This is a genomic window from Streptosporangium sp. NPDC051022, from assembly GCF_040683035.1.
Lineage (GTDB): Bacteria > Actinomycetota > Actinomycetes > Streptosporangiales > Streptosporangiaceae > Streptosporangium.
Genome location: NZ_JBFBCF010000002.1, coordinates 1 through 115,343 on the forward strand (window position 1 = coordinate 1; position 115,343 = coordinate 115,343).

General features: G+C 71.2%; 93 protein-coding genes, 1 other RNA gene and 1 pseudogene (1 of these 95 running past the window's edge). 56 read left to right on the forward strand and 39 right to left on the reverse strand.

What is annotated here, in order from left to right; translation table 11 throughout:
* Nucleotides 1–115: 115 nt before the first annotated feature.
* The gene (locus AB0N02_RS04205) at nt 116–955 is read right to left on the reverse strand and encodes an alpha/beta hydrolase (RefSeq protein WP_363942540.1); all 840 of its coding nucleotides are present in this window, start codon (nt 953–955) and stop codon (nt 116–118) included.
* 127 nt (nt 956–1,082) lie between these two features.
* On the opposite strand from AB0N02_RS04205, the gene AB0N02_RS04210 reads away from it, so the two are divergent.
* Entirely contained in the window at nt 1,083–2,138 is a 1,056-nt protein-coding gene (locus AB0N02_RS04210; protein ID WP_363942542.1) for a sigma-70 family RNA polymerase sigma factor, read from the forward strand.
* A 111-nt stretch (nt 2,139–2,249) separates the two neighbouring features.
* Here the strand turns inward: AB0N02_RS04210 and AB0N02_RS04215 are convergent, their stop codons facing one another.
* Both AB0N02_RS04215 and cofD read right to left on the reverse strand, forming a co-directional pair.
* Nucleotides 2,250–3,569: a coenzyme F420-0:L-glutamate ligase gene (locus AB0N02_RS04215; RefSeq protein ID WP_363942545.1), complete on the reverse strand. Its 1,320-nt coding sequence runs from the start codon at nt 3,567–3,569 to the stop codon at nt 2,250–2,252.
* Nucleotides 3,570–3,748: 179 nt separating this feature from the next.
* A pseudogene (cofD, locus tag AB0N02_RS04220) lies at nt 3,749–4,678 on the reverse strand (2-phospho-L-lactate transferase); the annotation flags it as partial.
* A gap of 252 nt (nt 4,679–4,930) precedes the next feature.
* Between cofD and AB0N02_RS04225 the strand changes: the two are divergent.
* From AB0N02_RS04225 to AB0N02_RS04240, 4 genes are all read left to right on the forward strand, one after another.
* Nucleotides 4,931–7,198 (forward strand): hypothetical protein, encoded by a 2,268-nt coding sequence (locus tag AB0N02_RS04225; RefSeq protein ID WP_363942548.1) that lies wholly within the window; start codon nt 4,931–4,933, stop codon nt 7,196–7,198.
* A gap of 227 nt (nt 7,199–7,425) precedes the next feature.
* Nucleotides 7,426–7,689 carry a WhiB family transcriptional regulator gene (locus AB0N02_RS04230; protein WP_184712987.1) on the forward strand — a complete coding sequence of 88 codons (264 nt, stop codon included), beginning with the start codon at nt 7,426–7,428 and terminating at the stop codon, nt 7,687–7,689.
* A 162-nt stretch (nt 7,690–7,851) separates the two neighbouring features.
* A complete protein-coding gene (locus AB0N02_RS04235; protein WP_363942549.1) occupies nt 7,852–10,722 on the forward strand; it encodes a glycosyltransferase family 2 protein in 2,871 nt (956 codons plus the stop codon).
* Nucleotides 10,719–12,134 (forward strand): DUF5719 family protein, encoded by a 1,416-nt coding sequence (locus AB0N02_RS04240; RefSeq protein ID WP_363942551.1) that lies wholly within the window; start codon nt 10,719–10,721, stop codon nt 12,132–12,134. Before AB0N02_RS04235 ends, AB0N02_RS04240 begins: the two co-directional genes overlap by 4 nt.
* Before the next feature lie 116 nt (nt 12,135–12,250).
* Here AB0N02_RS04240 and AB0N02_RS04245 read toward each other — a convergent pair whose 3' ends face one another.
* Nucleotides 12,251–12,643, reverse strand: a complete 393-nt coding sequence (locus AB0N02_RS04245; protein WP_363942553.1) for a metallopeptidase family protein — start codon at nt 12,641–12,643, stop codon at nt 12,251–12,253.
* 231 nt (nt 12,644–12,874) lie between these two features.
* Here AB0N02_RS04245 and AB0N02_RS04250 point away from each other — a divergent pair, with 231 nt between their 5' ends.
* From AB0N02_RS04250 to AB0N02_RS04270, 5 genes are read left to right on the forward strand one after another with little or no spacing between them, the layout of a single operon-like run.
* Nucleotides 12,875–13,243 (forward strand): DUF3499 domain-containing protein, encoded by a 369-nt coding sequence (locus AB0N02_RS04250; RefSeq protein ID WP_363942554.1) that lies wholly within the window; start codon nt 12,875–12,877, stop codon nt 13,241–13,243.
* Between the two features lie 49 nt (nt 13,244–13,292).
* Nucleotides 13,293–14,645 (forward strand): phosphomannomutase/phosphoglucomutase, encoded by a 1,353-nt coding sequence (locus tag AB0N02_RS04255; RefSeq protein ID WP_363942556.1) that lies wholly within the window; start codon nt 13,293–13,295, stop codon nt 14,643–14,645.
* 4 nt (nt 14,646–14,649) lie between these two features.
* Nucleotides 14,650–14,823, forward strand: coding sequence for a Trm112 family protein (locus tag AB0N02_RS04260; RefSeq protein ID WP_363942558.1), 174 nt, complete (start codon nt 14,650–14,652; stop codon nt 14,821–14,823).
* Nucleotides 14,820–15,926, forward strand: a complete 1,107-nt coding sequence (locus AB0N02_RS04265; protein ID WP_363942561.1) for a bifunctional phosphoglucose/phosphomannose isomerase — start codon at nt 14,820–14,822, stop codon at nt 15,924–15,926. Before AB0N02_RS04260 ends, AB0N02_RS04265 begins: the two co-directional genes overlap by 4 nt.
* A 41-nt stretch (nt 15,927–15,967) precedes the next feature.
* Nucleotides 15,968–16,927 carry a cation diffusion facilitator family transporter gene (locus AB0N02_RS04270; RefSeq protein ID WP_363942563.1) on the forward strand — a complete coding sequence of 320 codons (960 nt, stop codon included), beginning with the start codon at nt 15,968–15,970 and terminating at the stop codon, nt 16,925–16,927.
* 169 nt (nt 16,928–17,096) lie between these two features.
* On the opposite strand, the gene AB0N02_RS04275 is transcribed toward AB0N02_RS04270, so the two are convergent.
* The 3 genes from AB0N02_RS04275 to AB0N02_RS04285 all read right to left on the reverse strand — a co-directional run bounded on the left by AB0N02_RS04275 (nt 17,097) and on the right by AB0N02_RS04285 (nt 19,488).
* Nucleotides 17,097–17,783 (reverse strand): response regulator transcription factor, encoded by a 687-nt coding sequence (locus AB0N02_RS04275; RefSeq protein ID WP_363942566.1) that lies wholly within the window; start codon nt 17,781–17,783, stop codon nt 17,097–17,099.
* 113 nt (nt 17,784–17,896) lie between these two features.
* Complete coding sequence (locus AB0N02_RS04280) at nt 17,897–19,078, reverse strand: sensor histidine kinase (RefSeq protein WP_363942568.1); 1,182 nt, start codon at nt 19,076–19,078, stop codon at nt 17,897–17,899.
* Between the two features lie 74 nt (nt 19,079–19,152).
* Nucleotides 19,153–19,488 (reverse strand): MerR family DNA-binding transcriptional regulator, encoded by a 336-nt coding sequence (locus AB0N02_RS04285; RefSeq protein WP_363942570.1) that lies wholly within the window; start codon nt 19,486–19,488, stop codon nt 19,153–19,155.
* 242 nt (nt 19,489–19,730) lie between these two features.
* Here AB0N02_RS04285 and ahcY point away from each other — a divergent pair, with 242 nt between their 5' ends.
* Together ahcY and AB0N02_RS04295 are read left to right on the forward strand one after the other, a co-directional pair.
* Nucleotides 19,731–21,158 (forward strand): adenosylhomocysteinase, encoded by a 1,428-nt coding sequence (gene ahcY / locus AB0N02_RS04290; protein ID WP_363942572.1) that lies wholly within the window; start codon nt 19,731–19,733, stop codon nt 21,156–21,158.
* 114 nt (nt 21,159–21,272) lie between these two features.
* Nucleotides 21,273–22,514 (forward strand): adenosylhomocysteinase, encoded by a 1,242-nt coding sequence (locus tag AB0N02_RS04295; RefSeq protein ID WP_363942574.1) that lies wholly within the window; start codon nt 21,273–21,275, stop codon nt 22,512–22,514.
* Between the two features lie 8 nt (nt 22,515–22,522).
* Here the strand turns inward: AB0N02_RS04295 and AB0N02_RS04300 are convergent, their stop codons facing one another.
* A complete protein-coding gene (locus AB0N02_RS04300) occupies nt 22,523–23,152 on the reverse strand; it encodes a DUF305 domain-containing protein (protein WP_363942577.1) in 630 nt (209 codons plus the stop codon).
* A 178-nt stretch (nt 23,153–23,330) separates the two neighbouring features.
* On the opposite strand from AB0N02_RS04300, the gene AB0N02_RS04305 reads away from it, so the two are divergent.
* Entirely contained in the window at nt 23,331–24,764 is a 1,434-nt protein-coding gene (locus tag AB0N02_RS04305) for a hypothetical protein (protein WP_363942578.1), read from the forward strand.
* 209 nt (nt 24,765–24,973) lie between these two features.
* On the opposite strand, the gene AB0N02_RS04310 is transcribed toward AB0N02_RS04305, so the two are convergent.
* The 3 genes from AB0N02_RS04310 to AB0N02_RS04320 all read right to left on the reverse strand — a co-directional run bounded on the left by AB0N02_RS04310 (nt 24,974) and on the right by AB0N02_RS04320 (nt 27,190).
* On the reverse strand, nt 24,974–25,960 hold the full coding sequence (locus AB0N02_RS04310) for an RDD family protein (RefSeq protein ID WP_363942581.1): 987 nt from the start codon (nt 25,958–25,960) through the stop codon (nt 24,974–24,976).
* Between the two features lie 631 nt (nt 25,961–26,591).
* On the reverse strand, nt 26,592–26,918 hold the full coding sequence (locus tag AB0N02_RS04315; protein ID WP_363942583.1) for a hypothetical protein: 327 nt from the start codon (nt 26,916–26,918) through the stop codon (nt 26,592–26,594).
* Entirely contained in the window at nt 26,915–27,190 is a 276-nt protein-coding gene (locus AB0N02_RS04320) for a hypothetical protein (protein WP_363942586.1), read from the reverse strand. The genes AB0N02_RS04315 and AB0N02_RS04320 overlap by 4 nt, the downstream gene beginning before the upstream one ends.
* Nucleotides 27,191–27,365: 175 nt before the next feature.
* Between AB0N02_RS04320 and AB0N02_RS04325 the strand changes: the two genes are divergently transcribed.
* The gene (locus AB0N02_RS04325; RefSeq protein ID WP_363942588.1) at nt 27,366–28,616 is read left to right on the forward strand and encodes a hypothetical protein; all 1,251 of its coding nucleotides are present in this window, start codon (nt 27,366–27,368) and stop codon (nt 28,614–28,616) included.
* Nucleotides 28,617–28,834: 218 nt separating this feature from the next.
* Here the strand turns inward: AB0N02_RS04325 and AB0N02_RS04330 are convergent, their stop codons facing one another.
* Together AB0N02_RS04330 and AB0N02_RS04335 are read right to left on the reverse strand one after the other, a co-directional pair.
* Entirely contained in the window at nt 28,835–29,707 is an 873-nt protein-coding gene (locus tag AB0N02_RS04330) for an arylamine N-acetyltransferase (RefSeq protein WP_363942590.1), read from the reverse strand.
* 262 nt (nt 29,708–29,969) lie between these two features.
* Nucleotides 29,970–30,512 carry an MOSC domain-containing protein gene (locus tag AB0N02_RS04335; protein WP_363942593.1) on the reverse strand — a complete coding sequence of 181 codons (543 nt, stop codon included), beginning with the start codon at nt 30,510–30,512 and terminating at the stop codon, nt 29,970–29,972.
* 397 nt (nt 30,513–30,909) lie between these two features.
* On the opposite strand from AB0N02_RS04335, the gene AB0N02_RS04340 reads away from it, so the two are divergent.
* Nucleotides 30,910–31,905, forward strand: a complete 996-nt coding sequence (locus tag AB0N02_RS04340) for a stage II sporulation protein M (protein WP_363942596.1) — start codon at nt 30,910–30,912, stop codon at nt 31,903–31,905.
* 72 nt (nt 31,906–31,977) lie between these two features.
* Here the strand turns inward: AB0N02_RS04340 and AB0N02_RS04345 are convergent, their stop codons facing one another.
* The 5 genes from AB0N02_RS04345 to AB0N02_RS04365 all read right to left on the reverse strand — a co-directional run bounded on the left by AB0N02_RS04345 (nt 31,978) and on the right by AB0N02_RS04365 (nt 37,950).
* Nucleotides 31,978–33,345 (reverse strand): DUF58 domain-containing protein, encoded by a 1,368-nt coding sequence (locus AB0N02_RS04345; RefSeq protein WP_363942598.1) that lies wholly within the window; start codon nt 33,343–33,345, stop codon nt 31,978–31,980.
* Between the two features lie 54 nt (nt 33,346–33,399).
* A complete protein-coding gene (locus AB0N02_RS04350) occupies nt 33,400–34,476 on the reverse strand; it encodes a MoxR family ATPase (RefSeq protein WP_363943417.1) in 1,077 nt (358 codons plus the stop codon).
* A gap of 263 nt (nt 34,477–34,739) precedes the next feature.
* Nucleotides 34,740–35,945 carry a DUF4350 domain-containing protein gene (locus AB0N02_RS04355; protein ID WP_363942601.1) on the reverse strand — a complete coding sequence of 402 codons (1,206 nt, stop codon included), beginning with the start codon at nt 35,943–35,945 and terminating at the stop codon, nt 34,740–34,742.
* Nucleotides 35,942–36,607, reverse strand: coding sequence for a DUF4129 domain-containing protein (locus tag AB0N02_RS04360; RefSeq protein WP_363942604.1), 666 nt, complete (start codon nt 36,605–36,607; stop codon nt 35,942–35,944). The genes AB0N02_RS04355 and AB0N02_RS04360 overlap by 4 nt, the downstream gene beginning before the upstream one ends.
* The gene (locus AB0N02_RS04365) at nt 36,592–37,950 is read right to left on the reverse strand and encodes a glycerophosphoryl diester phosphodiesterase membrane domain-containing protein (RefSeq protein ID WP_363942607.1); all 1,359 of its coding nucleotides are present in this window, start codon (nt 37,948–37,950) and stop codon (nt 36,592–36,594) included. Before AB0N02_RS04365 ends, AB0N02_RS04360 begins: the two co-directional genes overlap by 16 nt.
* Before the next feature lie 340 nt (nt 37,951–38,290).
* Here AB0N02_RS04365 and mtrA point away from each other — a divergent pair, with 340 nt between their 5' ends.
* The 6 genes from mtrA to AB0N02_RS04395 all read left to right on the forward strand — a co-directional run bounded on the left by mtrA (nt 38,291) and on the right by AB0N02_RS04395 (nt 45,350).
* On the forward strand, nt 38,291–38,968 hold the full coding sequence (mtrA, locus tag AB0N02_RS04370; protein ID WP_012888151.1) for an MtrAB system response regulator MtrA: 678 nt from the start codon (nt 38,291–38,293) through the stop codon (nt 38,966–38,968).
* 28 nt (nt 38,969–38,996) lie between these two features.
* Nucleotides 38,997–40,733: an MtrAB system histidine kinase MtrB gene (gene mtrB, locus AB0N02_RS04375; protein ID WP_363942610.1), complete on the forward strand. Its 1,737-nt coding sequence runs from the start codon at nt 38,997–38,999 to the stop codon at nt 40,731–40,733.
* Between the two features lie 28 nt (nt 40,734–40,761).
* A complete protein-coding gene (locus AB0N02_RS04380) occupies nt 40,762–42,474 on the forward strand; it encodes an LpqB family beta-propeller domain-containing protein (protein WP_363943419.1) in 1,713 nt (570 codons plus the stop codon).
* Nucleotides 42,475–42,657: 183 nt separating this feature from the next.
* Nucleotides 42,658–43,362, forward strand: coding sequence for a phosphoribosyltransferase family protein (locus AB0N02_RS04385; protein WP_363942612.1), 705 nt, complete (start codon nt 42,658–42,660; stop codon nt 43,360–43,362).
* Nucleotides 43,363–43,882: 520 nt separating this feature from the next.
* Complete coding sequence (gene raiA, locus AB0N02_RS04390; RefSeq protein ID WP_363942614.1) at nt 43,883–44,551, forward strand: ribosome-associated translation inhibitor RaiA; 669 nt, start codon at nt 43,883–43,885, stop codon at nt 44,549–44,551.
* A 94-nt stretch (nt 44,552–44,645) separates the two neighbouring features.
* A complete protein-coding gene (locus tag AB0N02_RS04395) occupies nt 44,646–45,350 on the forward strand; it encodes a response regulator transcription factor (RefSeq protein WP_363942616.1) in 705 nt (234 codons plus the stop codon).
* Nucleotides 45,351–45,559: 209 nt separating this feature from the next.
* Here AB0N02_RS04395 and AB0N02_RS04400 read toward each other — a convergent pair whose 3' ends face one another.
* Both AB0N02_RS04400 and AB0N02_RS04405 read right to left on the reverse strand, forming a co-directional pair.
* Complete coding sequence (locus AB0N02_RS04400) at nt 45,560–46,762, reverse strand: crosslink repair DNA glycosylase YcaQ family protein (protein WP_363942618.1); 1,203 nt, start codon at nt 46,760–46,762, stop codon at nt 45,560–45,562.
* Between the two features lie 114 nt (nt 46,763–46,876).
* Nucleotides 46,877–47,257, reverse strand: coding sequence for an HGxxPAAW family protein (locus AB0N02_RS04405; protein ID WP_363942621.1), 381 nt, complete (start codon nt 47,255–47,257; stop codon nt 46,877–46,879).
* 257 nt (nt 47,258–47,514) lie between these two features.
* On the opposite strand from AB0N02_RS04405, the gene secA reads away from it, so the two are divergent.
* Nucleotides 47,515–50,328 (forward strand): preprotein translocase subunit SecA, encoded by a 2,814-nt coding sequence (gene secA, locus AB0N02_RS04410; protein ID WP_363942623.1) that lies wholly within the window; start codon nt 47,515–47,517, stop codon nt 50,326–50,328.
* 88 nt (nt 50,329–50,416) lie between these two features.
* Here secA and AB0N02_RS04415 read toward each other — a convergent pair whose 3' ends face one another.
* The 4 genes from AB0N02_RS04415 to AB0N02_RS04430 all read right to left on the reverse strand — a co-directional run bounded on the left by AB0N02_RS04415 (nt 50,417) and on the right by AB0N02_RS04430 (nt 54,947).
* Nucleotides 50,417–50,926: an Rv3235 family protein gene (locus tag AB0N02_RS04415; RefSeq protein ID WP_363942626.1), complete on the reverse strand. Its 510-nt coding sequence runs from the start codon at nt 50,924–50,926 to the stop codon at nt 50,417–50,419.
* Between the two features lie 217 nt (nt 50,927–51,143).
* A complete protein-coding gene (locus AB0N02_RS04420) occupies nt 51,144–52,475 on the reverse strand; it encodes a PTS transporter subunit EIIC (RefSeq protein WP_363942628.1) in 1,332 nt (443 codons plus the stop codon).
* A 152-nt stretch (nt 52,476–52,627) separates the two neighbouring features.
* Entirely contained in the window at nt 52,628–54,169 is a 1,542-nt protein-coding gene (locus tag AB0N02_RS04425; protein ID WP_363942630.1) for a PTS transporter subunit EIIC, read from the reverse strand.
* Nucleotides 54,170–54,206: 37 nt separating this feature from the next.
* The gene (locus AB0N02_RS04430) at nt 54,207–54,947 is read right to left on the reverse strand and encodes a GntR family transcriptional regulator (protein ID WP_363942633.1); all 741 of its coding nucleotides are present in this window, start codon (nt 54,945–54,947) and stop codon (nt 54,207–54,209) included.
* Between the two features lie 159 nt (nt 54,948–55,106).
* On the opposite strand from AB0N02_RS04430, the gene AB0N02_RS04435 reads away from it, so the two are divergent.
* The 7 genes from AB0N02_RS04435 to nagZ all read left to right on the forward strand — a co-directional run bounded on the left by AB0N02_RS04435 (nt 55,107) and on the right by nagZ (nt 61,247).
* Nucleotides 55,107–56,141, forward strand: coding sequence for an SIS domain-containing protein (locus AB0N02_RS04435; protein ID WP_363942635.1), 1,035 nt, complete (start codon nt 55,107–55,109; stop codon nt 56,139–56,141).
* 51 nt (nt 56,142–56,192) lie between these two features.
* Nucleotides 56,193–56,429: a glucose PTS transporter subunit EIIB gene (locus AB0N02_RS04440; RefSeq protein WP_363942637.1), complete on the forward strand. Its 237-nt coding sequence runs from the start codon at nt 56,193–56,195 to the stop codon at nt 56,427–56,429.
* 51 nt (nt 56,430–56,480) lie between these two features.
* Nucleotides 56,481–56,927, forward strand: coding sequence for a PTS glucose transporter subunit IIA (locus AB0N02_RS04445; protein ID WP_363942640.1), 447 nt, complete (start codon nt 56,481–56,483; stop codon nt 56,925–56,927).
* Between the two features lie 160 nt (nt 56,928–57,087).
* Complete coding sequence (locus AB0N02_RS04450; RefSeq protein ID WP_363942643.1) at nt 57,088–57,726, forward strand: HAD family phosphatase; 639 nt, start codon at nt 57,088–57,090, stop codon at nt 57,724–57,726.
* A 46-nt stretch (nt 57,727–57,772) separates the two neighbouring features.
* The gene (locus tag AB0N02_RS04455) at nt 57,773–58,030 is read left to right on the forward strand and encodes an HPr family phosphocarrier protein (protein WP_363942646.1); all 258 of its coding nucleotides are present in this window, start codon (nt 57,773–57,775) and stop codon (nt 58,028–58,030) included.
* A complete protein-coding gene (ptsP, locus tag AB0N02_RS04460; RefSeq protein WP_363942647.1) occupies nt 58,027–59,709 on the forward strand; it encodes a phosphoenolpyruvate--protein phosphotransferase in 1,683 nt (560 codons plus the stop codon). Before AB0N02_RS04455 ends, ptsP begins: the two co-directional genes overlap by 4 nt.
* A 167-nt stretch (nt 59,710–59,876) precedes the next feature.
* Complete coding sequence (gene nagZ, locus AB0N02_RS04465; RefSeq protein WP_363942650.1) at nt 59,877–61,247, forward strand: beta-N-acetylhexosaminidase; 1,371 nt, start codon at nt 59,877–59,879, stop codon at nt 61,245–61,247.
* A gap of 114 nt (nt 61,248–61,361) precedes the next feature.
* Here nagZ and AB0N02_RS04470 read toward each other — a convergent pair whose 3' ends face one another.
* The 3 genes from AB0N02_RS04470 to AB0N02_RS04480 all read right to left on the reverse strand — a co-directional run bounded on the left by AB0N02_RS04470 (nt 61,362) and on the right by AB0N02_RS04480 (nt 66,556).
* Complete coding sequence (locus AB0N02_RS04470; protein ID WP_363942653.1) at nt 61,362–61,487, reverse strand: hypothetical protein; 126 nt, start codon at nt 61,485–61,487, stop codon at nt 61,362–61,364.
* A gap of 80 nt (nt 61,488–61,567) precedes the next feature.
* Nucleotides 61,568–66,118: an HAD-IC family P-type ATPase gene (locus tag AB0N02_RS04475; protein WP_363942655.1), complete on the reverse strand. Its 4,551-nt coding sequence runs from the start codon at nt 66,116–66,118 to the stop codon at nt 61,568–61,570.
* Nucleotides 66,119–66,259: 141 nt separating this feature from the next.
* Nucleotides 66,260–66,556, reverse strand: coding sequence for a hypothetical protein (locus AB0N02_RS04480; protein WP_363942658.1), 297 nt, complete (start codon nt 66,554–66,556; stop codon nt 66,260–66,262).
* Nucleotides 66,557–66,617: 61 nt separating this feature from the next.
* Between AB0N02_RS04480 and AB0N02_RS04485 the strand changes: the two genes are divergently transcribed.
* The gene (locus AB0N02_RS04485; protein WP_363942661.1) at nt 66,618–67,097 is read left to right on the forward strand and encodes a hypothetical protein; all 480 of its coding nucleotides are present in this window, start codon (nt 66,618–66,620) and stop codon (nt 67,095–67,097) included.
* Between the two features lie 258 nt (nt 67,098–67,355).
* On the opposite strand, the gene AB0N02_RS04490 is transcribed toward AB0N02_RS04485, so the two are convergent.
* On the reverse strand, nt 67,356–68,558 hold the full coding sequence (locus AB0N02_RS04490; protein WP_363943421.1) for an acyl-CoA dehydrogenase family protein: 1,203 nt from the start codon (nt 68,556–68,558) through the stop codon (nt 67,356–67,358).
* An 81-nt stretch (nt 68,559–68,639) separates the two neighbouring features.
* Here AB0N02_RS04490 and AB0N02_RS04495 point away from each other — a divergent pair, with 81 nt between their 5' ends.
* From AB0N02_RS04495 to AB0N02_RS04520, 6 genes are all read left to right on the forward strand, one after another.
* Nucleotides 68,640–69,284: an HAD family phosphatase gene (locus AB0N02_RS04495; RefSeq protein ID WP_363942663.1), complete on the forward strand. Its 645-nt coding sequence runs from the start codon at nt 68,640–68,642 to the stop codon at nt 69,282–69,284.
* Nucleotides 69,285–69,386: 102 nt separating this feature from the next.
* Nucleotides 69,387–69,893, forward strand: a complete 507-nt coding sequence (locus tag AB0N02_RS04500; protein WP_363942665.1) for a hypothetical protein — start codon at nt 69,387–69,389, stop codon at nt 69,891–69,893.
* A gap of 453 nt (nt 69,894–70,346) precedes the next feature.
* A complete protein-coding gene (locus tag AB0N02_RS04505) occupies nt 70,347–70,979 on the forward strand; it encodes an HAD hydrolase-like protein (protein ID WP_363942668.1) in 633 nt (210 codons plus the stop codon).
* A 230-nt stretch (nt 70,980–71,209) separates the two neighbouring features.
* Entirely contained in the window at nt 71,210–72,001 is a 792-nt protein-coding gene (locus AB0N02_RS04510; protein WP_363943423.1) for a haloacid dehalogenase-like hydrolase, read from the forward strand.
* A 317-nt stretch (nt 72,002–72,318) separates the two neighbouring features.
* Entirely contained in the window at nt 72,319–73,476 is a 1,158-nt protein-coding gene (locus AB0N02_RS04515) for a hypothetical protein (protein ID WP_363942670.1), read from the forward strand.
* Complete coding sequence (locus tag AB0N02_RS04520; RefSeq protein WP_363942673.1) at nt 73,473–74,660, forward strand: S8 family serine peptidase; 1,188 nt, start codon at nt 73,473–73,475, stop codon at nt 74,658–74,660. Before AB0N02_RS04515 ends, AB0N02_RS04520 begins: the two co-directional genes overlap by 4 nt.
* Before the next feature lie 54 nt (nt 74,661–74,714).
* On the opposite strand, the gene AB0N02_RS04525 is transcribed toward AB0N02_RS04520, so the two are convergent.
* Nucleotides 74,715–75,245 carry a TetR/AcrR family transcriptional regulator gene (locus AB0N02_RS04525; RefSeq protein ID WP_363942676.1) on the reverse strand — a complete coding sequence of 177 codons (531 nt, stop codon included), beginning with the start codon at nt 75,243–75,245 and terminating at the stop codon, nt 74,715–74,717.
* A gap of 114 nt (nt 75,246–75,359) precedes the next feature.
* Here AB0N02_RS04525 and AB0N02_RS04530 point away from each other — a divergent pair, with 114 nt between their 5' ends.
* Nucleotides 75,360–76,601 carry an FAD-dependent monooxygenase gene (locus tag AB0N02_RS04530; RefSeq protein WP_363942679.1) on the forward strand — a complete coding sequence of 414 codons (1,242 nt, stop codon included), beginning with the start codon at nt 75,360–75,362 and terminating at the stop codon, nt 76,599–76,601.
* A gap of 253 nt (nt 76,602–76,854) precedes the next feature.
* Here AB0N02_RS04530 and AB0N02_RS04535 read toward each other — a convergent pair whose 3' ends face one another.
* Nucleotides 76,855–77,142, reverse strand: a complete 288-nt coding sequence (locus AB0N02_RS04535; RefSeq protein WP_363942681.1) for a hypothetical protein — start codon at nt 77,140–77,142, stop codon at nt 76,855–76,857.
* A 14-nt stretch (nt 77,143–77,156) separates the two neighbouring features.
* Nucleotides 77,157–77,465 (reverse strand): hypothetical protein, encoded by a 309-nt coding sequence (locus tag AB0N02_RS04540; RefSeq protein ID WP_363942684.1) that lies wholly within the window; start codon nt 77,463–77,465, stop codon nt 77,157–77,159.
* Between the two features lie 454 nt (nt 77,466–77,919).
* Between AB0N02_RS04540 and AB0N02_RS04545 the strand changes: the two genes are divergently transcribed.
* The 3 genes from AB0N02_RS04545 (at nt 77,920) to AB0N02_RS04555 (ending at nt 81,063) form a co-directional block, all read left to right on the forward strand.
* Nucleotides 77,920–79,416, forward strand: coding sequence for a hypothetical protein (locus AB0N02_RS04545; protein WP_363942686.1), 1,497 nt, complete (start codon nt 77,920–77,922; stop codon nt 79,414–79,416).
* A 217-nt stretch (nt 79,417–79,633) separates the two neighbouring features.
* On the forward strand, nt 79,634–80,248 hold the full coding sequence (locus AB0N02_RS04550) for a PadR family transcriptional regulator (protein WP_363942689.1): 615 nt from the start codon (nt 79,634–79,636) through the stop codon (nt 80,246–80,248).
* An 86-nt stretch (nt 80,249–80,334) separates the two neighbouring features.
* Nucleotides 80,335–81,063: a VOC family protein gene (locus tag AB0N02_RS04555; protein ID WP_363942692.1), complete on the forward strand. Its 729-nt coding sequence runs from the start codon at nt 80,335–80,337 to the stop codon at nt 81,061–81,063.
* 282 nt (nt 81,064–81,345) lie between these two features.
* On the opposite strand, the gene AB0N02_RS04560 is transcribed toward AB0N02_RS04555, so the two are convergent.
* Nucleotides 81,346–82,875, reverse strand: coding sequence for a penicillin-binding transpeptidase domain-containing protein (locus AB0N02_RS04560; protein ID WP_363942695.1), 1,530 nt, complete (start codon nt 82,873–82,875; stop codon nt 81,346–81,348).
* Between the two features lie 112 nt (nt 82,876–82,987).
* Here AB0N02_RS04560 and AB0N02_RS04565 point away from each other — a divergent pair, with 112 nt between their 5' ends.
* The 3 genes from AB0N02_RS04565 (at nt 82,988) to AB0N02_RS04575 (ending at nt 86,998) form a co-directional block, all read left to right on the forward strand.
* On the forward strand, nt 82,988–83,908 hold the full coding sequence (locus tag AB0N02_RS04565) for a LysR substrate-binding domain-containing protein (RefSeq protein ID WP_363942698.1): 921 nt from the start codon (nt 82,988–82,990) through the stop codon (nt 83,906–83,908).
* Nucleotides 83,909–83,950: 42 nt separating this feature from the next.
* Complete coding sequence (locus AB0N02_RS04570) at nt 83,951–84,802, forward strand: serine hydrolase (protein ID WP_363942701.1); 852 nt, start codon at nt 83,951–83,953, stop codon at nt 84,800–84,802.
* A 162-nt stretch (nt 84,803–84,964) separates the two neighbouring features.
* Entirely contained in the window at nt 84,965–86,998 is a 2,034-nt protein-coding gene (locus tag AB0N02_RS04575; RefSeq protein WP_363942703.1) for an acetoacetate--CoA ligase, read from the forward strand.
* A gap of 24 nt (nt 86,999–87,022) precedes the next feature.
* On the opposite strand, the gene AB0N02_RS04580 is transcribed toward AB0N02_RS04575, so the two are convergent.
* On the reverse strand, nt 87,023–87,664 hold the full coding sequence (locus AB0N02_RS04580; RefSeq protein ID WP_363942706.1) for a GNAT family protein: 642 nt from the start codon (nt 87,662–87,664) through the stop codon (nt 87,023–87,025).
* 255 nt (nt 87,665–87,919) lie between these two features.
* On the opposite strand from AB0N02_RS04580, the gene AB0N02_RS04585 reads away from it, so the two are divergent.
* Complete coding sequence (locus tag AB0N02_RS04585; protein ID WP_363942708.1) at nt 87,920–88,591, forward strand: hypothetical protein; 672 nt, start codon at nt 87,920–87,922, stop codon at nt 88,589–88,591.
* Here the strand turns inward: AB0N02_RS04585 and AB0N02_RS04590 are convergent.
* The 3 genes from AB0N02_RS04590 to AB0N02_RS04600 all read right to left on the reverse strand — a co-directional run bounded on the left by AB0N02_RS04590 (nt 88,563) and on the right by AB0N02_RS04600 (nt 93,035).
* Nucleotides 88,563–89,192 carry a response regulator transcription factor gene (locus AB0N02_RS04590; RefSeq protein WP_363942711.1) on the reverse strand — a complete coding sequence of 210 codons (630 nt, stop codon included), beginning with the start codon at nt 89,190–89,192 and terminating at the stop codon, nt 88,563–88,565. The genes AB0N02_RS04585 and AB0N02_RS04590 overlap by 29 nt on opposite strands.
* Complete coding sequence (locus tag AB0N02_RS04595; protein WP_363942714.1) at nt 89,170–91,368, reverse strand: ATP-binding protein; 2,199 nt, start codon at nt 91,366–91,368, stop codon at nt 89,170–89,172. The genes AB0N02_RS04590 and AB0N02_RS04595 overlap by 23 nt, the downstream gene beginning before the upstream one ends.
* A 203-nt stretch (nt 91,369–91,571) precedes the next feature.
* Nucleotides 91,572–93,035, reverse strand: a complete 1,464-nt coding sequence (locus tag AB0N02_RS04600; protein ID WP_363942717.1) for an FAD-binding oxidoreductase — start codon at nt 93,033–93,035, stop codon at nt 91,572–91,574.
* 848 nt (nt 93,036–93,883) lie between these two features.
* Here AB0N02_RS04600 and AB0N02_RS04605 point away from each other — a divergent pair.
* Nucleotides 93,884–98,761, forward strand: coding sequence for an NAD-glutamate dehydrogenase (locus AB0N02_RS04605; protein WP_363942719.1), 4,878 nt, complete (start codon nt 93,884–93,886; stop codon nt 98,759–98,761).
* Nucleotides 98,762–98,811: 50 nt separating this feature from the next.
* Here the strand turns inward: AB0N02_RS04605 and AB0N02_RS04610 are convergent, their stop codons facing one another.
* Complete coding sequence (locus AB0N02_RS04610) at nt 98,812–99,864, reverse strand: hypothetical protein (protein WP_363942721.1); 1,053 nt, start codon at nt 99,862–99,864, stop codon at nt 98,812–98,814.
* 96 nt (nt 99,865–99,960) lie between these two features.
* On the opposite strand from AB0N02_RS04610, the gene prfB reads away from it, so the two are divergent.
* Nucleotides 99,961–101,079, forward strand: a complete 1,119-nt coding sequence (gene prfB, locus AB0N02_RS04615) for a peptide chain release factor 2 (RefSeq protein ID WP_363942723.1) — start codon at nt 99,961–99,963, stop codon at nt 101,077–101,079.
* A 202-nt stretch (nt 101,080–101,281) separates the two neighbouring features.
* Here prfB and AB0N02_RS04620 read toward each other — a convergent pair whose 3' ends face one another.
* Nucleotides 101,282–101,473 (reverse strand): hypothetical protein, encoded by a 192-nt coding sequence (locus AB0N02_RS04620; protein WP_363942726.1) that lies wholly within the window; start codon nt 101,471–101,473, stop codon nt 101,282–101,284.
* Between the two features lie 235 nt (nt 101,474–101,708).
* Here AB0N02_RS04620 and ftsE point away from each other — a divergent pair, with 235 nt between their 5' ends.
* The 7 genes from ftsE (at nt 101,709) to AB0N02_RS04655 (ending at nt 109,016) form a co-directional block, all read left to right on the forward strand.
* Nucleotides 101,709–102,398 carry a cell division ATP-binding protein FtsE gene (gene ftsE / locus AB0N02_RS04625; protein ID WP_012888192.1) on the forward strand — a complete coding sequence of 230 codons (690 nt, stop codon included), beginning with the start codon at nt 101,709–101,711 and terminating at the stop codon, nt 102,396–102,398.
* 36 nt (nt 102,399–102,434) lie between these two features.
* On the forward strand, nt 102,435–103,343 hold the full coding sequence (gene ftsX / locus AB0N02_RS04630; protein ID WP_363942729.1) for a permease-like cell division protein FtsX: 909 nt from the start codon (nt 102,435–102,437) through the stop codon (nt 103,341–103,343).
* 79 nt (nt 103,344–103,422) lie between these two features.
* Entirely contained in the window at nt 103,423–103,890 is a 468-nt protein-coding gene (smpB, locus tag AB0N02_RS04635) for an SsrA-binding protein SmpB (RefSeq protein ID WP_363942732.1), read from the forward strand.
* A gap of 2 nt (nt 103,891–103,892) precedes the next feature.
* Nucleotides 103,893–105,776 (forward strand): penicillin-binding transpeptidase domain-containing protein, encoded by a 1,884-nt coding sequence (locus AB0N02_RS04640; RefSeq protein WP_363942734.1) that lies wholly within the window; start codon nt 103,893–103,895, stop codon nt 105,774–105,776.
* 396 nt (nt 105,777–106,172) lie between these two features.
* Nucleotides 106,173–106,557, forward strand: a transfer-messenger RNA (tmRNA) gene (gene ssrA / locus AB0N02_RS04645).
* 375 nt (nt 106,558–106,932) lie between these two features.
* Nucleotides 106,933–107,763, forward strand: coding sequence for an isocitrate lyase/phosphoenolpyruvate mutase family protein (locus tag AB0N02_RS04650; RefSeq protein WP_363942736.1), 831 nt, complete (start codon nt 106,933–106,935; stop codon nt 107,761–107,763).
* A 104-nt stretch (nt 107,764–107,867) separates the two neighbouring features.
* A complete protein-coding gene (locus AB0N02_RS04655; RefSeq protein WP_363942739.1) occupies nt 107,868–109,016 on the forward strand; it encodes a C45 family autoproteolytic acyltransferase/hydolase in 1,149 nt (382 codons plus the stop codon).
* A gap of 145 nt (nt 109,017–109,161) precedes the next feature.
* On the opposite strand, the gene AB0N02_RS04660 is transcribed toward AB0N02_RS04655, so the two are convergent.
* The gene (locus AB0N02_RS04660) at nt 109,162–110,322 is read right to left on the reverse strand and encodes a trypsin-like peptidase domain-containing protein (protein ID WP_363942741.1); all 1,161 of its coding nucleotides are present in this window, start codon (nt 110,320–110,322) and stop codon (nt 109,162–109,164) included.
* Nucleotides 110,323–110,708: 386 nt separating this feature from the next.
* Between AB0N02_RS04660 and AB0N02_RS04665 the strand changes: the two genes are divergently transcribed.
* The 3 genes from AB0N02_RS04665 to AB0N02_RS04675 all read left to right on the forward strand — a co-directional run.
* Nucleotides 110,709–112,259: a hypothetical protein gene (locus tag AB0N02_RS04665; RefSeq protein ID WP_363942743.1), complete on the forward strand. Its 1,551-nt coding sequence runs from the start codon at nt 110,709–110,711 to the stop codon at nt 112,257–112,259.
* A 55-nt stretch (nt 112,260–112,314) separates the two neighbouring features.
* Nucleotides 112,315–114,639: an acyl-CoA dehydrogenase gene (locus tag AB0N02_RS04670; RefSeq protein WP_363942746.1), complete on the forward strand. Its 2,325-nt coding sequence runs from the start codon at nt 112,315–112,317 to the stop codon at nt 114,637–114,639.
* A 341-nt stretch (nt 114,640–114,980) separates the two neighbouring features.
* Nucleotides 114,981–115,343 carry the 5' portion of a decaprenyl-phosphate phosphoribosyltransferase gene (locus AB0N02_RS04675; RefSeq protein WP_363943425.1) on the forward strand. The gene runs 477 nt beyond the window's last position, so the window shows 363 of its 840 coding nt (coding positions 1–363); its start codon is at nt 114,981–114,983; its stop codon lies beyond the right edge, outside the window.

Below are 115,343 nucleotides of genomic sequence, written 5' to 3' on the forward strand. Positions count from 1 at the left end.
GCGCACGAGCCCCCGCTGAACGCCCTGCTCGACGACCGCGAGGAGCGCGACGCCGCGGTCGAGGACATCATCGCCACCTACGCCGCCGGTGGGGCGGGCGCCCGGGGACTCTCGCTCAGTTTCCGCGCAGGACCTCGCGCAGGCGGGGGGCGAATCCGGCGGGGTCGTCCACGAAGGCGATGTGGCCGCCGGGGAAGAACGTCGGCTCCGTGCCGAGCGCCGCGGCGAGCGCGGTCGACGTGTGGTCGCAGAGCTGACCAGCCGACTCCTGGCCGATGCCGACCACGACGCGGACCGGTCCGGCGCGCAGGGCGGTGATGTCGGGCTGCCAGCGGGTGGTCCCGCGCATCTCGTGCAGGAACCAGAAGCGCTCGTCCGCGACCTGCTGCGGGTCGGGCTCGGCGGGCGGCGCCGGGGGCGCGCCGGCGGGCTCCTCGGCCCCGGGGGACACGATGTTGGCGTTGACCAGGAACTTGAACCAGGCGCCCGCGACGTCACCGGAGGCGTAGGTGGCGATGATGTCCTCGACCGCGGCGTCGCGCTCCTCGCGGTCGTCGAGCAGGGCGTTCAGCGGGGGCTCGTGCGCGATCACGGTGTGCACCCGCTCGGGGTGGGCGAGGGCGAGCGCCAGCGCGGTGACGGCGCCGCCGCTGGAGCCGAAGACCGTGGCCGGACCGGCGTCGAGGTGGGCCAGGAGCCGGGAGAGGTCGTCGGCGCGCATCTCCGGCGTCGAGTCCTGGCCGGGGTCGTCGAGGGTGCTGCGGTTGAGGCCTCGCGGGTCGGTGGTGAGCACGGTGTGGTCGGTGGCGAGCAGGTCGGCCAGCGGCGCGAAGGACACGGCGTGCATGGGGGCGCCGACGAGCACCACGAGGGGGCCGTGGCCCCGCACCTCGTAGTGCAGCGTGGCGTCGGGGACCCTGAGGGACCCGACGGTGACGGTCGTGGTGTGGTTCATGGGAAATCTCCTGGAACGAACAGTGCTCTGGAACGGTGTTGTGTTGTCCGGCCGTAACCGGCGTCCGGTCGGGCCGTGATGTCCGGTCGGAAGGGGAGACTCCCGTCGTGGGGAAGAATCGTCGCTTGTGAGCGAAGTTTTTTCCGTGCGGACCGCCGACCCGGCTGTGGAGGAGGCGGAGAACCCCGACCTGGAGCGGGCGCGTGGCGGGGACGACGCCGCGTTCACCCGCCTCGTACGGCCGTTGCACCGGGAGTTGCACGCCCACTGCTACCGCATGCTCGGCTCCACCCACGACGCCGACGACGCCCTGCAGGAGGCCCTGTTGCGGGCGTGGCGGGGGCTCGCGCGCTTCGAGGGCCGTGGTTCGCTGCGCTCGTGGCTCTACACCGTGGCCACCCGCACCTGCCTGGACGCCGTCGAAACCCGGAGCAGGCGGGCCCTGCCCGTCGATCTCGGCCCGTCCAGCGACCGTGCCGTGATCGGCGACGTCCCGCTGGCCGACGTCGCCTGGCTGGGCCCCTACCCCGACGCGGGCCTCAGCGACGGCCCGGCCGGTCCGGGGGCGCGCTACGAGCAGCGCGAAGCCGTCGAGATCGCCTTCGTCGCCGCCCTGCAGCACCTGCCGGGCAACCAGCGGGCGGCGCTGCTGCTGTTCGAGGTCCTCGGCTTCTCGGTCGCCGAGATCGCCGCCACGATGAACACCTCGGTCACATCGGTGAACTCCGCGCTGGCGCGGGCCCGCAAGGTCGTCGCGGAGCGGGTGCCCTCCCTCACCCAGCAGCGGACGCTGCGCCGGATCGGCGACGCGCGGGTGCGGGAGATCGTCGCCGGCTACTCCGCCGCGCTGGAACGCGGCGACGCCGACGCCCTGGTCGCGCTGCTCACTGAGGACGTCACCTGGTCGATGCCGCCGCTGGCGCACTGGTATCGCGGCATCGAGGCCGTCACCGACTTCGCCGTACGGCTCCCGCTGACCAGCTGCGGAGGCTGGCGGCACCTGACGACCGGCGCGAACGGCCAGCCCACCGTGGGCTCCTACCTCTGGGACGACGAGGCGGGCGCGTACCTCGGCTGGTCGATCGACGTGCTGACCCTGCGCGCTGAGCGGATCGCGGAGGTCACCTCGTTCGTCGGCTCTGGCCACTTCGCGGAATTCGGACTGCCCGCCGAACTGCCCTGACCCAGACGGCTACGTCCACCGCCCGCCGGGCGGGCACCGCCATTCGCCGGGCGGGCCCGCCATCCGTACGCGGCCCGGGACCCGCTTCCGGTCCCGGGCTTCGTCACGTGGTCAGCGGACGACGACGAAGTCGGTCGCCTGCCTGGGGGCGCGGTCGCGGGGCGGCGCCGCGGGGTGGCCGACGGCGACGGCGCCCATCGGGTCCCAGGTCTCGGGCAGGTCGAGCACCTCGCGGACCACGTCGCGGCAGAACATGGTGGAGGAGACCCAGGCCGAGCCCAGCCCCTCGACGGCGAGCTGGACCAGGAGGTTCTGCACCCCGGCGCCCGCCGCGACCACGAACATCTCCCGCTCGGCCGCGCTGCGCCGGTCGTCGCGGTAGGTGTGCGAACCATCCATGACCAGGCAGGGCACCACGAGGTACGGCGCGGCGCGCAGCACGTCTCCGCGCCTGATCCGCCTGGCGATCGACTCCTCGGAGAAGCCGTCGCCGCGCAGGTCGGCGATCCACGCCTCGCGCATGGCGTCGAGCAGCTTGGCGCGGACGCCGGGCGACTCCAGCAGGACGAACCGCCACGGGGTCGTGTGGTGCGGCGCGGGCGCGGCGATCGCGGCCTCGACCGCCCGGCGGACCTTGGCGCCGTCGACCGGATCGCCGGAGAACTCGCGGACGGTCCTGCGCGCGAAGAGCACGTCGCGCGAGCCGTACCGGAACATGTCGTCCTCGGCCCCGCGGATCAGCGGGCGGACGCCGGGGCCGTCCTCCGGCGTGGTGTACTCGGCCATCCCGCGGATCACCGCGACCGGGGTCTGCGTGAGCTTGCCCTTGACCAGGTCTCCCGCGGCGGCGAACTCGTCGGCCAGCGCGGTCATGGTGACCTCCAGCGCGTTGCCGTGGCCGTCGGACCGGCCCCGGTAGTCGAGCGCGGGGGTCACCCCGGCCACGCCGACGGCCATGTCGGTCTGGCCGTTGCGCCAGGGGCGGCCGAAGGTGTCGGAGACGATCACGCCGACCGAGACGCCGAGCCGCTTGGCGACGCTCGCGCGGACGGCCGCAGCCGAGGCGTCCGGATCGACGGGGAGCAGTACGACGGTGCCCGGCTCGGTGTTGGAGGCGTCGACCCCGGCGGCGGCCATGACGAAACCGTGCGCGGTCTGCGCGATCACCGTCTCGCCCCGGCGGGCGACGACCCGGGCCGTCTCGGCGGCGACGGCCTCGACCCGGTCGACGCCCCGGCGGACCCGGCCCTCGGCCTTGCTGGAGATCTTGGAGGTGACGACGAGGATGTCGCCGTCGCGGAGGTCCGGCGCGGCCGCGCAGATCAGCTCTCCGACGTCGTCGCCCTCGCCGACCTCGGGGATGCCGGGAATCGCGAAGATCTCCAGCCGTGCGTTCGCGTGACCGTCCCGCTCGTGACGGATCGTGCTCATCGGGAGGTCCCGTTCCGCGGCGTCGCGTTCCCGCTGTTCCCGCTGTTCCGGGCGTTTCCGGCGTCCCTGGTCTTCCCGGTGTCCCCGGTGTGCTCGCCGTTCCCGGTGTTCCGGGCGTTTCCGGTGTGCTTGGTGTTCCCGGTCTCGCCGCCGTCGCGGGAACCGGCGTCGAGGCCGGCGAGCGAGGTGGCCAGGTCGAGGGCCGCCCGGGCGATGGCCGCGGCCGAGTCGACGTCGTGCATGATCAGGGGGCGGGCCTCGACGCGTACGCCGTCGAGCCGGACTCCCGCGTCCTCCTCGGCGACCAGCCAGCCGTTCACCAGCCGCGAGCCGTACAGCTCCAGGACCGCCTGGGCCGTGGTCTCCACGCCGATCGCGGTCAGGCAGGCGTCGGCCATGCCGCGGACCGGGGCGCCGCCGACGATGGGGGAGACGCCGACGACCGTCTTGGCCTCCAGCGCCTCGCGGATGCCCTTGATCTGCAGGATCGTGCCGATGCTGACCACCGGGTTGGACGGCGGCAGGATCACCACGTCGGCGTCGGCGATGGCCTGGAGCACGCCGGGAGCCGGGCGGGCGTCGTCCGCGCCGACCAGGATGATCTGCTCGGCGGGCACGGAGGCGCGCAGCCGTACCCACCACTCCTGGAAGTGGACGGCCCGGCGTCCCCGGTCGTCGGAGACGACCACGTGGGTCTCGGTCCGGTCGTCGCTCATCGGGATCAGCCGCACGCCCGGCTGCCAGCGCGCGCACAGCGCCTCGGTGACCGCCGACAGCGGGTATCCGGCCGCGAGCATCTGGGTGCGCACGATGTGGGTGGCGAAGTCGCGGTCGCCCAGGCCGAACCACTGGGGCTCGACGCCGTAGGCGGCCAGCTCCTCCTTGACGACGTGCGTCTCCTTCTGCCTGCCCCAGCCCTGCTCCTCGTCGATGCCGCCGCCCAGGGTGTACATCACGGTGTCGAGGTCGGGGCAGACCTGTAGCCCGTACAGGGTGATGTCGTCACCGGTGTTGCCGATGACGGTGATCTCGGAGTCGGGTGCGGCGGTCAGGAGGCCACGCAGGAAACGGGCGCCGCCAATTCCGCCGGCGAGGGAGACAATGCGCATGCCGTCCAGTGTTCCACTGCCGGTACCGCACTGTTCGAAGGCCCCGTCGTCAAGGGGAGCGGGCGAGTTGTCTTGATCGTTATCAGACGCGTCTTCGCTGGCAGGATCATCTCCCAAGCTGTCCGAAATATGTCGTAATAGGGTGCTATGAAGTACTTATGAGATTCCTGGGCTTCCCGGGTCTCCCGCCACCTAAGTCGGCCGTGTGCAAAACTTGGCCCGGGTTTACCTGAGAACCCTTTGGGGGAAGTTGTGATCAATGTCGAGGCGGGCCGCCTCCGAGAACCCGCTGCGTGGCTCATGGTCGCCGTGGCGTCGACGGGCGTTCTCATCGGCGTGGAGCAACTGCTTTTCGGTGACTCGTCCTCGGCGTCCTTCGCCTTCCGCGCCGCGACCCACGTGAGCGGCCTCACCTCGCCCGTGACCGCCGCGCTCCTCGTCGGCGCCGTGCTGCTGGCGGGCCGCGCGGGCCCCGCGATCGGGCGGCTCAAGCTCATGGTCCAGACAGCCGTGGGCACGCTCGGCCTGGCGGCGCTGTTCGGCACGGTCGGCCTTTTCGGCGGCCTGTTCGCCGGCGAGACGTCCATCTGGCAGAAGATCGAGTTCCTCGTCGTGAACCTCCCGGCCCTCGCGCTGACCGGGATCGCCCTGGCCTACCTGCTGCCGAGGATGGCCGCCGCCGGCTCCGCCGCGGGCGGCTCCCGTGTGAAGGGCGGCTTCGCCCCGCCCGCCGAGCAGCGCTTCCAGGACGAGCAGCGCTTCCAGGAGCAGCGTCCCCACGAGCAGCAGTACGCCGGGCCGCAGGGGCACCCCCAGCAGGGCGGTCCCGTCGGCCCCCAGACCGGTGCGCACGGCCCGCAGTCAGGCCAGCTCCCGCCCCAGGGCCTCCCCGGCCAGGACCCGGCCTCCCCGCAGTCCTTCCCCGTGCAGGAGGCGGCCCAGCAGGGTTCCCACGCCCAGGAGCAGGCCCGTCAGCACGGCTTCCCGCAGCAGGACCCCGCCTCCCCGCAGGGGCTCCACCCCCAGGAGCAGACCTTCCCGCAGGGTTCCCGCGCCCAGGAGCAGGTCCAGCAGCACGGCTTCGCGCAGGGGGACTCCGCGCAGTATGGCCTGCCGCAGCACGAGCCCGCCACGCAGTACGGCCTCCCGCCGCAGGACCCCGCCACGCAGTACGGCTACCCGCAGCAGCCCACTCCCCAGCCCGTCCCTGTCCAGCTTCCCTACAGCCCGCCCGCGCTTCCCCCCGCGCCGAGCTCCAGCGGCTCGACGGGCGGCTCCGAGGGGTACGGCTCCGACGGATACGGCCAGACCTCCCCGTCGAACGACTCCTACTCCCACACCTCCCAGCCGTCCTACGCCCAGCCGGGCGATGGCCAGTCGTACGGCGCCCAGTCCTCCTCCTACGGCCGCCCCCAGGCGCAGCCCGGATCCCCGGCCTCCTCCGAGTCCTACACCACCGGCTCGTACGGCTCCGCCGACGTCCAGCCCGCCGCGCAGGCCCAGCCGTACGAGCAGCAGGCCGCGGCGTACGACCCGCTGGGGACCGCCTACGACCCGCCCGCCTACGTCTCGGTCGAGCAGTCGCCGTCCTCGGCCTACACCGACCCGCAGCTGCCGAACTACCCCTCACCCACCGAGTCCCCGACGTCCCAGACATCTCAGGTGTCCCCGGCGTCCCCGGCCTCCGGTTACGTCCGGCAGGCGGACCAACCGACCTCCTTCTACGGGTCGCAGCCGGAGATGTCGCCGTACGGGTCCTCCGACGGTCAGCCGAGGCCGCCCTTCGAGGGGCAGCACTCCTTCCCGCCCGCCCCCAGGTCCGAGCAGCAGGCCTCCCAGGTCTCGCAGGACTCCTTCTACGGGTCGTCCTCGGAGACCCACCGGTCGCAGCCGGAGGCGTCGCCGTACGGGTCCTCCGACAGCCAGCCGAGACTCTCCTTCGAGGGGCAGCACTCCTTCCCGCAGCCGCCGGAGAACTACGGCCAGCCGTTCACCGGTTACTCCGGTGCGGAGTACGCCCGCCAGACCGAGCCGAACCTGCACTACCCGGCGCCCGACCCGGTCGACCCCCGTTCCCAGCAGATGGCGCAGGCCTACCAGCAGGCGGAGAACTACCAGCAGCAGTCGCAGGCCGGGGAGCCGCAGCCGAGGGGCTCCGAGTACCCCGACTACACCTCCTCGCAGGCGGGCGGCTCCTACGACGACCGGTTCGGCCACCCACAGGGCCACCAGGCGTCGCAGTCGCAGCCGCAGGGGGCGCAGCAGTACCAGCAGCAGTGGGAGGCCGCCCCGGCGGAGACCACGCTGAGGTTCGACCCGAACGCCTACCAGGGCGACGCGCTCAGCGGGCCCACCCCCGCGGGCAGGTCATGGGACTCCCAGCCCATAGACCCCACCGCGATATACAAGCCCGAGCGCTCGTCGCAGGTCACAGGAGAGGAAACCCCGGATAGAGAAAGGGTGGGCCCCGGTCAGGATCAGAACATGTCCTGGTACGGTTCCGACCGCCGAGAGCACTGAACGTGCCAGGCGATCGTCACGGGCCTCCGGGGGGATCGCCGCACGGGCAGGCACACGACCCAGAACCGGGGAGAGCAGGTCTTTCTCCGGATACCGGCATGCCGCTTGACGTCACACAGGCCACGCGCGTGTAATTACACACGTGTTGTTACGCCTTCCTCCAGGTGGGTAAGAGGGGGGCGTTCATGGGGGGCTCCATTTGCGGGCAGGTGGCAGGGAGGTGTGCAGTGGCCGACCTGGTCATCGCACAGGACGACAGCATCGCTGAAGAGCAGCTTGGTTGGCAGGAGCGCGCGCTGTGCGCGCAGACCGACCCCGAGGCGTTCTTCCCGGAGAAGGGGGGATCGACCCGGGAGGCCAAAAAGGTCTGCCGCTCATGCGAGGTGCGTGCCGAATGCCTTGAGTACGCCCTTGAGCATGATGAGCGATTCGGGATCTGGGGGGGTCTCTCGGAACGGGAACGCCGCAGGATCAAGCGTGAGGCGGTCTGAGCAAGAGTGGTTCACGCGCTCGTTCGGAGTGCTTGATCATATATCCATGGGTCACGTGGTCCCAGACCACGTGACCCATTTTTCATTCATCAGGCATAGCTCGATATAGGGTGCCGTATCGTTGTCGCGCCGATCATCAGCTCCTCCTGAAGCACGGGACGCATGTCCATCACCGACTCTCCCCGCCCCCACCACACCGTCACCGCGATCGTCGTGGCCCACGACGGTGCTCGCTGGCTGGGGGAGACCCTTGACGCGCTGCTGCGGCAGACTCGCCCGATCGACCGGGCGGTCGGGGTCGACAACGGCAGCCGGGACGGCAGCGCCGCGCTGCTGACCGGCACCCTCGGGCCCAACGCCGTGCTCACCCTCCCGCGTTCCACGAGCTTCGGCCAGGCCGTGACCGAGGTCCTCGACCGGCTGGGACCGGCCGGGGGCCAGGAGTGGATCTGGCTGCTGCACGACGACTGCGCGCCCGGCGAGGGAGCCCTGGAGGCCCTCCTGCGGGCCGCCGACGAGGACCCCAAGGCCGGGGTGCTCGGCCCCAAACTCCTCGACTGGCTGGACCGGCGGCTCCTGCTGGAGGTCGGCGTCACCGTCGACCTGCGGGGCCGCAGGGACACCGGCCTCGACCCCCGTGAGTTCGACCAGGGGCAGTACGGCGGCGCCAGGGACGTGCTCTCGGTCTCGACCGCCGGAATGCTGGTCCGCAGGGACGTCTGGGACGAGGTCGGCGGCCTCGACCCCTTCCTGCCGCTGTTCCGGGACGACCTCGACCTGTGCTGGCGGGTCAGGACCGCCGGATACCGGGTGCGCAACGTCACCGACGCGGTCGCCTGGCACGCCGAGGCCGCCGCCAGGCGCCGCCGCCGCATCACCGTCAGCGGCGACCACCCCCGGCGCCTGGACCGCCGCAACGCCATGTTCGTGGTCATGGCGAACCTGCCGCTGCGGTCGCTGCCGTGGGCGCTGGCCCGCAACATCGCGGGCTCCCTGTTCCACACGCTGCTGTTCCTGCTCGCCAAGCGGCCCGCGGACGCGCTGGACGAGGTCCTCGCGCTGGGCTCGGTGCTCCGGCATCCCGGCCGGATCGTCAGGGCACGCCGGGCCCGCGCGTCGGGCCGGAGACAGAACCGGGCGGCGGCGACCGCGCTGCTCACCCCGCCGGGCGCCGGCTACCGGCGGCTGGCCGACCGGTTCCAGAGCTACCTGGCGGGGACCGGTTTCGTGGAGTCGGCCGGACGTCACCACGCCGCGACCCCCTCGCAGGAGGACGGCGAGGAGCTGCTCACCGACGACGCCGGGGCGATGCGGCGGATCTTCAGCAATCCGGGGACGCTGCTCTTCCTGATCCTGACCGTCGTCACGCTGGTCGCCGAGCGCGGCCTGATCGGCGGCTCCCGGCTGGGCGGCGGTGCGCTCGTGCCGGTGACCGGCGGCTCGTCCGACCTGTGGAACCTCTACGTCGAGGGCTACCACCAGGCGGGGCTGGGCGGGGACGCGTGGGCCCCGCCGTACGTCGCGGTGCTCGCCGCGCTGGCCACCGTGCTGTTCGGCAAGACATGGCTCGCCGTCACGGTGCTGCTGCTCGGCTGCGTGCCGCTGGCCGGGCTCTCGGCGTACGCGGCGACCCGGACGATGATCCGGGGCCGGTGGACCCGCGTCTGGCTGGCCGCGTCGTACGCCCTGCTGCCCGTCGCCACCGGCGCCGTCGCCGCCGGGCGCCTCGGCAGCGCCGTCGTCTTCGTGCTGCTGCCCCTCTACGCGGCGCTGGCCACCAGGCTGCTCACCGGAGAGGCCCGCCGGGCCCGCCGCGCCGCCTGGGGTCTCGGCCTCCTGCTCGCCGTCGGCACGGCCTTCGCCCCCCTCGTCTACCCGCTGACGCTGATCCTCGGCGCGCTGGCCGCCCTCGCCTTCCCCCGCAGGGGCCTGACCGGCTCGGTGGTGATCGCGTTCGGCGTCCCGGTCGCGCTGCTGTTCCCCTGGCTGGCCCAGGTGGTCAGGAGCCCGGGGCAGCTGCTGCTGGAGGCGGGCCTGCACCAGCCGGGCCTGGTCGACGCCGCGCTGCCCGCCTCGTCGCTGCTGCTGCTCAGCCCCGGCGGCCCCGGCATGCCGCCGCTCTGGGTGACCGGCGGCCTGATCGCCGCCTGCCTGGCCGCGCTGCTGATGCGCCGCAACCGGATGGTCGTGGCAGTCGGCTGGGGCGTCGCGCTCTTCGGCCTGCTGGTGGCGATCCTGGTCAGCCGGACCGCCGTCACCTCGCTGAACGCCGACGCGCAGGCCCCCGCCTGGCCGGGAGTACCGCTGACCCTCGCCGCGACCGGCATGCTCATGGTCGCCGCGCTCACCGCCGACCGGATCGCCGAGTTCAGGGCGGCGGGCGGGGTGCGCAGGCTCGCCGCGCTCGTCGTCGTGCTGATCGCCTTCTCCACCCCGGTGCTCGCGGCGGGCATGTGGATCACCAGGGGCGTCGGCGGCCCGATCGACGGCAACGTCCGGGACGTCATGCCCGCGCTGGCCGCGCTCAACTCGGGCGGCGGCGAACGGACCCTGCTCCTGCGTTCGAGGGACGACGGCCTGACCTTCACCGTGCTGCGCGGCCGTACCCCGCTGGTCGGCGAGGCCGACATCCCCACGCCGCCGGGCCCCAGGGAGCGGGTCGCCGTCGCGGCGGCCGGGCTGGTCTCGGGGCGGGGCGGCGACGACGCCGGAGTGCTGGCGGCCTACGGGATCCGGTTCGTCGTGGTGAGCCCGCCGGTCAGCCCGGAGATCAGTCACGCGCTGGACTCCCAGCCGTCCCTGGCCAGGATGAGCCTGTCGCGCACGCTCGGAGTGTGGCGGCTGACCCAGCCGATCGCGATACCCCCGGCGTCGCCGGGCGACCCCTGGCACGGCCGCTGGCTCTGGACGCAGGCCGTACTGGTGCTGATCGTCTCGATCCTGGCCGCACCCGGCTCGCGGGCCGCCGACGGCGCCGGGGGCCACCCCTCCCATGACATGTCCGAGTCCGGCAGAGAGCCGTCGCCCCGATGAAGTCCCTGATCGAGAACCGGTTCAGTCTCCTCGCCCTGGTCCTGGTCGCGCTGCTCGCCCTGTACGGCGTGGCCTCGGCGACCCAGCCCCGCCCCCTCGCCAAGCCCGCGCCGGGCCTCAGGCAGGTCCCCGTCGCCTCCGTGACGGCCGTCTGCCCCGACCCCGGGGAGACCACCGTCGGCGTCGTCACCCCGCCGGGCGGCCAGGGACCGGGCGGCGTCAGGCTCGTCGCCGACGGCAAACTCCTCGACGCCCCGCAGGTCCCCGGCAACCTCAGACAGGAGAAGGTGCCCGCCGGATCCGGGCCGCTCGTCGTGACGGCGACCGGAAGCATGGCGGCGGGCCTGGAGGCGTCGCAGACCCGCAGGGAGACCTCGGGCACGCACCGGGGCCTGGCCGGGACGCGGTGCGTGGAGCCCGCCGCGAGCACCTGGCTGATCGGCCCCGGGCCCGCCGCCGCCGACGTCGTGCTCCACCTCGCCAACCCCGACCTCGCCCAGGCCACCGTGGAGGTCATGGTCTACGCCGGGGAGGGGCCGGTGGTCGACGACTCCGGCGGCCTGATCGTCCTGCAGCCGGGCGAGAGCCGGGCGATCGACCTCAAGAAGATCGCGCCCTCGCCGCTCGTCATGGCGGTCGAGGTGCGTACCAGCTCCGGCAGGGTCACCGCGGCGGCCCGGGCCGTCATGCACGGCGGCCGGGGCGTCGACTGGCTGCCGGTCTCCGCGCCCCCCGCCACCCGCGTCGTGGTCCCCGGCGTCCCGGGCGGCGGAGGCGGGCGCCAGCTGCTGGTCGCCTCCACCGCCGAGACCGACACCCTGGTCGACATCAAGGCGCTCACCCCGGACGGGACCTACGCGCTCAAGGACAAGGAGGTGCTGGAGGTGCCCGCCCAGTCCGTCGCCACCCTCGACCTGTCGACCGCCGTCGCCGGGCAGCCGACCGCGCTCCTGCTCACCTCGGAGACCCCCATCGTGGCCGGGGTGGTCGTCACCGGGGAGGGGAAGAAGACCGACGTGGCCTTCACCGCCGGGGCCGCCCCGATCGATCTGGGCAGCGTGGTCGCCGACAACCGCGCGGGCGGCGACAAGGGCTCCCGGCTGGTGCTGACCGCGCCGGAGACGGCGGGCAAGGTGAGCGTGCGGGTGCTGCCGCGCGAGGGGACGGCGCCGGAGCCGTTCGAGGTGGACATCCCCGCCGGCCGTACCAGACAGGTCAGCCTGCCCAAGGCCGACGGCGCCTTCGCGGTGCTGGTGCTGCCGGTGCAGGGCTCCGGACCGGTGTACGGCGGGCGGGTGATGGACGAGCGGATCAAGAAGGGACTGGCGCTGACCGTCCAGCCGCTGGCCGCGGCCCGCATATGGGCGCTCGTCCCCCCGATGACCGAGTCGGTGGCCGCCGTACTGCCCTAGCGGTACTGCCCTGGCCGTACTGCCCTGGCCGTACTGCCCTGGCCGTACTGCCCTGGCCGTACTGCCTTCGCGGCGGCCGGCGGTCGGCCGCCGGCGGCGTTGCGGGCCCGGACGGGTCAGTCCTCGTCGTATCCCGGGTCGATCGACTCGGGGGACAGACCCAGCAGGCCGGCGACCTGCTCGACCACGGTGTCGTGCACCAGCGCGCCGAGCTGGTCGCGGTCGCGGGCCCTGGCCTCCAGGGGACGCCGGTAGATGATCACGACGGCCGGGCGTTTCCCCGCGGCGGGCTCGGAGCGGCCGAACGGGATCGGCTCCCCGGAGAGCAGCCCGGGACCGTCGCCCAGCTCGCTGATCGGCGGCACCTCCTCGACCGCGAACTCGACGGCCGCCAGCTGGCTGCTCCAGCGCGGTCTGAGCCGGTCGACGGCGTCCAGGACGAGATCGTCGAAGCGCTCGCTGCGTGATTTGGCGATCGGCACGTGAGAGGGCGCCAGCGGGCCTCGCATGCCGCGACCGTGCCGATCGCGTCTGCGCGGAGGGCGGGGTCTTCTACCGGGTGCCGGGCTCACGGGCCAAGCTTAGACGCGCATCAGGCGGAGGTGGGAGGGGGTTGATTTCGGGGTGCGTAAGCCGTACAGGGGGGTGGAAGCCGGGACACGTGTCCGAATTGTGGCGACACGCTCGTTAAGAGCGCTCAGATAGTGGCGCCTCGGACGCTTACCGGATACGGTCCCACCGTGAGCCCCGTCCGCCGCTGTTCCCGCACCGCGTGCAGTCAGCCTGCCGTATTCACGCTCACGTACGTCTACGCCGACTCGACCGCTGTTCTCGGGCCCTTGGCGACGTACGCCGAGCCGCACTGCTACGACCTGTGCGCCGAGCATGCCGAGCGGCTCACCGCGCCCCGCGGCTGGGAGGTCGTGCGTCTTCCCAGCGACGGCGCCCCCCCGAGTACCGACGATCTCGAAGCGCTGGCCAACGCCGTCCGCGAGGCGGCCAGACCGGCCCCGACGAACGGCACCGAGCCCGTGGGGCAGGGCGTCGAGGTCGGGCGCCGCGGCCACCTGCGGGTGTTGCGCTCCGCTCAGCCCCAGCGTGACCGCTGACCCCGCTAGGCTGGGGGCGGCAGAGACGAGCTAAAGGGGCGGAGCTGGAGTGGGCGACCTCGCCAGGATCTTCAAGGCGTACGACGTGCGCGGCGTCGTGCCGGATGAGCTAGACGAGGAGACCGCCGAGGCGATCGGCGCGGCCTTCGCGGAGGTGACCGGTGCCGGGACCGTGGTGGTCACGCATGACATGCGTGCCTCCTCCGGGCCGCTGGCCGCGGCCTTCGCCCGTGGCGTGACCTCACGCGGGGCCGACGTGGTCGACACCGGCCTCGGTTCGACCGACATGCTCTACTACGCCAGCGGCAGCCTCGGCCTGCCCGGCGTGATGTTCACCGCCAGCCACAACCCGGCCCGTTACAACGGCATGAAGATGTGCAGGGCCGGCGCCGTGCCGATCGGCGGTGAGACCGGGCTCGTCGAGATCCGCGACAGGGCCGCCGAGATCCTCGCCTCGGGGATCGGCGGCGAGGGCGGCGGCACGGTGTCCCGGCGGGACCTGCTGCGGGGCTACGCCGACCACCTGCGCACGCTGGTCGACCTGTCCGGCGTCCGGCCGCTGAGGGTCGTGGTCGACGCGGGCAACGGGATGGCGGGGCACACCGTCCCCGTGGTGCTCGACGGGCTTCCCCTGGAGCTGACCGCCCTCTACTTCGAGCTCGACGGCACCTTTCCCAACCACGAGGCCAACCCGATCGAGCCGGAGAACCTGCGCGACCTGCAGAAGGCCGTGCTCGACGCCGGCGCGGACATCGGCCTGGCCTTCGACGGCGACGCCGACCGCTGCTGGGTCGTCGACGAGCGCGGAGAGTCGGTCTCCCCGTCCACGATCACCGCGCTGGTCGCGACGCGCGAGCTGGCCAAGCAACCGGGCGCCACGATCATCCACAACCTGATCACCTCGCGGGGCGTTCCCGAGATCGTCGCCGAGCACGGCGGCCTGCCGGTCCGCACCCGCGTCGGCCACTCCTTCATCAAGGCCGAGATGGCCAGGACCGGCGCGATCTTCGGTGGCGAGCACTCCGCGCACTACTACTTCAAGGACTTCTGGTTCGCCGACACCGGCATGCTGGCCGCGCTGCACGTGCTGGCCGCACTGGGCGAGCAGGACCGGCCGCTGTCGGAGATCCTCGCGGGTTACGCACGCTACGCCGCCTCGGGAGAGATCAACAGCACGGTCGCCGACCAGCGGGCCGCGACCGCGCGGGTCAGGGAGATGTACGAGGGCCGTGACGACGTCACCTTCGACGAGCTGGACGGACTGACCGTCTCGGGTCCCGGGTGGTGGTTCAATCTTCGTCCGTCCAACACCGAGCCGCTGCTCAGGCTGAACGCCGAGGCGGCCGACGAGATTCGGATGGCGGCGATCAGGGACGAAGTCCTCGCCGCCGTGAGGAGCTGAGCGAGTGAAGATCGACGACTGGTTGCTGGAGATCCTGGCCTGCCCCAACTGCAAGTCCCCGCTGCGCGCGGAGCCGGAGCTGGACGAGCTGTCGTGCACCTCCGCCTCGTGCGGCCTGGTGTATCCCGTCCGGGACGACATCCCGGTCCTGCTGGTCGACGAGGCCAGGAAGTCGTGAACTGGGAGCCCGATCGGCTCGACGATCAGAGACGGCTGACCGACGGCGACCCCTCGGGCATGCTGCGCGCGGTGGCCGCCTCGGCGGCGCAGGTGCGCACCTCCCACCGGATCGCGCGTGAGGCGGATCTGAGCTCGGTGGCCGGGGACGGCAGGCCCAGGTCCATCGTGGTCGCGGGCATGGGGGGTTCGGGCATCGCCGGTGACATCCTCAGCGCGGTGTGCGGTTACGGCGTCCCGCTGCCGATCGTGACCGTGCGGTCGTACCGCCTGCCCGGCTGGGTCGGCGCGACCGACCTGGTGATCGCGGTCTCGCGCTCGGGGAAGTCCGAGGAGACGGTCGCGGTGGCCATGGAGGCCGTGCGCAGGGGATGCCGCCTGCTCGCCCTGGCGGAGGCCGGCTCGCCGCTGCACGCGGTCGCCCAGCAGGCCGGCGCGCCGTTCGTGCCCGTCACCACCGGGGGGCAGCCGCGCGCCGCCGTCTGGGCGCTGTCGATCCCGCTGGTGGTCGTGGCCGCGGAGCTGGGCCTGCTCCAGGTCGACGACGAGGTGTTCGAGGCCGTGGCAGAGCGCCTGGAGGACGTCGCCCACCGCTGCCGCCCGGCGAGCGAGTCCTTCATCAACCCGGGCAAGTCGCTGGCCATGGAGCTGGCCGGGACGGTGCCGATGATCTGGGGATCGTCCCCGGTGGCGGCCGTCGCCGCCTACCGGTGGGCCAGCCAGCTCAACGAGAACGGCAAGTATCCGGCCGTCTGGGGAGAGATCCCGGAGGTCAACCACAACCAGGTGGTCGCCTTCGACGGCCCGCTGGCCCAGCGCGACATCTTCGCCGACGAGACGGGCCTGTCCCTGCGGCTGTTCATGCTGCGCGACGTCGAGGAGCATCCGCAGGTGGTACGGCGCCGCGAGGCGTCGGTGCGCATGGCCGAGGACCGGGGCGTACCGGTCACCCAGGTCGTCGCGGAGGGGCTGCATCCGCTGGAGCGGCTCGCGACGCTGATAGAGCTGGGTGACTTCGCGAGTACGTACCTCGCCCTGGGGTACGGGATCGACCCGACCCCTGTGTCGGCCATCACAGAGCTTAAGTCGAGAATTTCCCAATAGGATCCTCTCGTCTTTTTCGGAGTAAACGAGCGGAGGCTGTCGTGAGCGCGGGCGGCGGTACAAAGGCGATCATCGCGGCATTGAGCGCGAACCTCGCGATCGCGGCGGCCAAGTTCGTCGCCTTCATAATCACGACGTCGTCGTCGATGCTCGCGGAGTCGATCCACTCGCTCGCCGACTCGGGCAACCAGGTGTTGCTGCTGGTCGGAGGGAAGCGGGCCGAACGGAAGCGGACTCCGGAGCATCCGTTCGGCTACGGCCGGGAGCGATACTTCTACGCCTTCGTGGTCGCGGTCGTGCTGTTCACGATCGGCGCGCTCTTCTCCCTCTACGAGGGCTGGCACAAGATCCAGGACCCGCATCCGGTGGAGACGCCGATCGTGGCCTTCGGAGTGCTGATCTTCGCGATCGTCGCCGAGAGTTTCTCCTTCCGCACCGCGATCAAGGAGTCCAATCCGCTCCGCGGCAAGCAGACCTGGATGCAGTTCATCCGCCGCTCCAAGTCGCCCGAGCTTCCCGTGATCGTGCTGGAGGACCTGGGCGCCCTGGTCGGCCTGGTCCTGGCGCTGGTCGGCGTGACGCTCGCGGTGATCACCGGCAACGGAGTCTGGGACGGCGTCGGCACGATGGCGATCGGCGTCCTGCTCGCCGTCATCGCCATCATCCTGGCGATCGAGACCAAGTCGCTGCTGATCGGTGAGAGCGCGGGTCCCGAGGTCGAGCGGCAGATCGTCACCGCGCTGGAAGGCACGCCCGCGGTCGCCCGGGTCATCCACATGCGCACGCTCCACCTGGGTCCCGAGGAGATCCTGGTCGCCGCGAAGATCGCGGTGGACCACGACGACACGGCCGCGGAGGTGGCCCGGGGCATCGACGACGCCGAACGGCGCATCCGCGAGGCCGTGCCGATGGCCCGCGTCATCTACCTGGAGCCCGACCTCGACAAGGCCAGGACGGGCGGTCTTCCCCAGGAGAGGCACTCGGCCAACGGCCGCGCCTGAACGCGGGCGGCATCCCGGCCCGGAGCGGAGGCCGGGCCGCGTCCGGTGTGAAGGACGCACGGGACATCAAGGACCCCGGGGCGGCCCGCTCCGGGGTCCTTCTCGTACGCGGTCTCCCGGCCCGGTGCCCCGACACGGCCCACGTCCCTCCGAGGGACCCGTCCGAGGCTCAGGGCCGGGGGACCACCAGGCCCGACTCGTAGGCGTGGATGACCGCCTGGGTGCGGTCGCGCAGGCCCAGCTTGGCCAGCAGCCGGGCCACGTGGGTCTTGACGGTGTGCTCGGTCACCACGAGGTGCGCGGCGACCTCGGCGTTGGACAGCCCCCTGGCGATCAGCCGCAGCACCTCCGCCTCGCGCGGGGTCAGCGGGCCGTCGGCCGGAGCGGGGCGCCGCTGCCGGGAGAACTCGGCGATCAGCCGCCTGGTGATCTTCGGGGCGAGCAGCGCGTCGCCGCGCGCGACCGTCCGGACCGCCTCGGCCAGGTCGTTCGCCCGGACGTCCTTGAGGAGGAACCCGCTCGCCCCCGCGGTGAGTGCGTCGTACACGTAGTCGTCCAGGTCGAACGTGGTGATCATGATGACCCTGGTCGCCTCGGTCGCAAGGATCCGGCGGGCGGCCTCGAGGCCGTCCATCTCCGGCATCCGGATGTCGAGGAGCGCGACATCCGGGTGGGTCTCCCGGGCCAGCCGTACGGCCTGCGCGCCGTCCGGGGCGGTGCCCACGACGGCGAGGTCGGGCTGCGCCCTGAGCACCGCGGCGAACCCTCGCAGCACGATCGGCTGGTCGTCGGCGATCAGTACGCGGATCCGCTCGCCTTCCGGCACGGTGCCGGAGGCACCGGTGGCTCCGGGCATGCCGGTGGCTCCGGGAAGACCCGGGGCGCCGGTGGCTCCGGGAAGACCGGTGGCTCCGGGAACGCCGGGGGTGCCGGGGAGGTCGGGAGAGGCCGGGGGACGGCCGGAGGAGGTCATTCGAGCGGGAGCCCCGCCTGGATGAGGAAGCCCCCCGCGGGGCCGGGACCCGCCGTGAACCAGCCGCCCAGGGCCAGGGCGCGTTCCCGCATGCCGACCAGGCCGTGCCCGTTCGAGGTGTCGCCCGCGGGGCCGGGGCCGTCGTCGGTGATCCGCAGCGCCAGCAGGGCGGGGCGGTAGGCGATCTCGATCGACACGCGGGCCCCCGGCGCGTGGACGCGGGCGTTGGTCAGCGCCTCCTGGACGATCCGGTAGGCCGAGATGTCCACGGCCTGCGGAAGCGGTACGGCCTCGCCGACGACGTCGAGGTCCACCTCGCCCTCGTGCCGCTCGATCAGCTCGGGGAGCCGCGCCAGCCCCGGTTGTGGCGCGGTCTCCGGGGCGGCGGTGATGTCGGCGCGCAGTACGCCCAGCAGCCTGCGCATCTCGGTGAGCGTGGTGCGCGCCGAGGTCGCGATCTCCGCGAACTCCCGCTTCGCCCGGTCGTCCAGGCCGTCGAGCGTGTAGGACGCGGTCTCGGCCTGCACGGCGATCATCGAGACCGAGTGGGCCACGATGTCGTGCATCTCTCTGGCGATCCTGGCCCGCTCGGCCATCGCGGCCTGCTTTCTGAGGTTCTCCAGGTTGTCGGCGCGTACCTCGTTGATCTTCGCACGACTGCGCTGCGCGTAGGCGAAGGAGGCCACGGCGACGGCGGTGACGAACATCGCGAGGGCCCAGAAAACCATCCGCCTCTCGTCGCTGGCGAAGCTCAGCAGCGAGCCGATTTCGCTGCGCCAGACCACGAACAGCAGGAAGACGACCGTCACCGAGCCGCCGAACAGCAGGACGCCGACCCGGCTCAGCCCGGTCAGGACCGTGTGGAGGGTGAGCGCGCCGGACAGGAGCACGGCGACGGGGGGATCGTAGATCAGGGCCCCGGTGTAGAAGAGGCCGAGCGCACCGAGAGCGGTCAGCAGGACGGACAGCCCGGGATGACCGCGGCGCAGCGCCTGCGGCAACGTGGCGAGCATCGCGGCCGCCATCGCGGGGAAGGATCGGGTGTCGAGTTGGACGATGGCGAGGACGGCGAGCAGGAGACTCACCGCGAGGTCCGTGAGCGGAGACTCGGCGACCCGCCCGAGGTCGAGGTCCTTGAGCCGCCGCTCGGCCTCGCCCAGCTTGGTTGTGGCGTTCATGGGGAGAATTGTCGTGACAGGCGCATCTGGCGTCGTCACTCCTGGGAGCGACCTTGGGGCCCGGCCCAGAGCGTCTAGGGGCGGCCCTGGAGGAGGCGCAGGGCCTTCTCCTTCTCGAAGTCCAGTGCTCTGCGCGGGGCCTGGAGGCGGCCGATGCGCAGTCCGAGGTCCCGTACGGCCTGCGCCACCGCGGGCTCGCTCAGCACCCGCAGCGCGAACGACAGCTCGGCGGGGGAGATGTCGAAGCGCTTCTCCAGCTCCACCCCCTGGGCCACCGCCGCGAGCTCCTCGGGGCCGAACCGCCGGTGCGCCCCCTGGGTCCTGACCGGCGGCAGCAGGCCGAGGGCCTCCCGGTAGCGGAGCATCCTGGGGGACATGCCCAGCCGCCTGGCGGCCTCGGTGATCCGCATCTCCGCCCCTTTCCAAGTCTCTTTTGGTAAAACTCACATTCTTATGTCAGGTTAGCGGCTCGTGGGGTGCGCCGGGTGGTGTCGGCCGCCTAAACTCACTTCGTCGACTTTCCGGTGGAGAGGCGAGCCGTGCCCGGGAGGGAAGCGGGATCGTGGTCCCGGCGTGTCCGGTGAGACCTGCGAGACCAGAGTGTCCGGTGAGGGTACGAGGCGCGCGAGACCATCAACCAGAGGGGTAATTCATGGACTTCAAGGTCGCCGACCTTTCCCTTGCCGCCTTCGGGCGCAGGGAGATCCAGCTCGCCGAGCACGAGATGCCGGGTCTGATGGCCATCCGCGAGGAGTACGCCGACGCCCAGCCGCTGGCCGGGGCGAAGATCATGGGCTCTCTGCACATGACCATCCAGACCGCCGTGCTGATCGAGACGCTGGTCGCCCTCGGTGCCGAGGTCCGCTGGGTGAGCTGCAACATCTTCTCCACCCAGGACCACGCGGCCGCGGCCGTCGTCGTCGGCCCCAACGGCACCGTCGACGACCCGCAGGGCGTGCCGGTCTTCGCCTGGAAGGGCGAGACCCTGGAGGAGTACTGGTGGTGCACCGAGCAGGCGCTCGTGTGGCCCGGCGGTGACGGCCCCAACATGATCCTCGACGACGGCGGCGACGCCACCCTGCTCGTCCACAAGGGCGTCGAGTACGAGAAGGCCGGAGCCGTCCCCAGCGCCGCCGAGGACGACGCCGAGGAGTGGAAGGTCATCCTCGAGCTGCTCCACCGCACGGTCGGCCCCGAGAAGAAGTGGACCGAGATCGCCTCGCGCATCAAGGGCGTCACCGAGGAGACCACCACCGGCGTCCACCGCCTCTACGAGATGTTCAAGGCGGGCTCGCTGCTCTTCCCGGCGATCAACGTCAACGACTCGGTGACCAAGTCGAAGTTCGACAACAAGTACGGCTGCCGCCACTCGGTCATCGACGGCCTCAACCGCGCCACCGACGTGCTGATCGGCGGCAAGGTCGCGGTCGTGGCCGGTTACGGCGACGTCGGCAAGGGCTGCGCCGACGCCCTCAAGGGCCAGGGCGCCCGCGTCATCGTCACCGAGATCGACCCGATCTGCGCGCTCCAGGCGGCCATGGACGGTTTCCAGGTCACCACGCTGGAGGACGTCGTCGGCATCGCCGACATCTTCGTCACCACGACCGGCAACTTCGACATCATCACCGCCGACCACATGGCGCAGATGAAGCACAACGCCATCGTCTCCAACATCGGTCACTTCGACAACGAGATCGACATGGCCGGCCTGGCCAGGATCCCCGGCATCGTCAAGACCGAGGTCAAGCCGCAGGTCCACACCTGGACCTTCTCCGACGGCCGCCAGATCATCGTGCTCGCCGAGGGCCGCCTGATGAACCTGGGCTGCGCCACCGGCCACCCCTCGTTCGTCATGTCCAACTCGTTCACCAACCAGGTGATCGCCCAGATCGAGCTGTTCACCAAGACCGAGCAGTACCCGGTCGGCGTCTACGTGCTGCCCAAGCACCTCGACGAGAAGGTCGCCCGTCTCCACCTCGACGCCCTCGGCGTGAAGCTCACCAAGCTCACCAAGGTCCAGGCGGAGTACATCGGCGTCGACGTCGAGGGCCCCTACAAGGCCGACCACTACCGCTACTGATCGGCCGGCCTCCCGAGGGCGCCCCGAGGGGCGCCCTGGGATCGGGCGCCGATCCGATCGTTCCACCGGCCCCCGCGAGTCCCGCGGGGGCCTTCGGGCAATCTGGGGAGAAACGTGGACAGCGCGCTGACCGCCGCCGGGGAGCGGCGGATCGGATGGGCGGCGCGGGCGATGCCGGTGCTCACCGCGATCGGGGAGCGTTTCGCCGCCGAGGCGCCCCTGGAGGGGCTGCGGATCGCCGCCTGCCTGCACGTGACCGCCGAGACCGCGGTCCTCATGGGCGCGCTGAGGGCGGGCGGAGCTGAGATCGCGCTGGCCGCCTCCAACCCGCTGTCCACCCAGGACGACGTCGCCGAGGCGCTCGGCGCCTACGGCGTCCGCGTCCACGCCCGCGCCGGAGTGGACCGGCGGACCTACTACGAGCACATCCACCAGGCGCTCGACATCGTCCCCCACCTCGTCCTCGACGACGGCTGCGACCTGGTCAACATCCTGCACACCGAGCGGACCGAGCTGCTGGAGACGGTCTCCGGGGGCTGTGAGGAGACCACGACCGGGATCATCAGGCTCCGGCAGATGGCCGCCGAACAGGCCCTGAGGTTCCCCGTCGTCGCGGTCAACGACACCCGCACCAAGCGGATGTTCGACAACCGGTACGGCACCGGCCAGTCCACCATGGACGGCATCATGCGCGCCACCAACACCCTGCTCGCGGGCAAGGTCGTGGTGGTCGCCGGATTCGGCTTCTGCGGCCGGGGCGTGGCCGAGCGGGCCAGAGGGCTGGGCGCGAGGGTGGTCGTCACCGAGATCGACCCGGTCAAGGCGCTGGACGCCTCGCTGCAGGGCTACGACGTACAGCCCATGGCCAGGGCCGCCGGGACGGGGGACGTGTTCGTCACCGTCACCGGCAACCGCGACGTCATCAGGGGCGAGCACCTGGCGGTGATGAAGGACGGCGCGATTCTCGCCAACGCGGGCCACTTCGACGTCGAGATCGACGTCAGGGCCCTGGAGGAGCTGGCGCACGCCGTACACCCGGGAGTGCGTCCCAACACCGACGAGTACGTCCTGGCCGACGGGCGCAGGCTTCTGCTGCTCGCCGAGGGCCGTCTGGTGAACCTCACGGCCGCCGAGGGCCATCCGGCGGCCGTCATGGACATGTCCTTCTCCGCGCAGGCGCTCGCCGTGGCCTGGCTGGCCCGTGAGCGTTCGCGGCTGGAGCCGGGCGTCTACGACGTGCCGGGAGAGGTCGACGTGGAGGTGGCGCGGCTCAAGCTCGCGGCGGCGGCCATCGAGGTCGACGTGCTGACCCCCGAGCAGGAGGGCTACCTCCACTCCTGGCGTCTGGGCTCGTGACGCCCTCGTCAGAGGGCGGTCTGGATCTGGACCATTCTGCGGATCTCGCCGGCCTGGGTCGTGGCGATCTCGTTGGCCATCTCCTCGACCCTCTGGTGTGAGCCGTGGGTCAGGACCTGCTCGGACATCGTGATCGCGCCCCGGTGGTGGGCGATCATCAGCTGGAGGAAGAGCCGGTCGAACTCCTCGCCCGAGGCGGTGGCGAGGGCCTTCAGCTGCTCGGGGGTGGCCATGCCGGGCATGTTCGCGTGGCCCATGTGATGGTCCGGTGGCCGCAGGCCCTGCTGTGTCAGCCACAGCGACATGACCTGGATCTCCGGCCCCTGGGAGTCCCTGATGCGGGAGGCCAGGCTCTTCACCCTCTCGCCTCCGGCGCGTGACGAGGCCAGGATCGCCATCTCGAGGGCCTGCCGATGGTGAACGATCATGTCCTGCACGTACTTCACGTCGGCGGCGTTCGCCGTGGGGGTCGGTACCGCGGTGGCGGCCTCGTTCGCGCCGAGGGTCCTGGCGGCCTCGCCCGGTCTGCCCGGGGCGATGACGGGGGCGGTCGACAGCGCGGCGGGCGGGCTCTGCCCGGAGTCACACGCGCTGAGGGACAGGACGGCGAGGACCGCAAGCACCGGTGCGACGCGCACTCGGCCTCCTTCTCCAAGATCTCCCGAGGAAAGACCATAACTTCAAGGGGGATGTGAGTAAAGGTGGCAAGTCGGAAAAACTTACTGACATGTTGATGGGTTGTCGGGCCTCCTGTTCGGGTGAACGCTTTAGTCGTTTATGCGGCTTTTATAACATATGTGACAAGGAGGCCCGCACGTGTTATCCCCTCTCAGGAAGGGCCTGAGCGGACGGTTCCTGGTCATGGCCGCGGCCGTGGCGGCGATGGCCCTGTCCGTCATGCCGGCCCAGGCCGCCGACATTCCGGCCCCAGGCCAGGTTGTCACCAGCCCCAACGTGACGCACGTGACCAATGTCCCCAAACCAGCAGGACTGGCGACCACCATCAACACCGACATCGCCTTCCAAGGTGACTATGCCTATGTCGGTAATTACGGTGGGTTCTCGATCTACGACATCAGCGATCCGAAAAACGCCAAAGTAGTCAGCACCGTCGTGTGTCCCGGTTCCCAAATGGACGTCACCGTTCACGGCAACCTGCTTTTCACCGCCGTCGACTCCTCCCGGAACAACGACTCCTGCAGCAGCACCGCGCAGAGCGCGTCGATCAAGGAGTCCTGGGAGGGCGTCCGGATCTTCGACATCACCGACAAGGCCAATCCGAAGTACATAAAGTCGGTTGAGACCAACTGCGGCTCGCACACCCTGACCCAGGTCCCGGGCAAGGGCAGGGACCGCTGGCGGAACGTCTACCTGTACGTCTCCTCCTACAGCCCGAACGCGTCCTTCCCCGACTGTCAGCCGCCGCACGACAAGATCTCGATCATCAAGGTGCCGCTGCGCACGCCGGCGGACGCGGCGGTCGTCAGCACCCCGGTCGTCTTCCCCGACGGCGGCAACGAGACCCAGCCCGGCCTGCTGCTGCCCACCAGCGGCTGCCACGACATCACCGTGTACGCGGAGAAGGACCTGGCGGCCGGGGCCTGCATGGGTGACGGCGTGCTGTTCGACATCTCCGACCGGGAGAACCCGGTGGTCAAGACCCGCGTCACCGACCCGAACTTCGCCTTCTGGCACTCGGCGACGTTCAACAACGAGGGCAACAAGGTCGTCTTCACCGACGAGCTCGGCGGCGGCGTCGGGTTCACCTGCAACGAGGCCACCGGTCCCAACCGCGGCGCCGACGCCATCTACGACATCAGGCGCGGCAAGCTCGTCTTCAAGAGCTACTTCAAGATCCCCCGCTACCAGGGTGAGACCGAGAACTGCGTCGCGCACAACGGCTCGCTGGTCCCCGTCGCCGGCCGCGACATCCTGGTCCAGGCGTGGTACCAGGGCGGCGTCTCGGTGGTGGACTTCACCGACTCCGCCCACCCGAAGGAGATCGGCTTCTTCGAGCGCGGCCCCGACCCCAGCGGCGGCAGCGGCGGCATCTGGTCGGCGTACTACTACAACGGCTACGTCTACGGCAGCGACTTCAACTTCGGGCTGGACGTCCTCAGCATCAAGGACCGTCGTACGGATCCGGCCAGGAGGGTCCGCCTCGACGAGCTGAACGTGCAGACCCAGGCCTCCTACGGCTCCGGGCACGGAGGAGGGCACGGAGGAGGGCACGGCCTCGACGAGGAGTGATCGGCCCTTGGGGAGTCCGTGAGGTCTCACGGGCTCCGTGAGGTCTCGTGAGACCCGCGTGGTTTCGTGAAGGTGCACGGAAAGGCGCACAGAAGGGCGGCGGAGACGGTTCCGTCGCCCTTCTTCGTGTTCGCGTTGTGCGTTTCGCGGGACTGTCCGGGTCTGCCGGGGCGTACGGCGCGCGGGCTCAGGCGGGAAGCCCGTACGGCTCAAGCGGGAGGGACGAAACCGCCGGAGGGGGGACCGGGCGGCTGTCCGCCGGGCTGCGGGCTCTGGGGGGCGGGCTGCTCCGCGGAACCGTTCTGGCCGTAGGGCTGCTGGTGGGCGGGCCGCGGATGGGAGGACGGCGCGGGCGCCTGCGGTGCCCCCTGGTGAGGCTGCGGGGCGTAGGTCTGCTGCTGGGGCCACGGCGTGCCGTCCGGCCCCTGCTGGGCGTTCCACGCGGTCCCGGTCCGCTGCGCCAGCCGTACCTGGTCGCGGCGGCGGCGCTCGGCCAGGACGGCGGTCAGGTAGGCGAACGGCGGGACGCCGGGCGGCGGGGGAGGGGAGACGAAGGCCGACATCTCGGTGGCGATGCGCACGCCCATCTCGTGCTGGATGACGGGCGACAGGTCGTGCCAGCGCATGAGGTACTGCCTCGCCGTGGCGGAGACCCCCTCGGGCAGCTGGGACAGTTCCAGCGTCGCCGCCCACGAGGCGAGCTGCGGGGGCATCTCCAGCGGCGGGCCGTACTGCGCGGGGCCGCGCTCGGAGATCACGATGGTGCCCGCGAAGATGTCGCCGAGCCGCTTGCCCTTCTCCGAGATCAGCGAGCTGATCAGCGCGGGAGCACCGCTGAGCATCCAGAACTCCACCATCCCCGCCAGCCCGCGGAACAGGGCCTGCCGGAACCGTTCCGGACCTCCGTCGTCGCTGACGACCCGGAGCCCGAGGGCGAGCTTGCCCAGACTGCGGCCCCGCGAGAGGGTCTCGGAGATCACGGGATAGCCCACGAGCACGAGCACGGTGAGGGCGATGTAGATCATCGTGGTCAGCGCCTCGTCGAGCCCCCAGGCCAGGGCGCCGATCAGCAGGGACGCGCCGAACAGCGCCACGAGCTGGACCAGGATGTCGATCAGCAGCGCCGCGGCCCTGCTCGGAAGCTGGGCGACTCGGACTTCGACGACGACGGCCTCGCCGGTTACGACATCGGACACATGCAGAACCCTACCTATGCCGGACAGACTTCACCCTTCCTGCGGTCACGGTTACGTCCCCTTTCTGGGGGCGAGAAGGCTGCGCCGGGTGGGGCGTCTCCCCCCGCCCGTGGTACGGCTGCTCCGGTGGTGCGGTCGTTGCCCGCCCCATTCCCTCACCCGGCCGGGTACACGGCATGGTTGGGGCGGGTGCCCGATGTGGTCTGGTCGGGCCCGTGGGTTCGTGTCTTTCTTGGCCGGGTCCGGGATCCCGCAGCCTGTTTCCCCCGCCCGTGGTGCTGCTGCTCCGGTGGTGCGGCCGATGCCCACCCCACTCCCTCACCCGGCCGGATGCGCGATCCCCTCGGCCGGGCGCGCGATTCCCCCACCCTGCCGGGTATGCGATTCCCCCACTTGGCACTGGGCTCCGAAACCGCGTCGGTACGGCGAGGAGTGTCGCGGACCTGATCGGCGCCGATGAGCGGTGCGTGACCCGGAAACCTTCCTGGCCGGATCCGTGGCGGGCTTCCCGGTTGGGGGCGGGATCCGGGTGCGGAGCCGTGATGGGGGTGCGGCTCGGGACCCCTCCTTCCCGAGCCGCACGAGGTACGGCGCGGCGGCGCGCCGGGGAAGTGTCGCCGCCGCGCCTGCTTCAGGGGGCCCGGAGGCCGTACGGGGCGGTGCCGACCACTCCTCGCCGGGCGGTCATGGCCACCTCCGTCTCCCGTATGCGGAGCTCCAGGCCCTCCGAGGTGCGGTCTTCGAGGACCAGCGGTTCGGGTGTCGGCCAGGTCGCCACGGCGTAGAAACGGCGGCTGCCGGGGCCGTACAGGACGGTCCAACCCGTCCAGGTACGGGTCAGCCGCTCGGCTTCCGCGCGGGCGGGGCCGTCCCACGGGCGGTGAGGCGCTGCCGGGACCGGAGGGCCGGTCTCCTTGTTACGGTGTCGGCCTGCCGTACGGTGACGGCGCCACATCACGTCGTCACCCGCCCGGAAGTCTGCCCGGCGGCCTTCCCCGGCGCCCGCCCGTTTGCCTGAACGGCCGCCTGCTCGGCGGCCTCCTCCTGTCGGGCGACCTCGGCCCTGAGCTCGTCCAAGGTGTCAGCGTCCACCGTCCGCCCGGCCCCCGTGCCGAGCTGGGCGTCGGTGAACGGGACGACCCGTGAGGCCCACAGTCTGCCCTTGTCGCTGAGGATCACCCGCCAGCCGGGGATCACGGGAACGGGGGGTGAGGTCCCAGGGGGTGTCATAAGGCAGGAGACCTTTCTCGATCAGAGGTCCGTCCGATTCTTACAGAGTGAGTTCGTCCGCCTTCAGAGCGTGACTTCATTCAATGGGCTGAGAGCACGTAACGGCAGGTGCGGATGGGGGACACTGAGGGAGCAGCCTTTCCCCGTCAGGTGTTCCACGTGATGAGGTGCATGCATGAGCGCCGAAGACGTCCCCGGATGGGCACTCCGACTCCGCAGCAAGCGGCGTGAACGAGGATGGTCCCAGCGCGACATGGCGAAGGCACTGGCCGAAGCCGCGGCGGACCTGTCCCGGATCTGCCTGCCCGCACGAGAAACGATCATCAGAAGGATCAAGTCGTGGGAGGCTGGTGAGCACCAGCCGAAGGATCCCTATCGACTGCTGTACTGCCGCGTTTTCAGCACGAGCGAAGCGGAGCTGTTCGGTGACGACTCCGCGGACGATGACAACGGCGTCATCCACGACGACGAGATCGCCGCAATGGATCTGGCACGCCGGGTCGGCGGCAGCGACGTGAGTGAGGAGACGCTCCTTCGGCTGGAGGCGGCTTTCGATGACCTCGCGGTGGCCTATCAGGGCACGCCACCGACTGAATTGCTGGACAGGGTGCGTCGGCATCTGACGTACGTCGCGCGGCTGCTCGACGCGAGGAAGACGCTCGTGGAGCATCGCCGGCTTCTCGTGGTCGGCGGATGGCTGTCATTGCTGGCGGCCACCTGCAACATCGACCTTCACCGGTTCCCGGCGGCCAGAGCGCAGCTTCGGACCGCGGCCCAGCTGGCGAAGCAGGCCGAATATCCCGAAATCCTTGCGTGGTGCATGGAGACGGAAGCCTGGCAGGCTCTGACCGACGGCGACTATCGACGTGCCGTGACCCTTTCCCGAACCGCTCAGCGAGTCGCGCCGCATGGCGGTTCGGCTTACATCCAGGCGACGGCACAAGAGGGACGGGCATGGGCGCGATTGGAGGCCGTGAGGGAAACCCACGACGCGATACAGCGCGTCGACCGGCTGGTCTCTACCCTGCCGATGCCGGAACGGCCGGAACACCACTATCGATACGACCCTGCTAAGGGTGACGCCTATAAGGCGACGGCTCTTTCATGGCTCGGGGATTCTGCCGCCGAGCAGTACGCCCGCCAGGTGCTCGCCCGGATGGAGTCACCGGAAGAAGGGCCGCCCCGGCCACGCAGGGCGATGTCCGCGCGCCTTGACCTGGCTCTGGCCCTGATGGCCTCCGACCAGATCGACGAGGCGGGACACCTCACCCTCACGGCGGTGACAAGCGGCATCCTGGTTCCGTCGAACTACTGGCGGGCAGCCGAGGTGATCGACACCCTTGAAGCCCGCCGAGTACCTGAAGCCGTCGAACTACGCGAGGTGTACCGCGAACTGTGCGCCCCTCAGGGAAACGCTGGATTCTGACAGCGCCGGGTGGCGAGGAGGCGGCAGCAGTACGACCGGCAGTGCTGTGACGTGCCCCGGAACGTTCACCGCGTTGCCCGCCGTTCATTGGCGCCGGTCCGGTTTGCTTCATCGCTCGCCGTACCGGCGCAGTAGGGGGTCGCGGGATGGCGGGGAGGGGGGCGCGTCGGCGGTCGTGGCTGGGGCGGGGCGCGGGAAACCGGGGCGTTGGGGGTGGGTCAGTGGGAGGTCAGGTAGGCGATCAGGGCTGTGGCGTCGGCCGGGGGCAGGGTGATGCCGAACGTCTCCTCCAGGATCTTCGGGACCTCGCCCGGCTCCAGCGTCCGCTCCTCGACGGAGCCGTCGGGGCGGGAGGCCGTCAGCTTCGTTCCGTGCAGGCCGTACAGGACGTCCGGGCCGGGCCGCCGGACCACCGGGGCGTCGACGAACGGCGAGCGAGGGTGGGTGGAGATGTAGTGGTTGATCATCACGTAGTCCACCGGGTAGCGCGGATCGAGGGTGAATCCGTGCAGGTCGAGCCAGCCGTCGCGGCGGAGTGAGTACAGCACCCACTCCTGCGGGCCGTCGGCGGGGGTGTGGCGCTCCAGGCGGAAGCGCCAGCCGCCCTGGAGCGACTCGGCGCCGTCGGCGAACTCGATCGGCTCGATAGGTCCCTCGCCGAAGCCGACGTCGCAGAGCCATCGCGGGCCGCCGTCGGCCGTCTCCGCGGTGTCCACCAGCAGGAGCGCGTGCGTCGCGGCCCGGAGCCTGCCCGAGCCCAGCCGGACGCGCGAGGCCAGCCCGGTGACGCCGAAGCCCAGCCGTTCCAGGGCCGCCGCGAACAACCGATTGTGCTCGTAGCAGTAGCCGCCGCGCGGCCCGTGCACCATCTTGCGCTGAAGGTCGGCGATGTCCAGGAGGACGGGGCGGCCCAGCGTGATCTCAAGGTTCTCGAAGGGGATGGCGGTGCTGTGTGCCCGCTGCAGGGCGCGCAGGGTCTCGGCGGTCGGGGCGAGGTCGGCGGAGCCCCCGGCGAAGGCGATCCGGGTCAGGTACGCGTCCAGGTCCAGTTCGTCGCCGTTCCAGCCGCGATACGGGTCCGCGTGGTCCATGTTCTCGTCCTCCTCCGCTCGGCAGGTCCCGATCGACGCTTCCGAACCCAGAACCCTAGAACCTCTACCGGGATTGAGGTCAAACCGCCGGTCACTTCGATGACGGCGGTGGCGATGTCGGTGCCCGACCTCGGGAAGTGGATCCGCATGTACGCCGTGTCGCTCCCCGGAGCGGACGGTGGGACGTCGCCGCCGGGAGGACCGAGGCCGTCGAGGTGGAGGGGCGTCGAGGTGGAGGGGGCGTCGAGATGGGGGACGGAGGTCAGACCCGCTCAAGTGGGCGGTGGGGACCGGACGGGAGGGTCACCCGGATCTCGTCGCCGGGGCGGACCTCTCCGCCGGTGAGGACGACGGCCATGATCCCCGCCTTGCGGACGAGGTTGCCGTCCTCGTCGTGTCCCAGGACCGCCTTCAGCAGCCCCTGCTGGAACCAGTCGATCTGGACGCAGGGGTTGCGCAGGCCGGTCACTTCGACGACGGCGTCCCCGCCGAGGTGAAGGTGGGTGCCTCGGGGGAGGGCGAGCAGGTCGAGGCCGCGTGTGGTGACGTTCTCCCCGAGGGAACCGGCCTCGACGGTGAACCCCGCCGTGCGGAGCTCGTCGTGGAGTTCGGCGTGGATGAGGTGGACCTGCCGAAGATTGGGCTGGGCCGGATCCTGGGCGACGCGGGAACGGTGCTGGACGGTGACGCCGAGGTGGGCGTCGCCCTCGACGCCGAGTCCCGCGAGGAGACGGATGGAGGGGGCGTTCGGCTTGCTGAAGTCGTGGGTCGCACTGAGACTGACGGCGTCGACCGTGCCGCGCATGCCTTCCCCTTCCCCGAGAGCCGAGGCTTTCCCCGAGCGCCGAGACGTCTTGAGCGCCGAGACGTCTTGAGCTCCGAGGCTCCCCGAGAGCCACGGAACTCCCGGCCACGGAGCTCCCGGCCGGGCGCACCGGTGAACCGAACTCCCGGCCGGGTATGCCGGTGATCGCATCGGCCTGCCCTCGGGATGGACCCAGCCCACACGGGGCTGCCGCCGGATCGGCCCCAGCCTACGTGATTCTGGTCGGGCGGTTTGTGGTGCTGCGGTGACTGGGCGGGATATGTGCGGGCGACCGCTCGGGGAGTGGTCGTGGTGAACCGTACGGGCCGGGTGGGGTGGACGAGGCGGGTGAGCCGTACTTTCCGGCGGGGTGGGGAGATGTGGATACGCTTTCCCGGTGGACATCGACGCCTTTGTCAGTGCGCACCGCCCGTCCTGGGACCGTCTGGAGCAGCTGATCCGGCGTCGCAGATCGCTGGACGGCACCGAGATCGACGAGCTGGTCGACCTCTACCAGCGGGTCGCCACGCACCTGTCCATCGTCCGTTCGGGCCAGGCGGACCCGATCCTGGTCGGACGCCTGTCGGCGCTGGTCGCCCGGGCCCGCTCCGCGGTGACCGGCGCGCACACCCCCGCCTGGCGGGAGTTCGTCCGCTTCTTCACGGTGTCCTTCCCGGTGGTCGCCTACCGGGCCCGCTGGTGGTGGGTCGGCACGACCGCCGCGTTCCTGCTGGTCTCCGCGATCGTGGCCGTCTGGGTGGCGCGTGATCCCGCGGTCCAGGCGGCGATCGGCACGCCCGAGGAGATCACCCAGCTCGTCGACCACGATTTCGCCGACTACTACTCCGAGCACCCCGCGGCCTCGTTCGCCGGTCAGGTCTGGGTCAACAACGCCTGGGTCTCGATGCAGGTCATCATCACGGCCATCCTGCTCGGCCTGCCGATTCCCTACATCCTGTGGCAGAACGCGGCCAACGTGGCCGTCTCCGCCGGGCTGATGGCCTCACGCGGCAAGCTCGACATCTTCTTCGGCCTGATCACCCCGCACGGCCTGCTGGAGCTGACCGCCGTCTTCCTCGCCTCGGCCGTCGGCATGCGCCTGGGCTGGACGGTCGTCAACCCCGGACCCCGCAAACGCGGCGAGGCCCTGGCCGAGCAGGGCCGGGCCGTCATGAGCGTGGCACTCGGCCTGGTCGTCGTGCTGTTCGTCTCCGGCCTCATCGAGGGCCTGGTCACCCCCTCGGGGCTGCCCACCTGGGCACGGATCGGCATCGGCGTGGTCGCGGAGGCGGCGTTCCTGGCATACGTGATCTTCTTCGGCCGCCGCGCCCTGGCCGCGGGGGAGACCGGCGACCTCGAACGGGCCCCAGACCTCGCACCCAGCGCCGGATAGGCACTTCCACCCCCGGCCCGGCCCCGATCCCGGCTTCGGCCACCCCGGGTCCGGCCACCCCGGGCCCGAAGGTCACAGGCGGCCGGCGGCTTTCAGGGCCAGGTAGGCGTCGGCCAGGGCGGGGGCGATCTGCTCGGGGGCGGCGTCCACCACCTCGACGCCGTGGCGGCGCAGCCGGGCGGTGATCCTGCGCCGCTCGGCGTCCTGGCGTTCAGCGGCGGCCGCGCCGTACACCAGTTCCGAGGTGCCGCGTCCGGTGCTCATCGCCGCCACCTGGGGGTCGGAGACGGCGGCCAGGAGCACCAGGTGCCGGGAGGAGAGCTGCGGAAGCACCGGCAGCAGGCCCTCCTCCAGCGACGCCGCGTTCAGGTCGGTCAGCACGACGACCAGGCAGCGCCGCTTGGCCCTGGCCAGGACGGCCGCGACCATGTCCGCAGAGTCGGCCTCGATCAGCTCGGCCTCGATCGGGGCCATGGTGTTGACCAGCGTCGACAGCAGGTCGGTACGGCTGGCGCCGGAGACCCAGGCCCGCACCGCGCGGTCGTGGGCCAGGAAGTCGACCCGGTCGCCCGCGCGGGTCGCCAGCGCGGCCAGCAGCAGGGCCGCGTCCATCGACCAGTCCAGGCGGGGCCAGCCCGGCGCGACCGTCGTCCGGTCGTGCGCGCCGCGCGTCCGGGGAACCTCCCCGGCCAGCGGGATCGGAGCCGTGCCCACCCGGCCCGCCGAGGTGCGCCCGGTGTCCAGGACGATCAGCACCCGGCGGTCGCGCTCGGGGCGCCAGGTCCGGACCACGACGTCGTTGCGGCGGGCGGTGGCCCGCCAGTCGATCGAGCGGACGTCGTCTCCGACCACGTACTCGCGGAGCGAGTCGAACTCGGTGCCCTGCCCCCTGATCATCGACGGGTGCCTGCCCTCCAGCTCCCTGAGCCTGGACAGCTTGGCGGGCAGGTGCTTGCGGCTGAGGAACGGCGGCAGCACCCGCACCGACCACGGCACCCGGTGGGAGCCCTGGCGGGCCGCGATGCCCAGCGGGCCCAGCGCCCGCACGGTCACCGTGACCGCCTCGCGGTCTCCCCTGCGGGTGGGGGTGAGCGTCGTGACCAGCCGGCGGCGCTCCCCGGCGGGGACGTCCAGCGCCAGGTGCCGGGGGGCCGCCCCGGCGGAGGGGGGCCAGGCGTCCCTGAGCACGCCCCTGACCCGGCGTGGGCCGGGGTTCTCCACGATCAGCTCGACCGTTGCGGTCTCGCCGAGCCGTACCAGCCGGTCGCCCGCGCGGCTGAGGCGCAGCGGGCGCACGCTTCCCGCCAGCAGCAGGTCGACCGCGATCAGCGCCAGGAGCAGCAGCGCCGTCCCCGCCACCGCCAGCGCGGGATCGGGTGCGAACAGCACGACCAGCGTGCCCAGCAGGGCCAGCAGTGCGGCCCGTCCCGTCAGAGCCATGTCAGCACCGTTTCAACACCGTCCCAATGCCCTCTTCCGGCCGTCCGCGCATCGTCAGCGGGGGACGGGGACGGAGGTCAGGATGGCGTCGATCAGGCCGTCCGCGGTCGCGCCCTCCAGCTCGGCCTCCGGGCGGAGCTGGATCCGGTGCCTCAGCGCGGGCCTGGCCAGCGCCTTGACGTCGTCCGGGGTCACGTAGGAACGGCCGGACAGCCAGGCCCAGGCGCGGGAACCGGCCAGCAGCGCGGTCGCGCCGCGCGGCGAGACGCCGAGCTGGAGCGACGGCGACTGACGGGTGGCCCTGGCGATGTCCACGATGTAGCCGAGCACCTCGGGACCCACGTGCACCTGACTGACCGCCACGCGTCCTGCGTCCAGGTCCTCGACGGTGGCCACGGCCTTGACGTGGGACAGGTCGCGCGGGTCGAAGCCCAGCGCGTGCCGTTCCAGCACCGCGATCTCCTGCTCGCGGGCGGGCAGCGGCACGGTCAGCTTGAGCAGGAACCGGTCGAGCTGCGCCTCTGGGAGCTGGTAGGTGCCCTCGTACTCGACGGGGTTCTGGGTGGCGGCCACGATGAAGGGGTCGGGCAGCCTGCGCGCCTTGCCCTCCACGCTGACCTGCCGCTCCTCCATCGCCTCCAGCAGCGCCGCCTGGGTCTTCGGGGGCGTGCGGTTGATCTCGTCGGCGAGCAGCAGGTTGGTGAAGACCGGTCCCTCCCTGAACTCGAACTCCGACGTCTTGGCGTCGTAGACCAGCGAGCCCGTGACGTCGCCAGGCATCAGGTCCGGGGTGAACTGCACCCGCTTGAAGTCCAGCGACAGCGCGGCCGAGAGCGTCCTGACGAGCAGGGTCTTGGCGACGCCGGGCACGCCTTCGAGGAGCACGTGGCCGCGGCAGAGCAGCGCGATCACCAGTCCGGTGACCACCGCGTCCTGGCCGACGACGGCCTTGGCGACCTCGGCGCGCAGCGCGCCCAGCGCCTCTCGCGCGCCGTTCGCGCCCGGCGGCGGCGGAACGTGGGGCGCGCCCGGCGGCACCGGCGCGGAAGGCGCGGAAGGCGCGCCCGGGGGCGTCGCGGCGGGGGGCGGAACGGCCGGGCCGCCGTGGTAGGGCCCGCCGCCCGTGGGCATGCCGCCCTGGCCGGGGTACGGCGGGCCGCCCTGGCCGCCCGCGGCGGGCGCGCCGCCCTGACCCGGGTACGGTGCGCCGCCCTGACCCGGGTACGGTGCGCCGCCCTGCCCCGGGTACGGCGGGCCGCTCTGGCCGCCCGCGGCGGGTGTGCCGCCCTGGCCGGGATAGGGCGGGCCGCCCTGGACACCGCCCTGGGGCGTGCCCGCGGGGCCCCCGCCGGTCTCCGGACCCGGATGCCCGAAGGGCGGCTCGCTACGCTCGCTCAAGACTCTCTGACCTGCCTTTCCAACATGTCAAGATATGCGGCCAGGGCGATCAGCCCGGCCTCGTCGGCCGGTGGCGGGCCGTACAGCGCGGAGCCCACATGCATGGCCGCCTGCCCGGTCCGCTCGGCGATCGCGCCGACCTTCGCGTCCGGCCCGGCCGCCGAGGGCAGCCCGAGCCGGGGGGTGATCCGGTCGATGAAACCGGCGCGGAGGGCGGCGGCGGCCCGGTCGCGGGCGCGTCTGGCCCGGTAGAGCCTGGCCCGGCCCTCCACGGTCTCGGCCGCCCTGACCACGACGGGCAGCCGTTCGGTCACCACCGGGCCGAGCCTGCGGCCCTGCCAGAGCGCCAGCAACACGACCGCCAGGACCAGCTGCGCCACGCCCCACTTGACCCCGGCGGGGACGAGGTCGTAGAAGCTCTGCGCCCTCTGGCCCCCGGGCGTCCGCGGGACGACCTCGGGGGCCGTCAGCCAGATCACCGAGGGCTTGGCCCCGGTCAGGTTCAGCGCCAGTGCGGCGTTGCCGTCCTCGGCGAGCCTCAGGTTGCTCATGAAGTCGCCGCTGCCGACGACCGTGACCGTCCAGGGCCCGGCCGAGTAGCGGACCAGGGTCGGCCCGTCACCCGAGGGGTAGCAGCGGGCGGCCCCGGCGGGGGCGTTGAGGACCGCGCCGCCCAGGTAGGCGCTGCCGGCCCTGGTCGCGGCGGGCAGCCCGCACCGGGGCTCGCGCGAGCGCGACCGTGCCGTCTTGGTGGACGTCACCCCCGGCGCGAACAGTTTCAGGTACGGCTGTGAACCGATCACGAGCCGGTCGACCGGCATGACGGCGAGCCGGGCGGCGTCCTCGTCGGTGAGGAAGGAGGTGTCGCCCAGCAGCAGCGTGCCGTCACCGGAGCCGGCGGCGGTCAGGGCCTCGGCGGCCGACGTCACCCGGGTGACGCGGACGCCGTGGGCCCGCAGCAGTTGCGCCAGTGCCCTGCCGCCGGACAACGAGGTGTCGGCGGGGTCCAGCGGCCTGCCCTCGCCGGGCCGGCCGCTGAGCAGCGCGACGCCGACGGCGCCGACGAGCACGATGAGCGCGACCAGGAGGACGCCCCGGCCGGCGCGCCACAGGCTCCGCGCGGTCGGCGACGTCGAGCTCTGCCCGCCCGCCGGCGCGGGCGCCGGCGCCAGGCCCGTTTCCCGGGCGGTGCCGAGGCTCACGACGGGCTCCCCTGCGCGGCGAGCGCGGGGCGGGCCGTGCGCAGGCGCTCGTCGAGGTCGCGCATGAGCCCGTAGGAGTCGGGGGTGCCCGGTACCTCGCCGTAGGTCACGTCGTCGAACACCCGGGCCGCCGCGGCCAGCTCGGCGGCGTGGTCCGGCAGCGCGAGCCCGGCCTCCGCGGCGAGCTCTCCCGCGGTACGGCCCGGCGTCGAGTCGACGATGACGCGGTCCTCCAGATCCCTGGCGACGGCCCTGAGCCGCTCGCGGATCGCCTCGGCCCACAGCTCCTGCGCGGCCAGCCGTTCGGCGGCGTCGCGGTGCTCGGCCGCGGTGCGGCGGCCCTCCCCGAAGACGCCCTCCCGCCGGGCGACACCGTCCCGGGTGGTCCGGCGCGCGACCATGGCCAGCGCGAAGACGGCGGCGACCACGATCGCGAGGAGGACGATCCGCGCCGCCACGCTGCCGACGGCGCCGATGGACTCCTGGTCGAGCAGGTCGCCGATGAACTGGTTCACCCATCGCATGACGCGGTCGATCAGGGACTCCCCGGCGTATTCGGGCTTGAGCAGCTCCTGGGCCGCCTCCCTCGCGGCCCGGTCCCGGTCGATGTCGATCGGGACCGCGGCGAGCGGGGCCGCCAGGGCCGTCAGTGACCGGACCACGGAGCTCCCTGGCCCGGCCCGCCGGGGGTGGACGACGGGAGCCACAGGTCGTCGGCCGAGGAGTGCACCCACCCCTGGCGCTGCTGCTCGATCGCCGCGGTCTGCAGCACCAGGTCGAACGCCTCGACGCGCATCCGGCGGTCGGCGTAGAGCAGGCCGCTGACCCCCGCCTGGAACGGGTAGGTGATCATCGCCCCGATGGTGCCGCCGACGGCGATCAGGACCGCGGCGAGGATCCGCGCGCCGACGCTCAGGCCGAAGACTCCGGCCATGCCCCCCGCGAGGGTGAAGGGGAAGGAGATCACCGTGCCGACCAGGCCCGCGATGAGCCCGGTCAGGAGCAGGATGCCCAGCGTCCGCCAGAAGCCGCCGTGCGTCAGCTGCCACGACCTGCGCAGGGAGGCGAAGACGCCGCTGCGTTCCAGCACCGCCGCCGGAGCCGCGAGCACCAGGCGCGTGGTGAAGAACGCGGCGTAACAGATGTAGGCCAGCATCGCCAGCAGGAGCACCAGGACGGTCGTCCCGCTGTCCAGTTGCGCCGCCGCCAGCAGGAAGGTCAGCCCGATCAGCAGGGCCGCCGGGATCAGCAGGATCAGCGCCTCGACGACCACCAGCCCGAACAGCGTGGGCACCCGGCCCCTGGTCAGCCGCCACGCCTCGCCGACCGTGATCTTCCCGCCGAAGACGGCGCGGCCGAGGATCCGGGTCAGCACGCCGCTGAGCAGGGTCACCGCGACGAACTGCACCGCGTAGGAGATCAGCGTGCCTCCGTACTGGGTGAAGAAGCCCGCCTCCGGCATCTCGGATGTCAGCGCGCCCGGTTCGTTGTTGATGATCGCGCTCATCCTGCCCAGCATCAGCGCCTGGCCGATCGCCACCGGGATGGCGCCCAGCGCGGCGGCGATGGCCGACAGGCCCAGCACGGCCTTCGGGTTCGAACGGATCAGTTTGATCGAGCCGTCGATGATGTCGCCGAGTGTGAGCGGCCGCAGCGGGATGATGCCGGGCCGCAGGGCGGGGGGCGGGGGGCGGTAGCCGTAGGGCGGCTGCTGGCCGTACTGCGGGCCGTACTGCGGGCCGTACTGTGGGCCGTACTGTGGCCCCTGCGGACCGTGCTGTGGCGGGCCGTACTGCCGGCCCGGGGCGTAGGGGTGCTCCTGGTACGGCGGCGCGCCCGGCGAGCCGTACGGCTGCTGCGGAGGCGGGGGAGGGGGCTGCGACGGTGACGGCTCGTCGGATCCGGGCGCGGTCCATGGCGCCCCGGAGGCGTCGCCGTACGGTGGAGGCTGGTTGGACGCCCAGCCGGGTGGAGTACCGGGTGTGGAGCCGTGACCGTCTGACATAACCCAATCCTGACATGTGGACACACCGCTTGGGCTGTTCGGGAGATCACACCGGGGTTTCGTCTCCGGGAGACCGCCGGAGATGCCGGAGGGATGGCCGAGAGACGGTCGTTTACCTCAGACTGGGAAGGCGACCATCTCCGCTTGGCGTCCGCAGTCGCCGGGGCCGGGGAGGGCCGCATGGGGGTGTACTGCGCGCTTTACGTTGTGTGCGCCTAAAATTCGGCATTCGGATGTCTGGCGGTCGGCGGTGTCATCCGGTGGCCGGACAAGGGTAATCTTCGACAGCCGTGCCGTTTACCCCAAAAACTCCCAAACTGCGTAAAACGAATGAGGGGCCATGAAAGGACGCGTGCTGGTCGTTGACGACGACGCCGCTCTCGCCGAGATGCTCGGCATCGTGCTGCGCGGGGAGGGCTTCGAGCCCTCCTTCGTCTCCGACGGGGACAAGGCACTCGACGCGTTCCGTGACACCCGGCCGGACCTGGTGCTGCTCGACCTGATGCTGCCCGGCGCCGACGGCATCGACGTCTGCCGCCGCATCCGCGCCGAGTCCGGTGTGCCGATCGTCATGCTGACGGCCAAGAGCGACACCATCGACGTGGTGCTCGGCCTGGAGTCGGGGGCGGACGACTACATCGTCAAGCCGTTCAAGCCCAAGGAGCTCGTGGCCCGCGTCCGGGCCCGGCTGCGCCGCACCGACGAGCCGACGCCGGAGATCCTGCAGATCGGCGACATCACCATCGACGTGGCCGGCCACTCGGTCAAGCGCGACGAGGAGACCATCAACCTCACCCCGCTGGAGTTCGACCTGCTGGTGGCCCTGGCCCGCAAGCCGCGCCAGGTCTTCACCCGGGAGGTGCTGCTCGAACAGGTCTGGGGCTACCGTCACGCGGCCGACACCCGCCTGGTCAACGTGCACGTCCAGCGGCTCCGAGCCAAGATCGAAAAGGACCCCGAGCACCCCGAGATCGTGGTGACCGTCAGAGGAGTCGGCTACAAGGCCGGTCCGGCCTGAGCCTGCGCGGCTCCCCGGGGACCCCGACATGCCCACACCGAAGAAGCGCCGCCGCACCCTGCCCCAGCTGGTGCGGGGGGTCCGGCGACGGGCCCGCCGCGTCGTGGGCGGCGTGCGCCGGGTCTGGCGGCGCTCCCTGCAACTGCGCGTGGTCACCAGCACGATGGTCATCTCCATCGCGGTCGTCGCCGTGCTCGGTGTCTTCCTCATGCAGTCGATCATCACGACCACGCTCGGGGCGAGGGACCGCGCGGCCAGGAGCGAGGCGCAGGCCGACCGCAAGGCGGTGCTCACCTACCTGATCCAGCAGGACGGTGAGACCCCGAAGTCGTCGCCCGACCCGGGACAGGGATCCGCGCCGAGCCTGGACAGCCTGCTCGGCCAGGCGGTCGCCGCGCTCGCGGGGCGGGCCGGGTCAGCGGCGAGATACTCGGTGATCATCCGTAACGAGAACCGGCCGGGGGAGTTCTACGGCACCACCAACATCGACCAGGCGAGCATCCCGCCGAAGCTGCGCGAGGACGTGCTGAAGAAGCCCGCGGGCGAGGACAGCGCCCAGTACTGGAACCTGCGCTACGAGGGCAGGTCCGAGCCGGTGCGGGGCCTGGTGATCGGTACCCGTCTCGACACCTCGGGGACCGGGCTGGACGACGGATACGAGATCTACCACCTGGTCCCGATGGAGGAGGAGGAGAAGAACCTCACCTCGGTCCGGCAGATGCTCATCCTCGTCGGCGTCGCGCTGGTGCTGCTGCTGGCCGCCATCTCCTCGCTGGTCACCCGCCAGGTGGTCACCCCCGTACGGCTGGCCCGCCAGGCCGCCGAGCGCCTCGCCGCCGGTCACCTGGACGAGCGGCTGAAGGTCCGCGGGGAGGACGACCTGGCCCGCCTGGCCGCCTCCTTCAACGAGATGGCCGCCAAGCTGGCGCTGAAGATCCACCAGCTGGAGGAGCTCTCCCACCTCCAGCGGCAGTTCGTCTCCGACGTCTCGCACGAGCTGCGCACCCCGCTGACCACCGTCCGGATGGCCGCCGACCTGCTCTATGACGCCCGCGAGGACTTCGATCCGATGGCCGCGCGCTCGGCCGAGCTGATGCAGAACCAGCTGAACCGGTTCGAGTCGATGCTCGCCGACCTGCTGGAGATCAGCCGCTACGACGCCGGCGCCGCGGAGCTGGACGTCGAGCCGGTCGACGTCAGGGACGTGGTGCTGCGCGCGGTCGCCGACTCGGAGGCGCTGGCCGAGCGCCACTCGACCCGCTTCGACCTGCGCCTGCCCGGCGACCCCTGCATGGCCGAGATGGACAGCCGCCGGGTCGAGCGCATCCTGCGCAACCTGCTGTTCAACGCGATCGAGCACGGCGAGGGCCGTGACATCGTCGTCTCCGTCGGGGCCGACCGCGACGCGGTCGCGGTCGCCGTGCGCGACCACGGGGTGGGCCTGAAACCGGGCGAGGAGAACATGGTCTTCGACCGCTTCTGGCGGGCCGACCCCTCCCGCGCGCGGACGATCGGCGGTACGGGCCTGGGCCTGGCGATCTCCAGGGAGGACGCGATGCTGCACGGCGGCTGGCTCCAGGCGTGGGGGGCGCACGGGGAGGGCTCGCAGTTCCGGCTCTCGCTGCCCAGGGTCGCGGGGTCGCCGCTGCGGGGGTCGCCGCTGCCGCTGGTGCCGCCGGAGGTGGAGATGCGGCGGACGTGGCGGGGGCAGATGACGCCGGTGCTGTCACCGGCGGCGGCCGACGGGGGGCGCGATGCGGACTAGGACGCGAAGGAGCGTCGGCGTGGCCCTCATGGCCGCGCTGGCCTGTGCGGTGACGGCCTGCTCCGTCATACCCGTCGGGGTCAGGGGCGTCGCCGTCGAGAACGGGCGCAAGGGCAACCCGCTGGGCGACCCGTACGCGCGGGTGATCGCGGTGCCGCCGAGCGCCGACTGGTCGGCGGAGAAGGTCGTCGCCGGCTTCCGCGCCGCGATGGCGAGCGTCGACGACCCGCGGCGGGAGGTGGCGCGCCAGTACCTCACCGACGCGTTCGCCAAGACGTGGGACCCGCAGAGCGGGGTGACGGTCTACAAGCAGGGCGAGCCGCCGTCCGTGCAGGAGGGCCCCAGGGACACCCGGGTGACCCTGAAGGGCACCATCACGGCGCTCATCGACCAGGACGGCCGCTACCGGACCAGCGGCGGCCAGCTGAATGAGCCCTTCACCCTGGTCAAGGGGCCGAACGGATGGCGGATCAACGCCGCGCCGCCGGGGCTGCTGCTGTCGGAGGCCGACGCCGAGCGCGCCTACCTCAAGGTGGACCTGTACTTCCTCGACACCGAGCTGAAGGGCCTGGTGGTCGACCAGGTCAGGGTGCCGATCGACCCCACCTCCAACTTCGCCAAGACGACCGTCGAACGGCTGCTCAAGGGCCCGAGCAGCTCGCTCAGGGACGCGGTGAGATCGGCCTTCGACGGCACCCGGCTCATCGACGTCACCACGGAGAACAACCGCGTCGTCGTCGACCTGAGCAACCGGGTGGCCCCCGACCTCGTCGAGCCGATGTCGGCCCAGCTCGCCGGGACGCTCGCCGGGCTCACCAAGGGCGGCTGGGGCTTCGAGGTCAGGGTGGGGGGCGAGCCCTACTACACCGACAACCCGCTCACGGTCGACGCCCAGGAGCAGGCGGCCTTCGACCCGTGGATGGCCCCCGGCGACATCCACCCGTACTACCTGGCCGACGACGCGCTGTGGCTGCTGGGCAAGGAGAACACCGGCCAGCCCGTGCTCGGCGGGGCCGGTCAGAAGGACGGCACCAGGACCGATCCGGCGATCAGCGCCCACGCGCAGGTGGCGGCGCTGTCGGAGCGCGGCAGGGTCGTCTCCGTCGCGCCGCTGGCCACGGGCGGCGAGTGGCAGCGGTGGTTCACCGGAACCTCCCTCTCCACGCCGTGCTGGGACCGCTACCAGTCGCTGTGGACGGTGGACCGGATCGACGACCACACCTCGAAGGTGATCCGGCTCACCGAGGGCGGGCAGAGGCATCCGGTCTCCGCTCCCGACCTGGAGACGGTCTACGTCAGCTCGCTCAAGGTCGCGCGGGACGGGGTGCACGTCGCGGTGGCCGTGAAGGACGGGCTGGGCGAGCAGGTCAAGATCGGGACGATCGTCCGCCAGGGGGACACGACCCGCATCGCCAACCTGCAGCTGGTCGTGCCCTCGGACGGCAAACAGACGATCAGGGACATCGCCTGGAAGGACAGCAAGACCCTCTACGTCCTGACCGGCAAGTCCGGCCTGCTGGAGGCCTCGCTCATCCACGAGCCCACGTCCCTGCCCTCCGACTCCCGGATCAAGAGCATCACGGCCCTGGACGGCTCCCTGCTGGCCGGGGCCGAGGAGGACGGCAAGCGGCAGATCCTCTACTGGACCAGCTCCAAGTGGGAGCCCCGCGTCAAGAACGAGAACGGCTCGACGGACTTCGCCGACCACGGCCCGTCCGCCCCGGCCTACCCCCTGGGCTGAACCGAGCCCTCCGGCGCGGTTCGCCGGTGGTGCCCGTCCCCGGGGCGGGCTCCGTCCTCCGGCGGGATCGCCGGGTGCCCGGTTCCGGGCCGGTGAGCTCTCCGGCGGTGGTTCGTCGGCGGTGGTTTGCCGGCGGTGGTTTGTCGGCGGTGGTTTGTCAGTGGCGCCTGGCACCGTGGGGACGTGCCGACCGCTCTGCTCGACCTGGTCCTGCCGCCCCGCTGTGCCGGGTGCGACGCGCCCGGCGCCCCGCTCTGCCCCTCCTGTACGGCGGGGCTGCACGGGGAGCCCGCGCGCAGGATGCCCGACCCGTCCCCGCCCGGCCTGCCCGAGTGCTGGTCGGCGACCCCCTACACCACCGCCGCGCGGCGGGCGATCGTCGCCTACAAGGAGCGCGGCCGTACGGCCCTGGCCCGCCCGCTGGCCGGGGCGCTGGCGCTCGCCGTCGCGGCCGCGGCGGGGGAGCGGCCGGTCGTCCTCGTCCCGGTGCCCGGCGCCCGCTCCGCCCTCAGACGGCGCGGGCACGATCCGGTCGGCGCGCTCGCGGAGCTGGCGGCCGTCTGCCTCCACGCGGCCGGGTGGCCGACGAGGGTCGACAGGAGCCTCGTCCACCGCCGCCGCGTCGCCGACCAGGCGGGGCTGAGCTCGCCCGAGAGAGCCGAGAACCTGGCTCGGGCATTCGGCGTCGCGCGCGGCGGAAAAGGGGCTGTGCCGGGATCCTGGGGCGGCTCAGGGGTGGTTGTGCTGGTTGACGACATCGTCACCACGGGGGCGACGCTCGCCGAGGCGGCCAGGGCGCTGCGCGAGGCCGGGTGGGAGGTTCCGCTCGCCGCCACGATTGCCGCGACACGCCGAAGAGGTCGGATTCTTGACAATCACGGAGAGTGATTGACGGGTGCGACGGGTCGCCGCCGCCGAGTAATGCCTCTCTCTCCTCTAGGACACCTTGTCGCTGGTCGTTGAGGATGATGGGTGCTCATATATAGGGATACATCCCCTCCGAAGAACTGCTCTCCGTCACCGTTTTCTCTTGGAAAAGGTCACGCAAAGTGATCTTTCGCTCAGCCTCAAGGCTGACATTCGGCCGCGATGCGGATAGCGTCTGAGCCATGGCACCCGCTCGGGTCCGTGGTTGCGCCGGACCGACTCCCGAAAGGGAGCCGGCATGGCTAGCCGATGCCAGCCGCAGGCTAAACGGTCCACGTAAGACGACTTTTCGTCGATCGATCACGGTGCGGCTTAGAGGTAAGACCTGCCTTCCCAAGGAGCCAGATGTTCCTTGCCAGAAGAGAAGGGCATGTAGTGGCAAAGAGCTGCGAAACCCTCAGCAGGCGGATGTGGGGACGAAGACCAGGTCGGCCGAGCGGGTGCCGTTGTACCACCGTCGAGGTTCGAAGGGGGGCTGTGCATGGAAATCATCGTCAAGGGTCGGCACACCGGAGTGAGTGACCGATTCCGCGACCACGTGACGACCAAGCTGGCCAGGATCGAGCGTCTGGACCACAAACTCATCAGCGTCGATGTGGAGGTGACCAGGGAGACCAACGGGCGCATCAACGGACCGCGTGAGCGGGTCGAGCTCACCATCCACTCGCGAGGCCCCGCCGTACGAGCCGAAGCCGCGGCCGACGACCGTTTCGCCGCACTCGACATGGCGCTCGGGAAGCTCGAGGGAAGACTCCGGCGACTCGCCGACCGACGCAAGATCCACCACGGCAACCACTGTCCCCCTTCTGTCGCGGAGCTCACCGCGACCGCGCTCGCCGAGACCTTCGAGGCCGACGCCGCGCAGGTGCGCCTCGAACCCGTCGGCAAGCCCGCGGCCAGGCGCGAGAGCACCGCGGATCACTCCGAGGACAAGACCATCGTCCCCATCCAGATGGACGGCGACGGCCCGCTGGTTGTCCGTGAGAAGTCCCACAAGGCCGATCCGATGACCATCGACCAGGCGCTCCTGGAGATGGAGCTGGTCGGGCACGACTTCTATCTGTTCCGCGACAAGGAGAGCGGACAGCCGAGCGTCGTTTACCTCCGGCGAGGCTACGACTACGGCGTGCTGCGACTCGTCGAACCCTGACGGGAACGTTCGAAGATCCTCTCCGACCACCCCTAGGACCTGAAACCCGTGAAATCATGGCGGTCCAACGGCTCTGGCCCCCCGAGGAGGAGGCGTGACGGAACCCGACGAGGCGACCCGCCCTGCCAGGCGAGGCGACCCGATCCGCGTGCTGATCGTCGACGATCACGCGTTGATCCGCCGAAGCCTGGAGATGGCGCTCACCGCTGAGGCGGACATCGAGGTGGTCGGCGAGGCGAGCGACGGGCAGGAGGCGGTCGAGCTTGCCGACCGCCTCACCCCGGACGTCATGCTCATGGACGTCCGGATGCCCCGCAGGAGCGGCATCGAGGCCGCTCGTGAGATCAAGGCCTCGGTGCCGAGCACACGGATCATCATGCTCACGGTGAGCGACGAGGAGGAGGACCTCTTCGAGGCGATCAAGGCGGGTGCCACCGGCTACCTGCTGAAGAACGTGCAGCTCGACGAGGTCCCCGAGGCCGTGCGCGGGGTTCACGAGGGACAGTCGCTGATCAACCCGGCGATGGCGGCCAAACTCATCACCGAGTTCGCCAACATGAGCCGCAAGGAGGCCGAGCGGCCGCCCCAGCTCCCCGTTCCGCGTCTGACGGAGCGGGAGATGGAGGTGCTCCGCCTGGTCGCCAAGGGCATGAACAACCGGGAGATCGCCAAGCAGCTGTTCATCTCGGAGAACACCGTGAAGAACCACGTCCGCAACATCCTGGACAAGTTGCAGCTCCACTCCCGGATGGAAGCGGTGGTCTACGCGGTCCGCGAGCGGATGCTCGAGATCACCTGACGGTCCGGGCGGGATGACTCGCCGGCCGGACCGGCTGGAACGATTCATCCCGCGTCCCGGGTGCGGCGACCGGTGTCCCCGGCCGCCACACCCGGCTCCGCATCCCGGCTTCACATCCCGGCTCCGCATCCGGGCGGGACCCGCCCCGCGCGGGCGCCGGGCGGAGGGGGCCCGAGCCCGGTCACGTCCGCCCCGCCGCGGGGCGGAGATCAGCGGGCCAGGGCCTCCCGCAGGGGCGCGGCCACGGACGGGTCGACGCGCTCGACGCGGACGTCGTCGCAGCCCACCCAGCTCGCCGCCTCCCAGAGGGCGTCGGCCAGCGCCTCGACCGCCTTGCGCCGGTTGACGCCGTCTTCGACGCCGACCTGACGCCCGACCAGGGTCGAGCCCTCGCGGGCGGGGTCGATCCGGCCTATCAGCCGCCCTCCGGCGAGCACCGGCATCGTGAAGTAACCGTGGACGCGCTTGTCCTTGGGAACGTAGGCCTCCAGGCGGTGGTTGAAGCCGAACACGCGTGCGGTGCGGGCGCGGTCCCAGACGAGGGAGTCGAACGGGGACAGCGGCGTCGTCCGGTGCCGTCCCCGGGGCTCCGACTCCAGGGCGGCGGGGTCGGCCCAGGCGCTCGCGGCGCGCTCCGGCCAGCCGGAGACCCGCACCGGGACGAGGCCCGCGGAGCCGTCGAGCAGCACCCCGTCCAGCACGGCGGTCTCCGGACCCCGGAGGCGGAGGAAGTCGACGAGGTCGGCGCGGGTGGCCACGCCGAGGGCGCGGCCCGCGATCCCGGCCAGGCGGGTGACGCATTCGGCGTCGGAGAGGTCCTCGGCCAGCAGGTGGGCCGGGACCGCGCGCTCGGTCAGGTCGTAGACGCGGCGCCAGCCGGTACGGCGGGTGCACACGACCTCGCCGGTGTCCAGCAGCCACTCGATGGCGACCTTCGAGGCGGACCAGTCCCACCAGGCCCCGCCGTTCTTGGCGCCTCCGATGTCGGAGGTGGTCACGGGGCCGCTCTCGCGCACCCGCTCCAGCACCTTGTCGACGTCGCCGGGAAGGTCGTGCCAGCGGTACTTCCTGGCGCGGAAGTATCTGCGGCGGAAGGCGTAGAGGGGCCAGTCGTCGATCGGCAGGATGCAGGCGGCGTGGCACCAGTATTCGAAGGAGCGGGCCGGGGTGTCCCAGTAGGCCCGCTCCACCTTCCGCCTGTCGACGGCGCCGAGGCGGGCGTAGGCGACGAGCTCGTGGGAACGGGCCAGGACGGAGATCGTGTCGAGCTGGACCGCTCCGAGACGGCGCAGGGCGGCCTCGGCGCCGCCGCGGCGGGCCTGGGAGCCGAGCAGGCCCTGGGCGCGCAGGATGATCCGTCGCGCCTCGTCGGCGGAGAGGGTGAGCGTCGTGTCGGGACCGGGAGGCGTCATGGCAGCGCGGGCCGGGCCGGGGAGGCCGGGAATGCCGGAGAGGAGAAGGGCGTCAGCATGACGCAGAGGCTAGCGTTCCACACCGACGAAAACGCTACGCCGGTGTTTTCGGCGTCATCCGGGCAGGCCCCGGAACCCTGCCTCCCGCCGTCCGCGCGGACCGTCCGGCCCGTGGACCTCCCGGAGCCCGTACGGCGAGCGCGGGGCCTCCACGACGACGTCCTGGAAGACCCGGAAGGTGAGAAGGAGGATCCCGCCCATGACGCAGACGGTCGCCCCGGTGCCGAACAGGAACCAGTCCGGGCCGGCGCACAGGCCGGCTCCGCCGATGGCGAAACCGAGCACGAGCACGGTCACCGTCAGCCACGACGAGGCCCTGCCCCCATGCCCGCCCCCGTGACCGCCCCGGTCGCCGTCCCCGTGACCTCGCGGGTCGTGTCGCGCCCGTACGCCCTCCGGGGCGCCGGAGCCCGCCTGAGATCCGTCGTCCGTCATTGGCGGGCGTTCTCCTTCCGGTTCACGACGCGCCGACACTCCTGCACGCCGTTATAAGCACGCGCAAACCGACATACCCTTTAAGGTGAGCACTAGTCTCTACGAAAAGGGTCCTGGGAACTCTGCGGACACGAAGAGCGTCTTTCAGGGTGGCTGTGTCCGGTGGTAGAACCGCCTACGATGGCAGCGGAGAACCATGTCTCGTCCTCATCCGGGGCCGTCCGGCCACGGAAGACCTGCGAGGAGCCTTACCTAAAGTGCCAGCCTTTCTCGACAAGATTCTTCGCGCAGGCGAAGGCAAGCTTCTGCGTAAGCTCAAGCGGATCGCCGACCAGGTCAACTCCATTGAGGACGACTTCACGAGCCTGACCGACGCCGAGCTTCGCGCGCTCACCGCCGAGTACAAGCAGCGCCACGCCGACGGCGAGTCTCTCGACGATCTGCTTCCCGAGGCCTTCGCCACCGTGCGCGAGGCCTCCAAGCGCGTGCTGGGCAAGCGTCACTTCGACGTGCAGATCATGGGCGGGGCCAACCTGCACATGGGCAACATCTCCGAGATGCGCACCGGCGAGGGCAAGACCCTTACCTGCACGCTGCCCGCCTATCTCAACGCCATCTCCGGCAAGGGCGTCCACGTCATCACGGTCAACGACTACCTGGCCAAGCGTGACGCCGACGAGATGGGCCGCATCCACCGCTTCCTCGGCCTCGAGGTCGGCGTGATCCTGGCGAACATGCCGCCGGAGGAGCGCCGCAAGCACTACAACGCCGACATCACCTACGGCACGAACAACGAGTTCGGCTTCGACTACCTGCGCGACAACATGGCCTGGTCGCTGGAGGAGTGCGTCCAGCGCGGTCACAACTTCGGCATCGTCGACGAGGTGGACTCCATCCTCATCGACGAGGCCAGGACGCCGCTGATCATCTCCGGCCCCGGCGAGCAGTCCGGCAAGTGGTACGCCGAGTTCGCCAAGATCGTTCCCCGTCTCCGCAGGGGCACCGAGGGCAAGGACGGCGAGGAGAACACCGGCGACTACTCCGTCGACGAGAAGAAGCGCACCGTGGGCATCTTCGAGTCGGGCGTCGAGAAGGTCGAGGACTGGCTCGGGATCGACAACCTCTACAAGCCCGAGCACACCCACCTGGTCGGCTTCCTCAACAACGCGCTGAAGGCCAAGGAGCTCTACAAGAAGGACAAGGACTACATCGTCGTCGAGGGCGAGGTCCTGATCGTCGACGAGTTCACCGGTCGAGTCCTGCACGGCCGCCGCTACAACGAGGGCATGCACCAGGCCATCGAGGCGAAGGAAGGCGTGAAGATCAAGGACGAGAACCAGACTCTCGCCACGATCACGCTGCAGAACTACTTCCGCCTCTACAGCACGCTGTCCGGCATGACCGGCACCGCGGCCACCGAGGCCAACGAGTTCCACCAGACCTACAAGCTCGGCGTCGTCCCGATCCCGACGAACCGGCCGATGATCCGCAAGGACCAGGCCGACGTGGTCTACAAGTCCGAGGATGCCAAGTTCCAGGCCTGTGTCGAGGACATCAAGGAGCGCTACGAGAGGGGCCAGCCGGTCCTCGTCGGCACCACCAGCGTCGCCAAGTCCGAGCGCCTGGCCAAGGAGCTCAAGCGCAAGGGCGTCAAGCACGAGGTCCTCAACGCCAAGAACCACGCCCGTGAGGCGGCGATCGTCGCCGAGGCCGGTCGCAAGCACGCCGTCACCGTCGCCACCAACATGGCCGGTCGAGGCACCGACATCATGCTCGGCGGCAACCCCGACTTCCGGGCGGACCTGGAGCTGCGCAACCGCGGCCTCGACCCCGTCGAGACCCCGGAGGAGTACGAGAAGGCCTGGGGCGAGGCGCTGGAGAAGGCCAAGGAGGCCGTGAAGACCGAGCACGACGAGGTCACCGAGCTCGGCGGCCTCTACGTGCTGGGAACCGAGCGGCACGAGTCGCGGCGCATCGACAACCAGCTCCGCGGCCGGTCGGGCCGTCAGGGCGACCCGGGCGAGTCGCGCTTCTACCTCTCGCTCGAGGACGACCTCATGCGGCTGTTCAACTCGGCCAGGGTCGAGATGATCATGACGCGGCTGAACATCCCGGACGACGTCCCCATCGAGTCCGGCATCGTCTCCAAGGCCATCGCCTCCGCCCAGCACCAGGTCGAGCAGCAGAACTTCGAGATCCGCAAGAACGTTCTGAAGTACGACGAGGTCATGAACCGGCAGCGCAAGGTGATCTACGCCGAGCGTCACCGGGTGCTTGAGGGCGCCGACCTGCACGAGCAGATCCGCGGCTTCATCAACGACGTGATCGACGAGTACATCGCGGGCGCCACCGCCGAGGGCTTCGCCGAGGAGTGGGACCTCGACAAGCTGTGGAAGGCGCTCGGCCAGCTCTACCCGTTCAGCCTCGGCCTGGACACGCTCCTCGAGGAGGCGGGCGGCCGAGAGGAGCTCACCGCCGAGTTCCTCGCCGAGCGGGTCAAGGCCGACGCGATGGCCGCCTACGACCGCCGCGAGGAGGAGCTGGGCGCCGAGACCATGCGGGAGCTGGAGCGCAGGGTCATCCTGTCGGTCCTGGACCGCAAGTGGCGCGAGCACCTCTACGAGATGGACTACCTCCAGGAGGGCATCGGCCTGCGCGCGATGGCCCAGCGCGACCCGCTGATCGAGTACCAGCGCGAGGGCTTCGAGATGTTCTCCCAGATGCTCGACGGCATCAAGGAGGAGTCGGTCGGTTATCTGTTCAACCTCGAGGTCGAGGTGCAGACCAACCCGATCGTCGAGGAGCACGACCACGACCACGACCACGAGCACGAGGACGAGGCGATCTCGGAGACCCGCTCCATCATCGCCCGCGGCCTGCGCGGCCCGCAGCGTCCCTCCGAGCTGGAGTACAGCGCGCCCGGTGAGAGCGGCGAAGTCGAGCACACCAGGGTCAGCAGCAAGGCGGAGCGCGACGCCTACGGCAACGTCGAGCGCAACGCCCCGTGCCCCTGCGGTTCGGGCAAGAAGTACAAGCGCTGCCACGGTGACCCGAAGAACGTCGAGGTCTGATCACGCCGTCGTGACCCGAGGGCCCGCACGGATCGTGCGGGCCCTCGGCCTTTCCCGGCTCTCGGTCTTTCCCGCGGCACGGCGCCGGTCAGGGAGTCGTCTCGAAGTCCGTGCACAGCCACTGCACGCCCTTGCGTTCCAGCCTCAGGGCCAGCACGCGCGACCGGTCGCCGCAGTGCACCAGGACGCACATCTCCACCACCCCGTCCCCCGGCTGGGACACGTGCGGGGTGCCGACCAGCGGCGGCCGCGCGCAGTTCATGATCTTTCCACTCCTGACCAGCTCGGCCTGGGCCCGGCCGGTCAGGTGGGAGGAGACGCTCGCGGGAGGCCTCCTGCCCGCCAGGATCTCGGTGACGGCCTGGGCGAGGGCCCGCAGCCGCCGCTCGTCGGGGACGGCCCCGGGCGGCCCCCAGATCAGCGGACGCCGGGCCTCGGGCTCCACGGGGTCGAGGGCGAGGGCGAGGGCGAGCGTCCCCTGGACGTACGGCGGGGCGGCGGGGGCGTCCGAGGGCGGCCGCTCGTCGTCGTAGGGAGGCTCGGCCGCCGGGGTCGGGGCGAGACGGGGGAGCGGCACCGGTCGTGAGGGGCGGGGCATGGGGACTCCGGTTCTTGTCGGGGAGTGACATCACCAGGAGTTTCCGGCCCATTATCCGGATACGTCGGCCACCAACTTCTCCGTGATCCGCGGTGGTTCGCCCGGCTAAGCGGAGAAGATCACCCCAAGCTGGGGTGGCCGCTCCCCGATTCCGGCGGGTTGCGGCGCACCTTCCCGCTCCCGGGGCACGGCCGAAACCCCGATCGGGGGACGCCGCTCACGGGGTGGGCGGGGCGGTGGCCGTACCGGAGGACGGGGAGTCGGCGTCCTCGCGTTCACGGCCGGGGGTGGCCAGGTCCAGTTTCCTGATCAGGACGGTGAACACCAGGTAGTAGACGACGAAGTAGACCAGGCCGAAGACGATGATCAGGCCGAGTCTCTGGGTGTTGGCCTTGCCGGCGTTGAGGAGCATGTCGATGGCGCCCCCGGAGAAGGTGAACCCGAGCCTGGCCCCCAGCTCGGCCATCAGGGCCATCGATATGCCGGTGAGGAGCGCGTGCACCGCGAACAGCACGGGCGCCACGAAGATGAAGGCGAACTCCAGCGGTTCGGTGATGCCGGTCACGAACGAGGTGAGGCCGGCCGAGAGCATGATGCTGCCCACGCTCGCCCGCTTCTGCCACGGGGTGGCGCGCCACATCGCGATGGCGGCGCCGAGCAGGCCGAACATCATGACCGGGAAGAACCCGGTCATGAAGATCCCGGCGCCCTGCTCTCCGGCGAAGTAGCAGTTCAGGTCGCCGGCGGCGTTCTTGGTCGCGCCCTCCACCCCGGCGTGGCACTCCGGGAGGGTGAACCAGACGATCGTGTTCAGGAAGTGGTGCAGGCCGATCGGGATGAGCAGGCGGTTGGCCACGCCGTAGATGCCCGCACCCGCGGTGCCGTGGGCGGCCAGCCAGTCGCCGACGCTCGCCAGCCAGTCGCCCACCGGCCGCCAGAGCAGGCCGAAGACCACGCCGAGCATCATCGCGGCGACCGCGGTGACGATCGGGACGAACCGGCGGCCGCCGAAGAAGGCCAGCCAGGCGGGCAGCTTGATCCGGTAGTACCGTCCCCAGAGCAGGGCGGCGACGATGCCGATGACGATGCCCCCCAGCACTCCGGTGGGGTTCTGGACACCGAGGTTGAGCGCGGACACGGGCTTCCCCTCCGGCCCGACGACCGTCAGCGCGATCTTCTTGTAGACCTCGGAGGACGGGGCGGAGCTGAAGAACAGGGTCCTGGTGACCCGGTCGAAGACCAGGTAACCGACGAGCGCGGCGAGCGCGGTCGAACCGTCGGCCCTTCGGGCGAACCCGATCGCCACCCCGATCGCGAACAGCAGCGGCAGGTTGTCGAACAGAGCCCCGCCCGCGGCGGCGAAGACGCCGGCCACCTGGTCGAGGAAGCGGTTGTCCGTCCGTCCGAGCAGATCGTCCTGGCCGAACCTGAGCAGGAGCCCGGCGGCGGGGAGCACCGCGATGGGCATCATGAGCGACCGCCCGACACGCTGGAGGATCGCCAGGCCCGGCGACCACCACCGGCGATGCTCCACGGCCGTCGTGCCCATCACCGAACCCCCTGCGTGTCGCGGCAGGGGGATGGTTGGTATCTACCACCGGGCGTCGTGGATACACGGCAGGCCTACCAGCGGGCGTCGCGGGCACACGGCGGCCATAGGGCGGGCATACGGCGGCCCGGGATGGATCAGGCGGGGGTGGATCAGGCCGGGGCGCCGGGCCCGGCCGCCTCCGAAGCCTCCGCGGTCCCCGAAGCCTTCGTGGTCTCCGTAGTCTTCCCGGCCTCGGTGGGGGCCGTGAGTGTCGCGGTCCCGGCGGTTCCAGCGGTCCCGGCGGGTTCCGCGGGGTCGGAGGATTTCGCGGGCTCGGGGGACCTCGCGGTTCCCGCGGGTTCCGAGGATCCGGCGGTTCCGGCAGGCTCCGCGGGGTCGCCGGAGTGACCGGAGTCGACGTCGGGCTCCGGCTCCCGGCCCGGTGTCATGATGTTCAGCTTCCTGATCAGGAAGCTGAACACGGTGTAGTAGATCACCGCGTAGATCAGGCCCATCACGATGATGATCGGGACGCCGCTGGCGTTGGGGGCGGTGCCGTACAGGCCGAGGTCGATCAGTCCGGAGGAGAAGGTGAAGGCGAGCTTGGCGCCCAGCGCGGAGGCGATCGCGAGGGAGACGCCGGTCAGGACGATGTGCACCACGAACAGGATCGGCGCCACGAAGACGAAGGCGAACTCGATCGGCTCGGTGATGCCGGTCAGGAAGGCGGTGAGCGCCGCGGAGATCATGATCGAGCCGACCGCGGTGCGGCGGTGCGGCGGCGCGGCCCGCCAGATCGCGATCGCCGCGGCGGGCAGGCCGAACATCAGCACCGGGTACAGGCCCGCCTCGAAGCCGCCGTAGCCGGGGGCGCCGTTGTTGAAGCAGATCAGGTCCCCGGCGAGCTGTTTGCCGTTGACCACGCAGCTCGGCACCTGGGTCCAGACCACGTTGTTGACGATGTGGTGCAGCCCCAGCGGGAGCAGCGCGCGGTTGAGCATGCCGTAGATGCCGGCGCCCACGATGCTGTGGGCGCCGAGCCAGTTGCCGAACAGGCCCACCAGGTTGCCGATGAGCGGCCAGACGAACCCGAAGCACACCCCGATGACCATGCCCGCGAAGGCGGTGATGATCGGCACCAGGCGGCGCCCGCTGAAGAAGGCCAGCCAGGTCGGCAGCTTGGTCCGGTAGAACCGCTGCCACAGCAGCGCGGCGGCCAGGCCCATGACGACGCCGCCGAGCACCCGGGTCGGGTTCTGCGAGCCGAGGTTGATCACCACGTCGGGGACGGTGGGGTGGGCCGGGTTGAAGATCTCCTTGGAGATCGTCTTCTTCAGCTCGGGATCGAACAGGTCGAAGAACATGGTCATGCTGACCGCGTGGAAGACCAGGTATCCCACGAGCGCGGCGAGAGCGGTCGAGCCGTCGGCCTTGCGGGCGAACCCGATCGCCACCCCGACCGCGAACAGCACCGGCAGGTTGTCGAAGAGGGTGCCGCCCGCGGTGGCCAGGACGTGGGCGACGTCGTCGAGCACGGGGTTGTCCGTGCGGCCGACGAGGTCGTCCTGCCCGAGCCGTTGCAGCAGGCCCGCGGCGGGCAGGACGGCGATCGGCAGCATGAGGGAACGTCCCAGACGCTGGAGCACGCCCATCACGGCGGACCCGGTCGAGGGCGCGGTGGATAAGGTCGCGTCCGCCGGAGGGGAACTCATCGGGCTTTCCTCCAGGGGGGCTGGGGGAGGGAGGAGGTCAGGTACGGCGCGCCGGTGTCTCCAGTGCCGCACGGAGCTGGTAGCGGTCGGCCCGGTAGGTGGAGACCCCGAGCTCGGCGCAGACGCCCCCGGCGAAGGAACGCCGCTGGAGCAGCAGGACGGCGCCGCCGCGTGGCAGCTTCAGTAGGTCGGCGTCGCCGGGGTCGGCGATTCCGCCGTCGATGGTCAGCTCGCCCGCGTCCAGGATCAGTCCGTAGCGGCTTTCGAGCAGAGCATAGAGGGAGCGGCCCGTCAGGTCGTGGGTGTCGAGGTCGGGCGCGAGGGAGACCGGGATGTGGGCCCGCTCGATGCACATGGGCTCGTCGGCCGCGGTGCGCAGCCGTTCGATGAAGTGGACCTCGTCACCCGGCTGGATGCCGAGCTCACGGGCGAGGTGCGCGCTGGCCCTGACCACCCGGCGGTCCAGGTCGCGGGAGCCGGGCTCCATGCCGCGGGCGCGCATCTCGTCGCTGAAGGAGGTCAGCCTGAGGGACATCTCGATCTTGGGCCGGGCCACGAAGGTGCCCTTGCCCGCGACGCGCTGCAGCCTGCCCTCGGAGACCAGGTGATCGACCGCCTGCCGTACCGTCATGCGGGACAGCTCGAAGCGCTGGCAGAGCTCGCGTTCGGACGGGATCGCCGCGCCGATCGCCAGTTCGTTGCTCTCGATGAGGTCGAGCAGGATCTCGCGAAGCTGAAAATACTTGGGCACTGGGCTGTCCGGATCGATCTGGGCCACGGGATCCTCCCCTCTCGATCTGGGATGTACTGATGAGTTATGGTTCGTACTGGTCTAGTCCGGACTAGACCACAGGCCGGAAAAGGGTGTCAATGTACGGACCGGCGACGGATCGATAACGGCCCGATCTCGTCAGTCCGAACGAAGGGTGAGCGCGAGATGACGACCAAGATGCGCAGCGAGATCGCTGAGCAGCCCGCCGCGTTGCGAGCCACGCTGGACGCCCTGCTCCCCAGGGTCGGGGAGGTCGAGCGGCTCGCGGGGCAGACGCGCCAACTACTGTTCATCGCCCGCGGTACCTCCGACAATGCCGCAGTCTACGGCCGTTATCTCGCCGAAGCACATGCGGGCCGTCTGTCGACCCTCGCCGCGCCCTCGATCGCCACCACCTACAAGCGCAAGGTGGACCTCGACGGGGTGCTGGCCGTCGCGCTCTCCCAGTCGGGCAGGACCGAGGAGATCGTCGAGACCCTCGCCTGGGCCAAGGACTGCGGCGCCAGCACCGTGGCCATCACCAACGGCGGCGAGCAGAGCCCCCTCGCCCAGGCCGCGGACCTGGCCCTGTGCACGCTCGCGGGTGAGGAGAAGGCCGTTCCCGCGACCAAGACCTACACCACCCAGCTCGCCGCGCTCGCGGTGCTCGGTCTCGGCCTGGGCGCCGACGTCGACGCCGCCGACCTGCAGCGGGTGCCGGACGCCGTGGAGAAGCTGATCGCGGAGCCGGGCGACCTGGAGCAGATCGTCGAGGGCCTGGCCGACAAGCCTGGCGTCGTGGTCTCCGGCCGGGGACTGGTCTTCTCCACCGCGCTGGAGCTGGCGCTCAAGCTGAAGGAGGCGTGCTACCTGCACGCCATGGGCCTGTCCTACGCGGACCTGCTGCACGGGCCGATCGCCGTGGTCGACGAGGACACCCCGGCCATCCTGGTCGCGGCGGGCGAGGGCCCGACCCTGGCCGGGACCGTGGCGCTCGCCGAGCGGGTCACCGGCGCGGGGGCCTCCGCCTTCACCGTCGGCGGCGGCACCGCGCTCTCCTCAGTCTCCACCGCCGCGCTGAACGGCCCCGACCTGCCCGAGTGGGTCGCCCCGCTCGCCCTCATCGTGCCGGGCCAGCTGCTGACCGAGGCCCTCGCGCGCAGGCTCGGCATCGACCCCGACGCTCCCCGCGGTCTCAACAAGGTGACTCAGACCGATTGATCCTCTCGCGTCCTTTAGCCTGGTCAGAGACGATGACGACTGGAGGATGACATGGCGGCTGACGCTGGCGCGATCATCGCTGGACTCGGTGGTGCGGAGAACATCATCGAGATCGAGCCGTGCATCACCCGGCTCCGTACCGAGGTGCGCGATGCGGCGAAGGTCGATAAGGCGGCCCTGCGGGCGGCCGGCGCGCACGGTGTGATGGCCGCGGGCAACATCGTCCAGGTGGTCGTGGGCCCGGAGGCGGACACGATCGCCAGCGACATCGAGGACATCATCGGCTGACGAGAGCGCCGGGCCGTCCCCGCCCTGCCGGGCGAGGAGCGAGGGGGTGTGATGACCACGGTTCTGGCCCCGGTAGCGGGGGCGGCGGTGGGCCTCGTGGCAGTGCCCGACCCGGTGTTCTCCGAGGGCATCGTCGGCCCCGGACTGGCGATAGAGCCGATGAGGGAGCCCGGCAGGGCGGTCGCACCCATCGCCGGTAAGATCGTGAAGCTGCATCCGCACGCCTTCGTCGTCGTCGGCGACGACGGCCGGGGCGTCCTGGTCCATCTGGGCATCGACACCGTCCAGCTCAAGGGCGAGGGTTTCGAGTTGCTCGCGTCCGAAGGGGACCGGGTGCGCGCGGGTCAGCCCGTGGTCGCCTGGAATCCGGCCGAGGTCGAGGCGGGTGGGCGTTGTCCCGTCTGCCCGGTCGTGGCACTCGACGCGGTCAAGGAGGCCGTCACCAGGATCGCCGAGGGTCAGGTGAGAGCGGGAGACGAGCTCTTCCGGTGGGCGTGAGCCCCTCGCCGGACGTGCGACCTTCGCGGAGGCGCGGAACCCCGGCGAGGACGCGGGACCACATGAGATTTTCGTGGGGACGCGGAACCTACGCGGGACGTGGGTCCTTCGCGCGGCGCGTGGCCGGTGAGGGGAAAATCGATCTCGAGACGGGACGATCATGGATGCTGCGCTGTTCGATCTGGACGGCACACTCATCAACACCGAACTCCGGAGCCAGGCGGTGTGGGCCAGGCTGCTCGACAGGCACGGGGTGAGCCGTGACGGGGGACTGCTCCGCGGGTTCATCGGGCGGCGGGGACGCGACGTCCTGGCGGAGCGGGCCGAACTGTTCCCCGGCAAGCGGATCGACGACCTCATCGACGAGGTCGTCTCCTTCCACAACGACCCGGGACTGCCCGAGGTCGAACCGGTGCTCGGCGCCGCCGACCTGGTCCGCAGGGTCGCCGAGTACGGATCGTCGATCGCCGTCGTCACCTCGGCCTCCCGGGACTGGGCGGAGAAGCGGCTCGCCGAGGTCGGGGTGCGCGACCTGGTGTGGACCGTCGTCTCCGCCCAGGACGTCACGGTGGGCAAGCCGGACCCGGAGGGGTTCCTGCTGGCGGCGGCGCGGCTGGCCGTGGATCCGGCGCGCTGCGTCGCCTTCGAGGATTCGATCGCCGGGATTGCGGCGGCCAAAGCGGCGGGTATGACATGCGTGGGCATAGCGACAACCCACACGGACCCGGAGCTGGCCGAGGCGGATCTCGTGGTCACCGACCTGACCGAGGTCGACTGGCCTCCATCCATCATTCGATGAGCCGGGCGGTCTAGACCGCCCGGGCTGACTCTTGCAGGAGGAGCACGTGGCCGAGCGCCAAGTCACCGTTGAGTCCGAGGTCGGCCTGCACGCCCGTCCCGCCGCGACGTTCGTGCAGACCGCGGCGAAGGCTTCCCTGGACATCACCGTCTCCAAGGGAAACGGCCAGCCGGTGAACGCGAAGAGCATTCTCGCGGTCCTCTCGCTGGACGTCAGGCAGGGTGACACCGTAGTGATCAAAGCGGAGGGCGAGGGGGCCGACGAGCTACTGGACGAGCTTGCACTCATCGCATCGGCCCCATGAACACGCTCACGGGGATGGGCGTGAGTCCAGGCGTCGGGTTCGGACCCGGATACGTCTTCTCACGTGATGTCCCCGTGCCCGATCCCGGCGCGCGCCACCAGGGCGACGCCGGGGCGGAGCGTGTCAGGGCCACCCGGGCGCTGGAACAGGTCGCCGCGGACCTGGAGGAACGGGGGATCAGGGCCGGAGGCCAGGCCCAGGAGATCCTCAAGGCCCAGGCCCTGATGGCGCGGGACCCCGGTCTGGCCGTCGGCGTGGCGGAGCTGATCGACACGGGTGCCACCGCCGCCCGGGCCGTCTACGAGGGGTTCGGCGCCTACCGCGAGATGCTCGTCGGGGCCGGTGGATACCTCGGGGAGCGCGCCGCCGACCTGGACGACGTGCGGGACCGGGTCGTCGCGGTGCTGGAGGACCTGCCCCCCTCCGGCCTGCCGGCCAAGGGGGCGCGGCCGTACGTCCTCATCGCCCGTGACCTGGCGCCCGCCGACACCGCGGCGCTGTCCAAGGACGTGGTCGCCGCCTTCGTCACCGAGGAGGGCGGGCCGACCAGCCACACCGCGATCCTCGCCCGCACGATGGGCATCCCCGCCGTCGTGGCCTGCGCGGGAGCGGCCTCCATCGCCGCGGGCACCCTGGTGCTGGTCGACGGCTCCACCGGTTTCGTACGGCTCGCCCCCTCGGAGGAGGAGGTGACCACGGTGACGCGGGCCGCCGCCGCCAGGCAGGCCGTGCTCGCGGCGGCCACCGGGCCCGGGACGACCTCCGACGGGCACGCCGTGCCGCTGCTGGCCAACATCGGCGGGCCGCGCGACCTGGACGGCGCGCTGCGGTTCGGGGCCGAGGGCGTCGGGCTCTACCGCACCGAGTTCCTCTTCCTCGACCGTACGTCGGCACCCGCCGAGGAGGAGCAGCTGGTGGCGTACATGGAGGTGCTCAAGGCCTTCCCCGGCGGGCAGGTGGTGGTGCGGACGCTCGACGCGGGGGCCGACAAGCCGCTGGGCTTCCTGCCGCCCCCGGGCCGGGAGCCCAACCCGGCACTCGGGCTACGCGGAATACGGCTTTACAAGAAATATCCGGAAATCATGAACGTCCAGCTCCGCGCCCTGGCCCGGGCGGCGGCCAGGTCGTCGGCCAAGCTCCAGGTGATGGCCCCGATGGTGGCCACCGTGGAGGAGACCGCCTGGTACGTGGCGGCCTGCGAGGACGCGGGACTCCCGTCGGCCGGGGTGATGATCGAGATCCCGTCGGCCGCCCTGCGGGCCGCCGACCTGGCGGGGGAGGCCGACTTCTTCTCGATCGGGAGCAACGACCTGGCCCAGTACACCTTCGCGGCCGACCGGGAGGGGGGCGCGCTGACCGCGTTGCAGGACCCCTGGCAGCCCGCGCTGCTCGACCTCGTCGCGCTGGCCGTCGCCGGTGCCGCCGAGCACGGCAGGGCGTGCGGGGTCTGCGGGGAGGCGGCCGGCGATCCCGTCATGGCCTGCGTGCTGGTCGGGCTCGGCGCCACGTCGCTGTCGATGGCTCCTCCCGCGCTGCCCGCCGTACGGGCCGCGCTGTCGCTGCACACCCGAGACCAGTGCATCCTGGCCGCGCAGGCGGCGCTGGCCGAGGTCTCTCCGGTGGAGGCCAGGGCCGCGGCCCGCGCGCACCTGCCGGGGCTGGCCGGGCTGGCCCTGTGAGAGCCGGGCCGCCGGGAACCGTCGCCGGGGGCCGGGAGGTTCGCCCCGAAGGCCGGGGAGCGGCCGGCGGGGAGTATCGGGGAGTGCCGGCTGGAACGCCGGAGGTAAGGCGGCCGCCCGGGAGGTGAACGGGTCCGTCCACTCGTCGGCGCGGATAGCGTAAACCCATGGTTCGGTACATTCGTACGACTGGTCTCGCGCTGATCGCCACGATGGTGGCCGGATGTTCCGCCACGGCGGCCTCCACGCCCACCGGACTCCCCGGCCGGGCGGATCACGCCGCGGGCGGCGCCCCCCAGACGACCTCGGCGGCCCCCGGCACGCCTGAGCCGTCCACGTCCGCGCCCGAGACGTCCGGCACGCCCGCGGCGTCCGCGACCGCCGGGCCGTCCGACGTCGAGGCCGTCCTGGCGAAGATGAGCGTGGAGGAGAAGGTCGGGCAGCTCTTCATGCCGGTGCTGTACGGCCCGGCGGCCAACACGGTCTCCGGCGAGAACAGGGCGCGCCTGGGCGTGAGCACCGCCGCCGAGGCCGTCGCGAAGTACCGGCCGGGCGGCGTGATCCTGTTCCCCTGGGCCGGCAACGTCAAGGACGTCCGGCAGGTCGTGGCGCTCACCAACGGGCTGCAGAAGGCCTCCCCGAAGATCCCGCTGCTGATCGGCGCCGACCAGGAGAACGGCCGGGTCTCCCGCCTGGCGCCGCTGGTCACCGAGATACCGGGGGCGTCGGTCATCGGTTCGACCGGCGATCCCTCGCTGGCGCGCAAGGCCGCCAAGGTGACGGGCACCGAGCTCAGGGCGCTGGGCATCAACCTCGACTTCGCCCCGGTCGCCGACGTGAACATCAACCCGCGCAACCCGGTGATCGGCCCCCGCGCCTACGGCTCCGACCCCCGCAAGGTCGCGCCGATGGTCGCCGCCGCGGTCAGCGGCTTCCACGACGCCGGGGTCGCCTCGACGGCCAAGCACTTCCCGGGGCACGGCGACACCGGCGTCGACAGTCACACCGGCCTTCCGGTGATCCAGCACTCCCTGTCCCAGTGGGAGAGGCTGGACGCCCCGCCGTTCGCCGCCGCCATCGGCAAGAACATCGACGCGATCATGAGCGCCCACGTGGTCATGCCCAAGCTCGACCCGTCCGGTGACCCGGCCACCCTGTCCAAGCCGATCCTGACCGGGCTGCTGCGCAAGAAGCTGGGCTTCGACGGGGTCGTCTCGACCGACGCGCTGGACATGGCCGGGGTGCGCAAGAAGTACGGCGACGCCCAGGTGCCCGTGCGGGCCATCCAGGCGGGGGCCGACCTGCTGCTGATGCCGCCGGACTATCCCACGGCCTACCGCGCGGTCCTGGAGGCGGTGAAGTCGGGCAAGATCTCCACCGCGCGGCTCGACCAGTCCGTCCGGAGGCTGCTGAAGCTGAAGGCCGCCCGGGGGCTGCTGGTGAAGGCGCCGGTCGCCGATCCCGGCGAGGCGGAGCGGGTGCTGCGCTCGGCGGCGCACCGCAAGGTCGCCCAGCTCATCAACAGCCGGGCGCGCTGACCGCGCGCCGGAGGGCCGGGTGGCGGGTGGCGGATGCCGGCGGTGGAAGAGCCGGGTGCTGGAGAACCGGGTGCTGGAAACCTGGCGGCGAAGGGGCGGGCGGTGAGGCAGGCGTCAGGCGGCCTGGAGGCCGCCGCGCCGCATCATCGCCATGACGAGGGACTGGACGATGCGCATCACGAGCGCTTCGAGCAGGAGGAACGTCGCCTTGGCGAGAACTGAGGCGATGAATCCGGACATAGCAACCTCACATCAATAAGTCATGCTTAACGTGATAATTGCTGACAAAACCGGATAAATCAACGCATTGAGGTTACCATTCAGTGAACGATTGGTGACACGTCGCGGATCCGCCGCTCGATCGCCATCCCGATGAGCGTGATGGCGACGGCGCTGCCGAGCGCGACGCCCCACCCCACGGGACCGAGCGGGCGGCAGCCGAAGAACCCGCACAGGCCGGGAAGGGAGACGCTCGCGCCCAGGACGGCGAGGGAGGCCAGCGCGGCCAGCCCGACCACGCGGTCCCGGCCGCCGGCGACCAGGGTCTGGAACAGCTGCGTGGAGACCAGGGCCACCAGGCCGATCGTGTTCGCCCGTCCCCGCGTGCCGGTCATCCGCCCGATCACCCAGGCGACGCAGGCGGCCGCCGCCGTCGTCGCGGCGCGCAGATAGATGTCCCGGATCAGGGAGGCGCCCAGCGAGGCCTCCGGTCCCTCGGCCAGCAGCTTCTCCGGGCTGGTCGCGGCCGGAGGCCTGACGGCGACCGCCATCGCCGGCAGCATGTCGGTCAGCAGGTTGACCAGCAGCAGCTGGCGGGCGTTCAGCACGTTCCCGCCGGCGATCAGGCTCGCTCCGACCGTGAAGACGATCTCGCCGACGTTGCCGCCGAGCAGGATGCTCAGGGCGTCGCGGACCGAGCTCCACATGGCCCGCCCCTCGATGATCGCGTCGACGATCGTCTCGATGCGGTCGTCGGTCACCACGACGTCGGCCGCGGCCCTGGCCGCCGGGGTGGCACGCGACCCCAGCGCTATGCCCACGTCCGCGGCGCGGATGGCGGGAGCGTCGTTCGCGCCGTCACCGGTCACCGCCACGACCTTTCCCGCACGGCGCAGGCACGCGACGATCCTGACCTTGTGGGCCGGGGTCGTCCGGGCGAAGACCGCCACCCTCGGCAGCGCCTCCGTCAGGGCCTCGTCGTCGAGAGCGTCCAGCTCGGGACCGGTCATGACCCGCCCGCCGTCCAGCACGTCGAGCTCGGCGGCGATCGCCTCCGCGGTGCTCGGATGATCACCTGTGATCATGACGACCCGGACGCCCGCCAGGGCCAGGCGGCGGACGCTCTCGGCCGCCGTCGGCCTGACGGGATCGGACAGGCAGAGGAAGCCCAGGAACGTCAGCTCGCCGACCCGGGACTCGTCGAGGTCCCGGCGGTCCGAGGCGGGCCGCTCGGCCACCGCGAGCACCCGGTAGCCCTTCAGGGCGAGCCGGTCGACCTCTTCCTCCAGCCCCCTCCGGACCGATGCGGTGAGCGGAACCGCCGCCCCGTCCCGGAGCAGGGTCGCGCAGCCGGTGAGCACCGCCTCGGGCGCGCCCTTGACGCTCAGCACGTGTCCAGAGGTGCCCAGCCCCAGTACGGCGTGGTAGCCGCGGCCCGGCTCGAAGGGGAGCTCGTCGACCCGTCTCCAGTCGCCCAGCCCCTCTTCGGGCGTCACCCGCAGCCATCGGGCCCCGTCGATCACCGCGCGGTCCGTGGGATGCGAGATGGGCCGCCCGTCCCCGTACCGGGGGCTCGCGCGCAGCCCGGCAGCCACGATCCGCCTCAGCTCGGGCGTCAACGCCGCGACCGGCCCCTCCGCCTGCCCGTCCGAGACGTGCCGAAGGCTGATGCGTCCCTCGGTCAGCGTTCCCGTCTTGTCGAAGCAGAGCACGTTCACCCGGCCGAGGGCCTCGATCGTCGAGGGATTGGGCACCAGGGTCTCGCGGGCCGACAACCGCCTCGCCGCGGCGAGCTCGGCGGCCGAGGCGATGAAGGGCAACCCCTCGGGCACCGAGGCGACGGCGAGGCTCACCGACACGGCGAGCGCCTGCGACATCGACCTGCCGCGCAGCAGGTCCGCCGCCAGCAGGGCGAGGCCGGATCCGATCGCGACCGGGATGATCCTGTGGCTCAGCGTCCGCAGCCGCAGGTGAACCCCGCTCGGCGGGCGCTGTTCGGCGGACAGCCTGGCGGTCCGCGCCGCCTCGGTCTCCTCGCCCGCCGCCACGACCATGCCGAGCCCGTGTCCCGCCGCCACCGTGGTGCCCTGGTAGACCATCGAGCTCCGGTCGGCGACGGTGGCGGCGCCGACCGGCGCCGGCGTCTTCGTGACCAGCAGGGACTCGCCGGTCAGCCCGGCCTCGTCGATCTCCAGCCCCACGGCCGTGAGCACCCGGCAGTCGGCCGGTACGGCGTCGCCCGCCCGCAGCTCGATGACGTCGCCCGGCACGAGTTCGCCCGCGCTCGCCGTCTCGGTCACGTGGGAGTCGGCGGCTCCGGAGCGGACCGCACCGGCCGCGTCGGGGCCGGTGGAAGCGGGACGGGCGGCACGAGAGCCGTCGGGGCCGGGACGGGCCGCGTGTGGACCGGCGAGGCCGACGGGGGCGGTGGGGGCAGTGGGGGCGGTGGGGCGGCGCAGCCGTACGCGGTCCGCGACGGTCTCGGTCAGGCGGTGCAACGCCCGGTTCGCCGTGAACCGCTGGCCCCCGCCGATGAGCGCGTCGACCACCATGACCGCGGCGATCAGCACCCCGTCGGTGACCGAGCCGACCAGGGCCGACACGCCCGCCCCCGCGGCCAGCACCGGGGTCAGCGGGTTGACCAGCTCCTCGGCGAAGGCGCGGAACAGTGAATCGGCGCCGTCGGGCGCCCCGGGCGGTGGCGGGGTCCTGCGCTTGGCGGCCTCGCTCCTGGGGATCCCGTTGATGGAGGAGCCGAGCCTGGACAGCACCTCCTCGACCGGCATGGCGTGCCAGGGGGTGGTGTCGGCACGGACCGGGGGTGTCCGGCGCCCGGCGTCGCGGCCCGCCAGCTCGCCGACGGCGATCGCGCCCAGCGCCGTGAGGTCGCTCACCAGGTTGGCTCTGCGCACCGACGTCGCCCCGGGACCCGTGGCCGCCAGTGCGGCCCCCGTCGCGGCCGCCACGAGGCTGAGCCGTACGCATCGCTCGCTCGTCCTCCTCGCGGGCGCCAGGCAGCTCAGCAGCAGGTGGGCCGTTTCGAGGTCGCCGATCACGTCCGCGTCCCAGGGCACGCGGGCAGGTGTGCCCAGCACGCCGATGCCCAGGTCGGCCTGGGCCAGCGCGGCCGTCGAGCGCCCGGAGACCACCGCCACCCCGTGCCCGTCCGCCTGGAGGGCGTGGACCCGCGAGGTCAGCCGGCGGCCGTCCGCCACGACCTTTCCGGCGGCGAACCGCCCGCCGAGCCCGCGGCCGCCTCCGGCCAGCAGGACGGTGTACCCGTTCCCGGCCGCGGAGACGAGGGCGTCCGCCAGGGGATGGGCCTCCGGCGCCAGACCGGCCAGCGCGACCGGGATCCCCCGCCGCGTCACCCGGATCGGCCGCAGGCCGAGTGCCTTCCACTCCGGGGCGTCCTGCGGGATGAGCCGGGCCAGGCCGGGGCCCCGGGCGTGGGGCTCGGCGACCCACATGCCGCGCTCCCGTCGCGCGCCGGGGTCGGTGACGTCGATCAGGGAGTGGAGCAGTGTGAGCAGCTCGTCGGCGTTCACCCCCTCGGCCAGGGGCACGACGCGGTCGATCGTCCACGAACCCGTGCCGAGCAGGTCCGTGTCCAGGATGACCGTGTCCACGCCCTCCATGCGGCGCAGCGCCTCGCTGTTGACGACCACCGCGCCGCGCCGTGCCAGGGCGCGCCCGATCGCGCTGGCGAAGGACTCACGGCCGGTCCTCGCCGCCTTGGGCGTCGCCGCGATCATCATGGCGAGCCCCCGTCTGCGGCTGTTGCTGACGACGCGCGTCAGCGCGGAGACCCCCAGCGCCGCGGGGGCGACGAGGCGTTCGAACCGCTCGACGGGGCTGTGGGCGGGTGGGACGGGACGCGGTAGCCGGGCCGTGCGGGTGTGCCGGTAGGCCCCCTCGTGGGAGGCCAGCTCCTCGGCGCGCAGGTCCCAGGCCCGCCGCGCGTCACGCGCCTCCACGTAACGGCCCGCTGCGGCGACCGACTGCACGAGCAGTGCCAGCGGGCGCAGCGCGAGCGTGTTGGTGACGACGTTCGCCGCCGTGAACAGGGAGGAGACGGACTGGTGGCCCATACGGCGCTCCAGCCCGGCGCGGATCGCCGGGGTGGACTCGGCCAGGTACAGCAGCGCGGGAACGGCGGGGGAGAGTGGCGGGACACGGGCCACGCGTCCGGCGAACGCCAGACCGGCGCCGACGAGGCTCGCACCGAGCCGGATGCCCGCGCGGGTGTGCTGTTCGACCACCCTGGACATCGACGGCCCCGGAGGCGGCTCCTCCTCCTCGCCGAGTTCGCCCTCCTCCTCGCCTTCGCCGGGTTCCTCCGCGTCGAGCGCCTCGACGATCTTCAGTAGTTTCTGCAGGTCGACCGCGTGGCCATCGCCGCATCCGACGAAGACGGAGCCGAGGGCACCGTTGACCTCGACCCTTTCGACCCCGTCCAGCACGACCAGCAGTGCTTCGAGCCGTCGTGCCAGCCGTTCGGTGCCCGGGCCGCCGATCGCGCGCAGGTCGACGTGGAAGCCGCCGGAGCCGGGCCGTATCGCGCGAGAGCGCGGCAGCGCGTTACGGACGGCGGCGGGCACGACACCCCATGCCGTCTCGGCGGACAGTTCGAGCACACGCGACAGCAACATTCGGCTCTCCCACGGGCGAAGACACATGGCCCGGCCGGTAGGAGACCCGGGCCGACCGGATGGAACGGCGGACACGTCCTGGATCCGCCGGGCTGTGGCGCGTGCCGACCGATCGTCCCGTCCGTCAGCGCGCCGGTACGGTCAGGTGGGCGCGCTCGCGCGGTGCGCGGTGCTTCTCATCGGGCCGGATCCCGTGCCCCGGTTCCTCTTGAGGGCGCGCTGGGCGATCACCGTGCCGACTCCGATGGCGGCGGCGACCGGCCACTCGATCAGCCCCACCACCGCGAGTGCGCCGAGTCCTCCGTAGTAGGCCATGCGTTCCGGCGGCGGCAGGAACGACTTGGCGGCGTCGACGGCCTGCCCTGCCTCCTGCCGGCTGACGTGCGGCAGGTGAACGTGCGGGGCGTGGAACTGCACGGTCATCATGGGCAGGTTCACCGTGAACGCGTGTCCGTCGTGTCCCTGCTGCGCGGGTGTCCGATCCGGTGCCGTGTGCGCGGTGACCGGGCGCGAGGTGGACTCCGGCTCCGCGGCCTGCTGCTCGGTGAGCTTCCGCGCGGTGTTCCTCCGCTGCGCGGTGGTGGCGCGTGCGGTGGCGGCCCGTGTGCCGGTGGTGCCGGTCCGCGTGGTCGTCGCCCGTGTGGTGCCGGTCCGTGTGGTGCCGGTCCGTGCCGTGGTGGCGCGTGTGCCGGTGGCCTTGGCGGTGGTGCCGGTCCGGGCGGCGGTACTCCGTGCGGTGCTCTTGCGCGCCGTGGCCCGCTCCGTCGCGGCCTGCTCCGTCGTGGTCGGCGTCGCCGTGGCTTTCGCCGCCGTGGTCCGCGTTCCGCTCTTTCGCGTCGCGCTCGCCCGTACGGCGGGTTCCTTCGTCGCGGTGGCCGCCGCCCTGGTTCGCGCCGTGCCTTTCGCCGCCGCGGGTTTCCGTTCGGCGGACGTGGTGGACTTCGACGTCGTACGGCTCCGCGATCCGCCACCCGTCTGACTTACAGTCATGGCCCCTCCTCACAGGAGTCGAGGGATCGGTTCACATGGCGCCCGCGAGCGGCGATACCCCTCACGTGCGGTTATCTGGCTTTGGGGCCATCCTCATAGCCTTCCTCGAACCGGATCCCCAAAACGCATTCCAGTCTATGAATCGGACATTAGGTCGGGAATGTTCGGGTGTGGTGATTCCCAATCCCGTACGGAGCGTCACCACGCGCCGGAGGCGGCAGGGGGAGGAGAACTCGGGAGAGGTGACTCAGGAGAGGTAGGGCTTGAGCTCCCGGCGGGCGACGGCGCGGATGTGCACCTCGTCGGGGCCGTCGAAGATGCGCATCGCGCGGGCCTGGGCGTACATCGCGGCGAGTGGGACGTCGTCGCAGACCCCCATGCCGCCGTGGATCTGGATGGCGCGGTCGATCACCTCGCAGGCCATCCGCGGGGCGACGACCTTGATGGCGGAGATCTCGGCGGCGGCCGCCCGGGCGCCGACGGTGTCGATCAGCCAGGCCGCCTTGAGGGTGAGCAGGCGGGCCTGCTCGATGGCCAGACGCGACTCGGCGATCTGCTGCTGCACGACCCCCTGCTGGGCGAGGGTCTGGCCGAAGGCCACCCGGTTGGCGGCGCGGGCGCACATCAGCTCCAGCGCGCGCTCCGCCATGCCGACGGCGCGCATGCAGTGGTGGATGCGCCCGGGACCGAGACGGGCCTGGGCGATGCGGAAGCCGTCGCCCTCCTCGGCGATCAGGTTCGTGGCGGGCACCCGTACGTCGGTGAAGACGATCTCGGAGTGGCCGTGCTGCTCCTGGTAGCCGAACACCGGCAGATGACGGACGACCTCCACTCCCTGGGTGTCCATCGGGACCAGGATCATCGACTGCCGGCGATGCGTGGGCGCCTCCGGGTCGGTCTTGCCCATCACGATCATGATCTTGCAGCGCGGGTCGGCCGCGCCGGTGATGAACCACTTGTGGCCGTTGATCACGTAGTCGGCGCCGTCGCGGGTGATGGAGGTCGCGATGTTCGTCGCGTCGCTGGAGGCCACCTCGGGTTCGGTCATCGCGAACGCCGAGCGGATCTCGCCCGCGAGCAGCGGATCGAGCCAGCGGGCCCGCTGCTCGGGCGAGCCGAACATGTGCAGGAGCTCCATGTTCCCGGTGTCGGGGGCGGCGCAGTTCAGCGCCTCGGGGGCGAGGTCGGGGGAGCGGCCCGTGACCTCCGCGAGGCTGGCGTAGTCGAGCACGGACATTCCCGACTCAGCGGGCAGGAACAGGTTCCACAGACCGCGCGAGCGGGCCTCCGCCTTGAGCTCCTCGACGATCGGGGGCAGGTCGTGATTGTCGTGGCCCCTGGTGAGCCGCCACTCGTGGTAGACGGGCTCGGCCGGATACACGTGCGACACCATGAAATCGGTCAGATCGGCGAGGTATTCCTCCGCCTTGGTGCTGAGCGCGAAGTCCATGGCCGCCAGTTTCGCACCACCCCTATTCGGGGCGGCCACCGGCCACACCTAACCTGGAACGGGTTCCACGAAGGAGGCGGAATGCTCAAAGGCGTGTTGATCGACTGGGCCGGGGTGCTCACCACGAGCATGTCAGAGGCGATCGCGGAATGGATCGTCGCCGACCGGATCGACGCCTCGCACTACCACGAGGTGATGCGCGAGCTCATCGCGCACGCCTACTCCGGTTCGGAGAGCAGGGAGAACGCCATCCACGAGCTGGAACGCGGCGAGATCTCCGGTCCGGACTTCGAACGAGATCTGGCCGCCAAGCTGATCACGCTCGACGGCGTGCCACCGAGCGCGGAGGGGCTGCTGACCAGGATGTTCGCCGGGTTCCAGCGGGTCGAGCCGATGTACGGCATGCTCCGCGAGGCACGCGCGGCCGGACTGCGGACATGCCTGCTGTCCAACTCCTGGGCCAACGAGTATCCCCGGGACGGCTGGGAGGACCTCTTCGACGCGGTCGTCATCTCGGGGGAGGTCGGCATGCGCAAGCCGGAGCCGAGAATCTTCGAGCACGCGCTCGGCGTGGTCGCCCTGGAGGGGCCCGAGTGCGTGTTCATCGACGACATCCAGGCCAACATCACGGCGGCCGGAGCCTTCGGCATCGTCGGCGTCCATCACCGGGAGCCGGAGGAGACCATCACCGAGTTGGAGAGGCTTTTCCGCGTGCCGTTGCGCTGACGGCCGCGCCGTACCTCGCGGGCGGGTCGTCCGGGCTGGCACACTCGATGGGTGATCGGCGCCGAACCGGCGCCGATGTCGGAGAGATAGATCGAGGCATCGATGCGCGTCTACCTGCCGTGCACGCTCCCGGCGCTGGCCCGTGTGGTCACCGTGGGGGAGCTAGGCCCGGCCCCGCTGACCGGCTACGCGGTGACCCCCGCGTTGATCGAGTGGTACGCCTCGGGTGACACCGAGGAACTGGAGTACGTCGCCCTGACCGAGGCGGCCAGGGCGTCGCTGCGGATGCTGGCCGACGACCGCGCCGACGGGCTCAAGGTGGCCGCCCGCCGGGTCGTGGTCGCCGCCGAGGTGCCGGACGACCAGGTGACGACGGGCGTCGACCTGGAGGAGCGCGCCCGCGTACGGCTCGCGGCCGCGATCCCGCTGGCGAAGATCGCCGCGGTCCACGTGGACGACGAGTCCGCGACCGGTGACGTCGAGGCGGCCGTCGCCGCGCTGCCCGCGGCCGACCTCGGCGACGACGACGCCCGGTTCACCGTGGACGGCGCCGAGGCTAACGAACTGCTGTGGTACGCCACCCAGGAGATCCCCGACCTGATCGCCTGACCGCCCTGCCCCGAGCCGCCGGGCGGGCGCCCGAAGCCAGCGGGTGGGTGCCCGAACGCTTTCCAACCGCCTGGCCGACCGGGCGGTTGGATGTTTCCACGTCGGTCGAGCCGAGGAGGCGACCACGTCGGCGGAGAAACCGGGCAAGGAGGCGGGGAGCCGATCGGGAACCGCCAGGGGCTCTGGCACGACGACCACACACCTGTATGTCTTGTATGTCTGCGCCGTGTCTTTGCCGCTGAGTGTTCGGGGTGTCCTGGGGCGCCGGTACGGCGGGTGGTGGTGCGGTCCTGGTCGGCGCCGGTGGGCGGCGCGCCCCCGTTGGGTGTCCCGGTCACCGTGACGGGCGGTTTCCGGGCCGCGCGGTTGAGCCGTTCGGTCCCCGGCCGTTTCCCCGGACGTCTTCTTCGCGATGCTCACATCGCGGGGGAGATGGCTACGCTTGATAGCGATATGAGACACATTGTTTGGGACTGGAACGGAACGCTTTTCCACGACATCGAGGCTGTGGTCGGCGCGACGAATCTCGTGTTCGAGCCCTACGGGGTCGCCGCCTACGACGCCGACGGCTTCCGTGCGGTCTACACGCGCCCGATCTGGACGGCCTACGAGCGCATGCTCGGCCGTCCCCTCACCGACGGCGAGTGGGAGCGGCTGGACGTCGGTTTCCACGACCACTACCACCGGCTGATGTTGGAGTGCGGCCTCGCGGCGGACGCGCTGTCCACGCTGGAGGCCTGGAAGGCCACGGGCGGCGGGCAGTCGCTGCTGTCCATGTGGGCGCACGATCGGCTGGGGCCCAAGGTCACCGAGTTCGGCATCGACCACCACTTCACCCGGATCGACGGCCTGCGCAGCGCCCCCGGCGGGCACAAGGCCGAGTCGATGGTGGCCCACATCGCGGCGCTCGGCGTGGATCCCGCCGACGTGCTCGTGATCGGCGACAGCGTGGACGACGCGCACGCCGCCCGGCACGTCGGGGCGCGCGCCGTCCTCTACACCGGGGGCATGACCAGCCGGGCCGACCTGCAGGCGTTCGGCGTCCCGGTCGTGGACACCCTCGCCGACGCCATCGACCACGCCTGACCACTCCTCTCCCCGGTCTCCGGAAGCCCTTCACCACTCTCTCCACCGCTTCCGAAGTCCTTCACCACTCTTTTCACCGACTCGAGAGTTCTGCCCTCTTCACCGACTCGGGAGTTCTGCACGGCGCCGGTACGGCGGGTGGTGGCACGGACCTGATCGGCGCCGGTGAGCGGTGCACGGCCCGGGACGCCGGGCCGTACCCGAAAGGGATGGTTTGGCTATCGATGACCATGGGTGAAGGGCGATGGCCGTACTCTAGGCATCCACCCCCACAGCCGGAGGCCACGATTAGCCGTCTCGTTCTCTGGAACGTCGATCTCACGCTGGTCGACGTGTCCATCGTCACCCGGGAGGCGTACGCCGACGCCTTCCGCCAGGTCACCGGACGGCCTCTGGTCAAGCTGACCCAGCACAACGGCCGCCCCGACTCCGAGATCGTCTTCGAGACCCTCGCCATCAACGGGATCGTCGCCGAGGACGACCACCTTCCCAGGTTCCTGGCCGCCCTGTCCGACGCCTTCGCGGCCCGCCGCAAGAGCCTGGCCAAGAACGGCCGGATGATGCCCGGCGCGGCGGAGGCGCTCAAGGCCGTCGGGAAACTCGACGGCGCGGTCCAGTCGGTGCTCACCGGCACGATCAGGAGCAACGCCGTGCACAAGCTGGAGGCCTTCCGGCTGAACCGGTACGTCGACTTCGAGATCGGCGGCTACGGCGAGGAGGTCTACCCCAAGGCCACGCTGCTCCAGGTCGCGCAGGGCAGGGCCAGGCAGAAGTACGGCGCGACCTTCGACGGCACCAACACCGTGCTGATCGGCGACTCGGCCAGGGACGTCCAGGCCGCCAAGATCGCCGGAGCCTCGATGATCGCCGTGGCCTCCGGCCGTTCCCTGGCGGCCGAACTCCAGGAGGCGGGCGCCGACATCGTCATGCCCGACCTGTCCAACCCCTCGGAGGTCGTCGCCGCCGTAGCGAGCCTCACCACCCCGGCCCGCAGGACCCCGGCCGGTACCTCCCTCGCCTGACGGCGGTCGGGCACGCCTCTCGGGGCGACCGGGCGTCTGACCTCTTCTGCTTCGGAGCTCCTCTTCTGCTTCGGAGTTCGCGGCCGGTTCGGAGTTCGCGACGCCGTGCCGCCTGCCGGGTGAGGCGAGCGTTCGAGATCCCGGTGGACGGGGCCAACCGGGGCCGTACGGCTCGGCGCTCGTTCATGTCAGCTCATGTGCGTGATGTGACTATTGAGGTAAATGGTGCCGATGGGAACCGTGGTTTTAAGATGCGCGTTTTGCATCTTGATCCACCATTCGTGTAACGGGAGCGACGAATGACCTATCCCCCACCTGTGAGCCGGCCCTCCGCCGAGGGCCCGGGGGCGGGACCACATCCGGCAACGGATGGCCCGTGGCCGCCACATCTTCCGACGTATCAGCGACAACCTCAGCAGCCATACCCGCAACAGCATCAGCAGTACCAGACACAACCTCAGCAGCAGTACCAGCCACAACCTCAACAGCAATACCAACCGCAGCAGTACCAGCCGCAGCCCCAGCATCCGCAGGCCTACCAGCCGCAGCCCCAGCCCTACCAATCGCAGCCCTACCCGCAGCAGCCGTACCCGGCGCAGGGCCATCCGCAGCAGGCGCCCGAGTTCCAGTTCCAGGGGTATCCGCCCACGCCGTACCAGGTGCCCGCCCCGCAGGCGTATCCGCCGCAGGCACCGCCTCCGGGTTCCGCACAACCGCCGCAGGCACCGCCCCCGCCCGCCCGCAGAACGGGGCGGATCATCGGCGGGGTCCTCATCGGCGGGCTCGGGCTGCTGGTGGCGCTGGGCGGCGGCGGGATCGTGGCCCGGGGGGTCGCCAACAGCAGGCAGGAGATCGTCAACAAGGACTACATGCGGGACCTGTGGCGCAACCTGCCCGTGGAGACGGTGTTCCCGGCCTCGATCGGAGTCCGTGACCCCGACGGCAAGGTCGGCGCGGAGCGCGGATGGACCAGGGTCGCGATCTCCCAGGAGACCTCCTGCAAGGCGGCGCTGTCGGGCGCCCTCGCCGCGACGGCGACCCAGCGCGGCTGTACGGCCGCGCTGCGGGCCACCTACCTCGACCCCAGCGGCGGGACAGCGGCCACCGCGGCCGTCATCGCCTTCCCCAACGAGGACAGCCGCAAGGACCTCGACCAGTTGATCACCGAGACCCAGCGTGACAAACAGGGGGCCGACCAGGCGGTGCACGCTCTCACGGCCCCGGGTCTGCGCTGGAAGGACTCCTTCCGCGCGGGAAGCGCGAGCTACCCGGTCTTCGGCCCCTATATCTCCCTGTTCGTGGTGGTCACCTCGGGCCCGGCCGACGGCCGTACGGCAGGGCGGCTGCCCGACCCCTGGGGGCAGCGGGAACTCCGGCAGTGGGCCGACCTCGAACCGTGGAGGGAGACCGCGGGCGGCCTCGCCGAGACACTGGCCGCGCGTTTGGGCGCTGAGGCGGGGAAGGTGCGCGCATGATCCGCCGGACGCTGACCGCCGCCGTCCTCGGCTCCGCCCTCGTCGCGGGTACGGCGACGCCCGCGCTGGCCGAAGCCCCGCACGGCTGGGAGATGCAGGTCATGAAGGTGTCCGCGGCACAGGCATTGGCCCAGGGCAAGGGGGTCACGGTCGCCGTACTGGACACCGGCGTCATGAAGAACCACCCCGCGTTCAAGGGGCGGGTCACCCCGGGGCCCGACTTCATCGGTGGCGGTGCCCGGCCCGGCCAGTCGTACTGGGGAGAGCATGGCACCGCGATGGCCTCCAGTGTTCTCGCCGTGGCGCCGCAGGCACACGTGCTGTCGGTGCGGGTCATCTGGGACCGTCTGGACCCCGCTCGCAAACGGGCCGAGGAGGCGGCGAACGGGGGGGACAAGGCGAGCCGCGAGGAGAACGAGAAGAGGGGCAACGCGCTGGCCAAGGGCATCCGCTACGCGGTGAACAAGGGAGCCAAGGTCATCTCGATGTCTCTCGGCACCGACGAGTGGTCGTGGGCGGGCTACGAGAAGGACACCGCGGCCGCCGTCGACTACGCGACCGGCAAGGGCGTGGTGCTGGTGGCCAGCTCGGGCAACGGCGGTTCGACCGACATCCTCGACACCGACGCCAACAACAGGGTGTCCTACCCGGCGGCCTTCCCGGAGGTGATCGCGGTCGCCGCGGCGGGGCCCGACGGCAGGCGCGCGGAGTTCTCCCAGGTGCACACCTACACCACGATCGCCGCGCCCGGCGTGGACATCTACGCCGCCCGTAACACGGGCGGCTACGAGGCTGGTAGCGGCACCTCGCCCGCGGCGGCGCTGACCTCGGGCACGGTGGCCCTGATGCTGTCGCGCAATCCCAAACTGACCATCAGGCAGATCCGCGACATCCTCACCCGGACCGCGATGAAGCCGCCCGCCGGCTACACCGTGTTCCTCGGCCACGGAATCGTCGACGCCGAGGCGGCGGTGCGGGCGGCCGCCTCGCCTCCGGTGACGAAGGCCGCCTCCTACCAGGGGAAGAAGTATCTCGGCGGTGGCCCGAACGGCTCGCCCGTCACCCACCCGCCCATCGACTCCGTCTACCTCATAGTCGGCGGTTCGGGGCTCGGGGTCGGGCTGCTGTGCATGGTCGGCGCGTTCTTCCTGTTCCGCAGGCCCCGCCCGAAGCGGACTTCGTAGGGCCGGAGCCCCGGGCGGATTCCGCATGGCGGAGCCCTGGGCCTTCCGGACGGGTCAGCCGGGAAGGCCCAGGGCCGCCACGGCGGCCGCCACGGCGGCGGCCTTGACCTCCTCGAACGGAAGGGAGGCGTGCTCGACCACGCAGTCCGACATGCCGCCGAGCGCCACGGTCGCGTGGATCCGCGCGGCGGTGGAGGGGGCGGGACCGAGCAGGAGCGTGGTGAGTTCCTTGCGCCACGCCCACATCCGGTCCATCAGGTCGAGTTCGACGAGCGCGGCGGGCGCGTGCAGGACCACCAGGATCACCTCGCGGTGCTTCCAGGTGAGGTCGAAGTATTCCTCGAGCAACCGCTGATCGTCCCCGGGCTCACGCTCGGACACGAACGCCTCCAGCTCGTCGATGAGCGGCTGGATGATGCTCCTGACCAGGTCCTCCCTCGACTCGAAGTGGTAGTAGAGGGCCGGTTTGGTGATGCCGAGCCGATCGGAGATCTGCTTCAGGCTGGTGTTCTGCACGCCCTGTTCCACGAAGAGTTCGCGTGCCACCGCCTGGATGCGCGCCTTGGTGTCCGAAGGTCTCGCCATGAACCAAGGGTATCGCTTACCTAGCGTTAAGTAGGCATCTTGCGTCTCGCCGCGAATCATGCTTACCTATCGTTAAGTAAATAACTTACCTTCCGTTAAGTAAGAAGGTGTCCCATGCGGATCCTCATCTCCGGCGCCAGCGTCGCCGGTCCCGTCCTGGCCTACTGGCTCAACCGGTACGGCTTCGCCGTCACCGTGGTCGAGCGGGCCCCGGCACTGCGCAAGGCGGGCGGCCACGCGGTCGACCTGTTCCGCCCGGCGATGGACATCGTCGACAGGATGGGCCTGATCGAGCAGGTTCAGACCAGGAAGACCGGCACCGAGTGGCTCTCGTTCCGCGCCGGGAACGGCGATCGCTCGCACACACTGGAGGTCGGCAGGCTGATGCGCGTCGTGTCCGACCGGCACGTCGAGATCATGCGGGACGACCTGGGCGAGATCTTCCACGAGGCCACCCAGCGCGACGTGGAGTACCTTTTCGGCGACTCCATCGCCGCCCTGGCCGAGAACGCCGACGGCGTCGACGTCACCTTCGAACGGGGACCCGCCCGCTCGTTCGACCTGGTGATCGGGGCCGACGGGCTGCACTCCAACGTCCGGCGCCTGGTCTTCGGCCCCGAGTCGCGCTTCTCCACCTGGATCGGCGCCTACCTGGCGGTCATGTCGATCCCCAACTACCTGGGCCTGCGCGACCGGATGGACGGGGTCACGGACGTGAACCGGATGGTGGGCGTGTACGGCGGCGCGCACATGGACGACGCCCGCGCGGTCTTCCTGTTCCGCCCGGCCGCCGAGCTGGACTACCACCACCGGGACGTCGACCGGCAGAAGGAACTGCTGCGTGAGCAGTTCGCCGGAATGGGCTGGGAGGTGCCCCGCCTCTTGGGCGAGGAGATGGACAACGCGTCGACGTTCTACTTCGACTCGATCACCCAGCTGCGCATGGACACCTGGTCCCGGGGCCGGGTGAGCCTGGTCGGCGACGCCGGTTACTGCCCGGGCCCCGCGGTCGGCGGCAGCACCAGCCTGGCGGTGGTGGGCGCCTACGTCCTGGCCGGTGAGCTGGCCGAGGCCGGCGGCGACCACACGCGGGCCTTCGCGGCCTACGAGCGGGAGATGGGCGACTACGTACGGCGCAGCCGTACCTTCGCCGTCGGCGCCGCCAAGCGGCTCATCCCCACCGGACGCCTGGGTCTGTGGAGCCTGGTCCAGGGGATCCGGCTGATCAACCACGTCCCCACGCCGATCGCCCGCGCCCTGGCCGACTCCGGCGCCAAGGGCCTGCGGCTGCACGACGAGATCGTGCTGAAGGACTACCCGCGGGCGCCGGCCGTGAAGGCGGACGCCGCCGGGTGACGTCCACCGGGGCGGGTCCCCCCGCCCGTGAGGCACGTGCTTCGGTGGTGCGTCTGATGCCCGCCCACCCTCCATCGGCCAAGTCCCGGCGAAGTCGCAGGCCGGGTCCCGTGGTCTGTTGGTCGGCGCCCCCAAGACAGTCGGTCGGCCCTCCAAGAGAGTCGGGTGGTTCCCCGAGACAGTCGGGTGGTTCCTCAAGGCCGAGACGTGAGGCGGAAGCCTTCCCGGATTCGGCGCCCGCCCCACGCGGTCCTCACGCCCCCGGGGGCCGGGTGCCTCCGATGTTCGAGGTATCTCGGAACGAGGGCGGGTGCTCGGTCTCGGTCAGCCGGATCAGGTACATGAGATCTTGGGCGTTCCTGGCCTCAACGGGTTCGGGGCCGGTGGGGACCCAACAGGGGAAGGCCCAGTAGCGGCGGGCCCAGCAGCGCCAGACGACGACCCAGCCGGGGTTGCACGCCTCCAGGTCGCGAGCCTCGCGGGCGGACCCGGGGGCGGGGGTGGGCGGTGCGGTACGGCCGGGGGCTTCGGCCGGGGACACCGCGTGGCCGGAGGTCAGCTCCGCCGTACGGCCGGGCTCAGGACGTGGGCGATCCGCCGCGCGGCGGTGTCGGTCTCCTCGGCGGGGGCGATTCTTGCCGACCAGGACCACCAGAACCACCAGGTTCCTTCCTGCGGTGCGGTGTAGACGATCTCGGACAGGGCGGGCGCGTCGGGATTGACGACGACGAGCTGGGGACGGCCGCGCCGGGTCGTGCTGATGCGGGCGTGCAGGCCGTAGGGCATGAGGTGCTGGGTCAGGCGGGCCAGATGGGCGGTCGCGGTGATCGTGACCTCGGGGTCGGGGGTGTCGGGAACGGCCACGGGGCCTCCTGTCATCGGGTGCGGGGCTTCCAGCGCTGGATGGGGGCGGCCCCCAACGGAGTGTGGGAAGGGCGGCGGGGGCCGCCTCCAGCCGGGGGGGGGAGCGGTTCCGGCCGAATGAGAGTGGCTCCGCCCCACCCCTCCAGAAGAGGCGGAGCCACCCGTTCCCGGAGGCCGACGGCGTCTGCGCACGCCGCGCTTCCGGGAGCGCGCATCCGGTGTCACCTTCGGAGCCGGTGATGGCCGGATGAGATTGACGCGTCCGACCGGCGATGCCGGGCCGACGGTCTCCAGAGAACACCGGGAATCGAACGTTCCCGACCCCCGCATGCGAGGAGGCGATTACTTTCTGCGACCGACGGCGCCTCCCCGCTTGAAGGGGAGGTCACGATGTGTGTTCGTGTCGTAACGTTGAGGAGGAATCGCGTGTTCGTCCGGAGAGGAGCCCCCTGTAATGGACGCCGTCGGCATGCGACGTCAGATCAGCGAACTACGCGGCGCCTTGCAACGGCAGGGGGCGACGAGGCGGCAGATCGCGGTGGTCATCGCCGAGCGATTCCGGCTGAATCCTCGGGTGGCCTTTCGGCACGCGGCGGGACTGACGCAGTCGGAGGTGGCCGATCTCTACAACCGCCACTGGCCGAGTGAGTCCCCCAAGACCTTCAAGAACATCTCTTACTGGGAATGCTGGCAGGGAGCCAATGCCTCCGGTGCTTCCTCATCCTCTCGCGCACCGTCGTACCAGGATCTGACGCGGCTGGCGGACCTGTACGGATGTTCCGTCGACGACCTGCTTCGCGGCCCGTGCCCGCCGCAGCCGGCCGCCCTCTCCACCCTGCCGCTCTCCGACGTCCTGTCAATGTCGAAGGGCGACGGTTACCCTGAGAAGGCCGACGGCGATGACGTGGTCATCGCCGTAAGTGTCCCCACCGGCGAAGGGGCCATCACCGTGACGCTTTCCCGCCGCCAGTTCACCCACCTGCTGGCCGCCGCCGGTCTGACGGCGATGCTGCCCGAAACCGCGCTCGCCTCCGAGTCGCTCCCCGAAGGGGCCGTGCGCTCCACCGCCGGGTTGAGCGGCGCCGACTACCGGCAGCTCCTGGCCGCCCACCAGACGGGGCATCATCTTCTCGACCCGAGCACCCACATCGCCTCCCTGCACCGCACGCTGCGCGACATCGACCGGGTCCGGGAGGGCGCGGGAACCGCCACCCGTCGCGACCTCCGTCAGATACAGGGCGAATACGCCGAGCACCTGAGCTGGCTGTACCGCGAGTGCGGTGATCTCGCCTCGTGCCACACGTGGGCCGACCGGGCGACCGCCTGGGCGCTGGAAAGCGGCGACACCACCATGGCCGCCTACATAATGGTCAGAAAGGCCGCTTTTGCCCTCGACGCGGGCGACTCCACGACGGCCGTCGAGCTGGCGGATGCCGTACGCACTGCCTCCTGGACCGTCCCGCCGGTGCTGTACGGCGTCGCCAAGGCGTACGAGGCCCGTGGGCACGCGCTCAACGGCACGGTGGCCGCCGCGCAGCTGGATGAGGCGGCGGAACTGATCGCCGGAGGGCGTTCCGAAGGCGATCCGGCCTACCTGCGTTTCTTCACCACTGACTTCGCCGACGTCCAGCGGGCCACCTGCTACGTGGACGCCGGGCTGCCTGAGCGCGCGGTGACCATCCTGCAGAGCAGGATCACCTCTCTTCCGCGCTCCCACCATCGTGACCGGGCCGTTCATCTCGCACGGCTCGGTGCCGCCCACGCCGCCGACCGGGTGCCCGACGCCGCCGCCTTCGCCGGGCTGGGAGCACTCTCCGAGGCGCGACGTGCCTCCTCCGAGCATGTCCTGGCGGAGCTCGCCCGGTTGGACACCGTTCTGACGACTCGCTGGCCGACCCAACCCCAGGTCCGGCGTTTTCACGAGGCCCTCACCGAAGCCCCGGCCGTCTAGACGCGCAGACGAGTCGGCCGTCAGGCCCCGGCATGCGATGGGCGCAGCGGGGAGCGCGAGGGGCGGATCCTCTCATTGTGGGAGTCGAAGGGGGCGGCACGCCCCCTGGGAGGCGCTGCCCGAACATGGGGCGCGCGTCGAGCGTGAGGACCATTCCGGCGGTGAAGGCACGGGTCGGTAAGATCCGGCTCACCGATCGTTCGGAGATGGGGGCAGGGTGTCGGCCATCCGGCTGCTGGTGCTCGGGGCCGTCCGCGAACGCGGCCGGGCGCACGGTTACCAGGTGCGCAGCGACCTGGAGAGCTGGGGCGCGCACGAGTGGTCCGTGGCCAAGCCCGGTTCGATCTACCACGCGCTCCGGCAGATGGCCAAGCAGGGACTGCTGCGCGCCCACGAGATCGCGCCAAGCACCGCGGGCGGGCCGCCGCGTGTGGAGTACGAGCTCACCGAGGAAGGCGACGCGGAGTTCCTGAGCCTGCTGCGCGCGGCCCTGTCCAGGCACGACCAGAAGATCGACGAGCTGACGGCCGGGGTGGGGTTCCTCGCCTGCCTGCCCCGCGAAGAGGCGATCGCGCTGCTGAAGAAACGGGTGGCGGCGCTCGACGGCTGGCGGGCGGAGGTCGCCCGCCACTGGACGCCCGGGGACACCGACTCCGAGGGCTGGGAGCCGATCGCCGAGATCATGCGGCTCTGGACGCACTTCTCCGGCAGCGGAGCCGAGTGGACCCGCAGCCTGATCGAACGCCTGGAACAGGACGCGCGCGCCAGGGAAGGCCGTACCGGCGCCTCCGGACCTCACGGGCGCCGGCCCGCCCCCGGCGCGGACGGCTGACGCGGTAGATCATGGGTTCGCCCATCGCCGATATAGTCGGATCCAGCACTAGTACAATTTGACTACTGCTCATCCGGAGGAGCGACATGGCCAACGAGACGACGGTGCCGTTACTGCCCTGCCGATCGATCGACGAGATCGAGGAGTTCTACACCGCCCTGGGGTTCACCAGGACCTATCGCCAGACGCGCCCGAACCCCTACCTTGCCCTGCGACGGGAGGACATCCACCTGCACTTCTTCGGCATGTCCGAATTCGACCCGAAGGACTCCTACGGCACCTGCCTCGTCTACGTCCCCGACACCGGAGCCCTCTTCCGCGCCTTCGCCGAGGGTGTGCGGTCGGCGTACGGCAGGTTCCCGGTCTCCGGGATCCCCCGGATGACCAGGCCGAGGAAGCGGAAGAACGTCGACGGCCTCACCGGGTTCACGGTCGTCGACCCGGGCGGGAACTGGATCCGGATCTTCCCTTCGCCGGGATACGCGGCCCGGGAGGAGGAACCGCCGGTCGGCACCGGCGCACTCGCCACGGCTTTGCAGAACGCCGTGGTCATGGGCGACTCCCGAGGCGACCACCGGCAGGCCGCCAAGATCCTCGACGGCGCGCTGGCACGGGCACGGGACACGCCGGACGCGGACCTCGTCGAGGCGCTCGTCTACCGCGCCGAGATCGCTCTGGCGCTCTCCGACCGTGAGCGGGCGGGCGAACTGCTGGCCCGTGTCCGCGGGATGTCCCTGGACACCGCGGACCGGGAACGGCTGGCCGAGTCGCTGTCCGGCGCGGACGACATCGAGGCGGCCCTGTCGGCCGGCTGAACCGGGTCGGACGCCGTTCATCGGCGCCGATCCGCCTCGCTCCACCGCTCGCCGTACCGGCGCCTGGACGTCAGGGACACGGGGAAGGTAAGCGTCACCGCACTGGCGGTGGGCCAGGGCGCGGTCAGGAAAGCGGCTCGCCGTACCGGCGCTCGGACGGTCATGAGCACGGGGAAGGTAAGCATCACCACACTTAGCGGTGGGCAGGGCGGTCAGGAAGCGGGCGGCTCGCCGTACCGGCGTTCGGGCGGTCGTGAACACGGTGAGGTGAGCGGTCACGAACTAGCGGTGGGTCAGGGCGGACAGGAAGCGGGCGGCTATGGGGGCGGCGGCCTTGGCGCCGGTGCCGCCGCCTTCGACGATCACCGAGAAGGCCAGGTCGCCCCGGTAGCCGATGAACCAGGCGTGCGTCGGGGGTTGCTCGCCGGTGCCGTACTCGGCGGTGCCCGTCTTGCCCGCCGTACCCGCCGGGAACGGAACCCCGGCCGCGGTGCCCTCGCTCACCACGGCGGGCATCAGCGTGCGCAGCGCCCTGACCACCGCGGGCTCCAGTTTCCTCGGCCGGGTGGCCTCGGGCAGCAGGGCGGCGTCGACCAGGCGGGGCGGGCGCCAGGAGCCGTCGGCGATCGCGGCGGCGACGGTGGCCATGTTCAGCGGGCTGGTCAGCACGCGGCCCTGGCCGATGGAGGCGGAGGCGAGGTCGGTGTCGTCCTTGGTGTCGGGGAACTGCGCCCGTACGGCCGGCACCCCCGGATCCACCGGGCCACCGAATCCGAAGCTCCCCGCCACCTCGGCCAGCCGCCTCCCGCCGAGCTTGTCGACGCTCAGCCGCCCGAACGTGGTGTTGCACGAGTGCGCGAACGCCTCGCGCAGCGCGATCGTCCCGAACTCCTCGAACCCGGCGTTGTGGAAGGGGAAACCGCCGATGTTCTCCTCGGCGGGGCAGGGGACGCGCTCGCCGGCGGTCATGCCTCCGGCGACGAGGGCCGAGGCGGTGACCACCTTGAAGGTCGAGCCCGGCGGGTAGTGGCCGAGCAGTGCCCGGTTGAACCCGCCCGGCTTGTTGGCCACGGCCAGGATCTCGCCGGTCGAGGGCCGCAGCGCGACCAGCGAGGCGGGCTTCTTCACCGTCTCCAGCGCGTCGGCGGCGGCCCGGTGGACGCTCAGGTCGATCGTGGTCCGCAGCTCCGTGCCCGCCTTGGCGTCGGCCGTGGCGAGCGTGGCGATCCGTTCGGAGCCCCGCACCAGTTCGACCCGCGCCGAGGAGGTGCCGGTGAGGCGGGAGCCGTATCGCTCCTTGAGGCCCTCGACGAGCTGCTGCACCGAACCCGGCGCCGAGGCGATGTCGATCCGGGTGCCGTCTGCGGCCAGGACGGGCGCCTGCTCGGCCTTGACCTGCACGGTCCGTAGCCGCATCCCGGCCTTCAGCCGTGGGTGGACGGCCGCCGGGGTCCACTTCACCCGCCAGGCCCGGTCGTGCTCGACGAGCTGGAGCGACCCGTCGTATCCCCAGTTCACCGGCCCCTTCAGCGTGGCGTGGAAGCCCATCCGGGACTCGTCGCCCCCGGTGACCTCGAAGCCGGCGCCCGACAGCTTCAGGTCGGTCCGGAAACGGCGGTACGTCTGATCGAAGTCACCCGGCGGATCGACGGTGAGCGCCCGCATCGCCGGATAGTCCTGCCTGCTCCAGGCGGCCAGGAACTCCTGCGCGGTCTCCCGCGCCGATCCCTGGGTACGCAGGGCCCACGCGGTCCCGCCGATCGCGACGACCGGCACCAGTACGGCGGCCGCCACCAGGCTCTTACGTTTCATGAGTCGGATCCCCCTTCGTCCTCGCGGAGGAGAGAAGACCAGACGCATATCCCATATGTCCAATATTGATATCTATCTGAACTTAATAGTGAAATAGATATAGTTGCTGGTCATGGACATCGTGCGGCACCTGCACTACTTCACGGTGGTCGCCGAAGAACTGCACTTCGGCAACGCGGCGGTCCGGCTCGGCATGGCGCAGCCGCCGCTCAGCCAGCGCATCCGGCGGCTTGAGGAGGAGCTCGGAGTACGGCTGTTCGACCGGTCGAGCCGTCAGGTCCGGCTGACCGAGCCGGGACGGCTGCTGCTGGCTGAGGCCCGCGAGATCGTCGCCAGGGTCGACCGGCTACGCGACCTCGCCGGGCGTGGCGAGAGCCCGGTGCTGCGCGTGGGAGTCCCGCCCGACCTGGGCTCCTCGGTGATCGCGGCGCTGATCGCCGGATTCCGCGAGCACAGCCCCGAGGTACGGCCGGCGCCCGCCGAGATGTGGAGTGCCGACCAGGTCATCGCGTTGACCGACGGCACCCTGGACGTCGGCGTGGTCCGCCACCCGCTGACCGCTCCCGGGCTCAGCTTCGGCCCGATGCTCGTCCAGCGTCCCGGGGTGGTGCTGGCCGAGAACGATCCGCTCGCCGCGCTGTCGTCGGTACACCTGGCCGACCTGGCGGGACGCAGCCTCGTGCTCTTTCCCCGGGAGCCCGGACTGCACGAGGAGACGCTCGCCGAGTGCCGCCGCCACGGGTTCGCCCCCGAGGAGGTGCACGAGGCACAGACCCTCGGACTGGTTCTCGCCGGTACGGCCGTCGCCTTCGGGCCCGAGGTCACGCTGCCGGGACTGCGCTGGCGGCCGCTGCTGGGCAGCCCGCTGGCCTGGCGGCTCTCCGTCGCCTGGCGGGGTGAGGCGGGTGAGGCTGCCGTAGCCTTCGGGGCGGTGACCCTGCGAGTGCTGAAGGAGAACGCCGGGATGACGGACGACGGGACGGCCCCGGCACGGCCATTGCGGACCAGGCCGGCCTCGGGATTCCTGGCGTGACCGGCTCGAAGAAGAGTCGACGTGGCCGGAAGGGCTTCTGACATGACCGAGTTGGAGAGCCTGTTCCGTACGGCGGGGGCGACCGGGTTCCTGCACGCGGTCGACGTGGACACCGGGGCGGAGGTCGCCCATCAGGCGGACGAGCCCGTGGTCATGGCCTCGGTGTTCAAGGTGGCGTTGCTGGTGGAGTTCTTCCGGCAGGTGGACCGGGGACGGCTCGACGCCGCCGAGCGTGTCACCGTCATGGCCGACCGTCACACTCCCGGGCCTACCGGGGTGTCGGTGATGGCCGACGACGTGACGTTGTCCCTGCGCGACCTGGCCTACCTGATGATGGCGGTGAGCGACAACACCGCCGCCGACACCCTGATCGGCAGGGTCGGCCTGCCGGAGGTCAACGTCATGCTCGCCTCCTTCGGCCTGGACGGGACGTGGGTCGAGCACGACTGCCGGGAGATGTTCTCCACCATCGTCGAGGACACCGGGCAGCGGGACATGCCCACCGATCCCGCGGTGATCGCCGGACTGCGGGTGCTGGATCCGGCCCGCACCAACCGGAGCACCCCGCGTGACATGACCCGGCTGCTCGGCATGATCTGGCGTGACGAGGTGGCCTCGGCCGCCTCGTGCGCCTCGATGCGCAGGTTTCTCGGACTGCAGGTCTGGCCGCACCGGCTCGCGGCCGGATTCCCCTACGACGACGTCGCGGTCAGCGGCAAGACCGGAACCCTGCCCACGATCCGCAACGAGGTCGGCGTGGTCGAGTATCCCGACGGCGGGCGCTACGCGGTCGCCGTCTTCACCCGCTCGTACGGCACGGCCCAGAACCAGCCCCGGGTCGACGCCGTGATCGGCACCGCGGCCAGAGCCGCCGTCGAGCGCCTGCGCGGCTGAGCCGCCGAATCGCCGGGTCGCGACCGTGAGGGTGACCGGCGCGGTCCGGGGGCGACGGGATGTGGTGATCGGAGGGGGCACGTGGGTGGGCCACATCGCAGGGGTGGGGAGTGTGTGCCCCTGGGGGATGACATTCCGCCGGGCCCTCGACAGGATGGGGCCATGGTTGAGGAAGGCGCGTTGCTGTGGGAGCCCAGTCCGGAGATCGTGAGGGACGCCAAGGTCACCCGATACATGGAGTGGCTCGGCAGGTCCGGTGACTACCAGGATCTGTGGCGATGGTCGGTGGACTCCCCGGCCGAGTTCTGGACGTCGATCTGGGACTACTTCGGCGTCGTGGGGGAGCGCGGCGACGGGCCCGTTCTGTCCGGGACGATGCCGGGGGCCGAGTGGTTCGCCGGGGCGACGCTGAACTACGCGGCCAACGCGCTGCGCAGGGCCGCCGACGATCCCGGCCGCCTGGCGGTGATCTCCCGTGACGAGGCGGGCGGGCGCCGGACGTTCACCCTGGGCGAGCTGGCCGAGGAGGTCGCACGGGTCCGCGCGGGCCTGGTGGAGCTGGGCGTCGGGCGGGGGGACCGGGTCGCGGCCTACGCGCCGAACGTGCCCGAGGCGCTGATCGCCTTCCTCGCCACCGCCTCCCTGGGCGCCATCTGGTCCTCGTGCTCGCCGGACTTCGGCGCCTCCAGCGTGATCGACCGCTTCACCCAGATCGAGCCGAAGGTGCTCATCGCGGTCGACGGCTACGGATACAACGACAGGTGGTTCGACCGGGCCAAGGTCGTCGGGGACATCGCGGCCAGCCTGCCGACCCTGGTCGCGCGGGTGCGGATGCCCACCACGGCCGCCTTCTCGGAGGCGGCCGGGGGCGGTCCCGGCGCTCCGGACGCGACCGGCGCTTCGGGCGCGAAGGCGGAGCCGGAGGGTACGGAGGCGGGTGCGGCGCGTGCCGAGGGCGGCGTCCGGACCCTGGAGTGGGCGGACCTGCGCGCCACGGCGGGACCGCTGGCCTTCGAACCGGTGCCCTTCGCCCATCCGCTCTGGATCGTCTACTCCTCCGGCACCACCGGGCTGCCCAAGCCGATCGTGCACGGGCACGGCGGCGTGGTGCTGGAGCACCTCAAGGCGCTCTCCTTCCACCAGGACCTGGGCGAGGACGACGTCTTCTTCTGGTACACCACCACCGGCTGGATGATGTGGAACTACCTCATCGGCGGCCTGCTGACCGGCTCGACAGTGGTGCTGTACGACGGGGCGGCCAACCATCCCGGGACGGACGCGCTGTGGCGGCTGGTGGCGGAGGAGGGGGTCACCTACTTCGGCACCGGCGCGCCGTACATCGTCGCGTCCATGAAGGCCGCTCTGCGGCCCGCCGGGCTCGCCGCGCTGCGCGGCCTCGGGTCCACAGGATCGCCGCTGCCGCCCGAGGGGTTCGGCTGGGTGCACGACGCGCTGCCGGAGGTCCAGCTCGGCTCCTTCTCCGGCGGCACCGACGTGTGCACGGGCTTCGTCGGCGCGGTCCCGCTGCTCCCGGTCCGGGCCGGTGTCATCCCGTGCCGCTGCCTCGGCGCCAGGGTCGAGTCCTACGACCCGTCGGGCGCGCCGGTGGTCGGCGAGGTGGGGGAGCTGGTGCTGACCCTCCCGATGCCGTCGATGCCGGTCATGTTCTGGAACGACCCCGACGGGACGAGGTACCGGGAGAGCTACTTCGCCGACTACCCCGGCGTCTGGCGGCACGGCGACTGGATCAAGATCCTTCCTGACGGCGGTTGCGTGATCTACGGCCGCTCCGACTCCACCCTCAACCGGGGTGGCGTCCGGATGGGGACCAGCGAGTTCTACCGCGTGGTGGAGCGCTTCGAGGAGATCGCCGACAGCCTGGTGATCGACACCGGCCAGCTCGGCCAGGAGGGCCGCCTGCTGCTCTACGTCACCGTGGCGGAGGGGGCCGAGCTCTCCGACGGGCTGATCATGCGCCTGCGCAAGGCGCTCAAGGAGGAGCTGTCCCCCCGCCACGTGCCCAACGAGATCATCGAGGTCCCCGGCATCCCCCGCACTCTCAGCGGCAAGAAGCTGGAGGTCCCGGTCCGCAAGATCCTCCTCGGGATCGCCCCGGAGAAGGCGGCCAACCTCGACGCCATGGCCAACCCCGAGGTGCTGTCGCACTTCACCCCGCTGGCGGACGGCCGGACGTGAAATCCGTGTTCGGGGGAGGCGTCCCTAGACCGTACGGCTGACGCCGAACAGCGGCAGGCAGGGCTCCAGGCCGTGGATCCCGAACCCGGCGGGGGTGTGCCACCTGTCCCGGGACAGGCGCCGGCGGAGGGTCTCGACGGGCTCGCCCCGCCGGGTGTGGATCTGGATTCCGTCGTCGACGTAGCCGAGCTTGCGGGAGACCGCCAGGGAGGCGGGGTTGTCGGCGAACGCGGCCGAGGTGGCGTGGTGTGCCCCGAGGCCCTCGAAGGCCAGGTGGAGTACGGCGGCCCGCATCTCGGTGCCGATGCCCCTGCCGTGGAAGCGGCTGCCCAGCCAGGAGCCGCTGGAGACCTCGCGGGTGACGGCGAAGTCGGTGCCCGCGAGCTCCTGGGTGCCGACGACCTGTCCCTCGAAGACCACGACGAACGGGCACTTCCACTGTTCGGGGGACCAGGCGCCCCACTGGCCGAAGTGGTACTGGACGGTGCTGCGCGCCCGCTCGGCCGGTTCGCCGTCGGTCCAGGGGAACAGGAACGGCATGAGCTCCGGGGCGTGGACGCCTTCGGCGGCGCGGTCGCCGAGCCGGTCCAGGTCGTCGAGGGAGGGCAGGCGGAGTTCCAGTCGCGGGGTGGTCACCCGGAGCCGGAAGAGAGGCCAGTTGCGCATTCACCGATCCTGCCGATCCGCCCGTGGCGGAGTCCAACCGTTTACGGACCACATGCCCCAGGGCCCCGGACCGATGTCCGCAGAGGGTCTCCGGATCGGCTTCCGGGCCGGTGTCCCCGGGGAGCCCCGGCCGGTGTCCGGGCTTCGGGGGAGCGGTGTCCTGAGGGGCTTGCGGGCGGGTGTCCTCGGAGGTTCCCGAGCCGGGCCGGACACGTGCCCATGTGCTCCGGGACACCTTCCGGGTTCGGTGGACGAGTGCTGAAAAACCCTGATTCGTTTCGCCGGACCGTCGCCGGGGGAGCCCTGCTCGCCTGGCCGGTGCTGGAGTTCCTGGCCTTCCTGACCTCGCCGCCGTCCTCCGACCACGATCCCGCCGTCTTCCGCGAGCACCCGGACCTCGTCCAGGTCAGCGGCCTGCTCTTCCTCTGGACGGCGCTCAGCCTCATCCCGGTGATCCTGGGCCTGGCCCACCTGCTGCGGCACCGGGCTCCGCGGACGGGCAACATCGGCGCCGCGCTTGGGCTGCTCGGCGCCGGGCACGCGCTGACGCTCTTCACCACCGACTTCTACGACCTCGCCCTGGCCCAGACGCTGCCGGACGCGCAGGCCAAGGCGGTCACGGCCCGGGTGGGCGAGCTGTGGGGCTTCCTGTACGGCATGCTGCTGCCGGGCTTCCTCGCCCACATCGGGCTGTTCATCCTGCTCGTCGGCCTCGCCGTGACGGGGGTGATTCCGAGGTGGGTGCCGGTGGTCGCGCTGGCCGGAACGGTCGCGCCCTTCCTGGTCCAGGAGCAGAGCGTCGCCGTGCAGTCGGTGGGCGCGCTGTTCCACCTGGCGGCCTACGGCTGGATCGCGCTCCGAGTGTTGCGCACCTCGGACGCCGAGTGGCGGGCGGGCCTCACAGGCCTGCCTCCTTCGCCCGCATGATCGCCTGAGCCCGGTCGGCCACGTGGAGCTTGGTGAAGATGGCCGACACGTGGTTGCGCACGGTCTTCTGGCTCAGCCCGAGCCTGGCCGCGATCTGCGGGTTCGTCAGGTGCTCGGCGACCAGGCCGAGGATCTCCCGCTCCCGCCGGGTGAGCTCGGGCAGCGCGGGCTCGGCGCGTTCCCGCTCGGTGAAGTAGCTCATCAGGCGGGCGGCGATGACCGGGCCGAAGATGGCCTCTCCCTCGGCCACCGCCTGCACCGACCGTACGAGCTCCGCCTTGCGCGCGCCCTTGAGGACGTATCCCCGGGCCCCGGCCCGCATGGCGGCGAACACCGAGTCGTCGTCGTCCGACATGCTGAGCACGACCACCCGGATGTGCGGGTGGTCGCGGACGAGCCGCTCGGTCGCCGCGACGCCTCCCATCCCGGGCATCGTCAGGTCCATCAGGACCACGTCCGGCTGCGCGCGCCCGATCACGGCCAGCGCCTGTTCCCCGCTCGCCACGTCCTCGACGACCTCGACCCCCTCGGCGGCCGACAGCAGTGTCCGCAGTCCCGCGCGGAACCCGGCGTGGTCGTCAACCAGCAGGATCCGGATCATCGGACTCCTCTCCCTCACGTCCCTCACGCGCCGGAAGCGTCACCCTGACCCGGGTCCCGCCTCCGGGGCGCTCCTCGACGGCGAACGTTCCCCCCAGTTCCAGGGCCCGCTCGCGCATCGACGTCAGCCCGACCCCGGTACGGCCGGAGCCGTTCCCGTCCGCTCCCGCTCCCGCTCCCGCTCCGCCCGTCCCGTCCGCGCCCGTCCCGTTCCTGTCCGGACCCGCCTCGCCCGCTCCGCTCCCGTACGGCTTCGCCCGATCCCGGCCCGGCCCGTCCTGCTCCGTCCCGCCGTCGCCGGGCGGTCGCAGTCCGCCGCCGTCGTCCGACACCTCAAGGCCGAGCGTGCCGCCGGACACCGTGATCCGCAGCTCCGCGCCGGTCGCGCGGGCGTGCCGGCGCACGTTGGCCAGTGCCTCGGCCGCGATCCGGTAGGCGGCGACCTCCGTCGCCGCGGGCAGCGGCGGCAGGTCGTCCGGGGCGCGCACGGTCACGAGCGGGCCGGGCGGCTGCCGGGTGGCGTGGGCGCGCAGCGCGCCGAGCAGCCCGAGGGCGTCGAGCGCGGGCGGCCGCAGCCCCTCGACCAGGGTCCGCACGTCGGCGACCGCCGCCTCGGCGTCGCCGACGACGTCGGCCAGCAGCCGCCGCGCGTGCTCGTCCTCGACCAGGTCGTACACGGCCTCGGCCCGCATGGTCAGCGCGGCCAGCGTGGGCCCGAGGCCGTCGTGCAGGTCACGCCTGAGGCTGCGGCGCTCCTCCTCGCGGGCCATCACGAGCCTTTCCCGCGAGCGGCGCAGGTCGGCGGAGAGGCGGGAGGCGTGTACCGCGACCGCGACCTGCCTGGCCAGGTCGGTCAGCACGTGCAGGTCCCGGCGGCCGAACCCGGTCTCTCCCGCCCTGGGCGACAGGACGAGGTCGCCGACCCGCTCGCCGCCGTGCGTCAGCGGCAGCCGTACCGGATCGCCCGCTGGGGCGCCGAACGCGTGCCGCGAGCCCGCGGAGGTCTCGATCGCCGCGTACGGCAGCCGCAGCGCCTCGGCCACGGAGCGCGCGGCCCCGAGCAGCACGGCGCCGGGCTCCCCGGTGTTCTCCAGACGCCTGCCCAGGCGGGTGAGCGCCGCGTAGGGGTCGTCCCGCTCGCCGTACACCAGTAGGTTCACCCAGCCCTGCAGCCGTTGCCGCAGCGGTGCGAACACCAGCGCGACGAGCCCGGCCGCGAGCACGGAGGCGGGCAGGTCCCCGCCGGGGAAGACCGCGGCGAGATAGCCGGCCACGATCACGTATCCGGCGGTCACGCACCCCGACAGCAGCACGTAGACCAGCGTCCGGTTGATCACGAGGTCGATGTCGAAGAGCCGGTGGCGCAGGATCGCGACGCAGACGGAGACCGGTACGAGGGCCGTCGCCGCGGCGCCCAGTTCCCAGAGGGAGTCGGCCGCGGGCCAGATGCGGCCGGGGATGTCGTCGGTCAGCCCGGCCACCAGCCGCGCGGCGACGACCAGCACCTCGATCCCGACCGCGTAGGCCAGCCACTTGATCTGGCGGTGCTCCTTACCGGAGCTGCGCAGCGCCCGCAGGAACAGGTCGGTCCCGCCCGCGACGAAGACCAGCGCCATGAGGGCCGTCATCGCGGTCTCCGCCGCCGTCGCCGCGGGGACCAGTCCCGCGATCCCGAGTGGGTTGACCACGCCGGTGTGCAGCCCGACCTGGTCGTTCTCCCCCGGTCTCAGCGAGCTCAGCACCATCGTCGGCACGGCGAGGACGACGGCCGCCAGGGCGAGGCGCCGCAGTACGGGGGAGGAGGGGCGGCCGCTCGGGAAGATCATCGGAATCAGCGTGAGCGACAGGTTCGCGGGCACCCAGAGCCAGGTCTGCGGCCAGGCCATGGCCTGGCCGAGCGGCAGGCCGCTCCGGGTGACCAGGCTGTAGATGGCGTACTGCCCGCAGGCCTCCATGAGCGCGAAGCAGAGTCCGCCGAGCGCGAGCGAGTGGCCCACCGGATGCCTGGGGTGCCTGGAACCGATCAGGGCGCCCGCCACCGCGCAGGCCACCACGAACAGCAGGTGGCTCAGCCCGAGCAGGGGGGTCCCGTTGAGCGAGCCCAGCACGACGGCGGCGGCCACCAGGGCCAGCGTCAGGACACAGCACGACCAGGCGATGCGCCCCGCTGCCGCCACTGTCCCTCCTGAGCCGATTGACACACCGTATCGGCGCTTTCGCCCAGAAGGGCAGGGACGGTGTCCCGGGACACGGACCGGGACACGGACCGGGACACGGACCGGGACACGGACCGGGACAGGGGGGCGGGACCGGGGGCGGGACCGGGGCTGAGACAGGGGCCGGGGCCGGGCCGAGCCAGGGGGGGGCGGGGCGTGCCCGGTCAGATGCCCTGCGGCATCCGGAAGAGGCGGCCGGGGTCGTAGGCGGCCTTGATCCGGGCGAGCCGGTCCGCGTTCGCCCCGTAGTAGGCCGTGCGCCAGCCGCTCAGCTCGGAGTCGACGTAGTTGACGTACGCGTGGTCGCCGAAGTGGGGGCGCATCGCGGCGTGGGCGTTCCTGGCCCAGGCCGCGGACCCGGTGCGGTGGGCGTAGTACTGGACGCTGTAGAGGGCGGCCCGGTGCGGGAAGGCCGTCGCGTCGGGACGCACCCGGCCGACGGCGCCGCCGAGCGCGTCCAGGAGCACGGTGTGGCTGCCGGGCTTGGCGATCTGGGCGACCAGTGCCCCGGCGCCCGCCTCCGACAGCGGGCGGTAGGCCATGTGCGACTTGGCGGCGAAGTTGTCCCTGGACAGCCTGCCGTCGCTGGTCTGTCCCGGCAGGGATCCCGGCCGGTGACACTGGGAGACCGACAGCGTGGAACAGCCCCCCATGATCATCATCGCGTGGCTGTAGGACGTCTGCCTGACGAAGGTGGTCGAGACCGGGCCGATCCCGCCGGTCAGGCGGTCGAGCAGCCGCTCGCAGCCCGCCTTGCCGCCCAGGTAGAGGCCGCCGATCTGCACGTCCATCCCGTTCTCGCTGCTCAGGTGCAGCGTGGACCACATCTCGTCGGGTGCGGTCGGAGCCCAGGCCTGCCACGCCCGCAGGGCCTTGGCGGCCTTGGCCCACGGCCAGTGCAGGAAGAAGACCGTGACGTCCCGTGTGGGGTGGGTCCGGAAACCGAAGGAGACCGCGACGCCGAGGTTGCCCCCGCCCCCGCCCCGCGAGGCCCAGTAGAGGTCGGGGTCGTGGTCGGCGTCGCAGGTCAGCAGCCGCCCGTCGGCCGTGACGATCTGGACCGACTCCAGCACGTCGCACGTCAGGCCGTACTTCCTGGAGACCACGCCGATCCCGCCGCCGAGCGTCAGCCCGCTCACCCCCACCGTGGGGCAGCTTCCCGCCGGGATGCTGACCCCGCGCGCGGCGAGCCTGTCGTAGACGTCGACCAGCTTGGCGCCAGCCCCGACGGTGGCCCGCCCCGAGGCGTGGCCGACCTTGTTCATCGGGGAGACGTCGAGGACCAGCCCGGTCCCGGTCGACCAGCCGGCGTAGGAGTGCCCGCCCGACCGTACGGCCAGCGGCACGCGCATCCTGCGGGCGAAGTTCACGCACTCGACCACGTCGGAGGGGGTGGCGCAGTAGGCGACGCCCGCGGGCCGTACCGCGTCGAAGGCCGGGTTGAACAGGCGGCGGGCCGCGTCGTAGGAGGCGTCGCCGGGCCGGATGAGCCTGCCCTCCAGCCCGTGTCCCAGGGCGTTCCACTCCGACGGTGAGGGGGCCGCCGACGCGGGCCATCCGGCTCCCATGGTCAGGGCGGTCATACCGCCGAGCTTGAGGAATGTCCGCCTGTCCGGAGCGGGCTTCATGATCGTCTCCCCGATCGTTCCGTGTCACTGACCGATGAGACGGCCGGACAGCCCGCCTGGTTGGTCACATTCGCATCACTTCATGGATCGGTGGTTCTTTTGCCGGGAGCCTCGGGCGATGCGTGCTTTCCGCTAGTTTCTGGGGTCTTCTGGTGATCTCCGATGATTCATCATGATTTTTCGTGGGTTCTGGTGGAGAGGTGTGAAGCGGGGAGATCGGGCGGTGAGCGTGTCGCCGCCGGAAGGGCCGTGACGAGCCAGCTTTAAGACATAATTTTGAGACAGTGGGCGCGACGTGGACCGTACGTGCGACACTGCGGAGGCATCGGGCCGGGCCGCTCCCGGCCCGGATGGACGGCGAGACAGCGGAGACCCCGGACCCGCCGGACAGGGCGGCGCGACCGGCGTGCGCGACCGGTCCCCCGCCGAACTGGAGCGCTCCAACGCCACAATGGTGGCCGGAAGTCACATTGACGTTTCACAGCTTTTCGGGTGGTATCAGGAGCGGCGGCATGCCTCGGTCAACGGGGATCGGGGCAGGTGGCCGCTGGAGGTGTCGTGCCACGGGCCATGCCCGATGGGTGGAGTTCCGGTGAGCGGTGGGCTGATCCGTCCCGCTGCCAGCGCCGGAGCGATGGCTCGCCATGACGAGGCCACCACCCGGTGACGGGCCCGTCACGCGCTGGTCGGACGGGCGGATCACCATGGGACCGGCGTGGAGCGATCCGACGTGGCGTCCCATCCGGTAGGGCGCCCGCGCCCGCATCACTTTCCCAGGCGAGGGAACGACGAGTTTGTCGTAGATCCCTCATTAATACGAACAATGCTCACAAAGGAGTGAGAGCGACATGCCGCTCGACGAGGCGAAGGACGAGCTGCTGAGGAGTGCCGCCGAGACGTGCGCGCACACACCCGGCGGCGACCACGTGAGTGATGAGGAGGCACTCGACTTTCTCAGGCTCTACTATCGGCATGTCGCGCCGGAGGACGTGCTGAGCCGCAACCCGGTCGACGTGTACGGCCCGGCGATGGCCCAGCGGCAGCTCGCGGAGAAGCGCCCCCAGGGCCGGGCCCTGGTGCGGGCCTACACGCCGAGCCTTGAGGAGCACGGCTGGGATCCCGGCCGCTCCATCGTCGAGGTGGTCACCGACGACATGCCCTTCCTGGTCGACTCGGTGACCATGGAGCTGAACCGTCACGAGATCACCACCCACCTGGTGATCCACCCGCAGATGCGGGTGCACCGCGACGTGACCGGCAAGCTGCTCGGCCGCGGCGGGGAGGAGGCCGGCGGGCAGGAGTGCGTCGAGTCCTGGATGCACTTCGAGATCGACCGGCAGACCGACCCGGCCGTGCTCAAAAAGCTGGAGTCCGACCTGCAGCGGGTCCTGGAGGACGTGCGCTACGCCGTCGAGGACTGCGACAAGATGCGGGCCCTGGCCGTGCAGACCGCCGAGGACGTCTCGGTCAACCCGCCGCCGCTCGACCTGGCCGGGGTCGAGGACAGCCTGGAGCTGATGCGCTGGCTGGCCGACGGGCACTTCACCTTCCTCGGCTACCGGGAGTACCGCCTGGAGGAGGGCGAGCAGGGCGACACGCTGCGCCCGGTGCCGGGGACGGGCCTGGGCATCCTGCGCCACGACCAGGCGGGTTCCAAGAGCTTCGCCGCGCTCCCTCCCGAGCTGCGCGCCAAGGCCCGTGAGAAACAGCAGATGCTGATCATCACGAAGGCCAACACCCGCGCGACCGTGCACCGTACGGCCTACCTCGACTACGTGGGCGTCAAGCTCTTCGACGCCGAGGGCGAGGTCGTCGGCGAGCGCCGTTTCCTGGGCCTCTACACCCACGTCGCCTACAGCGAGTCGATCTCCCGCATCCCCGTGCTGCGGCGCAAGCTGGCCGAGGTCCTCGACCTGGCCGGGCTGGAGCCCGACAGCCACGACGGCAAGGACCTCATCGAGATCCTGGAGACCTTCCCCAGGGACGAGCTCTTCCAGACCTCGGTCGAGCAGCTGCTGCCGATCGCGCTCGGCGTGCTCAGGCTGCGCGAGCGCAAGCAGGTCAAGGTCTTCCTGCGCCCCGACGACTACGGCCGCTACATCTCCTTCCTGATCTACCTGCCGCGCGACCGCTACACGACCAAGATCCGCATCAGGATGCAGGAGATCCTGCTCAAGGCGGTCGGCGGGACCTCCTCCGACTACAGCGCGATGATCGGCGAGTCGGCCCTCGCCCGGCTGCACGTGGTCGTGCGCGGGGAGCGGGGCAGGCCGCTGAGCGCCGAGGGACTGGACGTCGAGGAGCTGGAGACCGGGCTGGCCGCCGCGACCCGCTCCTGGGACGACGACCTGGCCACCGCGATCACCGAGCTGAGCTCGGACGACGAGGCCCCCCGGCTGGTGCACCGCTACGCCTCCGCCTTCCCCGAGGGCTACAAGGCCGACTTCCCGCCCCGGATGGCCGTGGCCGACCTGCGCCGCCTGGAGACGCTCGACGCCTCGTCCGGCGAGATCGGGATGAACCTCTACGAGCCCTACGAGGCCTCCGAGGGCGAGCGCCGCTTCAAGCTCTACCGGATCGGCGCGCCCATCTCCCTGTCGCACGTGCTGCCGCTGCTGCAGCGGCTGGGCGTCGAGGTGGTCGACGAGCGGCCCTACGAGATCGACCGCGACAACGACCCGGCGACCAGGGACGCCTGGATCTACGACTTCGGCCTGCGCTACGCCCTCTCCGACGAGGTCGACCGGGACGAGTTCAAGCGGCTGTTCCAGAACGCGTTCGACGCGCTGTGGCGGGGCCGGGTGGAGAGCGACGGGTTCAACGCCCTGGTCCTGGCCGCCGCGCTGAACTGGGAGCAGGCCGAGATCCTGCGGGTCTACGCCAAGTATCTGCGCCAGGCGGGGACCACGTTCAGCCAGGACTACATCGAGCGGGTGCTGCTCGGCAACGTACGGCTCGCGCGGCTGCTGGTGCGGCTGTTCGAGGCCAGGCTCGACCCCAGGCGTGACGAGGAGGTCCGCTCGGAGCTGGCCGACGCGCTGAACGAGGAGATCCTCGGCGCCCTGGACGACGTGGCCTCCCTGGACGAGGACCGCATCCTGCGGGCCTACCTGGAGATGATCAACGCCACGCTGCGGACGAACTACTTCCAGACGGTGAACGGCGAGCGCAAGCCGTACATCAGCCTGAAGTTCGACTCGCCGTCGATCAGCGTGCTGCCGCTGCCCAGGCCCAAGTTCGAGATCTTCGTCTACTCGCCGCGGGTCGAGGGCGTGCACCTGCGCTTCGGCAAGGTCGCGCGAGGCGGCCTGCGCTGGTCGGACCGGATGGAGGACTTCCGTACCGAGGTCCTCGGGCTGGTGAAGGCGCAGATGGTGAAGAACACCGTCATCGTCCCCACCGGCTCCAAGGGTGGCTTCGTGGTGAAAAATCCGCCGAAGTCGGGTGCGCGTGAGGAGGTGCTCGCCGAGGGCATCGCCTGCTACCGGGTGTTCATCTCCGGCCTGCTGGACATCACCGACAACCTCGTCGACGGCCAGGTGGTACCGCCCGCCGACGTGGTCAGGCACGACGGCGACGACACCTACCTCGTGGTCGCGGCCGACAAGGGCACCGCGTCGTTCTCCGACATCGCCAACGAGGTCTCCAAGGAGTACGGCTTCTGGCTCGGCGACGCCTTCGCCTCGGGCGGCTCCGTCGGCTACGACCACAAGGCCATGGGCATCACCGCCCGCGGCGCCTGGGAGTCGGTCAAGTACCACTTCCGCACGACCGGCGTCGACATCCAGACCACCGACTTCACCGTGGCCGGAATCGGCGACATGTCCGGTGACGTGTTCGGCAACGGCATGCTGCTCTCCCAGCACATCAGGCTGGTCGCGGCCTTCGACCACCGGCACGTCTTCGTCGACCCCGACCCCGACTCCGCGCGGAGCTACGCCGAGCGGGCCCGTCTCTTCGCGCTGCCGCGCAGTTCGTGGGCCGACTACGACGCCGCGCTCATCTCGCAGGGCGGCGGCGTCTGGCCGCGCACGGCCAAGTCGATCCCGATCTCCCCGCAGACGCGCGCCGCGCTCGGCATCGCCGACGGGGTGACCTCGCTGGCCCCCAACGACCTGATCAGCGCCATCCTGCGCGCCCCGGTCGACCTGCTGTGGAACGGCGGAATCGGCACCTACGTCAAGGCGTCGACCGAGTCGAACGCCGACGTCGGCGACAAGGCCAACGACGCGCTGCGGGTCAACGGCGCCGAGCTGCGCTGCAAGGTGGTCGGCGAGGGCGGCAACCTGGGGCTCACCCAGCTCGCCCGCATCGAGTTCGCCCGCGAGGGCGGGCTGGTCAACACCGACTTCATCGACAACTCCGCCGGGGTCGACACCTCCGACCACGAGGTGAACATCAAGGTCCTGCTGAACCGGGCGGTCCGCGACGGCGAGCTGACCGACAAGCAGCGCAACCAGCTCCTGCTCGACATGACCGACGAGGTCGCCACGCTGGTCCTGCGGGACAACTACGACCAGAACCTGGTGCTGGCCTCCGCCCGCGCCCAGGCGGCCGACATGCTGCACATCCACGCGCGCCAGCTGCGCAGGCTGGAGCGGGCCGGACTGCTCAACCGGGAGCTGGAGTTCCTGCCGTCGGACAAGGCGCTCGCCGAGCGGCGCCAGGCCGGGCTCGGGCTGACCGCGCCGGAGTTCTCGGTGCTGCTGGCCTACACCAAGCTGGTCGCGGACGCCGAGATCCTCGGCTCCGACCTGCCCGACGACCCCTACCTGGCCTCCTGGCTGGTGTCCTACTTCCCGTCGGCGCTGCGCGAGCGCCTGCGCCCGTACATGGACACCCACCCGCTCCGCCGGGAGATCATCACCACCGGCGTGGTGAACGACCTGGTCAACTCCAGCGGCACCACCTTCATGTTCCGCCTGGGCGAGGAGAGCGGCGCGTCCACCTCGGACATCGCCCGCGCCTACCTGGTCACGCGCGAGGTCTTCGACCTGCCGAGCTTCTGGCAGCAGGTGGAGGAGCTGAACAACAAGGTGGACACCGCCACCCAGATCGCCATGGAACTGGAGGCCCGCAAGCTCGCCGAGCGCGGCACCCGCTGGCTGCTCGGCAACCGGCGCGCGCCGCTCGACCTCGCCTCGACGGTGAACTTCTTCGCCAAGGGGATGAACGGCCTGCTGCCGCACCTGCCCAAGCTGCTCACCGGGTCGGACCTGGCGGGCTTCGAGGAGCGGCGCGACTCCTTCACCGCCCGGGGAGTGCCCGCGGAGCTGGCCGAACGGGTCGCCTCGATGGTCCCCGCCTACTCCACGTTCGACCTGGTCGAGATCGCCTCGCAGACGGCGCGCCCGGTCAACGAGGTGGCCGAGGTCTACTTCGACCTGGCCGACCGGCTCCAGCTGTCCAGGCTGCGCGAGCGCGTGATCGCGCTGCCCAGGGACAGCCGGTGGAACTCCATGGCGCGGGCGGCGCTCCGCGACGACCTCTACGCGGCGCACGCCTCGCTCACCCGTGACGTCCTGGTCCACAGCACACCGGGACTGACGCCGGAGGAGCGGCTCGCGCGCTGGACCGAGGTGAACTCGGCGGCGGTCGCCCGGTCCCGGCAGACCCTCTCGGAGATCTGGGAGAGCGACAACTTCGACCTCGCGACGCTGTCGGTCGCGCTGCGCGCCATCCGCACGCTCGTGGCCTCGACCAGGCTCCCGCACGCCGAGGCGTGACAGGCCCGGTCCGGGCCCGTGCCATCACGGGCCCGGACCGGCTCTCTCGCTCAGTTGGCCGTCACCTTGGTGACGCCGCCCAGATAGCCGATGACCCTGGCCGCTCTGCGGCTGTTCTTGGCGGGCACGGTGCTCACGTATAACTGCGTCTCCACCGTGCGCAGCTCCTTGCGGGCGGTCGTCGCCGAGGCGAGCCTCTCGACGTTCGGCGGCACCCTGATGTAGGCACAGGGCTCGATCTTGGCCGTCACGGTGGTGGTCCTGGTCAGCGAGTACATGATCATCGCTCCGCCGTCGACGGTGCGCAGCGCGCGCACGGGGTAGTTGCTCGCGCCGAAGATCGAGTCGTAGCCCAGGCAGTCGGTCTTGTACTTCGGCCGCTTGCCCGCGATCTCCTCGGCGTAGCCGGTGGTGTGCGGCCCCTTCTCGATCAGCCCGGCGGCGAACCCCGCGCTGCCCTCCTCGGCGGAGGTCGCGTGCAGCGGCGCCATGAGCCGGGGGCTGATCTCGACGGTCGGGTCGTCGTCGTCCAGCGCGGTGGCGTACCCCTGCGCGTCCTTGGCGACCTCGGGCGCCCGGCTGCCCGGATCCAGCAGCGAGGTCGAGCTGAGGTACCACTCGTGCTCGCCGTACCTCGTCACGGTCAGCACGGCGGAGCGCGTCTCGCCCGCGGTGTCCTGCCGGTCCACGATCGCGGCGAACCAGAAGGGGGCTCGCTGCGCCCGCGGCACCAGCACCTCCGGCCTGCCCCACGTGTAGTGGGGCAGCGGCCCGGCCGAGGTGTTGAACGCGGCCGCGGTGAGCGCCTCCTGCGCGTCGCGGGTCTGCTCCAGGATGTTCCTGCGGTCGGCCTCCAGGTGGGGCGCCGCGCCCTCCAGCAACGCCTCGGCGCCGAGGATGCCGGACAGCGCCCTGTTCGCCTCCGCCAGCGTGACGGGGGGCGTGCTCAGGGCGGCCGGGGCCGAGGTCGAGGCCGGTGTCGTGGCCTGCGCGCTCCGCTTCGGCGCGGTGCCGCCGGAACTCGAGCACGCCGCCGCCGCGGCCAGCAGCGCCGTCAACGGCGCCAGGACGAGCACGAGCCGACCTTGTCGCCGTCCCCGCACGTCCGCCTCCTCAAGGTCCCTTCGGCGCCCATGCTAGCCATGGCGCGGGCACGGGTGTACACAACGGGGTTCGCCGGTCGCGTACCCTTTACAGACGTGGCACTCATCGATCCGGCAGAAGAGATCAACGAGCTCGTCGGCACGCTGAACAGCATTCAGGACGTGCTCGACCTCGACGCGATGCGCAAGCAGATCGAGGAGCTCGGGGAGCAGGCCGTCGCGCCCGACCTGTGGAACGACCAGGAGCGGGCCCAGAAGGTCACCAGCAAGCTCTCCTACCTGCAGGGTGAGGTCAACAGGGTCGAGTCGCTGGCACAGCGTCTGGACGACCTGGCGGTCCTGTACGAGCTCGCCGCCGCGGAGGAGGACGACGACACCCGCGAGGAGGCCGACCGCGAGCTGGCCTCCCTCAGGAGCGACATCGGCGCCCTGGAGGTCCGCACCCTCCTTTCCGGCGAATACGACTCCCGCGAGGCGGTCGTCACGATCAACTCCCAGGCCGGTGGCGTCGACGCGGCCGACTGGGCCCAGATGCTCCTGCGGATGTACCTCCGCTGGGCCGAGCGCAAGGGCTACCCGACGGAGGTCTACGAGACCTCCTACGCCGAGGAGGCCGGCATCAAGTCGGCGACCTTCACGGTGAAGGCGCCCTACGCCTACGGCACCCTGCGCGGCGAGCACGGCACGCACCGCCTGGTGCGGATCAGCCCGTTCGACAACCAGGGCCGCCGCCAGACCTCCTTCGCGGGCGTGGACGTGGTGCCGGTCGTCGAGACCACCGACCACATCGACATCAACGAGGACGACCTGCGGGTCGACGTGTACCGCTCCTCCGGTCCCGGCGGCCAGGGCGTCAACACCACCGACTCCGCGGTCCGCCTGACCCACCTGCCGACCGGCATCGTGGTCTCCTGCCAGAACGAGCGTTCGCAGCTGCAGAACAAGGCGACCGCGATGGCCGTCCTGCAGTCCAAGCTGCTGGAGCGCAAGCGGCAGGAGGAGGCGGCGGCGCTCAACGAGATCCGGGGCGAGTCCACCACCTCGTGGGGCACGCAGATCCGTAACTACGTGCTGCACCCCTACCAGATCGTCAAGGACCTGCGGACGGGCACGGAGGCGGGCAACCCGGGCGCGGTGCTCGACGGAGACCTCGACGAGTTCATCGAGTCGGAGATCCGCTGGACCCGCCGCCAGGAGTCGGGCGTCGAGGCGTAGTCGGCCGCGTGGCCGGCCGGAGGCCGGGCACCGGCGCGTCCGGTGCTCCACGGCCGTCCGGAGCCCGCGTGGCCGCGGCCGTCCGAGGGCTCGGCCGGGAGGCCGGTCCGGGGCCTTCCGGAGGCCCCGTGCGCCCCGGGAGTCCCAACGAGCCCGGTGCGCACCGGTGGACGCCGGTGAGCGCCGGTGAGCGCGGTGGGGCTCAGGCGCCCGTGAGGTGTCTCAGGGCCAGGGTGAGGAAGAACAGCGCGATCAGCAGCAGCGAGAGCATCACGGGCGTCATGCCGCCCAGCCCGTGCTGGTGCATCCGATCGCGGTAGGCCCGGCACTGAGGGCAGCGGCCCTCGGCGACAGGGTGGGCGCACCGTGCGCAGACGAGGTCTTCACAGCTCATGAGAGCCTCCGTCTCCTAGGTCAGAACTACTTTATGCGGTCGTTACCGGGCGCCGAATCGTTTTGTTTCCGTTATGGACGTTCCATGCCAGTCTTCCCCCTAGACTGGGCTCCGGCCAACCGGAACGTCGATCGAGAGTAAAGACCGGCGCCCCCCGGCCGGCGAGAGGCGGAACTGAACCTCTGCCACCACCGCGACCGTCCTAACCCCTAGACTGGCATGCCGTGATGCGCCCGTGATCCATTTTGATAATGTCACCAAGGTCTACGCGAACCAGAACCGGCCCGCGCTGGACCACGTCAGCGTCGATGTCGACAAGGGCGAGTTCGTGTTCCTCGTCGGCCCTTCTGGGTCCGGGAAGTCGACCTTCCTCCGCCTGGTCCTGAAAGAGGAGCGCCCCAACTCCGGGGCGATCCACGTGGCCGGCAAGGATCTCGCCCGACTGTCCAACTTCAAGATCCCGCACCTGCGCCGCCGGATCGGCTGCGTCTTCCAGGACTTCCGGCTCCTGCCGAACAAGAACGTGTACGAGAACGTCGCGTTCGCTCTGGAGGTCATCGGCAAGCCGCGCAGGTTCATCCGCAAGGTCGTGCCCGAGGTCGTCGAGCTCGTCGGCCTTGAAGGCAAGGCCCACCGGATGCCCGACGAGCTGTCCGGCGGTGAGCAGCAGCGGGTCGCCATGGCCCGCGCGTTCGTCAACCGCCCGATGATCCTGCTGGCCGACGAGCCGACGGGAAACATCGACCCGGCCACGAGCATCGGCATCATGAAGGTGCTCGACCGGATCAACAGGACAGGCACCACAGTCGTCATGGCCACGCACGACGCCGCCATCGTCGACTCCATGCGCAAGCGCGTAGTGGAACTGGAGGACGGCAAGATCGTCCGTGACCAGTCGCGTGGCGTGTACGGCCAGGCGTACTGACCCAGGACCTCAAGGAAGCGAAGCGACAGGAAGAGCATGCGGGCAAACTTCATCTTCTCCGAGGTCTGGATCGGCCTCCGCCGTAACCTCACGATGACCATCGCGGTCATCGTGACCGTGGCCATCGGTATGGCGTTGCTGGGCGTCGGCTTGATGATCAACTCCCAGATCTCCACCATGAAGGACTACTGGTCGGACAAGGTCGAGATCTCTGTCTTCCTGTGCAAGAAGAACGATGTCTTCCCGCAGTGCAAGGGCAGCGGCGGCGTCAACCAGCAGGAGCAGGCCGCGCTCAAGGCGCAGATCGAGGCCATGCCGCAGGTCGAGCACGTGGAGTTCGAGGACGCCGCCAAGGCGTACGGCAACTTCCGCGAGCAGTTCAAGAACGACAGCGTGATGCTCTCCGTGGTCCAGGCGGCGGACATGCCGGAGTCGTTCCGGGTCAAGCTCAAGGACCCGGACACCTACAGCGCCGTCATCGAGGCCCTCAAGGGCTCCCCGGGCGTCTCCAACGTGGTCAACCAGAAGGAGATCCTGGAGAAGTTCTTCGGGCTGCTGGAGAAGCTCCGCTGGGCGGCGCTGGTGGTGGCGATCATCCTGGTCTTCGCGGCCACGCTGCTGATCGGCAACACGGTGCGGCTGTCGGCCTACAACCGCAGGCGGGAGACCGGCATCATGCGGCTGGTCGGCGCCTCGAACCTCTACATCCAGCTCCCCTTCGTGATGGAGGGCGTCATCGCGGGCCTCATCGGCGGTGTGATCGCCGCCGTCCTGCTGATCGTCAGCAAGGTCTTCCTCTTCGACGGCGTGCAGCTCTACCTCGCCAACAACAGTCCGCTCACGTGGGAGACGGTCGCCTCGGTGATCAGCCTCACGATGATCATCGGTGTTCTCATCTGTGTGCTCACCTCGTTCGTCACGCTCCGCCGCTACCTGCGCGTGTGAGCCGCGGGCGGCGCGCCCGCCGGGCGCGCTGCCGTTCTCGGGCGCGGTCTGCCGCTCCGGTCCCCGGTAGGCTCAGGGCATGCCACGTGAGACCGGGCGGAAGGTCATCGCCCAGAACAAGCGTGCCTGGCACGACTACCACATCGAGGACACCTACGAGGCTGGTCTCGTGTTGCAGGGCACCGAGGTCAAGTCGCTGCGTCTCGGCAGGGCCTCCCTGATCGACGGATACGCCGTCGTCAAGGACGGCGAGGCCTGGCTGATCAACGTCCACATCCCCGAATACACCATGGGGACGTGGACCAACCACGCGGCGCGTCGCACCCGCAAGCTTCTGCTCCACCGCAAGGAGATCGACAAGTTGGTCGCCAAGACCAAGGAGGGCGGCCTCACCCTGGTACCGCTCGCGATCTACTTCAAGGACGGCAAGGCCAAGATCGAGATCGGCCTCGCCAAGGGCAAGAAGGACTGGGACAAGCGGCAGAATCTCGCCGAGAAGCAGGCCAAGCGTGAGATGGCTCGCGCTTTGAGGCACAGGAACAGGTAATTGTGACGGGGAAGGCTCGGCGAACCGTCGCCGCGGCGCTCACGCTGGCGGCGACGGTCCCCATGCTGTCCGCCTGCTTCGAGGAGCCGTCGGCCCACGAGGCGGTGCGTGACTTCCTGGTCGGCTGGCAGACGGGTGACTACGCCGCGGCCGCCCGCCGTACCGACGGGGACGAGAAGGCGGTCAGCAAGGCCCTGGAGGACGCCAAGATCCAGCTTGACGCGGCCTCGTTCCGCTTCCAGGTCAAGGGGATCAGGCGCACCGGAGACGCGTCCGAGGCCGACTTCGAGGCCGAGGTCGACCTGGGGGAGAACAACCCCCTGTGGGAGTACACCGGAAAGCTCCCCCTGAACCTGGTGGACGGCCACTGGAAGGTGCACTGGTCGCCCAGCGTGCTCCACCCCGAGCTGCGCGAGGGCCAGCGCTTCGCCGTGGACGTCATCCCGGAGGGGCGCAAGCCGATCCTCGACCGCAACGGCGACCCCCTCCAGCAGGAGGCCACGCTGTACGTGGCGAACGTCGTCCCGGCCACGCTGAAGAACGACGTCGCGGTCTGCGAGCAGCTCTCGAAGATCACCGGCTTTCCGCAGGACCGCCTGCTCAGCAGGATCAGGTCAGCCAGGCCCAACGTCCAGGTGCCGCTGGTCACCTTCGGCCGCACCAAGTTCGCCCAGCTCCGCGACCAGCTGACCGCCATCCCGGGGATCATCGTCTCCGCGCAGAAGCAGCCGGTCGCGCCCGACTCTCCCGCCCAGATCGTCGGTACGGTCACCGCCGTCACCCCCGAGACCGAGCAGCAGCTCGGCGGGCCGCAGCGGGCCGGCGACACCGTCGGCCGGACAGGGCTGCAGAAGGCCTACCAGGAGCATCTGACGGGCTCCACGGAGACCCGTGTGATCACGGTGGACCTCAAGACGAACGAGCAGGTGGCCGAGCTCCGCAAATGGCGGCCCACCAGGTCGACCTCGCCGGTGCGCACCACGCTCGACGGCCCGATCCAGAAGGCCGCCGACAGCGCGCTGTTCGCCGGGACGCCCGGCATGCTGGTCGCGGTCCAGGCCTCGACCGGTGAGGTGCGGGCCGTCGGCAGCACCAAGGAGTACAACCAGGAGAAGGACGCTCTGGCCGGCAAGTTCCCGGCCGGCTCGATTTTCTCCATCATGTCCGTCGAGGGGTTGCTCAAGGCCCAGGTGAGCACCAAGCAGAAGCTCGCCTGCCCCACGGACCGCAGCGTCGGCGGTGCCCAGTTCCACCAGGCGGATCCACCCGCCGGGAGCGCGCCCAGCCTTCTGGGCGACTTCGCCAACGGCTGCGTGACCGCGCTGGCCGCGCTGGCCCGCAAGGTCGACGGCGCCGAGCTGACGGCCAGCGCCGCCAAGTTCGGCATCAACTCGTCGTGGACCCTCCCGCTGAAGTCCTTCAGCGGCTCGATGAAGCCCCTGAACAGCGACGCGGCCACGGCCAGGGCGATCGCGGGACAGAACGTCTCGGTCAGCCCCCTGTCCATGGCGCTGGTCGCGGGGGCGGTCGCCTCGGGAACCTGGCGCCCGCCCGTCCTGGTCACCGACCCTCAGAACCCGGACCCGTCGGCCGAGGCCGAGCCGCCGAAGGCCCCGGCCCCGATCAAGATCGACGAAAAGACGATCAGCACGCTCCGTACCCTCATGCGGGCGGGTGTGACCGCGGGCTCGGCCCGGTCGGCCGCGGCCCAGGGCGACCCGGTCCACGGCTTCACCGCCGTCGCGACGCAGGGCCGTAAGCCGCTGGCCTGGTTCGTCGGCTGGCAGGGAGACCTGGCGGTGGCCGTGCTGACGGAGAGCTCCGACTCGACCGCGGGAGCGCGCATCGCCGGGCGGTTCTTCCAGAGCCTGCACGCCGGAATGTAACCTTCTGAAATATTTCTGTCACCCTGAGCAACCATCGGGTGTCCGGTCTGCGTCTTTCTAGGTGACCGGGCACCGCTTGGGGGGTTGCGGACCCGGTCAACGCGATGAGACAGGGGCTTCGTCTCGGGGGAAGCCCTGCCGTCGGGACCGGCTCGACCCTGCCGGTCGGCCCCGGGGCGCGTGTGACCGTACCGCGCCTTGGGGATGCCCCGCCTCCGGGGCTCCCGAGGGGCGGCCCCGGGGTGTTCGCGAACCCTTCCCGGGGCGTTCCGGTGGCGTTGCCGTCCCGTTCGCGGGCCTCGTGTCGCCGGGCGGGAATCGAGTTGGCGTTACCGGTGTTGTAACGGGTATCTTCGGATGGCTCGGTCCTTCGGGGTCGGGTTGACAACTCAACAGGGGGGTGACTGGTTTCGACTTTGGCTTTGCAAGTCAGGGGAAGCGGGTCGAGGACTGCGGACATAACCTCGTTAACACTGTGACCGCGACCAATAAGTGCCAATAAGACGCACTCCGAAGTCAGCCAGGGCAACCTGGCGCTCGCCGCCTAAGCAGCGAGTGACTTCTGCCGGCCCGGGAGCGCCTCCGGCCCGGATCCGGCATCGCTAGGAGGCTCAACCGTTCGACCCGGCCACGGGGAAGATCGGGAAATCTAACAGTGGCTGAGCCCGTCGGCGTCTTGCCTGCGTGATCGCCGGGGCTGAGAAAAACACAGCAGGATGCACCCGGAGAAGCCCTGGTTTGGAGTTGAAGGACGCGGGTTCGATTCCCGCCACCTCCACCCCCGTTCCGTGCTCGAAACACACGGAACAGATCGTCGAAGGGCGGTCGGGCGGACGGCGACGTCCCCCGGCCGCCCTTCGTGTTTCCCGCCCGGGGACGACCCGCCGAGGGCGAGGTCGCCGCCCCGGTCCGCGCGGACGGGCACCGCCCCGATCCACGTCTCCTCGTGCACGGGCCATGACCCGCTCTCCCTCGTGTCCGGCCCACTTCTCGTGCCCGGTCAACTCCTCATGTCCGGCCCACCTCTCGTGTCCGGCCCACCTCTCGTGTCCGGCCCACTTCTCGTGCCCGGCCCGCTCCTCATGGTCGGTCCACGACACACGTGCACCCGAAAAACGGCTTCGGGAGTGTCGGTCCGGGCTGTTTTACTGACCGCATGACGAATCTCGGTGGTAAGGCGGAGCTGTTCCAGTCGCTGCACGGAGGCGATGAGCCGCTGACGCTGGTGAACGCGTGGGACGTCGCCAGCGCGCTGCTGGTGGAGGAGGCGGGAGGCCGGGCGGTGGCCACCACCAGCGCCGGTGTCGCGTGGAGCCTCGGCGCCCCCGACGGCGACCGGCTCAACCGGGACCGCGCCCTCGACCTCGTCGCCCGTGTCGCCGCCGCGGTGCGGGTTCCGGTCACCGCGGACATCGAAAGCGGCTTCGCGAGCAGGGCCGAGGGGGTCGGCGAGACGGTCAGGGGAGTGATCGAGGCGGGTGCCGTGGGAGTCAACATCGAAGACACCCTGCGCGACGGATCCGCGCCGCTGCGCCCGGTCGAGGAGCAGTGCGACCGGATCGCCGCCGCCAGGGAGGCCGCGGAGGCCGCGGGGATCCCGCTCTACATCAACGCGCGTGTCGACGTCTACCTGCGTGCCGCCGGTGACCCCGCCGACCGGCTGGGGGTGGCCGCCGAGCGTGCCGCCGCCTATCTCGCCGCCGGGGCCAGCGGCGTCTTCGTGCCGGGCGTCGTCGATCCGGAGACCGTCTCCGCCCTGGTGAAGGCCATCCCGGCGCCGCTGAACATCCTGGCCGGTCCGGGCGCTCCCACGATCGCCGAGCTGGGGGCGCTCGGCGTCGCCCGGGTCAGCGTGGGCTCCTCGGTCGCCCAGGCGGCCTACGGGCTCGTCCGCGGCGCCGCCCGGGAACTGCTCACGTCGGGCACCTACACGACCCTGGACCAGCCTTTCGGGTTCGGCGAGCTCAACGCCCTGCTGGACGGCTGACGCCCCTCGGGGGCACCGGAGTGCGCCGAACGCGGCCGGCCCCGGGGCTCCGGACCTCGGAGTCACCGGTTCGGAAACCAAGGATCGAGACGAGGGAGAACACGGTGGCGGACGTCGTCGCGGGCGGTCCCGAGGACTTCATGATCGTGCGCCACCTGACCGTCGAGGGCGGTCAGCGGGAGATCGGGCGAGCGCTGGCCGAGGAGGCCGGGGCGGTCTCCGGATGGAGGCCCCCGGCGGCGCCGGACGCCGGCGTGAACGCGGCCCGGATGGCCTGGTTCGCGCGGAACTGGCCGCAGCACCACGCCCGCCTCGGCGGCATCGCCGAGGCGTTCGGCGCCGACCCGGTGAAGACCCGCCTCGACGGGCTGCCCGGGTTGCCCGGCGGGTCCGGATGCTCCGTCGTCTGGTGCCCGGCTCCGTCCGGGACCGACGGGCACGCCAGGGTCGGCCGCAACTACGACTTCTTCATCCTCAGCGCCGACCAGCTCTTCCGGGTGATGGCCGGACAGGATCCGGTCGCCTCGGACGAGCCGCCGATGGCGTCGCGGCCCTATGTGATCACGACGGTTCCCGACGACGGCCCGGCCTCGACCGTCATCACCATGAACGAGTTCGACGGCTGCATGGAGGGCGTCAACGAGGCGGGCCTCAGCGTCGCGCTGCTGATCGCCGACGCCGAGGCCGCGCAGGCGCCGTCGGCGGCCGGTCCGCGGGTGGGGCTGAACGAGGTCCAGCTCCCCAGGTTCCTGCTGGACACCTGCGAGAACGCCGGACAGGCCGAGCGAGCCCTGCGGGAGGCCGAGCAGTACACCCTCGGAGTCGACTGTCACTATCTGGTCGCCGACCCCTCGGGGCGGGCGTTCGTGTGGGAACGTGGCCCGGACGGCGCCCAGTACGTCGTCGACGCGGGGCAGGGACCGATGTGCGTGACCAACCACCTCCTCCACCGTCACCCGGACGTGTTCGCGCTCCCGGAGGACAACAAACACTCCTTCAAGACCTACGGGCGGGCGCGTGCGCTGGCCGAACGGACCCACGCCGGTGCCGTCTCGGGGCGGGGACTCCGTGACGCCCTCGACGCGGTCGCCTTCGACACCGCCAACGGCGTCGAAGGGGACGAGCCGTGGCGGACGCTCTGGCGGAGCGTCTTCGACCTGGACGGGCGGACCATGGCGACGCGTTTCTACCTCGGGGACGGCCGGGACGGCGCCCGCCACAGCGAGGAGATCGTTTTCACCGCGGGCCGGTGACTCCCCGGAGCCGTCTGGGGAGCGGCCCGTCAGCCTCGGGGAACGGCCTGCCAGTCCCCCGGGAGCTCGCCCAGGGTCACGTTGATCGTCGCGGACGAGCCGTCCGAGCGTGTGATGCGGCCCGTCGGCCCCGGGGAGCGGCCTGTCAGCCTCCCGGGAGCTCGCCCAGGGTCACGTTGATCGTCGCCGACGAGCCGTCCGAGCGTGTGATCTGGATCTTGGCCTGGTCGCCGGGGTTGAGGGAGGCGAGGATCTCGGACAGGGCCTGGGTGTCCGGGACGGGGGTGCCGTTGATCGAGGTGATCACGTCGCCCGGCGTGATGCCTGCCTTGGCGGCGCTGCCGCCGGGGGACACCCGCACCACGCCGACGCCCGCGGGCCTGCCGTCGGGGCCGATCACCGTCTGCACGGTGATCCCGAGGGCGGCCCGGTGGGTGTTGGTGACCCTGCCGCTCTTGATGATCTGGTTGGCGATGTCGGTGGCGGTGTTGGACGGGATCGCGAAGCCGATGCCCGGGGCCTGCCCCCCGCCGAGTTCGGGGTTGACGGCGGTCAGGGTCGGGATGCCGATGACCTCGTTGGCGAGGTTGACCAGGGCGCCGCCGCTGTTGCCGGGGTTGATCGCGGCCGAGGTCTGGATGGCGCCGGTGATCGTCGCGCCGGGGGCCGAGGTGTCCTGGGGCTCGCTGACCGTACGGCCCAGCGCCGAGACGATGCCGTCGGTGACGCTTCCGGACAGGCCCAGCGGGTTGCCCATGGCGAGCACGAGCTGTCCGACCCTCAGTTTGCTGGAGTCGCCGAACCTGGCCGGTTTGAGCCCCGAGGGATCGTTGACCTTGATCACGGCCAGGTCGCCGAGCTCGAAGGCTTTGACGAGTTTGGCGGGCCGGGGCGGGCCACCGCTGGCGAGCGTCACCTCAAAGTCCCTGGAGCGGCCCACCACGTGGGCGTTGGTGATGATGTGCCCGGAGTTGTCGTAGACGACGCCGGAGCCGAGGCCGTTCCTCGTGGTGATCTGCACGATGGACGGCAGCACCGTGGCGATGACCCGTTCGTACTTGGACTCCAGGGCCTCGGGGCCACCGGGCGCGGCACCGGGCGATCCCGGAGGCGTGCCCGCCTGCGCACCCGGAGGGGCGCCCGGGGGTGTGCCGCCCGGTGTGCCGCCCGGCGGCGTGGTCGTCGCGTTGGCCGGACCCGAGGGTTCCGCGCCCGGCGACTGCGATCTCACACTCTGGCCACAGCCTGCGAGCGCCACGACGGCGGCGGTGGCGAGCAGCGCGACACGTGAAGTCCATCCCTGCATGCGGGAGTATCTTCCCAGCTCATCGCGGAAGATACGCCCGACGGGGATCGCTCGGACGTGCCGGTGCCGGTATCCCTGTCCTGTCCTGCCCGTGGCTGTGCCAGGATGCGTGGTCCGCCGGTCGCCGGTCGTGCAGGAGCGGACGGCTGTCCGGGAAGGGGATGACCGTCCGGGAAAGGGGCGGCTGTCCGGGAAGGGGCCGTCCGGGAAGGGCGTGATCTCGGGGAGGGGGTCGCGGCCGCCTTCGTGGCTGCGAAGAATGCCGCGAAGAATAATGTTCTGTTCGCGGGGGAGGGGTGGAACGGCCGAGGTGAACGGCACCCTCGTGGCCGAAGTGTGATGGTATGCGTTCCATCTATCGGCGGAGGTGACATAGCCTGGCGCCCATGGCGGATGTTGGCGGCGACTCCTCCGGGCGCTCTCACGACAGATACATCCCGTCCTATGACGCGCCCACTGCGCCCATACCCGCCATCCGTGCCGAGGACGGCACGATGATCAACCCCCGGGTGCCGCGCAGCTTCCCCATCGGAGACGGTGAGGAGACCGTGCTCGTCCCCAGGCCCGACTCCGCGGAGCCCTCCGCCGGGAGCGGGGCCAAGGCCCCCACCGGGACCGGGGCCGGGGCTTCCACCGGGGCCGGGGCCGGGGGCAAGGTTCCCGCCGGGACTGGGACTTCCGCCGGGACCGGGGCGTCCGCGTCGGGTTCCGTCGAGCTCGTCGGATTCGGGCCCGCCGAGCCTGCCGAGTCCGGGGAGCCGGAGTCCGTCTGGTTCTTTCCCATGACCGGATTCCCCGGACTGGACTCCGCCGAGCCGGACTCCGGCTCTCCGGAGCGCGAGTCCGAGACGGAGGCCGATGCCGTCTCCGGGCGGCGGAGCGGGAGTGAGCCTCCGGCCGGAGGCCGTACGGGATTCGACGGCTTCGCGTCCGCGGACCTGGAGATCGGACGGGAAGAGTCCGCCCGATCCTTCCCCCTGCCCGACCCTCCCCGCTCCGTGGCCGCTCATTCCGGTCTTTCGATTTTCGATCCTCCGCACCCGGAGCCCGCCCGGCCGGTCGGAGGGGCCGCCTCGACCGTGTCGTTCCCCGAGGCGCGCGCCGGATCGCCGCTCGTGCCCGGCCCGCCTCCCGCGCGCTTCTCACCGCGGCCGCCCGTCCGGACGCCGAGCGTGCGCAAGAAGGACGGCCTGCTGATGCGGATCGGAGACATCCCCATCCGGGTCGTCTACAGCATCGGCGCCGCGCTCGTCACCGCCCTCGCGGTCTTTCTGATCTTCATGCTGTTCTCCGGCGACGAGCCCGCCGGGCCGGCCGAGCCCGCAGGGCCGGCCCGGGTCGGTCAGACGGGCACCGGCGCCGCGGCGCCGTCCGGACCCTCCGTGCCCGCGATCAAGCTGCCGACCCCGCCCGCCTCGATGGAACTGCGGGCGCTGCCGGGCACGCCGAGCCCGGTGCTGGGGGCGGTGGCCGACGGCAAGGCGGCGATCGCCTACGCCAAGCTGGGCAAGCCGTGGGCGGCCGCCACTATCCCCTCCTTCTCCGCGGGCCAGCGGGTGGGTACGGCGCAGACGCCGAGCGCCATGATCGTTTCGGGCCTGCTTCCCGGGGCCACGCCCCGGGCCGCGCTGAAGACCGAGGCCGAGTTCCGCGGGGCCGCGGCGGGGGCGGTGAAGTGGGCGATCGGCACCCAGTACCCGCCGGGGGGCAGGGTGACCTGGACCGCCTCGCAGCGGCCCGCCGCGGGCAAGGGGTGGACGCTCGGCTACCGGGTGACCTACGTGGTGGGAGGCAAGAGGCACACCTCGCAGGCGGCGCTCACGCTGCTGGACATCGGCCGCCGCAAGCCCGCGATGCTCCTCGTCACCGTGCCGGACACGCGTAAGCAACTTTGGGCTGATATCGCACCTTTGGTGGCTAGTGCCCGAGCATTGTGATGGAAATACATTCTAGAATATGGTTCTAATCACTGAGCCGTGTCTGGAGGCTGTCATGGCGATCGGGTTGAGTGAGGAACACCAGGCACTCCGCGAGTCAGTGATCGGCTGGGCGGAGCGGGCCATTCCGGCCGAGGTCGTCCGGGCCGCCGTCGCCGCGGAGAACGAGGAGCGCCCTGCCTTCTGGCAGAGCCTCGCCGACCAGGGACTGCTCGGCCTCCACATTCCCGAGGAGCACGGTGGAAGCGGCTACGGCCTGCTGGAGGCGGCCGTCGCCGTCGAGGCCCTCGGCGAGCGCGTCGCCCCCGGCCCCTACCTCCCGACGGTTCTCGCCGGTGCCGTGATCCTGGCCTCCGACGGCAAGGCACGGGCCGAGCTGCTGCCAGGCCTGGCCGACGGCACGCTGACCGGCGCGGTCGCGCTGACCGCTTCCGTCACCGGCAGCAGGGGACAGGACGGGGTGCTGACGGTCAGCGGCGTCGCCGAGCCGGTCCTGGGCGGCGCGTCGGCCGACGTCCTGGTGCTGCCGGTCGGCACGGACACCGGGCAGGAGTGGATCGTCGTGGACGCCTCCGCGGTGACCGTCACCCCGATCAGGGCGCTGGATCTCACCCGGGGCGTGGCCAGGGTCGAGCTGGAGGCGGTGGCCGTGCCCGCGGGGCGGGTCCTGGACGGTCTCGAACGGTCCGGAGTCCTCGGCCTGGCCGCGATCCTGTGTGGCGCGGAGGCCGCGGGCGTCGCGGCGTGGTGCGTGAGCGCGGCGGCGGAGTACGCCAAGGTGCGCGTCCAGTTCGGCCGCCCGATCGGGCAGTTCCAGGGAGTCAAGCACAAGGCGGCCCGGATGCTGGTCGCGCTCGAACAGGCCCGCGCCACCGTCTGGGACGCGACCCGCGCCGTGGACGCGGCGGGCGGGGCGAACGCGGCCGGTGAGCCGGAGGGGGGCACGGGCGCAGGGACCGGCACAGGGACCGGCGCAGGGACCGGCGCGGAGATCGGCGCGGGGACGGACGCGAGGGAGGGCAGGGGCGATGAGGCGGCCTACGCCGTGGCGATCGCCGGCGTGGTCGCCCCCGACGCCGCCGTGCAGTGCGCCAAGGACGCCGTACAGATCTTCGGCGGCATCGGCTACACCTACGAACACGATGTCCACCTCTACTACCGCCGCGCGCTGACCCTGCGCGCGCTGCTCGGCCCCTCGACGGAGTGGGCCGACACGGTCGCCTCCCTGGCGCTGAGGGGCGTGCGCCGGGAGATGGAGATCGACCTTCCCGAGGACGCCTCGGCGCTCCGCGAGCGGATCCGGACCGAGATCGCCGAGATCGCCGAGCTGGAGGGCGGGGAGCAGAAACGCGCGCTGGCCGAGGCCGGTTACGTCATGCCGCACCTGGCCGGGCCGTGGGGCCGCGACGCCGGACCGCTGGAGCAGGTGCTCATCCTCCAGGAGCTCAGGGCCGCGGAGGTCAGGCTGCCCCAGATGATCATCGGGGCCTGGGTGGTGCCGTCGATCGTCGTGTACGGCACGCCGTACCAGCAGGAGCGCTTCCTGCCCCCCACACTGAGGGGCGAGATGCTCTGGTGCCAGCTGTTCTCCGAGCCGGGCGCCGGCTCCGACCTCGCCTCGCTCCAGATGCGGGCCGAGAAGGTCGAGGGCGGCTGGCGGCTCAACGGCCAGAAGATATGGACGTCGCTGGCGCACGTCGCCGAGTGGGGCATCTGCGTCGCCCGCAACTCCTCGGCCGGTTCGAAGCACGAGGGCATCACCTACTTCCTGGTGGACATGAGGAGCGAGGGCGTCACGGTCAGGCCGCTGACCGAGATGACCGGGGAGACCCTTTTCAATGAGGTCTTCCTCGACGACGTGTTCGTCCCCGACGAGCTGGTGGTCGGCGAGGTCGGCCAGGGCTGGCAGGTGGCCCGCAACACCCTGTCCAACGAGCGGGTCTCGCTCTCCTCCGGCTCTGGCGGCACCGGCTCGTCGGTCTCCGACCTGCTCGGGCTGGTCGGCAGGCTCGGACGCGACCTCACCGGCGCCGAGCGCCAGGAACTGGCCCGCGTGCTCTGCGAGGGACACTCGATCAACGCGCTCGGCCTGCGGGTGACGCTGAGGCAGCTGAGCGGTGCCCATCCGGGCGCCGACGGCTCGGTCCGCAAGCTGCTGTCCACCTCGCACGCCCAGCACGTCTCCGAGTGCGCGGTCGCGCTGCTGGGGTCCGCCGCCGTGGTCGCGGCGGACATGAGGCTCGGCGACGCGGGCTACTGGACCCGTGCCGCGCTCGCCACCCGCGCCATGACGATCTACGGCGGCACCACCGAGGTCCAGCTGAACATCATCGGTGAGCGGCTGCTCGGCCTGCCCCGCGACCCTGAGCCGGGCAGGTGACCCGCGGGCGGGTAACCACGGGAGGGAACGGGCGGGTGACCGCGGGAGGGAAATCGTGCCGTTGTCTTTGCGGTCTCGGCCAGGGTGACTTTTCAGGCAGTCAATGACCTTGTGGCGGACGCCGTAAAGAAGCAAGAATCAGATCATCATGCCCAAAGTGACAATTCCCCCCGTCCTTCTCCTCCCGGGTCCCGCTTCGCCGGTCGCAGGGTTCCTCGTGAACCGCGGTGACGGCGGGGCGCGACGACCATGAGCCGGTGAACGAGGAGACGGTGCTCGGACGGCCGCCGGCGGATCCGCCCGCGGACGTCGACGCTGCCCGGAGATTCTCGCCGCTCGCGCTGCTGCGCGCCTGCCGGCCGCGTCAGTGGCTGAAGAACGGCCTGGTCTTCGCCGCCCCCGCGGCGGCGGGCGTGCTGTTCACCGTTCAGGGGTTTCTGGACGCGCTGATCGCCTTCGCCGCCTTCTGCTCCGCCGCGAGCGGCGCCTACCTGCTCAACGATGCCGCCGACGTCGAGGCCGACCGCCGCCACCCGCGCAAGCGCCACCGCCCGATCGCCGCGGGCCTGGTCTCCGTACGGCTCGCCCGGGTCGTCGGTGTCCTGCTGGTGCTGCTGGCCCCCGCGCTCGCCGCGCTGTCCGGCGGCTGGCGGCTGCCGCTCGTCGTCGCCGGATACCTGTCGCTGACGTTCTCCTACACCTAC

Excerpts from the sequence above, each read along its gene's own strand:
- AB0N02_RS04205 (WP_363942540.1), bottom strand. The coding sequence starts at position 955 with ATGAACCACACCACGACCGTCACCGTCGGGTCCCTCAGGGTCCCCGAC.
- AB0N02_RS04215 (WP_363942545.1), bottom strand. The coding sequence starts at position 3,569 with ATGAGCACGATCCGTCACGAGCGGGACGGTCACGCGAACGCACGGCTG.
- AB0N02_RS04235 (WP_363942549.1), top strand. The coding sequence starts at position 7,852 with ATGTCCATCACCGACTCTCCCCGCCCCCACCACACCGTCACCGCGATC.
- AB0N02_RS04240 (WP_363942551.1), top strand. The coding sequence starts at position 10,719 with ATGAAGTCCCTGATCGAGAACCGGTTCAGTCTCCTCGCCCTGGTCCTG.
- AB0N02_RS04245 (WP_363942553.1), bottom strand. The coding sequence starts at position 12,643 with ATGCGAGGCCCGCTGGCGCCCTCTCACGTGCCGATCGCCAAATCACGC.
- AB0N02_RS04275 (WP_363942566.1), bottom strand. The coding sequence starts at position 17,783 with ATGCCCGGAGCCACCGGTGCCTCCGGCACCGTGCCGGAAGGCGAGCGG.
- AB0N02_RS04280 (WP_363942568.1), bottom strand. The coding sequence starts at position 19,078 with ATGAACGCCACAACCAAGCTGGGCGAGGCCGAGCGGCGGCTCAAGGAC.
- AB0N02_RS04285 (WP_363942570.1), bottom strand. The coding sequence starts at position 19,488 with ATGCGGATCACCGAGGCCGCCAGGCGGCTGGGCATGTCCCCCAGGATG.
- ahcY (WP_363942572.1), top strand. The coding sequence starts at position 19,731 with ATGGACTTCAAGGTCGCCGACCTTTCCCTTGCCGCCTTCGGGCGCAGG.
- AB0N02_RS04320 (WP_363942586.1), bottom strand. The coding sequence starts at position 27,190 with ATGACACCCCCTGGGACCTCACCCCCCGTTCCCGTGATCCCCGGCTGG.
- AB0N02_RS04325 (WP_363942588.1), top strand. The coding sequence starts at position 27,366 with ATGAGCGCCGAAGACGTCCCCGGATGGGCACTCCGACTCCGCAGCAAG.
- AB0N02_RS04330 (WP_363942590.1), bottom strand. The coding sequence starts at position 29,707 with ATGGACCACGCGGACCCGTATCGCGGCTGGAACGGCGACGAACTGGAC.
- AB0N02_RS04335 (WP_363942593.1), bottom strand. The coding sequence starts at position 30,512 with ATGCGCGGCACGGTCGACGCCGTCAGTCTCAGTGCGACCCACGACTTC.
- AB0N02_RS04345 (WP_363942598.1), bottom strand. The coding sequence starts at position 33,345 with ATGGCTCTGACGGGACGGGCCGCACTGCTGGCCCTGCTGGGCACGCTG.
- AB0N02_RS04350 (WP_363943417.1), bottom strand. The coding sequence starts at position 34,476 with ATGCCCACGGGCGGCGGGCCCTACCACGGCGGCCCGGCCGTTCCGCCC.
- AB0N02_RS04365 (WP_363942607.1), bottom strand. The coding sequence starts at position 37,950 with ATGTCAGACGGTCACGGCTCCACACCCGGTACTCCACCCGGCTGGGCG.
- mtrA (WP_012888151.1), top strand. The coding sequence starts at position 38,291 with ATGAAAGGACGCGTGCTGGTCGTTGACGACGACGCCGCTCTCGCCGAG.
- mtrB (WP_363942610.1), top strand. The coding sequence starts at position 38,997 with ATGCCCACACCGAAGAAGCGCCGCCGCACCCTGCCCCAGCTGGTGCGG.
- AB0N02_RS04380 (WP_363943419.1), top strand. The coding sequence starts at position 40,762 with ATGGCCGCGCTGGCCTGTGCGGTGACGGCCTGCTCCGTCATACCCGTC.
- raiA (WP_363942614.1), top strand. The coding sequence starts at position 43,883 with ATGGAAATCATCGTCAAGGGTCGGCACACCGGAGTGAGTGACCGATTC.
- AB0N02_RS04400 (WP_363942618.1), bottom strand. The coding sequence starts at position 46,762 with ATGACGCCTCCCGGTCCCGACACGACGCTCACCCTCTCCGCCGACGAG.
- AB0N02_RS04405 (WP_363942621.1), bottom strand. The coding sequence starts at position 47,257 with ATGACGGACGACGGATCTCAGGCGGGCTCCGGCGCCCCGGAGGGCGTA.
- AB0N02_RS04415 (WP_363942626.1), bottom strand. The coding sequence starts at position 50,926 with ATGCCCCGCCCCTCACGACCGGTGCCGCTCCCCCGTCTCGCCCCGACC.
- AB0N02_RS04420 (WP_363942628.1), bottom strand. The coding sequence starts at position 52,475 with ATGGGCACGACGGCCGTGGAGCATCGCCGGTGGTGGTCGCCGGGCCTG.
- AB0N02_RS04425 (WP_363942630.1), bottom strand. The coding sequence starts at position 54,169 with ATGAGTTCCCCTCCGGCGGACGCGACCTTATCCACCGCGCCCTCGACC.
- AB0N02_RS04435 (WP_363942635.1), top strand. The coding sequence starts at position 55,107 with ATGACGACCAAGATGCGCAGCGAGATCGCTGAGCAGCCCGCCGCGTTG.
- AB0N02_RS04440 (WP_363942637.1), top strand. The coding sequence starts at position 56,193 with ATGGCGGCTGACGCTGGCGCGATCATCGCTGGACTCGGTGGTGCGGAG.
- AB0N02_RS04445 (WP_363942640.1), top strand. The coding sequence starts at position 56,481 with ATGACCACGGTTCTGGCCCCGGTAGCGGGGGCGGCGGTGGGCCTCGTG.
- AB0N02_RS04450 (WP_363942643.1), top strand. The coding sequence starts at position 57,088 with ATGGATGCTGCGCTGTTCGATCTGGACGGCACACTCATCAACACCGAA.
- ptsP (WP_363942647.1), top strand. The coding sequence starts at position 58,027 with ATGAACACGCTCACGGGGATGGGCGTGAGTCCAGGCGTCGGGTTCGGA.
- nagZ (WP_363942650.1), top strand. The coding sequence starts at position 59,877 with ATGGTTCGGTACATTCGTACGACTGGTCTCGCGCTGATCGCCACGATG.
- AB0N02_RS04470 (WP_363942653.1), bottom strand. The coding sequence starts at position 61,487 with ATGTCCGGATTCATCGCCTCAGTTCTCGCCAAGGCGACGTTCCTCCTG.
- AB0N02_RS04475 (WP_363942655.1), bottom strand. The coding sequence starts at position 66,118 with ATGTTGCTGTCGCGTGTGCTCGAACTGTCCGCCGAGACGGCATGGGGT.
- AB0N02_RS04490 (WP_363943421.1), bottom strand. The coding sequence starts at position 68,558 with ATGGACTTCGCGCTCAGCACCAAGGCGGAGGAATACCTCGCCGATCTG.
- AB0N02_RS04495 (WP_363942663.1), top strand. The coding sequence starts at position 68,640 with ATGCTCAAAGGCGTGTTGATCGACTGGGCCGGGGTGCTCACCACGAGC.
- AB0N02_RS04500 (WP_363942665.1), top strand. The coding sequence starts at position 69,387 with ATGCGCGTCTACCTGCCGTGCACGCTCCCGGCGCTGGCCCGTGTGGTC.
- AB0N02_RS04505 (WP_363942668.1), top strand. The coding sequence starts at position 70,347 with ATGAGACACATTGTTTGGGACTGGAACGGAACGCTTTTCCACGACATC.
- AB0N02_RS04510 (WP_363943423.1), top strand. The coding sequence starts at position 71,210 with ATGGGTGAAGGGCGATGGCCGTACTCTAGGCATCCACCCCCACAGCCG.
- AB0N02_RS04520 (WP_363942673.1), top strand. The coding sequence starts at position 73,473 with ATGATCCGCCGGACGCTGACCGCCGCCGTCCTCGGCTCCGCCCTCGTC.
- AB0N02_RS04525 (WP_363942676.1), bottom strand. The coding sequence starts at position 75,245 with ATGGCGAGACCTTCGGACACCAAGGCGCGCATCCAGGCGGTGGCACGC.
- AB0N02_RS04530 (WP_363942679.1), top strand. The coding sequence starts at position 75,360 with ATGCGGATCCTCATCTCCGGCGCCAGCGTCGCCGGTCCCGTCCTGGCC.
- AB0N02_RS04545 (WP_363942686.1), top strand. The coding sequence starts at position 77,920 with ATGGACGCCGTCGGCATGCGACGTCAGATCAGCGAACTACGCGGCGCC.
- AB0N02_RS04555 (WP_363942692.1), top strand. The coding sequence starts at position 80,335 with ATGGCCAACGAGACGACGGTGCCGTTACTGCCCTGCCGATCGATCGAC.
- AB0N02_RS04560 (WP_363942695.1), bottom strand. The coding sequence starts at position 82,875 with ATGAAACGTAAGAGCCTGGTGGCGGCCGCCGTACTGGTGCCGGTCGTC.
- AB0N02_RS04565 (WP_363942698.1), top strand. The coding sequence starts at position 82,988 with ATGGACATCGTGCGGCACCTGCACTACTTCACGGTGGTCGCCGAAGAA.
- AB0N02_RS04570 (WP_363942701.1), top strand. The coding sequence starts at position 83,951 with ATGACCGAGTTGGAGAGCCTGTTCCGTACGGCGGGGGCGACCGGGTTC.
- AB0N02_RS04575 (WP_363942703.1), top strand. The coding sequence starts at position 84,965 with ATGGTTGAGGAAGGCGCGTTGCTGTGGGAGCCCAGTCCGGAGATCGTG.
- AB0N02_RS04580 (WP_363942706.1), bottom strand. The coding sequence starts at position 87,664 with ATGCGCAACTGGCCTCTCTTCCGGCTCCGGGTGACCACCCCGCGACTG.
- AB0N02_RS04590 (WP_363942711.1), bottom strand. The coding sequence starts at position 89,192 with ATGATCCGGATCCTGCTGGTTGACGACCACGCCGGGTTCCGCGCGGGA.
- AB0N02_RS04600 (WP_363942717.1), bottom strand. The coding sequence starts at position 93,035 with ATGAAGCCCGCTCCGGACAGGCGGACATTCCTCAAGCTCGGCGGTATG.
- AB0N02_RS04605 (WP_363942719.1), top strand. The coding sequence starts at position 93,884 with ATGCCGCTCGACGAGGCGAAGGACGAGCTGCTGAGGAGTGCCGCCGAG.
- AB0N02_RS04620 (WP_363942726.1), bottom strand. The coding sequence starts at position 101,473 with ATGAGCTGTGAAGACCTCGTCTGCGCACGGTGCGCCCACCCTGTCGCC.
- ftsX (WP_363942729.1), top strand. The coding sequence starts at position 102,435 with ATGCGGGCAAACTTCATCTTCTCCGAGGTCTGGATCGGCCTCCGCCGT.
- smpB (WP_363942732.1), top strand. The coding sequence starts at position 103,423 with ATGCCACGTGAGACCGGGCGGAAGGTCATCGCCCAGAACAAGCGTGCC.
- AB0N02_RS04650 (WP_363942736.1), top strand. The coding sequence starts at position 106,933 with ATGACGAATCTCGGTGGTAAGGCGGAGCTGTTCCAGTCGCTGCACGGA.
- AB0N02_RS04660 (WP_363942741.1), bottom strand. The coding sequence starts at position 110,322 with ATGCAGGGATGGACTTCACGTGTCGCGCTGCTCGCCACCGCCGCCGTC.
- AB0N02_RS04665 (WP_363942743.1), top strand. The coding sequence starts at position 110,709 with ATGGCGGATGTTGGCGGCGACTCCTCCGGGCGCTCTCACGACAGATAC.
- AB0N02_RS04670 (WP_363942746.1), top strand. The coding sequence starts at position 112,315 with ATGGCGATCGGGTTGAGTGAGGAACACCAGGCACTCCGCGAGTCAGTG.